At 66.2% G+C, this 92,392-nt stretch carries 85 protein-coding genes and 2 pseudogenes (1 of these 87 running past the window's edge); 27 read left to right on the top strand and 60 right to left on the bottom strand.

From position 1 onward, the window contains the following. Together CAL25_RS05175 and CAL25_RS24570 are read right to left on the bottom strand one after the other, a co-directional pair. On the bottom strand, positions 1-4,166 hold a 4,166-nt coding region (locus tag CAL25_RS05175), incomplete at its 3' end, for an AIDA repeat-containing protein (protein ID WP_249278955.1). 69 nt (positions 4,167-4,235) lie between these two features. Further along, positions 4,236-4,769: pseudogene (locus tag CAL25_RS24570) on the bottom strand (ESPR-type extended signal peptide-containing protein); the annotation flags it as partial. A 482-nt stretch (positions 4,770-5,251) separates the two neighbouring features. On the opposite strand from CAL25_RS24570, the gene CAL25_RS05165 reads away from it, so the two are divergent. The 3 genes from CAL25_RS05165 to CAL25_RS05155 all read left to right on the top strand — a co-directional run bounded on the left by CAL25_RS05165 (position 5,252) and on the right by CAL25_RS05155 (position 8,053). Next, positions 5,252-5,704, top strand: a complete 453-nt coding sequence (locus tag CAL25_RS05165) for a DUF2214 family protein (protein WP_094798888.1) — start codon at positions 5,252-5,254, stop codon at positions 5,702-5,704. Further along, the gene (locus CAL25_RS05160; RefSeq protein WP_094798887.1) at positions 5,704-6,567 is read left to right on the top strand and encodes an EcsC family protein; all 864 of its coding nucleotides are present in this window, start codon (positions 5,704-5,706) and stop codon (positions 6,565-6,567) included. Before CAL25_RS05165 ends, CAL25_RS05160 begins: the two co-directional genes overlap by 1 nt. A gap of 493 nt (positions 6,568-7,060) precedes the next feature. Beyond that, positions 7,061-8,053 carry a Bug family tripartite tricarboxylate transporter substrate binding protein gene (locus CAL25_RS05155; protein WP_094798886.1) on the top strand — a complete coding sequence of 331 codons (993 nt, stop codon included), beginning with the start codon at positions 7,061-7,063 and terminating at the stop codon, positions 8,051-8,053. 188 nt (positions 8,054-8,241) lie between these two features. On the opposite strand, the gene CAL25_RS24510 is transcribed toward CAL25_RS05155, so the two are convergent. The 12 genes and pseudogenes from CAL25_RS24510 to CAL25_RS05105 all read right to left on the bottom strand — a co-directional run bounded on the left by CAL25_RS24510 (position 8,242) and on the right by CAL25_RS05105 (position 17,097). Beyond that, complete coding sequence (locus CAL25_RS24510) at positions 8,242-8,766, bottom strand: SMP-30/gluconolactonase/LRE family protein (RefSeq protein ID WP_283162755.1); 525 nt, start codon at positions 8,764-8,766, stop codon at positions 8,242-8,244. Continuing rightward, complete coding sequence (locus CAL25_RS24505; protein WP_212590869.1) at positions 8,759-9,121, bottom strand: SMP-30/gluconolactonase/LRE family protein; 363 nt, start codon at positions 9,119-9,121, stop codon at positions 8,759-8,761. The genes CAL25_RS24510 and CAL25_RS24505 overlap by 8 nt, the downstream gene beginning before the upstream one ends. After that, on the bottom strand, positions 9,114-9,995 hold the full coding sequence (locus CAL25_RS24165) for an SDR family NAD(P)-dependent oxidoreductase (RefSeq protein WP_170948388.1): 882 nt from the start codon (positions 9,993-9,995) through the stop codon (positions 9,114-9,116). Before CAL25_RS24165 ends, CAL25_RS24505 begins: the two co-directional genes overlap by 8 nt. A gap of 84 nt (positions 9,996-10,079) precedes the next feature. Continuing rightward, a complete protein-coding gene (locus CAL25_RS05145; protein WP_094798885.1) occupies positions 10,080-11,003 on the bottom strand; it encodes a LysR substrate-binding domain-containing protein in 924 nt (307 codons plus the stop codon). 88 nt (positions 11,004-11,091) lie between these two features. Beyond that, positions 11,092-11,193 (bottom strand): annotated as a pseudogene (locus CAL25_RS24565) (Arm DNA-binding domain-containing protein); the annotation flags it as partial. A gap of 84 nt (positions 11,194-11,277) precedes the next feature. Then, entirely contained in the window at positions 11,278-12,582 is a 1,305-nt protein-coding gene (locus CAL25_RS05135) for a citrate synthase (protein ID WP_094798883.1), read from the bottom strand. 20 nt (positions 12,583-12,602) lie between these two features. Continuing rightward, positions 12,603-12,863 (bottom strand): succinate dehydrogenase assembly factor 2, encoded by a 261-nt coding sequence (locus tag CAL25_RS05130; protein WP_094798882.1) that lies wholly within the window; start codon positions 12,861-12,863, stop codon positions 12,603-12,605. Positions 12,864-12,888: 25 nt separating this feature from the next. Next, entirely contained in the window at positions 12,889-13,605 is a 717-nt protein-coding gene (locus tag CAL25_RS05125) for a succinate dehydrogenase iron-sulfur subunit (protein ID WP_094798881.1), read from the bottom strand. A 12-nt stretch (positions 13,606-13,617) separates the two neighbouring features. Then, on the bottom strand, positions 13,618-15,396 hold the full coding sequence (gene sdhA, locus CAL25_RS05120) for a succinate dehydrogenase flavoprotein subunit (protein WP_094798880.1): 1,779 nt from the start codon (positions 15,394-15,396) through the stop codon (positions 13,618-13,620). 3 nt (positions 15,397-15,399) lie between these two features. After that, positions 15,400-15,783: a succinate dehydrogenase, hydrophobic membrane anchor protein gene (sdhD, locus tag CAL25_RS05115; protein WP_094798879.1), complete on the bottom strand. Its 384-nt coding sequence runs from the start codon at positions 15,781-15,783 to the stop codon at positions 15,400-15,402. Then, the gene (gene sdhC / locus CAL25_RS05110; protein WP_094798878.1) at positions 15,783-16,196 is read right to left on the bottom strand and encodes a succinate dehydrogenase, cytochrome b556 subunit; all 414 of its coding nucleotides are present in this window, start codon (positions 16,194-16,196) and stop codon (positions 15,783-15,785) included. Before sdhC ends, sdhD begins: the two co-directional genes overlap by 1 nt. A 121-nt stretch (positions 16,197-16,317) precedes the next feature. Next, a complete protein-coding gene (locus CAL25_RS05105; protein WP_094798877.1) occupies positions 16,318-17,097 on the bottom strand; it encodes a GntR family transcriptional regulator in 780 nt (259 codons plus the stop codon). 301 nt (positions 17,098-17,398) lie between these two features. Between CAL25_RS05105 and CAL25_RS05100 the strand changes: the two genes are divergently transcribed. The 8 genes from CAL25_RS05100 to CAL25_RS05065 all read left to right on the top strand — a co-directional run bounded on the left by CAL25_RS05100 (position 17,399) and on the right by CAL25_RS05065 (position 25,765). Continuing rightward, positions 17,399-18,388 carry a malate dehydrogenase gene (locus CAL25_RS05100; protein ID WP_094798876.1) on the top strand — a complete coding sequence of 330 codons (990 nt, stop codon included), beginning with the start codon at positions 17,399-17,401 and terminating at the stop codon, positions 18,386-18,388. A 300-nt stretch (positions 18,389-18,688) separates the two neighbouring features. After that, entirely contained in the window at positions 18,689-19,582 is an 894-nt protein-coding gene (gene prpB, locus CAL25_RS05095) for a methylisocitrate lyase (RefSeq protein WP_094798875.1), read from the top strand. An 81-nt stretch (positions 19,583-19,663) separates the two neighbouring features. Then, complete coding sequence (gene prpC, locus CAL25_RS05090) at positions 19,664-20,845, top strand: bifunctional 2-methylcitrate synthase/citrate synthase (RefSeq protein ID WP_094798874.1); 1,182 nt, start codon at positions 19,664-19,666, stop codon at positions 20,843-20,845. A gap of 73 nt (positions 20,846-20,918) precedes the next feature. Then, positions 20,919-22,370: a bifunctional 2-methylcitrate dehydratase/aconitate hydratase gene (locus CAL25_RS05085; RefSeq protein ID WP_094798873.1), complete on the top strand. Its 1,452-nt coding sequence runs from the start codon at positions 20,919-20,921 to the stop codon at positions 22,368-22,370. Between the two features lie 69 nt (positions 22,371-22,439). Then, positions 22,440-22,862: a CopD family protein gene (locus CAL25_RS05080; protein WP_094798894.1), complete on the top strand. Its 423-nt coding sequence runs from the start codon at positions 22,440-22,442 to the stop codon at positions 22,860-22,862. Between the two features lie 42 nt (positions 22,863-22,904). Next, the gene (locus tag CAL25_RS05075; protein ID WP_094798872.1) at positions 22,905-24,536 is read left to right on the top strand and encodes a THUMP domain-containing class I SAM-dependent RNA methyltransferase; all 1,632 of its coding nucleotides are present in this window, start codon (positions 22,905-22,907) and stop codon (positions 24,534-24,536) included. A 243-nt stretch (positions 24,537-24,779) separates the two neighbouring features. Continuing rightward, positions 24,780-24,965 carry a hypothetical protein gene (locus tag CAL25_RS05070; protein ID WP_094798871.1) on the top strand — a complete coding sequence of 62 codons (186 nt, stop codon included), beginning with the start codon at positions 24,780-24,782 and terminating at the stop codon, positions 24,963-24,965. 254 nt (positions 24,966-25,219) lie between these two features. After that, positions 25,220-25,765 carry an RDD family protein gene (locus CAL25_RS05065; protein WP_094798870.1) on the top strand — a complete coding sequence of 182 codons (546 nt, stop codon included), beginning with the start codon at positions 25,220-25,222 and terminating at the stop codon, positions 25,763-25,765. Here CAL25_RS05065 and CAL25_RS05060 read toward each other — a convergent pair. Beyond that, on the bottom strand, positions 25,744-27,039 hold the full coding sequence (locus CAL25_RS05060; protein WP_094798869.1) for a TIGR03862 family flavoprotein: 1,296 nt from the start codon (positions 27,037-27,039) through the stop codon (positions 25,744-25,746). The genes CAL25_RS05065 and CAL25_RS05060 overlap by 22 nt on opposite strands. A 209-nt stretch (positions 27,040-27,248) precedes the next feature. Here CAL25_RS05060 and CAL25_RS05055 point away from each other — a divergent pair, with 209 nt between their 5' ends. The 3 genes from CAL25_RS05055 to CAL25_RS05045 all read left to right on the top strand — a co-directional run bounded on the left by CAL25_RS05055 (position 27,249) and on the right by CAL25_RS05045 (position 30,483). Continuing rightward, complete coding sequence (locus CAL25_RS05055) at positions 27,249-28,127, top strand: UDP-2,3-diacylglucosamine diphosphatase (RefSeq protein ID WP_094798868.1); 879 nt, start codon at positions 27,249-27,251, stop codon at positions 28,125-28,127. 139 nt (positions 28,128-28,266) lie between these two features. Beyond that, positions 28,267-29,940 (top strand): acyl-CoA synthetase, encoded by a 1,674-nt coding sequence (locus CAL25_RS05050; RefSeq protein WP_094798867.1) that lies wholly within the window; start codon positions 28,267-28,269, stop codon positions 29,938-29,940. 21 nt (positions 29,941-29,961) lie between these two features. Continuing rightward, on the top strand, positions 29,962-30,483 hold the full coding sequence (locus CAL25_RS05045) for a gamma carbonic anhydrase family protein (RefSeq protein ID WP_094798866.1): 522 nt from the start codon (positions 29,962-29,964) through the stop codon (positions 30,481-30,483). A 7-nt stretch (positions 30,484-30,490) separates the two neighbouring features. On the opposite strand, the gene CAL25_RS05040 is transcribed toward CAL25_RS05045, so the two are convergent. Further along, the gene (locus CAL25_RS05040) at positions 30,491-31,390 is read right to left on the bottom strand and encodes a PhzF family phenazine biosynthesis protein (protein ID WP_094798865.1); all 900 of its coding nucleotides are present in this window, start codon (positions 31,388-31,390) and stop codon (positions 30,491-30,493) included. A gap of 318 nt (positions 31,391-31,708) precedes the next feature. Between CAL25_RS05040 and hslO the strand changes: the two genes are divergently transcribed. Together hslO and CAL25_RS05030 are read left to right on the top strand one after the other, a co-directional pair. Then, the gene (hslO, locus tag CAL25_RS05035) at positions 31,709-32,638 is read left to right on the top strand and encodes an Hsp33 family molecular chaperone HslO (protein WP_094798864.1); all 930 of its coding nucleotides are present in this window, start codon (positions 31,709-31,711) and stop codon (positions 32,636-32,638) included. Between the two features lie 126 nt (positions 32,639-32,764). Next, a complete protein-coding gene (locus tag CAL25_RS05030) occupies positions 32,765-33,433 on the top strand; it encodes a hypothetical protein (protein ID WP_094798863.1) in 669 nt (222 codons plus the stop codon). Between the two features lie 111 nt (positions 33,434-33,544). On the opposite strand, the gene ftsB is transcribed toward CAL25_RS05030, so the two are convergent. The 4 genes from ftsB to CAL25_RS05010 all read right to left on the bottom strand — a co-directional run bounded on the left by ftsB (position 33,545) and on the right by CAL25_RS05010 (position 37,414). Next, positions 33,545-33,952, bottom strand: coding sequence for a cell division protein FtsB (gene ftsB / locus CAL25_RS05025; RefSeq protein ID WP_094798862.1), 408 nt, complete (start codon positions 33,950-33,952; stop codon positions 33,545-33,547). A 70-nt stretch (positions 33,953-34,022) separates the two neighbouring features. Continuing rightward, on the bottom strand, positions 34,023-35,309 hold the full coding sequence (gene eno / locus CAL25_RS05020; RefSeq protein WP_094798861.1) for a phosphopyruvate hydratase: 1,287 nt from the start codon (positions 35,307-35,309) through the stop codon (positions 34,023-34,025). A 5-nt stretch (positions 35,310-35,314) separates the two neighbouring features. Continuing rightward, positions 35,315-35,599, bottom strand: a complete 285-nt coding sequence (locus CAL25_RS05015) for a DUF1330 domain-containing protein (protein ID WP_094798860.1) — start codon at positions 35,597-35,599, stop codon at positions 35,315-35,317. A 162-nt stretch (positions 35,600-35,761) separates the two neighbouring features. Then, positions 35,762-37,414 (bottom strand): CTP synthase, encoded by a 1,653-nt coding sequence (locus CAL25_RS05010; RefSeq protein WP_094798859.1) that lies wholly within the window; start codon positions 37,412-37,414, stop codon positions 35,762-35,764. Positions 37,415-37,610: 196 nt separating this feature from the next. Between CAL25_RS05010 and CAL25_RS05005 the strand changes: the two genes are divergently transcribed. Next, complete coding sequence (locus CAL25_RS05005) at positions 37,611-38,612, top strand: hypothetical protein (RefSeq protein WP_141217888.1); 1,002 nt, start codon at positions 37,611-37,613, stop codon at positions 38,610-38,612. 19 nt (positions 38,613-38,631) lie between these two features. Here CAL25_RS05005 and CAL25_RS05000 read toward each other — a convergent pair whose 3' ends face one another. From CAL25_RS05000 to CAL25_RS04945, 12 genes are all read right to left on the bottom strand, one after another. Beyond that, complete coding sequence (locus CAL25_RS05000) at positions 38,632-40,428, bottom strand: aminopeptidase P family protein (protein ID WP_094798857.1); 1,797 nt, start codon at positions 40,426-40,428, stop codon at positions 38,632-38,634. 27 nt (positions 40,429-40,455) lie between these two features. After that, complete coding sequence (locus CAL25_RS04995; RefSeq protein WP_094798856.1) at positions 40,456-41,274, bottom strand: M55 family metallopeptidase; 819 nt, start codon at positions 41,272-41,274, stop codon at positions 40,456-40,458. Between the two features lie 47 nt (positions 41,275-41,321). Then, positions 41,322-42,392, bottom strand: coding sequence for a P1 family peptidase (locus CAL25_RS04990; RefSeq protein WP_432759226.1), 1,071 nt, complete (start codon positions 42,390-42,392; stop codon positions 41,322-41,324). A 105-nt stretch (positions 42,393-42,497) separates the two neighbouring features. Next, positions 42,498-43,397 carry a glutathione ABC transporter permease GsiD gene (gsiD, locus tag CAL25_RS04985; RefSeq protein ID WP_094798854.1) on the bottom strand — a complete coding sequence of 300 codons (900 nt, stop codon included), beginning with the start codon at positions 43,395-43,397 and terminating at the stop codon, positions 42,498-42,500. A gap of 7 nt (positions 43,398-43,404) precedes the next feature. Beyond that, positions 43,405-44,325: a glutathione ABC transporter permease GsiC gene (gene gsiC, locus CAL25_RS04980; RefSeq protein ID WP_094798853.1), complete on the bottom strand. Its 921-nt coding sequence runs from the start codon at positions 44,323-44,325 to the stop codon at positions 43,405-43,407. A 59-nt stretch (positions 44,326-44,384) separates the two neighbouring features. Continuing rightward, positions 44,385-45,938, bottom strand: coding sequence for a glutathione ABC transporter substrate-binding protein GsiB (gsiB, locus tag CAL25_RS04975; protein ID WP_094798852.1), 1,554 nt, complete (start codon positions 45,936-45,938; stop codon positions 44,385-44,387). Between the two features lie 99 nt (positions 45,939-46,037). Continuing rightward, complete coding sequence (locus CAL25_RS04970; protein ID WP_094798851.1) at positions 46,038-47,924, bottom strand: dipeptide ABC transporter ATP-binding protein; 1,887 nt, start codon at positions 47,922-47,924, stop codon at positions 46,038-46,040. Between the two features lie 46 nt (positions 47,925-47,970). Further along, positions 47,971-48,951, bottom strand: coding sequence for an isoaspartyl peptidase/L-asparaginase family protein (locus CAL25_RS04965; protein WP_094798850.1), 981 nt, complete (start codon positions 48,949-48,951; stop codon positions 47,971-47,973). Then, positions 48,948-49,832, bottom strand: coding sequence for a MurR/RpiR family transcriptional regulator (locus tag CAL25_RS04960; protein WP_094798849.1), 885 nt, complete (start codon positions 49,830-49,832; stop codon positions 48,948-48,950). The genes CAL25_RS04965 and CAL25_RS04960 overlap by 4 nt, the downstream gene beginning before the upstream one ends. A gap of 382 nt (positions 49,833-50,214) precedes the next feature. Continuing rightward, the gene (locus CAL25_RS04955) at positions 50,215-50,868 is read right to left on the bottom strand and encodes a CoA transferase subunit B (protein WP_094798848.1); all 654 of its coding nucleotides are present in this window, start codon (positions 50,866-50,868) and stop codon (positions 50,215-50,217) included. A gap of 12 nt (positions 50,869-50,880) precedes the next feature. Then, positions 50,881-51,579, bottom strand: a complete 699-nt coding sequence (locus CAL25_RS04950; RefSeq protein ID WP_094798847.1) for a CoA transferase subunit A — start codon at positions 51,577-51,579, stop codon at positions 50,881-50,883. 105 nt (positions 51,580-51,684) lie between these two features. Further along, complete coding sequence (locus tag CAL25_RS04945) at positions 51,685-52,194, bottom strand: acyl-CoA thioesterase (protein ID WP_094798846.1); 510 nt, start codon at positions 52,192-52,194, stop codon at positions 51,685-51,687. Positions 52,195-52,332: 138 nt separating this feature from the next. Here CAL25_RS04945 and CAL25_RS04940 point away from each other — a divergent pair, with 138 nt between their 5' ends. From CAL25_RS04940 to CAL25_RS04930, 3 genes are all read left to right on the top strand, one after another. Further along, complete coding sequence (locus CAL25_RS04940) at positions 52,333-53,979, top strand: electron transfer flavoprotein-ubiquinone oxidoreductase (RefSeq protein ID WP_170948387.1); 1,647 nt, start codon at positions 52,333-52,335, stop codon at positions 53,977-53,979. Between the two features lie 117 nt (positions 53,980-54,096). Beyond that, positions 54,097-54,936, top strand: a complete 840-nt coding sequence (locus CAL25_RS04935; protein ID WP_094798844.1) for an NAD-dependent epimerase/dehydratase family protein — start codon at positions 54,097-54,099, stop codon at positions 54,934-54,936. Positions 54,937-55,114: 178 nt separating this feature from the next. Next, positions 55,115-55,459, top strand: a complete 345-nt coding sequence (locus CAL25_RS04930; protein ID WP_094798843.1) for an antibiotic biosynthesis monooxygenase family protein — start codon at positions 55,115-55,117, stop codon at positions 55,457-55,459. 15 nt (positions 55,460-55,474) lie between these two features. Here CAL25_RS04930 and ltaE read toward each other — a convergent pair whose 3' ends face one another. The 6 genes from ltaE to CAL25_RS04900 all read right to left on the bottom strand — a co-directional run bounded on the left by ltaE (position 55,475) and on the right by CAL25_RS04900 (position 63,352). After that, on the bottom strand, positions 55,475-56,497 hold the full coding sequence (gene ltaE, locus CAL25_RS04925) for a low-specificity L-threonine aldolase (RefSeq protein WP_094798842.1): 1,023 nt from the start codon (positions 56,495-56,497) through the stop codon (positions 55,475-55,477). A 41-nt stretch (positions 56,498-56,538) separates the two neighbouring features. Beyond that, on the bottom strand, positions 56,539-57,414 hold the full coding sequence (locus tag CAL25_RS04920; protein WP_094798841.1) for a DMT family transporter: 876 nt from the start codon (positions 57,412-57,414) through the stop codon (positions 56,539-56,541). 125 nt (positions 57,415-57,539) lie between these two features. Then, complete coding sequence (acs, locus tag CAL25_RS04915) at positions 57,540-59,519, bottom strand: acetate--CoA ligase (protein ID WP_094798840.1); 1,980 nt, start codon at positions 59,517-59,519, stop codon at positions 57,540-57,542. A 217-nt stretch (positions 59,520-59,736) separates the two neighbouring features. Beyond that, the gene (locus tag CAL25_RS04910) at positions 59,737-60,969 is read right to left on the bottom strand and encodes an MFS transporter (RefSeq protein ID WP_170948391.1); all 1,233 of its coding nucleotides are present in this window, start codon (positions 60,967-60,969) and stop codon (positions 59,737-59,739) included. 89 nt (positions 60,970-61,058) lie between these two features. Further along, positions 61,059-61,466: a GlcG/HbpS family heme-binding protein gene (locus tag CAL25_RS04905; protein WP_094798838.1), complete on the bottom strand. Its 408-nt coding sequence runs from the start codon at positions 61,464-61,466 to the stop codon at positions 61,059-61,061. After that, positions 61,463-63,352: a propionate--CoA ligase gene (locus CAL25_RS04900; protein ID WP_094798837.1), complete on the bottom strand. Its 1,890-nt coding sequence runs from the start codon at positions 63,350-63,352 to the stop codon at positions 61,463-61,465. Before CAL25_RS04900 ends, CAL25_RS04905 begins: the two co-directional genes overlap by 4 nt. A gap of 252 nt (positions 63,353-63,604) precedes the next feature. Between CAL25_RS04900 and CAL25_RS04895 the strand changes: the two genes are divergently transcribed. After that, complete coding sequence (locus tag CAL25_RS04895; protein WP_094798836.1) at positions 63,605-64,279, top strand: C40 family peptidase; 675 nt, start codon at positions 63,605-63,607, stop codon at positions 64,277-64,279. Between the two features lie 387 nt (positions 64,280-64,666). Here the strand turns inward: CAL25_RS04895 and CAL25_RS04890 are convergent, their stop codons facing one another. From CAL25_RS04890 to CAL25_RS04875, 4 genes are all read right to left on the bottom strand, one after another. Continuing rightward, positions 64,667-65,008, bottom strand: a complete 342-nt coding sequence (locus tag CAL25_RS04890; RefSeq protein WP_094798835.1) for a DUF2325 domain-containing protein — start codon at positions 65,006-65,008, stop codon at positions 64,667-64,669. Between the two features lie 203 nt (positions 65,009-65,211). Next, entirely contained in the window at positions 65,212-66,156 is a 945-nt protein-coding gene (locus CAL25_RS04885) for a CysB family HTH-type transcriptional regulator (protein ID WP_094798834.1), read from the bottom strand. A gap of 247 nt (positions 66,157-66,403) precedes the next feature. After that, positions 66,404-67,897: a CoA-acylating methylmalonate-semialdehyde dehydrogenase gene (locus CAL25_RS04880; RefSeq protein ID WP_094798833.1), complete on the bottom strand. Its 1,494-nt coding sequence runs from the start codon at positions 67,895-67,897 to the stop codon at positions 66,404-66,406. 93 nt (positions 67,898-67,990) lie between these two features. After that, positions 67,991-69,214, bottom strand: a complete 1,224-nt coding sequence (locus CAL25_RS04875) for an ABC transporter substrate-binding protein (RefSeq protein ID WP_094798832.1) — start codon at positions 69,212-69,214, stop codon at positions 67,991-67,993. Between the two features lie 189 nt (positions 69,215-69,403). On the opposite strand from CAL25_RS04875, the gene CAL25_RS04870 reads away from it, so the two are divergent. Continuing rightward, on the top strand, positions 69,404-70,324 hold the full coding sequence (locus tag CAL25_RS04870) for a LysR family transcriptional regulator (protein WP_094798831.1): 921 nt from the start codon (positions 69,404-69,406) through the stop codon (positions 70,322-70,324). 108 nt (positions 70,325-70,432) lie between these two features. Here CAL25_RS04870 and lptF read toward each other — a convergent pair whose 3' ends face one another. After that, positions 70,433-71,551 (bottom strand): LPS export ABC transporter permease LptF, encoded by a 1,119-nt coding sequence (gene lptF / locus CAL25_RS04865; protein ID WP_094798830.1) that lies wholly within the window; start codon positions 71,549-71,551, stop codon positions 70,433-70,435. Positions 71,552-71,605: 54 nt separating this feature from the next. Here lptF and CAL25_RS04860 point away from each other — a divergent pair, with 54 nt between their 5' ends. From CAL25_RS04860 to CAL25_RS04845, 4 genes are all read left to right on the top strand, one after another. After that, positions 71,606-73,114, top strand: coding sequence for a leucyl aminopeptidase (locus CAL25_RS04860; RefSeq protein WP_094798829.1), 1,509 nt, complete (start codon positions 71,606-71,608; stop codon positions 73,112-73,114). A 13-nt stretch (positions 73,115-73,127) separates the two neighbouring features. After that, positions 73,128-73,568 (top strand): DNA polymerase III subunit chi, encoded by a 441-nt coding sequence (locus tag CAL25_RS04855; protein ID WP_094798828.1) that lies wholly within the window; start codon positions 73,128-73,130, stop codon positions 73,566-73,568. Between the two features lie 38 nt (positions 73,569-73,606). Beyond that, the gene (locus CAL25_RS04850) at positions 73,607-74,218 is read left to right on the top strand and encodes a hypothetical protein (RefSeq protein WP_094798827.1); all 612 of its coding nucleotides are present in this window, start codon (positions 73,607-73,609) and stop codon (positions 74,216-74,218) included. Positions 74,219-74,412: 194 nt separating this feature from the next. After that, on the top strand, positions 74,413-75,120 hold the full coding sequence (locus CAL25_RS04845) for a Bax inhibitor-1/YccA family protein (protein WP_094798826.1): 708 nt from the start codon (positions 74,413-74,415) through the stop codon (positions 75,118-75,120). A 51-nt stretch (positions 75,121-75,171) separates the two neighbouring features. Here the strand turns inward: CAL25_RS04845 and CAL25_RS04840 are convergent, their stop codons facing one another. The 4 genes from CAL25_RS04840 to CAL25_RS04825 form a co-directional block, all read right to left on the bottom strand. Continuing rightward, the gene (locus tag CAL25_RS04840; protein ID WP_094798825.1) at positions 75,172-75,516 is read right to left on the bottom strand and encodes a Zn-ribbon domain-containing OB-fold protein; all 345 of its coding nucleotides are present in this window, start codon (positions 75,514-75,516) and stop codon (positions 75,172-75,174) included. Then, on the bottom strand, positions 75,513-76,658 hold the full coding sequence (locus CAL25_RS04835; protein WP_094798824.1) for a thiolase family protein: 1,146 nt from the start codon (positions 76,656-76,658) through the stop codon (positions 75,513-75,515). The genes CAL25_RS04840 and CAL25_RS04835 overlap by 4 nt, the downstream gene beginning before the upstream one ends. Beyond that, positions 76,658-77,983, bottom strand: coding sequence for an MFS transporter (locus CAL25_RS04830; RefSeq protein WP_094798823.1), 1,326 nt, complete (start codon positions 77,981-77,983; stop codon positions 76,658-76,660). The genes CAL25_RS04835 and CAL25_RS04830 overlap by 1 nt, the downstream gene beginning before the upstream one ends. A 67-nt stretch (positions 77,984-78,050) precedes the next feature. Next, positions 78,051-79,619, bottom strand: coding sequence for an ATP-dependent acyl-CoA ligase (locus tag CAL25_RS04825; RefSeq protein WP_094798822.1), 1,569 nt, complete (start codon positions 79,617-79,619; stop codon positions 78,051-78,053). Positions 79,620-79,755: 136 nt separating this feature from the next. On the opposite strand from CAL25_RS04825, the gene CAL25_RS04820 reads away from it, so the two are divergent. Further along, positions 79,756-80,670: a LysR family transcriptional regulator gene (locus CAL25_RS04820; RefSeq protein WP_094798821.1), complete on the top strand. Its 915-nt coding sequence runs from the start codon at positions 79,756-79,758 to the stop codon at positions 80,668-80,670. Positions 80,671-80,680: 10 nt separating this feature from the next. Here CAL25_RS04820 and recO read toward each other — a convergent pair whose 3' ends face one another. The 13 genes from recO to fabG all read right to left on the bottom strand — a co-directional run. Continuing rightward, positions 80,681-81,268 carry a DNA repair protein RecO gene (recO, locus tag CAL25_RS04815; protein WP_094798820.1) on the bottom strand — a complete coding sequence of 196 codons (588 nt, stop codon included), beginning with the start codon at positions 81,266-81,268 and terminating at the stop codon, positions 80,681-80,683. Further along, positions 81,261-82,151 (bottom strand): GTPase Era, encoded by an 891-nt coding sequence (era, locus tag CAL25_RS04810; RefSeq protein ID WP_094798819.1) that lies wholly within the window; start codon positions 82,149-82,151, stop codon positions 81,261-81,263. The genes recO and era overlap by 8 nt, the downstream gene beginning before the upstream one ends. Then, entirely contained in the window at positions 82,148-82,909 is a 762-nt protein-coding gene (gene rnc / locus CAL25_RS04805) for a ribonuclease III (protein ID WP_094798818.1), read from the bottom strand. Before rnc ends, era begins: the two co-directional genes overlap by 4 nt. 6 nt (positions 82,910-82,915) lie before the next feature. Next, on the bottom strand, positions 82,916-83,800 hold the full coding sequence (lepB, locus tag CAL25_RS04800) for a signal peptidase I (protein WP_094798817.1): 885 nt from the start codon (positions 83,798-83,800) through the stop codon (positions 82,916-82,918). Positions 83,801-83,821: 21 nt separating this feature from the next. Next, on the bottom strand, positions 83,822-85,615 hold the full coding sequence (gene lepA, locus CAL25_RS04795) for a translation elongation factor 4 (RefSeq protein ID WP_094798816.1): 1,794 nt from the start codon (positions 85,613-85,615) through the stop codon (positions 83,822-83,824). A gap of 283 nt (positions 85,616-85,898) precedes the next feature. Continuing rightward, positions 85,899-87,392 (bottom strand): DegQ family serine endoprotease, encoded by a 1,494-nt coding sequence (locus CAL25_RS04790; protein ID WP_094798815.1) that lies wholly within the window; start codon positions 87,390-87,392, stop codon positions 85,899-85,901. A gap of 46 nt (positions 87,393-87,438) precedes the next feature. Further along, complete coding sequence (locus CAL25_RS04785) at positions 87,439-88,485, bottom strand: MucB/RseB C-terminal domain-containing protein (RefSeq protein WP_094798814.1); 1,047 nt, start codon at positions 88,483-88,485, stop codon at positions 87,439-87,441. Next, a complete protein-coding gene (locus CAL25_RS04780) occupies positions 88,485-89,021 on the bottom strand; it encodes a sigma-E factor negative regulatory protein (protein ID WP_094798813.1) in 537 nt (178 codons plus the stop codon). The genes CAL25_RS04785 and CAL25_RS04780 overlap by 1 nt, the downstream gene beginning before the upstream one ends. A 12-nt stretch (positions 89,022-89,033) precedes the next feature. Next, a complete protein-coding gene (gene rpoE, locus CAL25_RS04775; RefSeq protein ID WP_094798812.1) occupies positions 89,034-89,633 on the bottom strand; it encodes an RNA polymerase sigma factor RpoE in 600 nt (199 codons plus the stop codon). Next, entirely contained in the window at positions 89,630-90,130 is a 501-nt protein-coding gene (locus CAL25_RS04770; RefSeq protein WP_094798811.1) for a hypothetical protein, read from the bottom strand. The genes rpoE and CAL25_RS04770 overlap by 4 nt, the downstream gene beginning before the upstream one ends. 1 nt (position 90,131) lies before the next feature. Beyond that, positions 90,132-91,361, bottom strand: coding sequence for a beta-ketoacyl-ACP synthase II (gene fabF / locus CAL25_RS04765; RefSeq protein ID WP_094798810.1), 1,230 nt, complete (start codon positions 91,359-91,361; stop codon positions 90,132-90,134). A 194-nt stretch (positions 91,362-91,555) separates the two neighbouring features. Then, positions 91,556-91,795 carry an acyl carrier protein gene (gene acpP, locus CAL25_RS04760; RefSeq protein WP_003813816.1) on the bottom strand — a complete coding sequence of 80 codons (240 nt, stop codon included), beginning with the start codon at positions 91,793-91,795 and terminating at the stop codon, positions 91,556-91,558. 272 nt (positions 91,796-92,067) lie between these two features. Beyond that, positions 92,068-92,392: the 3' end of a 3-oxoacyl-ACP reductase FabG gene (gene fabG / locus CAL25_RS04755; RefSeq protein ID WP_094798809.1), read on the bottom strand. Its footprint extends 428 nt past the window's final position; the window shows 325 of its 753 coding nt (coding positions 429-753); the start codon falls outside the window, past its right edge; it ends in the stop codon at positions 92,068-92,070.

The following is a 92,392-nucleotide window of genomic DNA, read 5'->3' as shown; positions in this document are numbered from 1 at the left end:
CCGGAGCTCACGACCGTGCTCGTGACCGAACCGCCAGAGCCCACGTTCTGCTGACCGCCGTTGCCGACCTGCGTGTTGGAGGCGTTGCCGCTGACGTTCTGCGTGCCGCTGACTTGCGCGCTGTTGGCCGAACCGCCGCTGATGACGTTCTGGGTGCCGCCGCTGCTTACGACCGTCGAATTGGCGTTGCCGCCGGAGCTGACGGTTTGCGAGCCGCCGGAGCTGACGACCGTGTTGGTGGCCGAGCCACCGGAGCCTACGTTCTGCTGGCCACCATTGCCGACCTGCGTGTTGGAGGCATTGCCGCTGACGTTCTGCGTGCCGCCGCTGCTGACTGCGGTGGAAGTCGCATTGCCACCGGAGCTGACAGTCTGTGTACCGCCTGAGCTGACAACGGTGGAGTTGACGTTACCGCCCGAGCTGACGGTCTGCTTGCCGCCGGAGCTGACAACGGTGCTGGTGGCCGAACCGCCAGAGCCCACGTTCTGCTGACCGCCGTTGCCGACCTGCGTGTTGGAGGCATTGCCACTGACGTTCTGCGTGCCGCTAACTTGCGCGCTGTTGGCCGAACCGCCGCTGCTGACGTTCTGGGTGCCGCCGGAGCTTACGACCGTGGAATTGGCGTTGCCGCCCGAGCTGACGGTCTGCGTACCACCAGAGCTGACGACCGTGCTGGTGACCGAGCCGCCGCTTCCGACGTTCTGCTGGCCACCATTGCCGACCTGCGTACCGGAGGCATTGCCGCTGACATTTTGCGTGCCGCCACTGCTGACAGCGGTGGAGGTTGCATTACCGCCCGAGCTGACGGTTTGCGTGCCGCCGCTGCTGACCACCGTGGAGTTGGCGTTGCCGCCCGAACTGACGGTCTGCTTGCCGCCGGAGCTGACAACGGTGTTCGTGGCCGAACCACCAGAGCCCACGTTCTGCTGACCGCCGTTGCCGACCTGCGTGTTGGACGCATTGCCGCTGACGTTCTGCGTGCCGCTGACTTGTCCGTTGTTGGCAGTGCCGCCGCTGTTGACGTTCTGCGTACCACCGCTGCTGACGACAGTGGAGTTGGCGTTACCGCCCGAGCTGACGGTCTGTTTGCCACCGGAGCTCACGACCGTGCTCGTGACCGAGCCGCCAGAGCCCACGTTCTGTTGACCGCCGTTGCCGACCTGCGTATTCGAGGCGTTGCCGCTGACGTTCTGTGTACCGCTGACTTGTCCGTTGTTGGCAGTGCCGCCGCTGTTGACGTTCTGCGTACCGCCGCTGCTGACGACCGTGGAGTTGGCGTTACCGCCCGAGCTCACGGTTTGCGTACCGCCAGAGCTCACCGTCGTGCTCGTGGCCGAGCCACCCGAGCTGACGTTCTGTTGCCCGCCGCTCGACACCTGCGTGCCGGATGCATTACCACCCGAACTCACGTTCTGCGAACCGCCCGCACTGACCACCGTGTTGCTGGTCGTCCCGCCACCGCTTACGTTCTGCGCACCACCGCTACTGACGACCGTCGAGGTGGTCTTGCCGCCCGAGCTGACGTTCTGTTGGCCACCGCCCAACACCTGAACGCCGAAGGCATTGCCGCCACTGCCGACGTTGTGCTGGCCTCCACTGCTGACCGCGGCCCCGATGGCGCTGCCGCCAGACGCCACGTTTTCCTGACCGCCGCTCTGCACGGTCGTGCCGCTGGTGTAGCCGCCCGAACTCACCCATTGAGCACCGCCCGAGCTGACCACGGTATAGAGTGCGCTGCCGCCTGCACTCACCACCTGATCTCCGCCGCTCGAGACCTGGGTGGACGTAGCCGTGCCGCCGGACGACACCGTTTGTTTGCCGCCGGATGAGATTTGGGTGTTACTCGCCTGGCCACCGCTCTGAACGCCCTGGCTACCGCCGGCGCTAACGATCGTGGACGTGGCGGTGCCACCGGACGACACCGTTTGATTGCCGCCGGACGAGATTTGGGTGTTACTCGCCTGGCCACCACTCTGAACGCCCTGGCTGCCTCCGGTGCTGAGGGTCGTGGACGTGGCCGTGCCGCCGGACGAGACCGTCTGCACACCACCGGAAGAGACTTGCGTGCTGGTCGCTTCGCCGCCGATCAGGACGCCCTGGCTACCGCCATTGCTCAGCGTCGTGGACGTTGCCTTGCCGCCGGACGACACCGTCTGTTTCCCACCGGATGACACCTGCGTGTCGCTCGTTTGACCGCCGCTCTGCACGCCCTGGCTGCCGCCTTGCTTCACGGAAGTGGACGTGGCCTGGCCGCCGGACGACACCGTCTGGTTGCCGCCGGAAGACACTTGCGTGTCGTTCGCAGCGCCGCCGCCCTGCACACCTTGGCTGCCGCCATCGCTAAGCGTCGTGGAGGTGGCCGTCCCGCCGGACGAGACCGTCTGAACACCCCCGGAAGACACCTGCGTGCCGCTGGCGTCACCCCTGCCCTGTATTCCCTGGCTACCGCCACTGCTCACCGTCGTGGAAACGGCCCTGCCGCCGGACGACACGATTTGCACGCCACCCGTGGACACGTGCGCGTTGCTCACCCGGGCGCTGGCCTGGACCGTCTGGGTGCCGCCCGACGACACGTGCGTGTCGGAAGCCAGAGCAAAGCCAGACACCGTTTGGAAACCGCCATTGCGCACAATGGTGGATGTGGCCAGACCATTGCTGTCGACGGACTGCGAGCCACCCGACGACACCTGCGTATGGTCGGCCCGACCGTAAACCACCTGGCTACCGCCATTGCTGATGGTCGTGGATGTCGCCGTGCCACCGGAAGATACGATTTGCGCGCCCCGCGAGGACACATGCGTATCGCTCGCCTGGCCACCGCTCTGCACGACCTGTTCACCACCATTGCTGACGGTCGCGGACGTGGCCGTCCCGCCGGACGAAACCGTCTGAACACCGCCCGAGGACACCTGCGTATTGCTCGCCTGACCGCCGCCCTCCACGCCCTGGCTACCGCCACTGCTGAGGCTCGTGGACGTGGCCGTCCCGCCGGACGAGACCGTCTGAACACCGCCCGAAGACACCTGCGTGTTGCTCGCCTGACCGCTGCTCTCCACGCCCTGGCTACCGCCGCTGCCAAGGGTCGTGGACGTGGCCGTCCCGCCGGACGAGACCGTCTGAACACCGCCAGAAGACACCTGCGTGTTGCTCGCCTGACCGCTGCTCTCCACGCCCTGGCTACCGCCGCTGCTAAGGGTCGTGGACGTCGCCGTCCCGCCGGACGAGACCGTCTGAACACCGCCCGAAGACACCTGCGTGTTGCTCGCCTGACCGCCCGTCTGCACGCTCTGGCTGCCGCCATCACTGACCGTCGTCGATGTGGCCGTGCCGCCCGACGTCACCGTTTGAATGCCGCCCGATGACACCTGCGTGTCGCTCGCCTGACCGCCTTCCAAGACACGCTGCCAGCCGCCCGACGATACCTGGGTGCTCGTGGCCCGGCCCGAGTCATAGATTGTTTGTGTGGCGCCGTCGCCGACGATCGTGGACGTGGCCCTGCCGTCGGCATGGACCGATTGAGAGCCCCCTGAAGATACCCGCGTGTAGTCGGCCTGGCCGGACACCGTTTGCCGACCGCCAGCGCTGACGATCGTGGACGTCGCCGTGCCACCCGAAGACACCTGTTGGTCGCCGCCCGAGGACACGTGCGTCTGGATCGCTTGACCGCCTTCCCGCACGACCTGGTAACCGCGGTTGCCGATGATCGTGGACGTGGCCGAGCCGCCAGACGAGACGACTTGATAACCACCGGACAACAATTGCGTGTTGCTCGCCTGGCCGCCGTTCTGCACGGCCTGCCTGGCGCCATCGGCGACGAACGTGGACGTAGCGGTGCCGCCCGATGACACGGTTTGCACGCCGCCTCCGGACAGGAGCGTATTGCTCGCCTGACCGCCGCTCTCCACGCCTTGTCTGCCGCGATCGTAGAGGATCGTGGAGATCGCCACGCCGCCGGAAGCAACCGTCTGCAGACCGCCCGACACCCGCGTGTTGCTGGCCTGACCACCGTCGACGCTTTGGGTGCCGCCGGCGCTGATCGTGGTGGAGGTCGCCGTACCGCCCGACAGCGTCTGGGTGCCGCCCGACATCACTTGCGTACTCAGGACGTTAGCGCCGCTCAGCACGGTCTGAATGCCGTTGTTGCTGATGGTGGTGGCGGTGGTCACGCCCCCGCTCGACAACGTTTGCCTGCCACCCGCCGACACTTGCGTGCGGAAGGCGTCGCCGCCGCTCTCCACAATTTGCCTGCCGCTGTTTCCGATAATAGTGGACACGGCGTAACCGCGCGCCGAGACGATCTCCGTTCCACCCGACGACACCTGCGTCCTGTCGACCCGACCGCCATCATGCACAACGAGTGTGCCCCCTCCGGTGACCGCCGTGTTGCTGGCGCTGCCCCCGGCACCGATTGTCATGGTGGCGTTCGACCCGACCGTCGTCTGCAATGCCCAGCCACCATTACTCACGCGAGTTCTGAACGTGCTGCCACTCGACGTGTTCGACAAAGTCCAGTTGAAGATCGTTCCGAAGACCTCGGCATTGTCGTCCACCAGGGTCTCATCAGAGCGATTTGTAAACCGGGGGACCGTGACGTCGGCCTCGGCGGCCGCCCCGAGGGTCATTCCCAACACGCCCGCGAGGGCAGCCGCGGCGGCCGTTTTGCGTACCGACTTCGACGCCTTGCCGCGTCGGGGGCCGATTTCACTGGTGACCACCCATGCGGCACGCACCACACTCCAGATTACGCGGTAGATTCGATTCAGGCCCATGTTCTCTTCGCAGGTAGGCGAGGCAGCTTTTCCGGACGTCAGTACTGACGTCAGGTACAGACGGCTTCGAAAAATAGTTGGAGTCCGTGGGATGGCGACCGGGTCGATCGAGGCGCCGCTCCCATGCCCAACGATGGGCCGAAGTGTGTGTTTGTCCGACGAGCCGAGCTCTAGAAGATGCTCTAAACATTCGAAGAATCAGATCAGCGCACGCAAAAGTGCTATTGCTAATACTGAGCACACACGTGTGGGCAAGCCCGGCCTTCGTGCGCGCGTAGCCCCGCTGCCCAGCAACGAGGGGATGCGGTGATCTGTCATGAGGCGAGACCTCGATGTCTTCTTGTGATGTTCGGCGCAGCAAAACATGCCGTCCGCGCAGCACGACGCGGTTACGACAGCTGACACCCAGGGGCACGCAGGAATTGGTACAACAGGGTTGGAGCCTGCGCATGGTGCGCCGGCCCGCTCCGGGAATTCGCCTCATGGTGCAAGACGCATTGCTGGCCTGGCTGCATTACATAGCCATCTTCTTTCTCATCGTGGTGCTGACCGCGCAGGCCGTGCTGCTGCGCCCGAACCTCGCGCCGGCGACGGTGAGGCGTCTTGCGCTCTATGACCGCCTCTATCTGGTGTCGGCCATCGTCGTGCTGCTCACCGGCCTCGCGCGCCTGATGATGGGCGCCAAGGGCATGGACTTCTTCATGCCCAATCCGTGGTTCCACGCCAAGATCACACTGTTCGTCGTGATTGGTCTCTGTTCGATTCCGCCGACGCTCGCCTTTCTGCGCTGGAAGCGGCAGGCCGCCAGCGAGCCGGGCTTCGTGCCGGCCGAGACCGAGATCCGCCGGGCACGCCGCTGGGTCATGATCGAATCGCACCTGTTGATTCTGGTGCCGTTGTGCGCGGCCCTGATGGCGCGAGGCGTGGGTTTCTGATGACGAACGCCCTTCCCTCCCTGCACGATCATCCCGACGACCTGGCGGCTCTCAAAGCCGCCGTGGCGCGGCTCGAGGCGCCGTCGCTCACGATCCGGCTGTCCAATATGATCGGCTCGCCCATCGAATGGGCGATCAGCAAGCTGCCACGCGCCGCGTCGTCCAAGATCCAGGATGCGGTGCACCTGGCCTTGCACAAATCCGTGTCGGCGGCGCTGCGCACCTTCCCGGACAAGGCCACGGGCGGCGCGCCGCGCAATCGCACTCATGGCGCGGCAGCGGCGCTCACCGGTGCGGCGGGCGGTTTCTTCGGGCTCACAGGCACGCTCGTCGAGCTGCCCTTCTCCACCACCATCATGATGCGTTCGGTCGCGGACATCGCCCGCAGCGAGGGCTTCGCGCTCGACGACCCCGAGATCCAGCGCGAATGCGTGCAGGTGTTCGCGATGGGTGGCACGTCCAAGGACGATGACGCGGCGGAGTCGGCCTATTACGCGTTGCGCACGGCCTTCAACGAAGTGGCCAAGGAGACGGCGCGCGCGCTCGCCGAAGTCGCGACCAAGCATTCCGCGGGCAAGGTGTCGGCGCACTTCGCGTCGCCCAAGCAGGCCGGCACCTGGCTCGCCAAGACGATCGAGGTGGTGGCGCAGCGCTTCGGTATCAACATCACCGAAAAAATCGCCGCGCAGGCCGCGCCGGTGGTCGGCGCCGTCAGCGGCGCGGCGATCAACGCGCTGTTCATCAATCACTACCAAGAGATGGCGCGCGGCCATTTCACGGTCAAGCGGCTCGAGCTGAAGTACGGCGAAGACGCCGTGCGCCAGGCCTACCGCGAGCTGCTGGCCGCCCATCCCCCGCGCTGACCGCGCGCCGCCTCCCACCCCCGCCGGCCACGCGCCCCGGCACGGTGCGCCGGGCCGCCAGACGTTCGGCGGCCCATCGCCCAGAGCTCTCGGGCCGAATGCCGGGCGCCCCGCCCCCTCGCGAACCGCACAGCGAGCCGCCGATCCGCGGCTGGCCGACACGCATTTCCAATTTGCTGCTCTGCACCTAGGGATAGTCCCAAATCTCCTGGCGCCGGCAAATGGTGATAATACTGACCTGTATACAGCGCTATCTACAGCGTGCCGCCCGGATTGCCGGGTCGTCATCGCCCTGCCGCCCGCTCGCGGCGGTGGGCGCGGACAGACCGCCGGACCCACACGCCAGCAAAGCCAGGAGCACTGAACCGTCACGTCACACGCCCGCGCACCGCGCGAGGCGAGCAGGTCCGAAGCACAAGACAGACATCGCTTTCGTGGTGCCGCCTCCCCCGGCGAGCACCGTTTACCAGCGCCACACACAAGGGGAAAAACCATGTTGCGCTCGCTCAGTACCGCTGCCTTGATCCTGACCACCGCCTTCGGGGCGACCGCGCAGGCGGAAGATCCGGCCAAATGGCCCACCCGCGCCATCACCATCGTCGGGGGTTTCCCCGGCGGCGCAGGCACCGACCTGTATGCCCGCAAGATGGGCGAGGCGCTCAGCAAAGAGCTCGGCGTGGCGATCATCGCCGACAACCGCACCGGCGCCGGCGGCAACGTCGCCTCCGACATCGTCGCGCGCGCCCCGGCCGATGGCTATACGTTCCTGCTCGGCACGGCCGGCACGCATGCGATCAACGCGGCGCTGTACAAGAGCCTGTCGTTCGACGTGCAGAAAGACTTCACTCACATCGCGCTGCTCGGCGACGTGCCCAACGTGCTGCTGGTCAATCCCAAAAAGCACCCCGACATCAAGACCTGCGGCGATCTGATCAAGCTCGCCGAATCCAAGCCGAGCGCGCTGAACTACGCGTCGACCGGCAACGGCGCATCGGGCCACCTGGCCGGCGCGCAGTTCACCAACGGCGCCAAGATCAAGGTCACGCACGTGCCCTATCGCGGCCAGGGTCCGGCCATGACCGCCCTGCTGTCGGGCGAGGTGGACTTCTTCTTCAACCAGAGCGCCCCGTCGGTGCCGGCCGTGAAGTCGGGCCAGGTGGTGGCGCTCGGCGTGACCACGGCCGAACGCATCAAGGCCCTGCCCGACGTGCCCACGATCGCCGAAGCATGCAATATCAAGGGCTACGAAAGCAGCACCTGGTACGGCCTGTTCGCGCCGGCCAAGCTGCCGCCCGAGATTCAGAAGCGCATGTCGGAGGCCGTGATCAAGGTGATCAGCACGCCCGAGTTCAAGACCTGGCTCACCGACACGCAGGGCATCCTGCCGCCGGCCGACCCCAGCATCGCCGCCTTTCAGCGCGTGCATCAGGCCGACATCAAGCGTTGGGCCGAAGTGGTGAAGCTGTCCGGCGCGACGGTCGACTGATCGCGTCAACGCAGACTGCTCTATCCGTACGGGGCGCGGCGCCATGGGGCCGCGCCCCGTTTTACATGAGGGTGCGCCGGAGAAAAGCACTCGCCGCCCTTACGCCAACGGCTTGCTGCCCCCCGAGGGGGCATTTTGTCTTGGGGCGGCGCAGGACAAAACGCCCCGGTGTGATCCGCGACGCGGCATCATTCCTTGAACAAGTGACGTGGAATGCCAGCGACGTCGGGCCGAATGGCATACAAGTCGCCAGCATCCGGGTAGGCGTCAAGTTCCGAAGGCGTCATGGCAAAGCGCGCGGTAGTGATGAACAACGTGTCGAGATCATCTCCGCCGAAGCAGCAACTGGTGGGGCGCGGCACGGGCATGGCGAGGCGCTCGCTCAAGTGCCCGTCGCGGTCGTAGCGCAGCAGGCATCCGCCGTTGAACTGACAGACCCACAACCCTCCGGCGCGATCCAGGGCGATGCCATCGGGGCGCCCCAGTTCGGCCGGGGTCTGGGCGAACGACGTCACGGCTCCGAGTTCGCCCTGGGCTGAATACGACGCCTGCAAGATCAAGCGCGCAACAGAATCGACAAAGAACAGCTTGCGTCCATCGTCAGACCAAGCCAGGCCATTGGGTAACGCCATGCCCCGATGAATGACTTGGGCATTCAGTGCACTGTCGTAGCGGTACAGCGCACCGGCTCTCTGGTTCGGACCTTCATTCATGAGGCCGGTGACAAATCGCCCCTGCGGATCGCAGGCGCCATCGTTGAAGCGAGAGCTCGCCCCCATCGTGAACGGCGGGAGTGCGCCTGTACACCTCGCCGCTCTCCAGATCCAGCGTGGCTACGCTGGCGTCTTCAGTGAAGATCAGATTGCCTTTATCGGTCAGCCCCAGGGCACCAATACGCGCCACCGATCGATGGACGGTTTCCACCTGTCCTTGTGGGCGCAGCACGTGGATCGTTCCACCTGAAATATCGACGAAGTACAACCGCTTCTTGCGTGCATCCCACACTGGGCTTTCGCCAAGACTGGCACGGACATGAGCGATCCTGCGCAGGCTTTGATGGTCACGCATCGTCGAACTCCTTGATGCGCCGCCAGTTCCGGGCGATGTCCTCCACGCTGGCACATTCGAGCCGCGCCAGGTTCGTGGGGTAAACGACGCCGGGGTTCTCGCAAAAGCGAGTGGCGGTGAACTGGCCATTGGCGGCGCGCAGGATGATGCCTGTGTCTTGGCACAATGAGCTCGCCAGATACAGCACGCCGGGAGCCACCCACTCCGGCTTCAGGTCCTCCGGCGGCTGCGTGATCCCCCACATGCGGGTCTTCGCAACAGGCGAGATCGCATTGACCAGGATACCGTGCGGCTCGCCTTCCTTGCTCAAGGCATTCATGATGCCCACTTGGGCCATCTTGCCGGCTGCGTAGGCCGCCAGGCCCGGCTGCGCATACTGTTGGTACATGGCACGGTCGGATGTGTTCAGCACCACTCGCGCCGCCGCAGACTGCTTGAGATGCGGCCAGGCGTGCTTGCACAACCAAATCGGTGCACGCAGGTTGATGCCGATGGCGCGCTCGAGGAAATCGTCTTCCTGCGCCTCGATGGGCTGATAGCCGACCCAGCCGGCGTTGTGGATCAGAATGTCCAGCGCGCCGAACTGCGCGATGGTCAGTGCCACCAGCTGCCTGCAGCCGGCCTCGTGATCCAGTCGTCCGCTATGCACGATCAATTGCCGGTCGTCGGCCCGCAAAGTGCGCGCCGCCTCGACAATCACATCCTCGTCGAGGCCCTCACCGGCCCGATCCGTGCCCAGATCACTGGCGACAACACGCGCACCCCGGTCGAGCAGCGCTTGCACATAGGCGCGTCCGAGTCCCTGAGCGGCGCCAGTGACGATAGCGACCTTGCCTTTGAAAAGCCCATCTGCTTGATGGCGCTTCTGTTCCATCGTGCACCTCCGTGAACCTGAATGTCACGATGATGGAACACGCACAGGACTCCGTAAAATATATTATTTATACCTAAACAATACTTAAATCGTCTCAATTGTCGGCGCTGATGCCATGGTGTCACGCACCTCGGCGATCAGTCTGTCGCGAATCACGCAGGGGGCGTGTTCGCTCCATCCCATCAGCAGTTCTACGTGCAGCAAGGCGTCCGGCGCCTCGACTTGAATTTCCCGGAACACCACGTCCTTACGTCTATCCTGCGCCATCGAGGCAGGCAGCAGCGCAACGCCAAAGCCTCCCGCCACCAAAGCCACCAGCGTCTGTAGCTGTCGTGCCTGCTGGACAATACGCGGCTTGAAACCCGCGGCCTCGCAAAGCTGAATCAGTTGGTCATGAAAGCCCTGGCCCAAATGTCGGGGCGAGGAAACAAAGCCGTCATCCTGAAGTGCGGACAGTGGGACGATCTTGCTGCCTGCGAAACGGTGCATGGCGGGCAGGGCCACCACGACAGGCTCACGCAGGATGGACGCGAATCGTAAGCCCGGTGCCGTCCTGCCGGGGGGCCTCATGAAGCCGAGGTCAGCGCGGCCATGTTCGAGGGCTTCCACCTGCTCCTGAGTCGTGGCCTCCTGCATCGTGAAGGAAACCGCCGGGAATGCGGAGCGGAAGCGCCGCAGCGCACGCAGCAATGCGCTGTAAGGCGCGATGTTGATGAAGGTCAGGGTGAGGTGTCCCTCGATGCCCTGCGCCACACGCCGGGTTTGCTCGACACTCTCGTCAAGCAGGCGCAACACGTCTCTGGACGACTTCAGAAAGGCCGCGCCGGCAGGCGTGAGCGACACGCTGCGATTGGTGCGCTCGAATAGCGGTGTGCCGATCTCCTGTTCAAGCCGACGAATAGCCTGGCTCAACGGGGGCTGTGCCATGTGGAGCCGTTCCGCAGCACGATTGAAATGCAATTCTTCCGCAACAGCGATGAACTGATGAAGCAGTCTGGTTTCAACCATAAGACTCTGCACCTATCGTTATGTTGCTTTCAATACTAGCCAAATATTGCCGAGAGGGTATGGCTATGACCGGCTGTATTTCGCCCCCCTTGCGGCCCGCTGGAGTAATCCTGCACGAGACGCCGGGCACCACGGTATCCCGCAGTTCGACGGCCTCGGCCTGAGGGCTCGCCGCAACTGCGGACTGCAAAGAAAAACCCCCGAGTGGCGAACCACATCGGGGGTTGAACCTTGCGCTGCCAGGGCGGCGCCACGAAGGCGCCGCGGCTGGTATTTAGCGCTTGGTCGGCACGTCGCGCGACACCGAGCCCGTGTAGAGCTGGCGCGGGCGGCCGATCTTGTACTCGGGATCGGACAGCATTTCGTTCCACTGAGCGATCCAGCCCACCGTGCGGGCCAGCGCGAAGATGGCCGTGAACAGAGAGGTCGGGATGCCGATGGCGCGTTGCACGATACCCGAGTAGAAGTCCACGTTCGGGTAGAGCTTGCGCTGCACGAAGTACGGATCTTCCAGCGCGATGCGCTCGAGTTCCATGGCCAGCTTGAACAGCGGGTCGTTTTCGAGACCCAGGGCCTGCAGGACTTCCTTGCAGGTTTCCTGCATCAGCTTGGCGCGCGGATCGTAGTTCTTGTAGACGCGGTGGCCAAAGCCCATCAGGCGCACGCCCGAGTTCTTGTCCTTGACCTTCTCCATGAACTCGCCGACCTTGGCCACGCCGCCGTTGGCTTGCAGCTCTTCGAGCATCTGCAGGCAGGCTTCGTTGGCGCCACCGTGAGCCGGGCCCCACAGGCACGCCACGCCAGCGGCGATGGCGGCGAACGGGTTGGTGCCCGACGAGCCGCACAGACGCACGGTCGAGGTGGAGGCGTTTTGTTCGTGATCGGCGTGCAGGATGAAGATGCGATCGAGCGCGCGCTCGACCACTTCGTTGACCTTGTACTCTTCGCACGGCGTCGCGAACATCATGCGCAGGAAGTTGCCGGTGTACGACAGGTCGTTCTGCGGATAGATGAACGGCTGACCTTGCGAGTACTTGTACGCCATCGCGACCAGCGTCGGCATCTTGGCGATCAGACGGATCGCCGAGACGTGACGGTGCTGGGCATTCGTGATGTCGGTCGAGTCGTGGTAGAACGCCGACAGCGCGCCCACCAGGCCCGTCAGGACGGCCATCGGGTGAGCGTCACGACGGAAGCCGCGCAGGAAGAAGTGCAGCTGTTCGTTCACCATCGTGTGGTGCGTGACTTGCGAATCGAAGTCCGACTTCTGCGTACCGTCGGGCAGCTCGCCGTTCAGGATCAGATAGCAGATATCGAGGAAGTCGCAGTTCACGGCCAGCTGTTCGATGGGGTAGCCGCGATACAGCAGCTCGCCCTTGTCGCCGTCGATGTAGGTGATGCCGGAGGCAGTCGCCGCGGTCGACATGAAGCCGGGGTCATACGTGAACATGCCAGTCTGGCCATACAGCTTGCGGATGTCGATCACATCCGGGCCGACCGTGCCCTTGTACACCGGGAGTTCAATAGGTGCGCTGCCATCCGAGAGGGATAGAGTGGCTTTTTTGTCTGACAGGTTCATCGCTGTTTCCTCACATTAAATCAAAGCTCTCGCATGCGACTGATGATCGCCTGAAGCCGGGGAGTGTCCAGAGGGGCCTCCAGCTCCTTGCGCGCCAGCAGCACGTCGAGCAGATCGTTGTCACCGAGCTCGAAAAGCTGAGTCAGTGCCGTTACGTCTTCGTCGGTCAACTGGGTCTCGTAGCGATCCAGATACCGGGTGATGATGAGGTCATTCTCGAGCAGGCCGCGGCGCGCGCGCCAGCGCAGCCGCGCCCGTTCCAATTCGGTAAGCCTGCTCATTGAGATGCCTTGAAACGTCCTAACACTAGACCGTACGACGGACCATCAGTTCCTTGATCTTGCCGATGGCCTTCGTCGGGTTCAGCCCCTTCGGACAGACGTCGACGCAGTTCATGATGGTGTGGCAACGGAACAGACGGTACGGATCTTCCAGGTTGTCCAGACGGCGGCCGGTGGCTTCGTCGCGGCTGTCGGCGATGAAGCGATAGGCTTGCAGCAGGCCGGCGGGGCCGACGAACTTGTCCGGATTCCACCAGAACGACGGGCACGAGGTCGAGCAGCAGGCGCACAGAATGCACTCGTACAGACCGTCGAGCTCTTCGCGTGCCTCGGGCGACTGCAGACGCTCGCGCTCGGGCGGCGGCGTGTCGTTGATGAGGTACGGGCTGACCGAGTGGTACTGATTGAAGAAGTGCGTCATGTCCACGATCAGATCGCGGATGACCGGCAGACCGGGCAGCGGCTTCAGAACGATGGGCTCTTTCAGCTCGCGCAGGTTGGTCGTGCAGGCGAGACCGTTTTTGCCATTGATGTTCATGGCATCGGAACCGCACACGCCTTCGCGGCAGGACCGGCGCAGGGCCAGGCTGTCGTCGACGTCGTTCTTGATGCGCACGAGCGCATCGAGCAGCATCTTGTCGGTCGGCTGGAGTTCGACGTCCAGCTTCTGCATGTAGGGGCGCTCGTCCTTGTCAGGATCGTAGCGGTAGATTTCGAACTTAACGATACGTTTGGTGCTCATGCCAGATCCTGCTTAGAAAGTACGGGCCTTGGGCGGGAAGGACTCGACCGTCAGCGGCTTCATCTGCACGGGCTTGTACTCGAGGCGGCTGCCTTCGGAGTACCACAGCGTGTGCTTGAGCCAGTTTTCGTCGTCGCGGGTCGGGTGATCGTCGAGCGCATGCGCGCCACGGCTTTCGGTGCGGTTGGCGGCCGACTTGATCGTGGCACGGGCCACTTCGGTCATGTTGGCCAGCTCGAGCGCTTCGACACGAGCCGTGTTGAACACCTTCGACTTGTCCTTGAAGTAGATGTTTTCAGCGACCTTGCCCAGGTCTTCGATCTGACCCACGCCTTCGTTGAGCAGCTCGAGCGTGCGGAACACGCCGCAGTGACGCTGCATCGACATGCGGATGGCGTTGGCGACGTCCTGCGTCTTTTCGCCGGAGGTGCGCGATTCGAGCTGGTTGATACGCGCCAGCGAGAAGTCCACCGCTTCCTTCGACATTTCCTGGTGGGCGCGTTGGCGCTCGGGATGCGAATTGACGATGTGGTTGCCGGTGGCGCGACCGAACACGATCAGGTCGAGCAGCGAGTTCGTGCCGAGGCGGTTGGCGCCGTGCACCGACACCGCCGCGCATTCGCCGATGGCGTACAGGCCATTGATGACCTTGTTTTCGCCGTTGACGCGCTCGAGCACCTGGCCGTGATAGTTGGCCGGAATGCCGCCCATCTGGTAGTGGATGGTCGGGACGACGGGGATCGGTTCCTTGATGGGATCGACGTTGCCGAACTTGATCGCGATTTCGCGGATCGAGGGCAGGCGCTTGTTGATCACGTCGGCGCCGAGGTGGTCGAGCTTCAGCACCACGTAGCTGCCGTCGGGACCGCAGCCACGACCTTCCTTGATTTCCTGGTCCATCGAGCGCGACACGAAGTCACGCGGCGCCAGATCCTTCAGGGTGGGCGCATAGCGCTCCATGAAGCGTTCGCCATCCTTGTTGAGCAGGATGCCGCCTTCGCCACGCACGCCTTCGGTGATCAGCACGCCCGCGCCGGCCACGCCGGTCGGGTGGAATTGCCAGAACTCCATGTCCTGCAGCGGGATGCCTGCGCGCGCAGCCATGCCCAGGCCGTCACCGGTGTTGATGAAGGCGTTGGTCGAGGCGGCCCAGATGCGGCCTGCACCGCCGGTGGCCAGCACCGTGGTCTTGGCTTCGAGGATGTAGATGTCGCCCGTTTCCATTTCGAGCGCGGTCACGCCGAGCACGTCGCCGGCGTCGTTGCGCAGGAGGTCCAGGGCCATCCACTCGACGAAGAACTGCGTGCGGGCAGCGACGTTACGCTGATACAGCGTGTGCAGCAGGGCGTGACCGGTACGGTCGGCCGCGGCACAGGCGCGTTGCACGGGCTTTTCGCCGAAATTCGCGGTGTGTCCACCGAACGGACGCTGATAGATCGTGCCGTCGGGGTTGCGGTCGAACGGCATGCCGAAGTGTTCGAGTTCGTACACGGCATTGGGTGCCTCGCGGCACATGAACTCGATGGCATCCTGGTCGCCCAGCCAGTCCGACCCCTTCACGGTGTCGTACATGTGCCAGTACCAGTTGTCTTCGCTCATGTTGCCCAGCGACGCGCTCACGCCGCCCTGCGCCGCCACGGTGTGCGAGCGGGTGGGGAACACTTTGGACAGCACCGCAACCGACAGGCCAGCCTGGGCCAGTTGCAGCGAGCAGCGCATGCCGGCTCCGCCGGCGCCAACCACCACCACATCAAACTGGCGGCGCGGCAAGGAATTCAAGACAGCGGTCACGGCTTAGATTCTCCAGAGAATTTGCGCGAAGTAGACGACCGAGCCCACCAGCCAGAGGATGGTCAGCACTTGCAGCAGCAGGCGCACGCCCACGTTGCGGACGTAGTCCATCCAGATGTCGCGCACGCCGATCCAGGCATGCCAGGCCAGCGCAAAGAAGGCAAGGGTAGCCAGCAGCTGGCCAACCGGAAGAGCGTAGACGTGGAAGTTGAACAGCGACTTCCAGTTTTCGTACGTGAAGGACGGCATCACCAGCAGGCCGATGATCAGCACCAGCGTGTAGACGGCCAGGATGATCGCCGTGATGCGCTGAGCGATGAAATCGACGGTGCCGTAATGCGCGCCGACGACCAGGCGCTTGGGGCCGTAGTTTTTGACGTCAGCCATTACAGGACTCCGAACAGTTTGAGAGCGATGACCAGGGTCAGTGCCAGGCTCACGCCGAACACGACGCCGGCGGTCTTCTTGGACGACTGCTTGTCGATGCCAATGTGAAGATCCAGCGCCAGGTAGCGGATGCCGGCACAGAAGTGGTGCAGATAGCCCCAGATCAGGACCAGGAACACCAGCTTGACCAACGGGTTGCCTGCGTACTGTGCGACCTGTGCGTAGGTCTCTGCCGAGGTCACGCTCGCGCCGAACAGCGGGATGATGACCAAGGGCAGACAGAAGAAGAGCAACGCGCCGCTTATGCGGTGCAGAATGGACAGCTTGCCGGCCAGAGGCAGGCGATAGCTGAGGATTTGCGGGATGCTGATATTGCGAAACTGCGGACGCGGCTTGGCAGCTGAGTCGGACATGACGGCCTCGGTGTTTCGGAACTAGGGAATCGTGACTGCGAAAAGGCGGAAGCCCTTGCAGGCAAACACGCTATTTTCGCCCAGAGATCGGGTTCGTATCAAATCGTTGAAAAAAAGTTCATCAATTCAAACTATTGCGGTAATGATAGTGATCGGTATGGTACAAACCGCGCCGCACTTCCATCGGCCGATCGCCATACGTGTATGAGATGCGATCGACCTGGAGCAGCGGGGTACCGGCGGAAACATTGAGCAAGCGCGCCACTTCGTCGGTGGCGGCCACGGCACGCAGCTTTTCGTCGGCGCGGACCATGCTCACGCCGAACTCGGATTCGAAAAGCCCGTACATCGGGGCGCGATTGGCCGTCAGCAACTCCAGCGTGAGCCCGCGAAAGGCGGTGCCCGGCAGCCAGATGTCGTCGATGACGGTGGGGGTTTGGTTCATGGAGAGCTGCCGGCGGATCATCACGACCGTCTCGCCGGCGCGCAGCTCGAGGGCGCGCGCGATCTCGGCGGGCGCGCGCACCCGGCGGCATTCGAGAATACGGCTTTCGGCGCGGCCACCCTCGCCCTCTTCGTCGGGCGCGAGGCGCAGGAAGCGGTAGCGCACCCGGGCCTCGTGATGCGTGGCGACGAAGGTGCCCTTGCCCTGGCGGCGCAGCAGCATGTGTTCGGCGGCGAGCTCGTCGACCGCCTTGCGCACCGTGCCCTGGCTGACCTGGAAACGGGCGGCGAGGTCGATCTCGCTCGGGATCAGCTCGCCCGGCTTCCACTCACCGCGCTCGAGGCTCTGCACGAGCAGATCCTTGATCTGGCGGTACAGCGGACTGAAAGCGGCACCCTCGCCTGCCGGCTTTGCGGCACGCGTACGTAGGGGAGTTTCGGACCGGGGGTCTGCCATGGTGTCTGTGGAATTATTTGGGCTCGCCCGAATCAGGCGGGCCCATGGCACCGGCAGCTTGCGAGAGCCAAAAATAGCGGCTGACGCGGATTCGGACAAACACAACATTCTCGCACAGGCTCGCCCGGTCTGTCCAACGTCTTATGTCTTATATAAGATATAAGATCGTTTGACGCATACGTGAATTCAATCTAGGATTGCCGGCTGTCGGAGCAGCGTCCGCAGCCGTGCCACGCGGGCTCCAGCGATTACACTGATGGATGAGATTTGGTCTCACCCAACATCCTTACGGAGAACGTTAATGTCTAAGCCCGCCATGCGTGTCGCCGTCACCGGCGCCGCCGGCCAGATTGGTTACGCCCTGCTGTTCCGCATCGCCTCCGGCGAAATGCTGGGTAAAGACCAGCCGGTCATTCTGCAGTTGCTCGAGATCCCCGACGAGAAGGCCCAGAAGGCCCTCAAGGGCGTGATCATGGAGCTGGACGATTGCGCCTTCCCGCTGCTGCAGGAAGTCACCGCCCACAGCGATCCCCGCACCGCCTTCAAGGACGCCGACGTGGCCCTGCTCGTGGGCGCCCGCCCCCGCGGCCCCGGCATGGAGCGCAAGGATCTGCTGCAGGTCAACGCCCAGATCTTCACGGCGCAAGGCCGCGCCCTGAACGAAGTCGCCAGCCGCGACGTGAAGGTGCTGGTCGTCGGCAACCCCGCCAACACCAACGCCTACATCGCCATGAAGTCGGCGCCGGATCTGCCCGCCAAGAACTTCACCGCCATGCTGCGCCTGGACCACAACCGTGCTCTGTCGCAACTGGCCGCCAAGTCGGGCAAGGCCGTTGCCGAGATCGAAAAGCTGGTCGTGTGGGGCAACCACTCGCCCACGATGTACCCGGACATCCGCTTCGCCACGGTCGGCGGCCAAAGCCTGGCCAAGCTGATCAACGACGACACCTGGAACCGCGACACGTTCATCCCCACCGTGGGCAAGCGCGGCGCCGCCATCATCGAAGCGCGCGGCCTGTCCTCGGCTGCCTCGGCCGCCAACGCCGCCATCGACCACGTGCGTGACTGGGTCCTGGGCAGCAACGGCAAGTGGGTGACGATGGGCGTGCCCTCCGACGGTTCCTACGGCATCCCCGAAGGCATCATCTACGGCGTGCCGGTCACCACCGAAAACGGCGAATACAAGCGCATCGAAGGCCTCGAGATCGACGCCTTCTCGCGCGAGCGCCTGGATTTCACGCTGAAAGAGCTGCTCGAAGAGCGCGATGGCGTGAAAGACCTGCTGAAGTAATTCGGCGAGATGAAACGGGCCCGCGCATGCGGGCCTGTTTTTTCCTGGCGCGCCCGGCCCCACCCCCATCCTGCGTGGGTGCGTGATCTGGGCGGGCCACATCGTCGGCATCGTTCTTCCCGGCACATCGATATGTGCGCTCGGCGGATTGTCGCCAAGTGGACAGATTCATGTTTCGGAACCGCGTTAAGGTCTGGCCCCAGAGGCTGGCATCGCCCGTACGGAGCCCCGCCCCGTGCGCGCGTACCCTGCCGCCGGGCCGCCGTGCGCGGCGCCGCCCATAACGACGGAGACTCCATCATGTCCAGACCCGAATCCCCCGGCGCCCTCTTTCGCCGCGCGTTGCGCGAAGAGCAGCCGCTGCAGATCATCGGCGCGATCAACGCCAACCACGCCCTGCTGGCCAAACGCGCCGGGTACCGCGCCATCTACCTGTCGGGCGGCGGCGTGGCCGCCGGTTCGCTGGGCCTGCCCGATCTCGGCATCAACACGCTCGACGACGTGCTCACCGATGTGCGCCGTATCACCGACGTGTGCGACGTGCCGCTGGTCGTCGACATCGACACGGGTTTCGGCCCCTCGGCCTTCAACATCGCCCGCACGGTCAAGAGCCTCATCAAGTTCGGCGCGGCGGCCTGCCACATCGAAGACCAGGTCGGCGCCAAGCGCTGCGGCCATCGTCCGGGCAAAGAGATCGTCAGCACCGAAGAAATGGCCGATCGCGTCAAGGCGGCCGCCGATGCGCGCACCGACAGCGACTTCTTCCTGATCGCGCGCACCGACGCCATCGCTTCGCACGGCGTCGACGCGGCGATCGAACGCTCGCTCAAGTGCGTCGAGGCCGGTGCCGACGCGATCTTCGCCGAAGCCGCCTACGACCTGCCCACCTACCGCCGTTTTGTCGACGCGGTGAAGGTGCCGGTGCTGGCCAACATCACCGAGTTCGGCAAGACGCCGCTCTTCTCCGTCGACGAGCTCAAGAGCGCCGGCGTCGGCATGGTGCTGTATCCGCTGTCGGCCTTCCGCGCCATGAACAAGGCGGCCGAAACCGTGTACCAGGCGATCCGCCGCGACGGCCACCAGAAGAACGTGGTCGACCTGATGCAAACTCGGGATGAGCTCTACGATCGCATCGGATACCATGCCTTCGAAGACCAGCTCGATCAGCTGTTCGCCAAGGACAAGCCCCAATAAAACACGGCGGGCCCCGAAGGGATGGCCCGCCGTGCTTGTCGCAACCTGTGTACACCCCCCATGGGAAGGAGTAGGAGAGACATGACGACCTCGCAGAAAAAGGCGGCCGCGCCCGTCGACGAAAAAGCAGGTTTCAAACCCAAGAAATCGGTGGCCCTGTCGGGCGTGGTGGCGGGCAATACCGCGCTGTGCACGGTCGGCCGCACCGGCAACGACCTGCACTACCGCGGCTACGACATCCTCGACTTCGCTGGCACGGCCGAGTTCGAAGAGATCGCCCACCTGCTGGTGCATGGCAAGCTGCCCAACAAAGCCGAGCTCAAGGCCTACAAAGAAAAGCTGCGCAACCTGCGCGGCCTGCCGGCCCAGCTGCAGAACGCACTCGAGTCGCTGCCGGCGGCGAGCCATCCCATGGACGTCATGCGCACCGCGGTGTCGGTGCTCGGCTGCGTGCTGCCCGAGAAAGACGACCACAACACGCCGGGCGCGCGCGACATCGCCGATCGCCTGATGGCCAATCTCGGCTCGGCCCTGCTGTACTGGTACCACTACAGCCACAACGGCCGTGTGATCGACGTGCAGACCGACGATGACAGCATCGGCGGTCACTTCCTGCACCTGCTGCACGGCGTGAAGCCGTCCGACGAGTGGGTGCGCGCGATGCACACCTCGCTGATCCTCTACGCCGAGCACGAGTTCAACGCCTCCACGTTCACCTGCCGGGTGATCGCGGGCACGGGCTCCGACATGTACTCGGCCATCACCGGTGGCATCGGCGCCCTGCGCGGCCCGAAGCACGGTGGCGCCAACGAGGTCGCGTTCGAGGTGCAGAAGCGCTACGACTCGCCCGAAGAGGCCGAGGCCGACATCCGCCGCCGCGTCGAAAACAAGGAAGTCATCATCGGCTTCGGCCACCCGGTCTACACGATCTCGGATCCGCGCAACGAAGTCATCAAGGAAGTCGCGCGCAAGCTGTCCAAGAAGGCCGGCACGACCAAGATGTTCGACATCGCCGAGCGTCTCGAGACCGTCATGCTCGACATCAAGAAGATGTTCCCGAACCTGGATTGGTTCTCGGCGGTGAGCTATCACATGATGGGCGTGCCCACGGCGATGTTCACGCCGCTCTTCGTGATCGCGCGCACGGCCGGCTGGTCGGCGCACATCATCGAGCAGCGCATCGACAACAAGATCATCCGCCCGACCGCCAACTACACCGGGCCGGAAAACCTGAAGTACGTGCCGCTCGACAAGCGCAAGTAATCCTCCCCGCGGGCCCTCCGGCCGCGGGCCGGGCGGGCCTCGTGCCCTCCCGGCCTTCCCGGAGCGTCTGCCCATGTCCGCCCCCATCTCCAATGTCCGCCCCGAGCCCGATCAGGTGCTGGTGGACATCGCCGACTACGTCATCGACTACGAGATCCAGAGCGATCTCGCCTACCAGACCGCCCGCAACTGCCTGATCGACACATTGGGCTGCGGGCTCGAAGCCCTCGAATATCCCGCCTGCAAAAAGCTGCTCGGACCGCTCGTGCCCGGCACCCTCGTGCCGCACGGCGCCAAGGTCCCCGGCACGCCGTTCCAGCTCGATCCCGTCCAGGCCGCGTTCAACATCGGTACGATGATTCGCTGGCTCGATTTCAACGACACCTGGCTGGCCGCCGAATGGGGCCACCCGTCCGACAACCTGGGCGGCATCCTCGCCACCGCCGACTGGCTCTCGCGCAATGCGGTGGCCGCCGGGCGCGCCCCGCTCACCATGCGCGACGTGCTCACGGCCATGATCAAGGCCCATGAGATCCAGGGCTGCATCGCCCTCGAGAATTCGTTCAACAAGGTGGGACTCGATCACGTGGTGCTGGTCAAGGTCGCGTCCACCGCCGTGGTCGCGCACATGCTGGGGCTCTCGCGCGACGAGATCATCAATGCGGTGTCGCTCGCCTGGGTCGACGGCCAGAGCCTGCGCACCTATCGTCACGCGCCCAACACGGGCAGCCGCAAGAGCTGGGCCGCCGGTGACGCCACCAGCCGCGCGGTGCGGCTGGCGCTGATCGCCCGCACCGGCGAGATGGGCTATCCGTCGGTGCTGTCGGCCAAGACCTGGGGCTTTTACGATGTGCTGTTCAAGGGCCAGCCGTTCCGGTTCCAGCGTCCTTACGGCAGCTACGTGATGGAAAACGTGCTGTTCAAGATTTCGTTTCCGGCCGAGTTCCATTCGCAGACCGCCGTGGAGGTCGCGATGCAGATTCACGAGCGGCTCGCCCGCGAAGGCAAGTCGGCCGCCGACATCGCACAGATCACGATCCGCACGCATGAAGCCTGCCTCCGCATCATCGACAAGCGCGGTCCGCTGAACAACCCCGCCGATCGCGATCACTGCATCCAGTACATGGTGGCCGTGCCGATCCTGTTCGGGCGCCTCACGGCCGCCGACTACGAAGACGCCGTCGCGCGCGATCCGCGCATCGATGCGCTGCGGGCCAGGATCGTGTGCGTCGAAGATCCGGCCCTCACCGCGGACTACCACGACCCCGACAAGCGCTCGATCGCCAACGCGCTCAGCGTGGTGTTCGAGGATGGCAGCCGATTCGACGAAATCCTGTGCGAGTATCCGATCGGCCACAAACGCCGCCGCGCCGACGGCATTCCGCTGCTGGAGGCCAAGTTCCGCACCAATCTGGCCCGCATGCTGCCGGCGCGCCAGCAGGCGCGCATTCTCGAGGCGTCGCTCGACCAGGCCAGGCTGGAGGCCATGCCGGTGAACGACTACGTGGACCTATATGTGATCTGACCACGCCGGAGACCGCGAGCGCAGCCCTTACAATGGCGCTTCAATAAAAAAGGGACGCTCGCAATGGCCATGCTTTGGATCAAGACCTTCCATATCGTCTTCATCGCTTCCTGGTTCGCCGGCCTGTTCTATCTGCCGCGCATCTACGTGAATCTGGCGCAGCAGTCGGACCCGGCCATTCAAGCCTGTCTGATCGGCATGGCGCGCCGCCTCTACCGCTTCATGACCATCCTGGCCATCCCGGCCGTGCTGCTGGGGCTGTGGCTCTATGTGGGCTACCGGATCGGCGTGGGCCCGGGCAACGGCTGGATGCATGCCAAGCTGTTCTTCGTGCTGCTCATCATCGGCTACCATCATGCCTGCGGCGTCATGCTGCGCAAGTTCGAACAGGGCCGCAATACGCGCTCCCACAAGTTCTATCGCTGGTTCAACGAAGTTCCCGTCCTGCTGCTCGTGCTGGTGGTAGCGCTGGTCGTCGTGAAACCCTTCTGATTTCCCGCGCTTCTCCCCTGGCCGCCAACCGGCCTTATCCGTATGTCTTCTGATGAACAGGATCGTCCGCGCAAGACGCTGACGATCAAACCCAAATCGCGCGCCGACGCGCCTGCCGACGACACCCCGCGCCGTGCGCGCACCGGTGCGCGCGCGCGTCTGGTCGCCCAGCAAGAGCGTGCGCGCGAACAGACCGAACGCCTGCGCAACCCGGACGCGCCCGCCGAACGCGAGCGCGGCGCCCCACGCGAGGCCCCGCGAGGCGGTCCGCGTGGCGGTCCGCGCAATACCTATCGCGGCGATGCCACGAGCCAGCGCGGCGGCTATCCGGAGCGCGGCCCGCGCGACGACCGGCCGCAGCGCACCGCCCCGCCGGCCCCGGCCACTCCCGCGCCCGACTGGGACGACGTGCTCTCGGATGCACCGCAGGATTGGGATGACGTCTTCGCCGACGAAGGTGCCGACGCGCCCGAACGCCACGCACCCGAGGTGCAGGTCCGCCGGCCGCGCGCCGCGCGTCAGGCCGAGACGTTCCGCATCTACGCCCCCTGCCCGCAGGGCCTCGAGGAGGCCCTGACCGCCGAAATGCAGGCCCTGGGCTTCGACGATGCCCGACCGGGCCGCGCCGGCTGCGCCTTTTCGACCGACTGGTCCGGCGTGCAGCGCGCCAACCTCTATTCGCGGCTGGCCACCCGCATTCTGGTGCAGGTTGCCCAGGAAGAGATCAGCCACGAAGACGACCTGCTCGACCTCGCGCGCAGTGTGCCCTGGGAGCGCTGGTTCGGGCCCGAGGACACCCTGCGGGTCGACACCTCGGCCATCAAGAGCCCCGTCCAGAGCCTGCAGTACTGCAATCTGCGCGTGAAAGACGGCATCTGCGATCGCCTGCGCGAGATCGAAGGCGCGCGCCCGAGCGTGGACACCGTGCGTCCCGACGCCCGCGTGCAGCTCTTCATGCAGGGCACCATCGCCACGCTGTATCTGGATACCTCGGGCGAGTCGCTGTTCAAGCGCGGCTGGCGCCTGGACAAGGGCGAAGCACCGCTGCGCGAGAATCTCGCCGCCGGCATGCTGGCCCTGGCGGGCTGGGATCCCGCGGCACCGCTGCTCGATCCGTTCTGCGGGAGCGGCACGATTCTCATCGAAGCGGCCTGGATCGCGCTCGGCGTGCCGCCGGGCATCTCGCGGCCCTTCGGCTTCGAACGCATGCGCGACTTCGACGCCCGGCGCTGGCGCGACCTGAAGGACGATGCACGCGCCCGCATCCAGACCCAGCTCGAAACCCCGCTGGTGGGCTACGACCTCGACCCGCAAGCCGTGGAATTCGCCCAGGCCAACGCCGAGCGCGCCTGGCTGACGGCCGAGACGATCCGCTTCGAGGTGGGTGACGCGCGTACGGTCGCGGCGCCGGCCGAGTCGGGCTGGATCGTGACCAACCCGCCTTACGGCGAACGCCTGCCCACCGAAGGCGAGGAAGCCCTGTGGCGCGACTGGGCCAGCAATCTGAAGCAGCATTTCGGCGGCTGGCAGTTGCACGCCATCTCGAGCGACATGAAGCTGCCGCAGCAACTGCGGCTCAAGGCCTTGCGCCGCACCCCGCTTTACAACGGCGCGCTCGATTGCCGCCTGTTCAGCTTCGAGCTGACGGCCGGCAGCTACCGCGATGCGTCATAAGCTCATGCCCGGCAGGCCGGTTACCCCCTGCCAGCCGGGCATCGCGTTGTAAAAGCGCCGCAACATCGCCCTCGTATCGTGAGGGCTAGCGCCACACACGGGCCGAATTGGGGCATTATCAGCACCAGGACGGCGCGTCATGCACCAAAGAATTGCGGGAGTGCTTGCACTTTTCTAGGGTTAACCCTAAAATTCGGGTTAACCCTAATCGTGAACACAAGCACAAGCCTACGGAGGCTTACCGTGATCGACCTGAACCACACCACCCGCCTGACCGACGAACTCGAACGCCAGCTGATGCTGCAAGCCATGGAAGAGCAATTCCGCCCGCACCCGATGCGTGCCCTGGGCAACGGCCTGCTCAAAGTGGCTCAAGGCCTGAAGCTGCTGGCTGGCAAGATGGGCGCCAACGTCCACTCGGCCGCCTGAGCCTGACACTGCTTTTGCAAGACTGATCGACAACACCGCGCCAGGCCGCGGCCCGGGCAAGTTTCACGCCCTCGAGCCGACCGCAAGCGCAACGATCGCAACGCTTTTCCCCTTGGGGGCTGCAAAGCCCCTTTTGAGACCCGCCCTAACCGGCGGGTTTTTTTTGTCTTGGCACCGGGACGAAAGCGCCCCTATCCACGGCTTGCGGGAAATCTCTCTCGCCAGGCCGGCGGTTATGTGGATAATACGTCGCCATGACCGCCGCCCTCGTCCCATCCGCCACGCCCAGCCGCCTGCGCCGCTTCGCCTGCATGATGTACGAGGGCGTGCTGCTGTTCGGCGTGGTGTTCCTGGCCGATTATCTGTTCGACACCCTGACCCAGAGCCGCCACGGCCTCGCGCTGCGCTCCGCGCGGCAGGTCTGGTTGTTTGTCGTGATCGGGCTGTACTTCGTGCTGTGCTGGCGCAAGCGTGGCCAGACGCTTCCCATGAAGACCTGGAACATCCAGCTTCTCGGCCCCGACGGCGCCGTGCCGGCACTGCCCCGGCTGGTTCTGCGTTATGTGCTGCTGTGGCCGCTGCCGCTCGCCACCGCCGCGCTGGTCTGGTGGAGCTCGCAAGCCATCGGCTGGCCCGCGGTATCGATGTTCGTCGTGATCGCGCCGTTCACCAACTTCATTCCGAGCTGGTTCGACCCGCGCGGCCAGTTCCTGCACGACCGGTTGGCGGGCACCCGGCTGGCCGAGGCGCCGCCGCGCCCGCGCAAAGCGCGCGCGGATCAGCCCAGCGTCGCCAGATAGTCCAGCACACCGCGTCCGGCCACGCGACCGCTCGCCATGCAGGCGGTCAGCAGATAGCCGCCGGTCGGCGCCTCCCAATCCAGCATCTCGCCCGCGCAGAACACGCCCGGCCAGCGCGGCAGCATCGACGCGCCATCGAGCGCGCCGAGCTCGACGCCGCCCGCCGTGCTGATGGCCTCGTCGATCGGGCGCGGCGCGGTCAGCACCAGCGGCAGCGCCTTGATGCGCGCGGCCAGTCGTAGCGGGTCGGCGTAGTCGTCGCGGCTGGCGAGTTCGCGCAGCAGGCCCGCCCGCACGCCGGTGAGCTTGAGGCGGCTCTGCAGATGGCTGGACATCGAACGCGATCCGCGGGGATGGGCCACTTCGGTCTCGACGCGTTCGAGCGACCAGTCGGGCATGAGGTCGAGCCAGATGGTGGCCGTGCCGCGCGCTTCGATCTCGTCGCGGATGGGGGCCGACAACGCATAGACCAGGCTGCCTTCGATGCCATCCGCGCTGATGACGAATTCGCCGCGCCGGCTCTGACGCGCGGCCTCCTGGCCGCAGATCATGCTTACGGCCTTGACCGGGTCGCCGGCATGGCGCTCGCGAAACCATTCGCTCCACGATGCCAGAAAGCCACAGTTGGCCGGCCGCAGCGCGCGCACCGGCACATCGTGCGCGGCCAGAGGCTCGACCCAGGCGCCATCGGATCCGAGCCGTGCCCAGCTGCCGCCGCCGAGCGCCAGCACCACGGCGTCGGCGCCATGCTCCACCTCACCCTCCGGCGTGGCAAAGCGCAGCCGGGCCGGGCTGGCGGCCTCGCCTTGCGGCCAGGGCAGCCAGCGATGCCGCATGTGCAGGCGCACGCCCTGCGCGCGCAGCCGGGCCAGCCAGGCGCGCAGGAGCGGCGCCGCCTTCATCTCGCGCGGAAAGACGCGTCCAGAGGTGCCGACGAAGGTCTCGATGCCCAGGTCGTGCGCCCACTCGCGCAGCGCGTCGGGCGGCAGCGCCTCGAGCCAGGCGGCCACGCGCGGGGCCTGCGCGCCATAGCGGGCGGTGAAGGCCGGCAGGGCCTCGGCATGCGTGAGATTCAGCCCGCCCCGCCCGGCCAGCAGGAACTTCCGCCCGACCGAGGGCATGGCGTCGTACAGGTCCACCTGAACGCCGCGCTCGGCCATGGCCTCGGCGGCCATCAGTCCCGCCGGCCCCCCGCCGATCACGGCCACGCGGCGCGTGCGCGGTGAGGCGCGGGTGGCATCGAGGGACGAGGCAGGGTCGGTGGCGGAGGACATGAGCGAAAACGGAGAGACGGCTCGGCGCCATGATGCCGGTCCGCCGGGAAAGGCGTGCGGCGTCCGGCGCCGGAAGCGAACGGGAACGAAAAAACAGGCTGCGCGCGATTGTCGCATGCAGTTCCTGGTGATCACCCGGCCGGCCGCACGCGTCGTCACAACAGCGTCATCAACGGTTCACGCGCGCGTCATGCGGAACTGTTTTCATCATGAGGCGACACAGCCCTACGGAGATCGCCTTGAACGAGACCCAACCCACGCACTGGCGTACGCTCTGGATTTCCGACATTCACCTCGGCACGGCCGGCTGCAAGGCCGAGTTCCTGCTCGACTTTCTCGAGCATAACGAATCCGACACGCTCTATCTGGTGGGCGACATCGTCGACGGCTGGCAGTTGCGCAAACACTGGCACTGGCCGCGTGCGCACAACGACGTGATCCAGCGCATCCTGCGCAAGGCACGCAACGGCACGCGCGTGGTCTTCGTGCCCGGCAATCATGACGAGTTCGCGCGCGAGTTCGTGGGGTTCGCGTTCGGCGATATCGAAGTGCTCGACGAGGATATCCACGTCACCGCCAAGGGGCTGCGCCTGCTGGTGCTGCACGGCGACCAGTTCGATGGCGTGATCCAGCACAGCAAGTGGCTGGCGCACCTGGGCGACACGGCCTATCAGCTGGCCCTGTGGCTCAATCACCATTTCAACCGGCTGCGTCACCGGCTCGGCCTGCATTACTGGTCGCTGTCGCAATATCTCAAGCACAAAGTGAAGAACGCGGTCTCGTTCATCACGCACTTCGAAGAAGCGCTCGCGGGCGAGGCGCGGCGCCGTGGCCTGGACGGCGTGGTCTGCGGCCATATCCACCAGCCCGAACTGCGCGACGTGGACGGCATCCTTTACTGCAACGACGGCGACTGGGTCGAGTCCCTGTCGGCGCTGGCCGAGACGCACGACGGCCAGCTGCAGCTGGTGGATTGGGCGCAGACGCAGACCGGACGTGGCACGGATACCACAGGCACGCGGGTCCGGCGGCCGCTGTCGCTGCCCGCGCTGCCGTCGGCGCTGCGCCGCCAAAGCCGGCACCCGTGAATACCCTTATACGTCCCCGTTAGAGGGTCGGGACTGTTGCAGTTCCTGGCCCTCTCGTTCATGCTTGCAGTAGCGGGACTGGCGCCACGTCCACGGGCTCAGCCCTCCTTCGCTGCCACCGAGCTCACACCAAAGGGCCATGAACGACCAATATCAGGCGCTCTATCAATCCTTCCGCTGGCTGGTTCCGACTCAATTCAACATCGCTGATGTTTGCTGCCATCGTTGGGCGGCCAGCGGTTCGGACGCGCGGCGGATCGCGATCTTCTACGAAGACGAATCCGGCACCCGCGAAGTCTGGACATACGCTCGCCTGGCCGAAGCCGCCAATCAGCTCGCGCACGGCCTGGTCAAAATGGGGGTGGCCCCGGGTGACCGCGTCGCCGTCGTGCTGGGGCAGCGTCCCGAAACCGTGGTGGCCCAGATGGCCATCTTCAGCGTCGGCGCCGTGGTGCTGCCGCTCTCGGCCCTGTTCGGCCCGGAAGCATTAGAGTCCCGGCTGGCCGATTCGCAGGCCCGCGTCGCCATCGTGGATACCGTCTCCAGCGAAAATCTGCTCTCCGTGGCCGAGCGCTGTCCGCATTTGCATCAGATCATCGGCATCGGCTTCTCCGACGAGCGCGTACTGCCGTGGCGCAGCCTGCTGGCGCGCCAGCCCGGCGAGTTCAAGCCGGTGCTCACCAAGGCCACCGATCCGGCCATTCTGCTCTACACCTCCGGCACGACCGGCGCCCCCAAGGGTGCGCTGCTGCCGCACAGCGTGCTGATCGGCAACCTGCCCGGCTTCGTCGCCTCGCAAGACTGGTTCCCCAAGCCCACCGATGTGTTCTGGTCGCCCGCCGATTGGGCCTGGACGGGTGGCATGATGGACGCCCTGCTGCCCACGCTGTATTTCGGCCATCCGATCGTGGGCGCGCGCGGACGCTTTTCCGCCGAGCGCGCCTTCGAACTGATGGAGCGCTATCAGGTCACCAACACCTTCCTGTTCCCGACCGCCCTCAAGATGATGATGAAGGCCGTGCCGGCGCCGCGCGAACGCTACCGGCTGGCCCTGCGCAGCATCATGAGCGCTGGCGAAAACGTCGGCGAGACCGTGTTCGGCTGGTGTGAGCAGGCGTTGGGCATCACGCCCAACGAGATGTTCGGGCAGACCGAAATGAACTACGTGGTCGGCAACAGCCAGCGCCGCTGGCCCGCGCGGCCCGGCAGCATGGGACGCCCCTACCCCGGCCACCAGGTGGCCGTGATCGACGACATCGGTGCGCCCGTGCCGGCCGGCGAGATCGGCGAGGTCGCCGTCAACCGCCTCGACATCCACGGCTTTCCGGATCCGGTGCTGTTCCTGGGCTACTGGAACAACCCGCAGGCCACCGCCGACAAATTCACCGGCGACTGGTGCCGCACGGGCGACCTGGCGCGCATCGATGCCGACGGCTACCTCTGGTACGCGGGCCGCACCGACGACGTCTTCAAGTCCTCGGGCTACCGCATCGGGCCGGGCGAGATCGAGAATTGCCTGCTCAGCCACCCCGCGGTGGCCAACGCCGCCGTCGTGCCCAAGCCCGACGCCGAGCGCGGCGCCGTCGTGAAGGCCTTTGTCGTGCTGACGCCGGACCACCAGGACCGCGATCCCGCCGAGATCACCCAGGCGCTGCAAGAACACGTGCGCGACCGCCTCGCGCCCTACGAATATCCCAAAGAAATCGAGTACGTCGCCGAGTTGCCCATGACCACCACGGGCAAGGTTCAGCGCGCCGTGCTGCGCCGGCGTGAAGCGGAGCGGGCCCAGCCCCCGGCCGGCACGCCGGCTTGACCCGCAGGAGCCCGTCCCATCATGCCGATTTACCAACTCGACCAGCACGTCCCGCAGATCGCCCCCGATGTCTATATCGCCGAGAGCGCCGACATCATCGGCCAGGCGATCCTCGAGTCCGGCGTGAGCATCTGGTCCCACGTGGCCATCCGTGCCGACAACGAGCCCATCCATGTGCACGCCGGCACCAACATCCAGGAAGGCAGCGTGCTGCACGTGGATGCCGGCTGTCCGATGCATATCGGCCCGAACGTCACCATCGGCCACCAGGCCATGCTGCACGGCTGCACGATCCACGAAGGCGCGTTGATCGGCATGCAGGCCATCGTGCTCAACAAGGCGGTGATCGGGCGCAACTGCCTCGTCGGCGCGGGCGCCATCATCCCCGAGGGCCGCGTGATCCCCGACAACCACCTCGTGATCGGCATCGGCAAGGTCGTGCGCGAGCTGACGCCCGAAGAGATCGCCAACCTGCACGCCAACACGCAGCACTACGTCGAGCGCGGCCAGCATTACCGCGGCGCGCTCAAGCGTATCGGCTGAACGGCACTCAGCGAGGCGGTGCGCCGAGCGTCCCGCTCATCACCAGCACCGCTTCACCGCCCACGCTCGCGCGCACGCCCCCGGCCTCGTGGCCGGCTTGCGCCAGCAGCAGGCTGGCGCGTCCCATATCCACCCCCTGCCCCACGCGCAGCGACACCGTGTCGCCGGACAAGGTCGCGCGCAGGCCCGCCATGGCCGCCGTGGCGCTGCCGGTGGCGGGATCCTCGGTCATGCGCCCGGTGAACATGCGCGCCTGTATGTCGGTGCCGTCGTCGGCATCCCGCGTATAGGCATAGATCGAATGCGCGCCGTCCAGCGGCAACAGGGCGGCATAGCCGTCACGGTTGGGCGCCGCGCGACGCAGCGCGTCCCGACTGCGCAAAGCGACCACGACGAAAGGCAGGCCGACCGACACCACCTGGGGCTCGTGCTCGTCGGTGAGGATGTCGGCGGTATCGAGCGAAAGCGCACGTGCGACCGCGGCCGCTGCCACGACGCTGGCCCGCGACAGCGGCTGGGGCGCCGCCACCAGCGCGGTGGTGCCGCCCGCCGGCAGGGCCGTGAGGTCGACGCGCACCAGCCCCGCCCCTTCTTCGAACAACCAGGCCGCTGGCACCGCCCGGCCCGCCGCCTCGTGGCGCGCCTTCAGCGCGATCGCGGTGCCGACGTTGGGGTGCCCGGCGAAACCGATCTCGCGATCCGGTGTGAAAATGCGCACCTGCGCGTGGTGCCCGGCCGAGGCGGGCGGCAGCACGAAGGTCGATTCGGAGTAATTGAATTCGCGCGCGATCGCCTGCATCTGCGCGGTGGACAGCCCCTCTGCATCGAACACGACGGCCAGCGGGTTGCCGCGATAGGCCGTGTCGGTGAACACGTCGACGACGGCATAGTCATGGGAGTTCGGCATGGGGGATCCTGGGAATCGGGAAGGGAAGCACCGAGTATCCCGAGTCCGGCGCGGATGCGCCAGACACAGAGCGGTCGTATCGGGGGCGTAACAGATCCGGCCTGCTCGCCCTCGGGCGGGGCGGGATTCGCCACCCCGCCTAACGCCTTGTATTGACGGTCTTCGCCCTCATATAGGTCGCAACGGCGCAGACCTTCCCGACGGGAGCCGCCCTCGCCTGCTTTGCCCCCAGAATCGCTCCCGGCCCTGCCGGAGCATCGCGTCGCGCGATGCCGGCCCGCGCCGGCGGGACCGGCACGATCGGCTAACATCTTCACCATGACCGACCTTCTCAAGAAATACCTCTTCGAGACCCGCACCGTGCGGGTCCAGGCCGTGCGTCTGACCGATACCTGGCGCGATGCGCAGGCTCACCACGCCTATCCGCAGGCGATCCAGCGCTTGCTCGGTGAGCTGGTCGCGGCCTCGTCGCTGCTGGCGGCCAACATCAAATTCGACGGCTCGCTGATCCTGCAGATCCAGGGCGACGGCCCGATCGCGCTGCTGGTGGTCGAATGCCGCTCGGACCTGAGCGTGCGCGCCACCGTCAAGGTGCGCGAGGGCCACACGGTGCCGGAAGACGGCACCATGCAGAACCTGCTCAATGCCCATGGCAACGGCCGCTTCATGGTCGTGCTCGACCCGCATCGCAAGGTGCCCGGCCAGCAGGCCTATCAGGGCATCGTGCCGCTCGAAGGCGAGAGCGTGGCCGAAGCCCTGCAACACTACATGAAGGCCTCCGAGCAGCTCGAGACGCGCCTGTGGCTCGCGGCCGACGACAAGTCGGCGGCTGGCCTGCTGCTGCAGCGTCTGCCGGACCACGGCGGCGAAGACCGTCCGCAGGTCACCGCCGAGGTGGCCGCCGAGGCCTGGAGCCGCGCGCTGCACCTGGGCGGCACGCTGGCGGCCGACGAGCTCCTCGCCACCGACACCGACACGCTGATCCACCGGTTGTTCTGGGAAGAAACGCTGATCGCGTTCGAACCTCAGCCCGTGCGCTGGTTCTGTCCTTGCACGCGCGAGCGCGTGGCGGCCATGCTGCGCACGCTGGGCCAGGCGGAAGTCGAAGACATCCTGGCCGAGCGCGGCGAGGTCGAAGTCACGTGCGACTTCTGCGGCAAGCCCTACGCGTTCGACCCGGTCGACTGCGCGGGCCTGTTCAGCCCGGCCACGCCCATGCCCGAGCAGGATCCGCCCACGGTGCACTGATCGCGCCGCGAGCACCCAGGACCGGCCCCGACGCCGGTCTTTTTTTGGCCCCTAAGGCCGACGGAAATCCGTCACAGCGCAGAATCCACAATCGCGCCGTGCGGGGTGCGCCACCATACTGCGCAGATGCCTGCCCACCTGCCCGGGCGCCAACGCGGCGCCGCCCTCATCGAGTCCGCGCTGGCCGTGCTCGCGCTCACGGCGCTGGCCACGGCGCTGATCGAGGCGAGTCATTGGCGGCAGTTGCAGCATGCGCTCTACGCCGCGCTCACCCAGGCCGCGCGCGCCGGCGCCACCGCGCATGCCGACCCCGCCATCATCGCCCGCAGCTTCGAGGCGGCCCTGCCCGGTCGGGTTCGGGCCGCCCAGGGCAGTGCCGGCCGCGATCCCCGCGTGCCGGGCTGGCGCATCGACATCCAGCGGCCCGACGCACGCGCCTACGCCACGCATGCCGAGCAAGGCCTGCCCGTGCCACGCGCCGCCGCCGGTCTGCCGGCCATCCGCAACGACTACCAGGCCGAGCAGCATGCCGCCCGTCCCACGGCCCGGCCGGACATCTTCGAGGCCAATCAGCTGCAGCTGCGGCTCACCTATCCGGTGCGACCGCTCGCCCCCTGGACCGGCGCCCTGCTGCGCGCCATCGCCTCGTCCGCGCGGGACAGCTGCGTGCGCGGCGCGCTCGCGGCCGGCCGGTTGCCGTTACGGCTGACGCTGGAGATCGACATGCAATCGCACCCGGTGCGCTACGCCGACCAGCCCCCGGTCTGGGTGCGCACGCCGACATGCCCGCCATGACAAGGCCAGGGCGAGCGCCGGGCGGCGACGCCGACAGCGATGCCGGGAAGCGATGCCGGGAAGCGATGCTGAGAAGCGATGCGTAGAAGCGGAGCGGGACGGCGAGCGCCGTCAGCGCTGCGGGGTGGCGGGCCGGGCGGCGCCCGACGCTGCCGGGCGATTCGCCGATGCGGCGGGCGGCTTGGGCGGGTTGGCCGGCTTGGGAGCCGTGGCCTGAGGCGTGGAGTTTGCCGAGGGCAGCGGAACGCCGGCGGGCAGGATGTGCACGAAGACTTCGCCGTCGCGCATCATGCCGAGCTCGCCACGCGCCCGTTCCTCGATGGCGCCCGTCCCGGTTTCGAGATCGCGCACCTCGGCCTGCAGCGCGGCATTGCGCGCCCGCAGGCCTTCATTGGTTTCGCGCTGCTCGGCGACCTGGCGTTGCAGGTCCCAGACCTTGAGCCAGCCGCCTTTGCCCAGCCACAGCGGGTACTGGATCAGAGCCACCAGCGCGAAGAGCACCAGGAACAACAGGCGCATACGACGGGCACCCTAGAAATGGGATGGGCAAGACGTGCCCGGCCTGTGCAGACCGGGCACGGGATGGCGATCAGCGCAGGTTGTAGAACGCGTCGCGGCCGGGGTAGGACGCCACTTCGGCGAGCTCTTCCTCGATGCGCAGCAACTGGTTGTACTTGGCCATGCGATCCGAACGCGACAGCGAGCCGGTCTTGATCTGCATTGCGTTGGTCGCGACGGCGATGTCGGCAATGGTCGAGTCTTCGGTTTCGCCCGAGCGGTGCGACACGACGGCGGTGTAGCCGGCGCGCTTGGCCATCTCGATGGCGGCGAAGGTTTCGGACAGCGTGCCGATCTGGTTGATCTTGATCAGGATCGAGTTGGCGACGCCCTTCTGGATGCCCTCGCGCAGGATCTTGGTGTTGGTGACGAACAGATCGTCGCCCACCAGCTGCACCTTCTTGCCGAGCTGATCGGTCAGGAGCTTCCAGCCGTCCCAGTCGTTTTCGGCCATGCCGTCTTCGATCGAGATGATCGGGTACTTGTCGCACCAGGTCGCCAGCAGGTTGGCGAACTCCTGCGAGGACAGCGACACGCCGCCTTCGCCGGCCAGGGTGTACTTGCCGTCACGGAAGAACTCGGAGCTGGCGCAATCCAGGCCCAGGGCGATCTGGCTGCCCGCTTCGTAGCCGGCTTCGGAGATGGCCTTGAGGATCAGCTGAATGGCTGCTTCGTGGTTCGGCACGTTGGGCGCGAAACCGCCTTCGTCGCCCACGGCGGTCGACATGCCTTCGGCGTGGATCAGCTTCTTGAGCATGTGGAACACCTCGGCGCCCCAGCGCAGGGCTTCGCGGAAGCTCGTCGCGCCGATCGGCAGGATCATCAGTTCCTGCAGGTCGAGGGTGTTGTTGGCGTGAGCGCCACCGTTGATGACGTTCATCATCGGAACGGGCATGCTCATCGGGCCGCTGCCACCGAAGTAACGGTAGAGCGACAGACCCGATTCATCGGCGGCGGCGCGAGCCACGGCCATGCTGGCGGCCAGGATGGCGTTGGCGCCCAGGCGCTCTTTGCTCTCGGTGCCGTCCAGCTCGATCAGCGTGCGATCGACGAAGGTCTGTTCCTGGGCATCGAGGCCCATCAGCGCTTCGGAGATTTCGGTGTTGAGGTTTTCGACGGCGCGCAGCACGCCCTTGCCGAGATAACGGCCCTTGTCGCCGTCACGCAGTTCGATGGCTTCGCGAGCGCCGGTGGATGCGCCCGAGGGCACGGCCGCGCGGCCCATGGCCCCCGACTCCAGCAGCACGTCGCACTCGACGGTGGGGTTGCCGCGCGAATCCAGAATCTCGCGGCCGATGATGTCGACGATTGCACTCATGGTAATTACATTCCCTGAACGATAAACATATTCATGATGGCGGCGCCTTCGCGGGCGGTGCGGGCGCGGCGATACTGCCAGGAATCATAGAAGGCCTGGGCTGCCGCCATGGACGGAAACTCCATGATGACCGTGCGACCAGGCTCCCGGCCTTCAAGGCGCTTCGATTCGCCGCCGCGGACCAGGATCTTGGCATCGTACGCACGCATGGCCAGCGTGGACAAGCGCTTGTAATCCTCGTATTGCGCGGGCTTGGTGACGGTGACGTCGGCGATCAGATACGCACTCATGAAATTCCTTTCAAGCAAAGAGGTTGTCGGGAAAACCGTCGCGCGGCCCGGGCCCGGCTCGGAGCATCATAGCCAGCGCGCGCATGTCGGACACTAAGTTGTTGTATCCGAAAGCAGCCCGCCCCGTGCGCCTTCAGCGGAAGGCGCACGGGGCGGAGGGGATCACGCCTTTTGTTCGCGGCGCGATTTCAGGTCGATGGCGGCCTGGATGTAGCTCGAGAACAGCGGATGGCCGTCGCGCGGCGTGGAGGTGAATTCCGGGTGGAATTGCACGCCCACGAACCACGGATGATTCGGCAGCTCCATCATCTCGGGGAGGTTTTCGGTCGGTGTGCGGGCGCTGATCACCAGGCCGGCCTCTTCGAGGCGGGGCACGTAGACGTTGTTGACCTCGTAGCGATGGCGGTGACGCTCGTTCACTTCGTTGCCGTAGATCGACTGCGCGCGGGTGCCGGCCTTGATCGGGCAACGCTGCGCGCCCTTGCGCATCGTGCCGCCGAGATCGGAGGCGTTGTCACGGCGCTCGACCTTGCCTTCGCGGTCCATCCACTCGGTGATCAGTGCGACCACCGGATGCGGGGCCGAGGGATCGAACTCGGTGCTGTTGGCGCCGCCCAGACCCGCCACATGACGGGCGAACTCGATCACGGCCAGCTGCATGCCCAGGCAGATGCCCAGGTACGGCACGCCATTTTCGCGGGCATAACGGATCGCGGCGATCTTGCCCTCGGTGCCGCGCTTGCCGAAGCCGCCCGGCACGAGAATCGCGTCGAGATGCTTGAGCTGGTCGGTGCCGCGGGTTTCGATGTCCTCGGAATCGATGTACTCGATGTTGACCTTGGAATGCGTATGGATGCCGGCGTGCACCAGGGCTTCGCTCAGCGACTTGTACGATTCGGTCAGGTCGACATACTTGCCCACCATACCGATGGTGAGCTGATGCTGCGGATGCTCGAGCGCGTCGACCAGGCGGTCCCACATGGACAGATCGGCCGGCGGCGGCGTCAGGCCGAGCGCTTCGCAGACGATGTTGTCCACGCCCTGCTGATGCAGCATGGCCGGAATCTTGTAGATCGAATCGACGTCCCAGACCGAGATCACGGCGTCCAGCGGGACGTTCGAGAACATCGAGATCTTGGCGCGCTCGTCATCGGGGATGCGGCGGTCGGCACGGCACAGCAGCGCGTTGGGATAGATCCCGATTTCGCGCAGCTTCTGCACCGAGTGCTGGGTGGGCTTGGTCTTGAGCTCGCCCGCCGAAGCGATGAACGGCACCAGGGTCAGGTGCACGAAGGCCGCGTTGTTGCGGCCCATGCGCAGACTCATCTGGCGCGCGGCCTCGAGGAACGGCAGGGATTCGATGTCACCCACGGTGCCGCCGATCTCGACGATCGCGACGTCGGTATTGCCGGCCCAGGCCGAATCAGCGCCACGGGCGATGAAATCCTGGATCTCGTTGGTGATGTGCGGGATCACCTGGACGGTCTTGCCCAGATAATCGCCACGGCGCTCCTTGCGCAGCACGGATTCGTAGATCTGGCCGGTGGTGAAGTTGTTCACCTTGCGCATCTTGGTGGAGATGAAGCGCTCGTAGTGGCCCAGGTCGAGATCGGTCTCGGCGCCGTCTTCGGTCACGAACACTTCACCGTGCTGGAACGGGCTCATCGTGCCGGGATCGACGTTGATGTAGGGGTCCAGCTTGAGCATCGTGACTTGCAGGCCGCGCGATTCGAGGATCGCGGCGAGAGACGCGGCGGCGATACCCTTACCGAGGGATGACACCACACCGCCGGTGACAAATACGTATTTGGTCATCGTAGTGAGCACCCGGGACGAGCGGGCGCATGCGGGAAATTTGGATTATACCTAAGACCGCGCCAAAATATGGGTTTTCCCTTACGTCAGTTCGGTAACAGACCGGGCTGACTCCGGCCCCGATCCGAGGCCGGCGTAGACCCGAAGCGCCGCGCGGCATCGCTGCCCGCGCGCCTTACCGAGGAGTCCGCCGCGCATGTCCGCAGTACGTCCCTTGCCCGCCAGCCGGTGGGCCGTATCGAGTTGCAGCACCGCATTCCTGGCCGTGTGCGCCGCCGCGCTGAGCGAACGCGCGCCGGTGTGGCAGCCCACATCGGGCACGCATCCCCTCGCCGTGACGCCCTCGCTCGCGGGCACGGTGTCGTTCGCGCTGGCCAGCGCCTGCCTGGCCGTGCTCGTGTGCGCCTGCACGCTGTTGCGCGCGCAGCAGGCCCGCCCCGGTCGTGTCCCGGTCGCGCCGCGCGCGTGGGCCGCGGTGTACGGAATGACCCTGGCGCTCGCCTACGGCGCGTATCTGCACGCCATGGCGCACCTCAGCGCGCACGGCCTGCTCGACGGCACGCTGGCCTGGCTCGCCAGCCATGGGGTCGAGCAGCCGCACACGCGGCTCGCCCTGTTCATGAATCTGCGCAGCCTGATCAATCTGCTCGTGCTCATGCTGCTGAGCTGGCAACTCCTGCGCGCGGTGATTGCGCTGGCGCGCTGGCGCCACGACCCGAACCCCGCGCGGCCGCCGCTGCGCCGCACCTGGATCGTGTGGCTGGCGGCGGGCGCCGCCTATGCGTGGCAGACGGCCATGTTGCGCCTGGCCGCGGGCTGGGTGGCAGCATTGCAGGCCCGCGCCGAAGGGCTGCTGCCGTGGCTCTCGTGGCTCGCGCTGCCGCTGGCCGCGGGTCTGGTGGTGGCGCTGGCCGTGCGGCACACCCTGCCCGCCACGCCGCGCTCGACCGGCGTGAGCCGGGCCGTGGGCGTGGGCACGACGGCCTTCTGGGTAGCCCAGGGCGCCCTGGCCGCCTTGGCCGCGCCGCTGGCGGCCACGCTCAGCACCGCCGCCTGGACGCGGCTCGTGCTCACGCCCGGCTTCGGCCTGGGCGCGCTGGCGGCCTATCTGCTGCTGCTGGGCATTCTGGCGTCGAGCCTGGCCCGCAGCGCCTTCAAGGCCTACGAAGGCCCCCTAGCGGAGACCTCGCAGGCCTGAGGCCTCGCGCCGCCTGGCGTCAGGCGCCCAGCGGTTCGGTGCGCGACAGCAGCCAGTCGAGCGCCGCGCCGTCCACCAGCGGCGCCACGCGCTCGCGCACGGTGCGGTGATAGTCGTCGAGCCAGGCGATTTCGTCGGCGCGCAGCAGCGAGCGCTCGATGCAGCGCGTGTCGATCGGACACAGCGTGAGCGTCTCGAAACACAGAAACTCGCCGAGCTCGCCTTCGAGCCAGCTGCGGTTGGCCACCAGATTCTCGATGCGCACGCCCCAACGGCCGGGGCGGTAAATGCCCGGTTCGTTGGACGTGATCATGCCGGGCTCCATGGCCGTGTGCGGGCCGGGCTGCGCGCGGTACGAGATCACCTGCGGGCCTTCGTGCACGTTGAGGAAGTAGCCCACGCCGTGACCCGTGCCGTGGCCGTATTCGGCGCCGCCGGCCCAGATCGGCGCACGCGCGATCGCATCCAGCATGGGCGACGGCGTGCCGCGCGGGAACGACGCGCGCGACAGCGCGATCATGCCCTTGAGCACCAGCGTGAAATCCACCTTCTGGTCGGCATTCGGCGTGCCGACCGCCACCACGCGCGTGATGTCGGTCGTGCCGCCCAGGTACTGCCCGCCGGAATCGATCAGGAGCAGGCCATCCCCTTCGATCACGGCATGCTCGGCCTCGGTGGCGCGGTAGTGCGGCATCGCGCCGTTGGCATTGAAGCCGGCGATGGTGGCAAAGCTCGGGCAGACGTAGTTGGGACGGCGCGCACGCGCCGCCGTGATCTTCTCGTCGATCGTGAGTTCGGTGATGCGCTCACGCCCCGAGGCCGCCTCGAACCAGGCGAAGAACTCGGCCAGCGCGGCGCCATCCTGCGCCATCGCTTCGCGCACGTGGGCCAGCTCCGCCTCGGTCTTGCGCGACTTGAAGAGCGTGGACGGGTTGATCGCCTCCACGCGCGGCACCGCCGGATCCATGGCCTGGAACACGCCGCAGGTCACGCGGGCCGGATCGATCAGCAGGGTCTGATCGGTGTGCAGCGATCCCAAAGCGGGAACGATGTCGGTGTAGGCGGCCAGATCGACACCGTCGGCGGCCAGGCGGGCCCGCAGCGTGTCGTCGATCTTGCCATCGGCCACGAACAGCGTGGCGTGATCCATGCCGATCAGCGCATGGGCGACGAAGACGGGGTTGTAATTGACGTCGGCGCCGCGCAGGTTGAAGAGCCACGCGATGTCGTCGAGCGTGCAGATCAGGTGCACGTCGGCACCCTTGTCGCGCATGGCGGCGCGCACGCGGGCCAGCCGCTCGGCGCGCGATTCGCAGGCGTAAGGGGCGGCATGCTCGTAGACCGAGGCCTCGGGCAGGCCGGGGCGATCGGCCCAGACCTCGTCGAGCAGATCGGTGCCGAGCGACAGCTCGATGCCGGCGGGCGCCAGCGCGGCCGACAGGCCACGGAACGCGGCCAGGCCCAGCACGGCGCCGTCCACGGCCACGCGCGAACCCGTCTTGAGCTGCGTGGCCAGCCAGTCGACATGACCCGGCGTGGTGGCCAGCGCGATCTTCATGAGCTGCACGCCGGTGCCGGCCAGCTGTGCCTCGGCCTGCACCCAGTAACGGCTGTCGACCCACAATCCGGCGAAATCGGCGGTGACCACCAGCGTGCCCACCGAGCCGTTGAAGCCGCTCAGCCAGCGCCGGCCCTGCCAACGGGCCGGCAGGTACTCGGAGAGATGGGGATCGGCCGACGGCACGATGCAGGCATCGAGCTTGTGACGGCGCATGGCCTGGCGCAGATCGGCAATACGGAGATCGGTGGTCGACATGGGGTTCCTGTACGGGGTGACGGCGCGCTAGCGCAGCATGAACGACATGGCCGCCAGGCTGTTGAGCGTGCGGATCGCCGCCTGCATGTTCTCTACCGTGAACTGCAGCGTGACGCCGTCGACGCGGGTGAGCGTGGGCCACATGCAGAACAGATCGGCCAGCGCGGCGGTCTGCGTCTGCAGACGGCATTCTATCGGGCCGGGCACCACGAAAGGAACCGCCTGGCCGATATTGCGCACCGCGGTTTCGGCGGCCTGCGCGATCGCGCGGCGCGAGGCGGCGGGCGAGAGCGTGACGCCGGCCGACAGGCCATGGGCCACCTTCGTCTGCACCCACTGAGCCTGCGGGAAGATCGGGCGGGTCTCTTCGATGAACGCGTCGTCGCCGCTGGCCAGGATCACCGGCACGCCCAGCTCGCCGGCCAGCGCGCCGTAGAGGCCCGCCTCGCCCAGTTCCATGCCGTTCACCCAGACCCGCGCGAACGCGAAGCTGTTGATGGTGTGAGCGAGAATGCCGCGGCCCTGCGAGCGGCTGTGATAGCCGATCATGAAGACGGCGTCGCACTGCTCTTCGAGACCGCCCATCATGCCCAGGTAACGCGGCTTGCCCAGCACCAGCCGGGCGCGCTCGTCGATCAGGTCGGGCAACAGATTGCGAAAGCCGCCGTGCGAATCGTTGACCAGCACTTCCTCGGCGCCGCCGGCGATCGCGCCCTGCACGGCCGCGTTGGCCTCGGCGGTCATCCAGGCGCGGGCGCGCTCGTATTCGCCGTTGCCGGCCCGGACCTGCTCGTGGTGGAACACGCCAGCCACGCCTTCGATATCGGTGGAAATCAGGATCTTCATGCGCTACCCCCGTCCTTGCGGGCTTGGTGAATCGTGGAAACGAAAAATCAGAATGCGCTGTCGGCGAGCCAGTCGCGCCATTGCGGCACCACGTCGCGCAGCGCGCGGCGCCGGTGGCCGTCGCGGCCGGTCACTTCGCTGGCATGCCACAGGGCCGACACGATGGCCTGCTCGCACGCTTCGGCGGCCGCCTCGAACAAGGGATCGATACGCGTCTCGTGCAGCATGGCGACCGCCGGCATGCCGGCCTCGGCGGCGTGCGGAACGGTATAGGCCGTGGAGAACGCCAGCGCGATATCGCCGCTGCCATGACCGAACACCGAGCCGGTACGGGCCAGGCCCGCGCCGGCGCGCAGCGACAGGCGGCGCAACTGGCGCGCATCCAGCGGCGCGTCGGTGGCCAGCAACAGGATGATGGAGCCCTTCTCCGGCGCCGCGGGATCGGCCTCGCGCGCGAGCAGCTCGGCCACGCGGCGGCCGAACGGGCGCCCCGCCACGGTCAGCAACGGCAGGCGGCCGAAGTTCGACAACACGAGCGCGCCGACGGTGTGGCGCACGTCCGGCGCCACCTCGGCCACGCGCGACGCGCTGCCGATGCCGCCCTTCAGCGAAAACGACGACATGCCGCGGCCCGCCCCCACGCTGCCCTGCTCGAAGGCGGCGTCGCAGGCGGCATGCGCGGCCGCGTAGTCGGCCTCCTGCACGGCCAGGGCCTGGATATCGTTGAGGTAGCCGTCGTTGCACTCGAACACGAGCGGGTTGACCGTCGCCCACTCGCGCCCGATGGCGGGGTTCGCCGCGACGGCGGCGCGGATCTGCGCGTTGGCGACCGTGCCCACGCCGAAGGTGTTGGTCAGCCCGATCGGCGTTTCGAGCACGCCGAGCTCTTCCACCTGCACGAGGCCGGTGCTCTTGCCGAAGCCATTGAGCACGGTGGCGGCCGCCGGGACCTTGTCGCGGAAATGATCGCCCGCGTGGGCGCGCACCACGGTCACGCCGGTCTGGCAGGCGCCGTCGGCGCGGGTGTGGTGGCCAACGGTCACGCCCGCGACGTCGGTGATGGCGTCGCGCGGGCCGGCGGGCAGCACGCCGATGCGCGGCTGTACGGAGTCAGTCATGGTCATTGCCGTGAATCACGGCCTCCAGAATGCAAAAACGCCGCCTGGGCGGCACCGGCGCGGCCCGGGGGCCGCGTCCAGTCCTGTCCAGACGGCGCAAGACAATTACTTGCGGTCGATCTTGGGGTCGAGCGCGTCGCGCAGGCCATCGCCCAGCAGGTTGAAAGCCAGCACGGTCAGGAAGATCGCCAGCGCGGGGAAGATCGCGACGTGCGGTGCGATCACCATGTCGGCGCGCGCCTCGTTGAGCATCGCGCCCCACTCGGGCGTGGGCGGCTGTGCGCCCATGCCCAGGAACGACAGGCTGGCCGCGGTGATGATCGAGGTACCGATACGCATCGTGCCGTACACCACGATCGGCGAGATCGTGCCGGGCAAGATGTGGCGCATGATGATGGTCCAGTCGGACGCGCCCACGCTCTTGACCGCTTCGACGTAGGTCATCTGCTTGATCGAGAGCGTGTTGCCGCGCACCAGGCGGGCGAACGCCGGCACGCTGAACACGGCGACGGCCACGATCACGTTGATCATGTTCGAGCCCAGAATGGCCACCACGCCGATCGCGAGCAGCATGCCCGGGAAGGCCAGCAGCACGTCGGAGATACGCATCGTGATGCGCTCCCACCAGCCCTGGTAGTAGCCGGCCATGAGGCCCATGAAGGTGCCCACGATCGCACCCATGAACACCGACAGGAAGCCGGCGGCCAGCGAGATGCGCGCGCCCATCATGATGCGGCTGAAGATATCGCGGCCCAGCGAATCCACGCCCAGCCAGTGCGTGAGCGACGGGCCGGCATTGATGGCGTCGTAGTCGAAGAAATTCTCGGCGTCGAACGGCACGATCCAGGGCGCGAACGCGGCCAGGACGACCAGCAGCACGACGAACACGCCGGCGCCGACGGCGAGTTTCTGCTTCTTGAACTTGCGCCAGAACTCGGTGAGCGGCGTGCGTACGTCGTTCTTGGCGGCCGCTTGCGCGGTAGTGGCGGTAGTCGAATTGCTCATGCCGCCCTCACTTGTAACGGATGCTGGGATTGATGACGCCATACAGCACGTCGACAATCAGGTTGATCAGGATGAATTCCAGCGAGAACAGCAGCACCAGGCCCTGGATCACCGGATAGTCGCGCTGCGTCACGGCGTCGACCAGCAGACGGCCGAGGCCGGGCCAGTTGAACACCGTCTCGACCACGATGGAGCCGCCGAGCAGGAAGCCGAATTGCAGGCCCATCATGGTGACCACGGGGATCAGCGCGTTGCGCAGCGCGTGCTTGATCACGACGCGGCGCTCGGACAGGCCCTTGGCACGGGCCGTCCGGACGAAATCTTCCTGGATCACTTCGACGAACGAGGCCCGCGTGAAGCGCGCCATCACGGCGGCCACGGCGGCGCCGAGCGTGATCGAAGGCAGGATGTAGTGTTGCCAGGTCGAGGCGCCCACGGTGGGCAACCAGCCCAGATTCACCGAGAACACCTGCATGAGCATCATGCCCAGCGCGAACGCGGGGAACGAGATGCCCGAGACCGCCAACGTCATGCCGAGGCGATCGGGCCAGCGATTGCGCCAGACCGCGGACACGATCCCGATGACCATGCCGAATATCACGGACCAGACCATGCTGGCCAGCGTGAGCCAGAGCGTGGGCATGAAGCGGTCGGCGATTTCGGTCGAGACGGGACGCTTGGTGCGCAGCGAGGTGCCCAGGTCACCTTGCAGCATGTGGCTGAAGTAGCGCACGAACTGCTGCGGCAGGGGCAGATCCAGGCCCAGTTCCTTGCGCACGAGTTCGACGGTCGCCTGATCGGCGTCCTGGCCGGCGGCCAGTCGCGCGGGGTCGCCCGGAAGCATGTGCACGAACAAAAACACGACCACGGCCACCAGCAGCAGCGTGGGGATCATGCCCAATAGACGTTTGACGATATAGGTCAGCATTGAAATTCCTGCGACATCGGCAGGGGCACCGTGCCCCCGCCGAATGTGGCCTTCTTGGTTTACTGCTTGAGGTCGATATCACCGAACCAGAACGAGGTGTCGGGTTCGACGTACACACCGCTCAGGTTCTTCGACTTCACGTACACGTTGTTCTGGGTCACCAGGAACGCCCACGGCGCGTCGTTCCAGATGGTTTCCTGAACGTTCTTGTAGATCTCGGCCTTCTTGGCGCGATCGGTCGTGGCCAGGGCTTCCTGGACACCCGCGTCGACCTTCTGGTTCGAGTAGTACGACACGTTGTTCAGCACGGGCGGGAAAGCGCCGGTCGTCAGCAACGGACGCAGGCCCCAGTCGGCTTCACCGGTCGAGGACGACCAGCCGGCGTAGTACAGACGGACCTTCGCGTCTTCAGGCTTCTGCACCTGTTGAACGCGCTGCACGCGCTGACCCGATTCCAGCACTTCGACCGAGGTCTTGATGCCGACCTGTTGCAGCTGCTGCTGCAGGAACTGCACGACCTTGACCGAGGTGCCGTCGTTGTAGGCGGACCAGAGCTGGGTTTCGAAACCGTTGGGGTAACCGGCTTCCTTCAGCAGTTCGCGCGCCTTGGCGGGGTTGTGTTCCCACGGGCCGGTCTTGTGCGCGAAGTCCACGCCTTGCGGCACGACGCCGTCGACGACGGTGGCGTAGCCATTGAACGCAACCTTGGCCAGCGCCTGCTTGTTGATGGCGTAGTTGATGGCCTGACGCACACGCACGTCGTTGAACGGCTTGACCTGCGTGTTCATCGACAGGTAGCGGGCCATGATCGAGTTCTTGTGGTCGACCACGTCCAGCTTGTCGTTCTTGGCCAGCACGGCGGCTTGCTCGAACGGCACCGGGAACGCGAAGTGCGCTTCACCGGTCTGCACCACGGCGGCGCGGGTGTTGTTGTCGGTCACGGTACGGAACGTGATCGTGTCGACCTTCGGCTTGCCCTGGTTCCAGTAGCCGGCGAACTTCTTGACCTTCAGGTACTCGGCGGGCTTCCACTCGACGAATTCGAACGGGCCGGTGCCGACCGGGTGAAAGCCGATGTCCTTGCCGTACTTCTTCAGCGCGGTGGGCGAGATCATCATGGCGGCCGGGTGGGCCAGCGCGTTGATGAAGGCCGAGAACGGCTTCTTCAGGGTGATCTTGACGGTCAGCGGATCCACCACGTCGATCTTCTCGATGACGCTGAACTGGATGTAGCGCGACAGACGATTGTCCGGGTTGGCCGGGCGATCGAAGTTGATCTTGACGGCTTCGGCGTTGAAGTCGGTGCCGTCCTGGAACTTCACGTTCGGGCGCAGCTTGAAGGTGTACTCCAGGCCGTTGTCGCTCACCGAGTAGTCGGTGGCCAGAACCTTCTGGATCTTCAGGTCTTTGTCGAACTCGAACAGGCCTTCGTAGTAGGACTTGCCCACCGCCTGGTTCAGCGTGCTGTTGGTGTTGTACGGATCGAGCGTTTCCAGCGCGATCGACACGGCAAACGTCACGTCCTTGCTGGCGTGAGCGAGAGGCGAGGCGAGGACGCCGAGGGCCAGCGCGGCGGCGGCCACCAGCTTGGTGGGGCGCAGTACTTTCATCATTGCGAACTCCTGATTCGAAAAGGAGAGGCGGTGGAAAAAACCGTAAGAGGCGCGGCCGGGGCCGCAACGCTCACGAGACAAAGAACGCGGACTGCTTAATCAGTACGCGCCGCCCACGGGGTGGCGCGCCACGAAATGATCCGGACCGACCTGCACCAGCGGCTGCACCACCGGTTCGTCGTCGAGCTTGCGGATCGGGCTCGGAATTTCATCGGACAACAAGGCGCGCTTGAGGTGACGGCGCGACGGATCGGCGATCGGCACCGCCGACATCAGCTTCTTGGTGTAAGGGTGCTGCGGGTTCTCGAAGATCGCGCGGCGCGGGCCGATCTCGACGATCTGGCCCAGATACATCACGGCCACGCGGTGGCTGATGCGTTCGACCACGGCCATGTCGTGCGAGATGAACAGGAACGAAATGCCCAGGTCGCGCTGCAGGTCGATCAGCAGGTTCACGATCTGCGCCTGGATCGACACGTCCAGCGCCGACACCGATTCGTCCGCGATCACGACCTTCGGATTGAGGGCGAGCGCGCGCGCGATGCAGATGCGCTGACGCTGGCCGCCCGAGAATTCGTGCGGGTAGCGCTGCGCCATTTCGGGCGCCAGACCGACGCGATCGAGCAGCTCGGCCACGCGCTGTTCGGCGGCCTTGCCCGTCGCCACGCCGTGCACCAGCAGCGGCTCCATGATGGAGAAGCCCACGGTCACGCGCGGATCGAGCGAGGCGAACGGATCCTGGAACACGAACTGGATGTCGCGGCGCAGCGATTGCAGCTCGCTGTTCTTCAGACGCACGATGTCGCGCCCGCCGAACTGGATCTCGCCGCCCTGGCTGTCGACCAGACGCAGCAGCGAGCGGCCCGTGGTCGACTTGCCGCAACCCGATTCGCCCACCAGCGAAAGCGTCTCGCCGGGGTACAGGTCGAAGCTCACCTTCTCGACGGCGTGGACCCGGCGCTGGACGCGACCGAGAATGCCGCCGCGCAGGTCGAAGCGCGTGACGAGGTCACGCACGCTCAGGATCGGATCCTTGCGATCGCGCGGCACTTCCTGGGTGCTGTCGGCGCCAGCTTCGGCCACCGGCTGGACCTTGCCTTCCACCTGCAGCAGCGGGAAGCGTGCCGGCAGATCGGTGCCGGTCATCGCACCCAGACGGGGCACGGCCGACAGCAGCGCCTTCGTGTAGGTGTGCTGGGGCGCTTCGAACACCTGGTCCGACGGGCCCTCTTCGACCTTGTCACCGCGATACATCACCAGCACCCGGTCGGCCACTTCGGCCACCACGCCCATGTCGTGGGTGATGAACACCACGCCCATGTGCATTTCGTCCTGCAGCTGACGGATCAGTTGCAGGATCTGCGCCTGGATGGTCACGTCGAGCGCCGTGGTGGGCTCGTCGGCAATCAGCAGCGCGGGCTTGCAGGCAAGCGCCATGGCGATCATGACGCGCTGGCGCATGCCGCCCGACAGTTGGTGCGGGTAGCGATCGAGCACCGACTTCGCTTCGGGGATACGCACCTGCTCCAGCATGCGCAGGGCTTCGGCGCGCGCGGCGGCGGCATCCTTGCCCTGGTGCAGGCGGATCGTTTCAGCGATCTGGTCCCCGGCGGTGAACACCGGGTTCAGCGAGGTCATGGGCTCCTGGAAGATCATGGCCATGTCGGCGCCGCGCACATCGCGCATCGTGCGCTGCGACGAGTTCACGAGATCGATGACCTGGCCATTGCGGCGGCGCAGGTGCATCGAGCCCTGGGCCAGACGGCCACCGCCGTGCTCGACCAGACGCATGAGGGCCAGCGAGGTCACCGACTTGCCCGAACCCGATTCGCCCACGATGGCCAGGGTCTCGCCCCGATCGACGTGAAACGACAGATTGCGTACCGCTTCCACCGTACGTTCCGACGTCACGAAGCGCACCGTCAGGTCATCGACCTGGACCACGCGGTTATCCGGCAGCGCCAGGGGCTTTGCGCGATCAACCATATTCAATTCATTCCTAGTACTTGCTGGGTGCAAAACGCGCACCGTGTCATCGGTAAATGGCCACCTCGGGTTGTTGGCCCACTCGGCCAAAACCCCGGTACATGCCTTCGGTATTGAAGGGCAACGCAACGTTGCCCTGCGCGTCGACGGCCACCAGGCCGCCCTTGCCCTCGATCGTGGGCAGTTTTTCCATCACGACGCGGTCCGCGGCCTGCTCGAGGCTGGCGCCGGTGTACTCCATGAGGGCGGAGATGTCGTAGGCCGAGACCATGCGGATGAACATCTCGCCGGTGCCCGTGGTCGACACGGCGCAGGTGCGGTTGTTGGCGTAGGTGCCCGCGCCGATCAGCGGCGCGTCGCCGACCCGGCCGACCTGCTTGTTGGTGATGCCGCCCGTGGAGGTGGCCGCGGCCAGGTTGCCCTGCGCGTCGAGCGCGACGGCGCCCACCGTGCCGAACTTCTTGTCGCTGTCCAGCGGATCGGCCGGCGCGGGCTGGCCGCGCGCGACCAGTGCCTGACCGTCGTGATCCAGCACGGCCGCGTCGGGGTTCTCGCGCTGCACGCGCAGCAGCTGCTCGCGCCGGGCTTCGGTCGAGAAGTACGACGGATCGACGATCTCGAGGCCCTGCTCCGCCGCGTAGTTTTCGGCGCCGGCGCCGACGAAGAACACGTGCTTGCTGTTCTCCATGACTTTGCGCGCGGCCAGCACGGGATTGCGCACGTTGCTGACGTTGGCGATGGCGCCCGAACGCAGCGTGGCGCCGTCCATGATGGCGGCGTCGAGCTCATGCGTGGCGGCGCTGGTGAACACGGCGCCATGGCCCGCGTTGAACAGCGGGCAATCCTCGAGCAGGCGCACGGCCTCGGTCACCGCATCCAGCGCGGAGCCTCCATCGGCCAGCACCTGCTGGCCGGCGGCCACGATGCGACGCAGCGCGTCCAGGTATTCCTGTTCTTTCTCGGGCGACATGGCGGCGCGAGCCATCGCGCCGGCACCACCGTGAATTGCGATCACGGGCGTAATCATCGTTTTCCTGCTCCTGCAACACCATGGATAAGCCAGGGCATGACCGACTGGGTCACGCCGGCGGCGGCTTCGATAGAGTTTTTGGCGCGATGCGCGACCGCGGCCGACAGGCCTTCGATCAGTCCGAGCGCGCCGGTTTCCGAGTTCGACAGCAACTGCCGGCTCGAATGTGCGTAGAGGGCCACCGTGGCACAGGGCGCCAGCGGCGAAGTGGGTTTGTCGGTCAGCACCAGCACCGGCACGCCGGCGCTCTGCGCGGCACGCGCCAGCGTCACGGTGTCGGCCAGATAGCGGGGGAAGCCGATCGCGATCACCAGATCGCGGTCCGTCATGCGCGACATCTGCCGGGCGGCGTGCGACACGCCGCCGGGACCGGCCAACGATTCGACCGAGTGCAGATGCATGCACAGGCCGCGTTGCAGCAGGCCGGCCAGGAAGCCGCTCGCGCCAAAACCGATGATGAACACGCGCTCGGCGTCCATGACGGCCTGCACCGCGCGCTCGCACGCGCCGGCGTCCAGCGTCTGCAGCGTGCGCTGTGCGTTGCGGATGTCTTCTTCGAGCGTGGCCGCGAAGATCTGCACCGCGCTGGCCGAATGCGCCAGCTCGACCCGCAGCTTCTCCACGGGCTCCAGCGCCGACTCGAAGCCGCGCGCCAGTTCGGCACGAAACTGCGGGTAGCCGGGCAGATCCAGCGCCCGGGCGAAGCGATTCGCGCTCGCCACCGACACGCCGACCGCGGTCGCGAACTCGTCGATCGTCATGGTCGCCGCGCGGAACTGGTGCGCCAGCACGTATTCGGCCATCCGATGCTGGATGCGGCTGAAAGTCGGCTGGGCGCGCGCGATGCGTTCGGCGATCGGAGTAGCGGCCTGGGACATGGGACGAGGGAGGCGGGGTGGAACGTGCCGGGGGGCTAAAGCGTGGACGGGACGGCGGCCAGGGCCGTCGATGGGTGCAAACCGAATATGTAAATTTGTTTACCGGCGAATTTTAAGAAAGAAAATAAATTTTCAATATTTAGGGATTACCCTTGCGCCCATTTTGGTGCATAGGCGTCTCCCAGCGAAATCGCACCGTTTTGGTGCGCTCGCATCGCGGCCCCACGTCCGCCTGGTGGACAAAATCAGCCGGACCCCGGTTTTTCCGTGGCGCGCAGCAAACAAAAACCCCGCCGGACGGCCGTCCTGGCGGGGTTCATGAAAACGCGCGGGGCGTTTTTGAAAACGCGGGAGACCGGGATGCCCGGCCTCCTGGTGCGGATCAGCGCACGGCGGAGACGTCGAGCTTGGCCGCCGTCTTGGCCTGGATCTCATCGACCGTGACGCCGGGCGCCACTTCGATCAGCTTGAGGCCGTTGTCGGTGACTTCCATCACGCCGAGATCGGTAATGATGAGATTGACCACGCCCACGCCGGTGAGCGGCAGATTGCACTCGGGCAGCAGCTTGATGTCTTCGGTGCCGTCTTTTTTCTTGGCGATGTGCTCCATGAGCACCACGACCCGGCCCACGCCCGCCACCAGATCCATGGCGCCGCCCATGCCCTTGACCATCTTGCCCGGAATCATCCAGTTGGCGAGGTCGCCGCGTTCGGACACCTGCATGGCGCCGAGGATGGCGAGGTTGATCTTGCCGCCACGAATCATCGCGAACGAGTCGGCCGACGAGAAGATCGACGAGCCCGGCAGCGTGGTGACGGTCTGCTTGCCCGCATTGATCAGGTCGGGATCGACCTCGTCGTCGGTGGGAAACGGGCCGATGCCGAGCAGGCCGTTTTCGGATTGGAGCCAGACTTCGACGCCCTTGGGCACGTGGTTGGCAACCAGGGTGGGCAGTCCGATGCCCAGGTTTACGTAAAAGCCGTCTTGCAGCTCGCGCGCGGCACGCGCGGCCATTTCATCGCGGGTCCATGCCATGACTGTTCTCCTTTAGGCCGGGCGAGTGGTGCGTTGCTCGATGCGCTTTTCGGGATTCGTGTTGAGCACGATCCGATGCACATAGATGCCGGGCAGATGGACCTGATCGGGATCCAGCGTGCCGGTCTCAACGATTTCCTCGACCTCGACCACGGTCAGCTTGCCGGCCATGGCGACGTTGGGATTGAAGTTGCGGGCGGTCTTGCGGAACACCAGATTGCCGCTGCGGTCGGCGATGTGCGCCTTGACCAGCGACACGTCGGGCGCGAGCGAGCGCTCCATCACATATTGCTGGCCGTCGAACTCGCGGATTTCCTTGCCGTCGGCCACGATGGTGCCCACACCGGTGCGGGTGAAGAAGGCGGGAATGCCCGCGCCGCCGGCGCGCAGCTTTTCGGCCAGGGTGCCCTGCGGCGTGAACTCGAGCTCGAGCTCGCCCGACAGGAACTGGCGTTCGAATTCTTTGTTTTCGCCCACGTACGACGCGATCATCTTGCGGATCTGGCGCGTGGTGAGCAGCTGGCCCAGGCCGAAGCCGTCGACGCCTGCGTTGTTGCTGATGCAGGTGAGGTCTTTGACGCCCGAGTCGCGCAGCGCGGCGATCAGTGCCTCGGGAATGCCGCACAGGCCGAAGCCCCCCACGGCGATCATCTGGCCATCTTTCACGATGCCTGCGAGCGCCTCTTGGGCACTTGCATATACCTTGTCCATCGCTCCAACTCCTGGTTGATGTGTGAAATCAATCGGCGGGAGGCCTGACGACGCGATGCGCCGCGCCCCCTCGATATTTTTGTGCTTTGCAGCGAATTCTACCGGCTAGCGCGATTGCTGCAAGCGCAGCTGGCCGCCGAGCTGCGCCAGCACCTCCGCGGGCCACGGCGCGGACCGATTGGCGGTGTAGTCCATCCAGACCAGGACATTGCGGCCGCGCGCGTACGGACCGGCGTCGTCACCGACCTTCTCGAGCGTGAGTTCGAATTCCATGCTCGAGCGGCCCAGACGTGCCAGCGTGTGCGTGACACGCACGGTGGCGGGGTACGTGAGGGGACGCAAAAAATCGCACGAGGCATGCGCGAGAATCGGCCCCTGCTCGGCCGGCAGCGTCAGGCCCGAGTCGTAGAGAATGCGCATGCGCGCCTCTTCCATCAAACGGAAGTAGAGCGTGTTGTTCAGATGATTGAGGGCGTCGGAATCGCCCCAGCGCAACGGCAGGTCGATCTGGTGGATCGCACCGACAGGCAGCGCGTGCTCCGAGGTCTGCGCGGCGGCCGCGGGCGACGCGCCCACGCCGGGTTGAGGGTTGAGACTGACATCTGCGCGGTCCATCGACCGGACTCCTTTCGTCGTCGCGGATTCGACCTCCGCGGCGTCGTCATATGCAAAAAAACAGCCTGTGTGCAGGCTGCAATACAATCATTGATAATAGCGCCAGCCAGACCAGGATACATAGAGGGGAATTTCGTAATGTCTGAACGCGAGTCGATGGAATACGACGTGGTGATTGTCGGCGGAGGTCCTGCCGGTCTCTCCACCGCCATCCGCCTGAAGCAGCTTGCCGCCGAGAAGAATCAAGAGATCGGTGTCTGCGTCCTGGAAAAAGGCGCGGCCATCGGCGCGCACATTCTGTCCGGCGCGGTCATGGACCCGAGCGCCCTGACCGAGCTGATCCCCGATTGGAAAGAAAAAGGCGCGCCGCTGAACGTGCCCGTCACCCAGGACAAGTTTTTGTTCCTGAGCGCGACCGGCGCGCGCAGCACCCCCGAGTGGATGCTGCCCGAGTGCTTCCACAACAAGGGCAATTACATCGTGCGCCTGGGCGATGTCGCCCAATGGATGGGCGAGCAGGCCGAAGCGCTGGGCGTCGACATCTTCCCGGGCTTTGCCGCCGCCGAGATTCTCTATGACGAGGCCGGCGCTGTCCGCGGCGTGGCCACGGGTGACATGGGCGTGGCCCGCGATGGCTCGCACACCGACCATTACCAGCCCGGCATGGAACTGCTGGCGCGCTACACCATCTTCGCCGAAGGCTCGCGCGGCCAGCTCGGCCGCCAGCTGATCGAACGCTTCAAGCTCGACGAAGGCCGCAACGCCCAGAGCTACGGCATCGGCATCAAAGAAATGTGGGAAGTCGATCCGGCCCAGGCGCGTCCCGGTCTGGTGGTACACACCGCCGGCTGGCCGCTCGACGCCGACACCTACGGCGGCTCGTTCCTCTATCACCTCGACAACAACATCGTGGCGGTGGGCCTGATCGTCGGCCTCGATTACGCCAACCCGTGGCTGTCGCCGTTCGAAGAGTTCCAGCGCTACAAAACCCACCCCGCGATCCGCGGCACGTTCGAAGGCGGCAAGCGCATCGCCTACGGCGCGCGCGCCATCACGGCGGGCGGCCTGCTGGCGTTGCCCAAGCTCACCTTCCCCGGCGGCGCGATGGTCGGCTGTGAGGCCGGCTTCCTGAATGCATCGCGCATCAAGGGCAGCCACGCCGCGATCAAGTCGGGCATGCTGGCCGCCGAAGCCGCCTTCGACGCGATCGTCGCCGACCGCCGCCAGGACGAACTGGCCGCTTACCCGGCCGCGTTCGAAAGCTCGTGGCTGCACGCCGAACTGAACAAGGCGCGCAACTTCAAGCAGTGGTTCAAGAAGGGCCGCACCGTGGGCGTGCTCATGACCGGCATCGAACAGCTGCTGTTCAAGGGCAAGATGCCCTGGTCGCTGCGCAACAACAAGCCGGACCACGCCTGTCTGCAGCCCGCCTCGCAATGCGCACGCATCGACTACCCGAAGCCGGATGGCAAGCTCACCTTCGATCGCCTGGGTTCGGTGTTCATCTCGAATACCAACCACGAAGAAAACGAGCCGATCCACCTGACGCTCAAGGACCCCACCATCCCGGTCGCGGTCAACCTGGCCACCTATGGCGGCCCCGAGGCCCGCTACTGTCCGGCCGGCGTGTACGAGTTCATCAAGGATGACCACGGCGCCGATCGTCTGCAGATCAACGCGCAGAACTGCGTGCACTGCAAGACCTGCGACATCAAGGATCCCAAGCAGAATATCGTCTGGGTCGCTCCGCAGGGCGGCGAAGGTCCGGTGTACAACGGCATGTGACGCGGGCGCTCGCGCCCACGTATCAGCGCCTGCCGGGTCACCGATCCGGCAGGCGTTTTGTTTTCAGCGCCAGCAGCCTGCCCGGCGGGCGGCCTCGCCCTTATTTGGAGTGACAAAATGACTGAACGGATATTGCTGGCGGGTTGTGGCGATCTCGGCATGCGCGCGGCGCAGCGCCTGATCGCGCGCGGCGACGAGGTCTGGGCGCTGCGGCGCAACCCGCCGGCCGGCGCACCGGCCGGCATCCGCTGGATCGCCGCCGACCTCGCCGACCCGGCCAGTCTCGCGCAGCTGCCGAAGGGCATCTCGCGCGTGGCCTACCTGCCCACGCCGGGCGGCCGCGAACCGGAGCGTTACCGCGCGGTGTTCATCGATGGCCTGGCCAATCTGCTGGCGGCGCTCGACGCCGCCGCGCTCGAGCGCGTGCTGTTTGTGTCGTCGAGCGCCGTCTACGGCGGCCATGATGGCGAATGGATCGACGAAACCACGCCCGAGGCGCCGCAGGGGTTCAACGGCCGCATTCTGCTCGAGGCCGAGACGTGGTTGCACGCGCAACCGTTCGAGACCGTATCGCTGCGCCTGTCCGGGCTGTACGGTCCCGGCCGCGTCCAGCTGCTGCAGCGCCTGCGAGCCGGCAGCGCGGCCGCGCCCCGCACACCGCCGCACTGGGCCAACCGGATTCACATCGACGATGCGGCCGCCGCGGTGGCGCATCTGCTGCACCTGCCGCAGGTGCAACCCTGCTACCTCGGTGCGGACGACACGCCGCTGCCACTCGACGTGCTCTATGCCCATCTCGCCCAGCTGCTCGGCGCCCCCGTTCCACCTGACGGCCCCGCGCCGGCCGGCGTGGGAAGCAAACGCATGAGCAACGCGCGCCTGCGCGCCTCCGGCCTGACGCTCGCGTGGCCCGATTCGCGCGAAGGCTATCGCGCGCTGATCGACGCGGGCGCCTGACGCGCCCTGCCCTGGCCTGGCGCCGCGGCACGCACCGGCGGGCGCGCCGGGTGTGGGCACGGCTCACGGCATCCACGCTTCGAGGCGCATCGAAGCGTGCGCCGGGCCGGCCCTCGATACTTGCGCTGATCCCGTGCGCCGGATCGTGCCCGCGCCACCCGCCTGACCTGGAGCTCCCATGATTGCCGTCATCTTCGAAGTCGTGCCCGCCGAGGGCCAGCGCGACACCTACCTCGACATCGCCGCCGGGCTGGTGCCTCATCTGCGTGAGATGGACGGCTTCATTTCGGTGGAGCGCTTTCAGAGCCTGAGCACGCCGGGAAAGATCCTGTCGCTCTCGTTCTGGCGCGACGAGGCCGCCGTGCAGGCCTGGCGCAATCGCGCCGAACATCGCGCGGCGCAGGCCGCGGGGCGGTCCGGTGTATTTGCCGACTACCGGCTGCGCATTGCGAGCGTGATCCGCGACTACGGGATGGAGGCGCGTGAGCAGGCGCCGGCCGACAGCCGCGCCGCTCACGCCTGAACCTGCTCTTGCCGGTCAGCGCCCGGCGGTCGAGCAATAATCGGCCACGGCGCGCACCACGCGGCGGATGTCGTCCGCGCTCACGTCCAGGTGCGTGACGAGCCGGGTCGGGCCGCCGTAGACCGCCCGCATTTTGATCCCCTGCCCGTCCAGCGCCGCCTGCAGGCCCTCGCAACGTGCAGGCTCGAACTCGACGAACACCATGTTGGTCTGCTGCGAGACCACGCGCACGCCGTCGATCGCACGCAGGCCTTCGGCCAGGGCCGCGGCATTGGCGTGATCGTCGGCCAGACGCGCCACGTGATGGTCCAAGGCGTAATGGCACGCGGCGGCCAGCATGCCGGCCTGCCGCATCCCGCCACCCACGACCTTGCGCCAACGGCGCGCCTGCGCGATCAGCTCGCGGCTGCCTACCAGTACCGACCCGACCGGCGCGCCCAGCCCCTTGGAAAAGCAGATCGAGACGCTGTCGAAGGGTTCGCATAGGGTGCGCAGGTCCAGGCCGGTGGCCACCGAGGCGTTCAACACGCGCGCGCCGTCGAGGTGCACGCCCAGACCATGTTCGCGCGCGAACGCGGCCGCACGCACAATGTAGTCCTGCGGGATCACCTTGCCGTGAAAGGTATTCTCGAGCGCCAGCAGGCGGGTGCGCGCGTAGTGCGGATCGCCCACCGGCTTGATGGCGGCGGCCAGCTTCTCGAGCGGCAGCGTGCCGTCGGCGGCGTGCTCGATGGGCTGCGGCTGAATGCTGCCCAGCACGGCGGCGCCGCCGCCTTCGTATTTGTAGGTGTGCGCGAGCTGGCCCACCAGGTATTCGTCGCCGCGGCCACAATGCGCCATGAGGCCCACCAGGTTGCTCTGGGTGCCGGACGGGCAGTAGAGGCCGGCCTCTTTGCCGGCGCGCTCGGCGACCGCCGCCTCGAGATCGCGCACACTCGGATCATCGCCCATCACGTCATCGCCCACCGGCGCGTTCAGCATGGCCTCGCGCATGGCGGCGGTCGGGCGGGTCACGGTGTCACTGCGTAAGTCGATCATCGTCGTTCCTTGTCGAATCTGTTGCCAGTCAAAAGCCGGCGTCAGGCGCGAGCCGCTCGGCTCACGACCAGAATACCGGTCAGGATGAGTGCCATGCCGCCCAACTCGGCGCCATGGGGTTGTTCATGCAGGATCAGCCAGGCGAGCAGCATCGCCACGACCGGCACGCCCAGGCTGGACAGGCCCGCCACCGACGCCGGCAGCCGCCGCACGACCGCCAGCCACAGCAGCCACGCCAGCGCCGAGGCCACGAGCACGATATAGCTCATGCCGGTCCAGAGCTGCCAGCCCCACTGCGCTTCGATCTGCGGCACGAGCCAGGCCACCGGCGTGATCGCCAGACCGCCGATCAGCATCTGCCATGCGGTGAACGTGATGATATCGGGCCGATGCGTCTCGAACATGCGCTTGGACAATACCGTACCCAGGCCCCAGCAGAAACCGCTGGCCACGCCCAGCAGCACGGTGCCGAGGTCGCCCATGCCCGCCCAGGGCTGCACGAACAGCACCAGGCCGGCGCCGGCCAGCGCGATGCCCGCCCAATGACGCCAGCCGGGGCGCTCGCCCAGAATGGCCCAGGCCAGCAGCACCACCCAGAACGGCATCGTGTAGGCCATGAGCGAGACCTTGCCGACGCCGCCCGTTACCAGCGCCGTCTGGACGAAGCCCTGAAAGGCCGCGGTCTGGCTCAGGCCGACCGCGAGCGTGAGCTTCCAGGGTGGCATGGCGAGCGGGCGGCCGGTGCACACCAGCACCACGAACAGCACGGCCGCGCCGCTGAGATATCTCACCACCACGAAATCGTAGGGGCCGATATACGGCACGACGAGCTTCATGGCGATCCAGCTGCCCGCCCACACCAGGACGGTGCTCAACATCAGAGCCAGCCCCGTACGGTCAAATCCCCCGCGATTCACACCCTGCCCCCCCACAAAAAAAAAAAATCGCAAAAAAAAACCTGCACGGGGATTCCGTGCAGGTTTTGCATTATGCGCCTGTCGCGGTGCGCCAGCCGAACAGGCGCGGGCGCGACAGGTTGCGTTTACAACGATTTGGCGAGCTGTTCGAGGATCGCGGGGTTTTCGAGCGTGGACACGTCCTGGGTGACCTCTTCGCCCTTGGCGACCACGCGCAGCAGGCGGCGCATGATCTTGCCCGACCGGGTCTTGGGCAGGTTGTCGCCGAAGCGGATGTCCTTGGGCTTGGCGATCGGGCCGATCTCCTTGGCCACGTGATCGCGTAGCAGCTTGGCGATCTGCTGCGCCTCTTCGCCCTCGGGCCGCGCGCGCTTGAGCACCACGAAGGCGACCACCGCCTCGCCGGTGGTGTCGTCGGGACGGCCCACCACGGCCGCCTCGGCCACCAGCTCGTGCGCCACCAGCGCCGACTCCACCTCCATCGTGCCCAGGCGATGGCCCGAGACGTTGAGGACGTCGTCGATGCGGCCCATGATCCAGAAGTAGCCGTCGGCGTCGCGCTGCGCGCCATCGCCCGCGAGGTAATAACCGCGCAGCTCGGGCGGGAAGTAGCTCTTCTTGAAGCGCTCCGGATCGCCCCAGATGGTGCGGATCATGGCGGGCCAGGGCCGCTTGATCACCAGGAAGCCGCCATTGCCCTGCTCGACGTCGCCGCCGGTCTCGTCGACGATCGCCGCGGTGATCCCCGGCAGCGGCAGCGTGCACGAACCCGGCTTGAGCGGCGTGGCGCCCGGCAGCGGCGTGATCATGTGGCCGCCGGTCTCGGTCTGCCACCAGGTATCCACGATCGGGCAGCGTTCGCGGCCAACGTTCTTGTGATACCAGATCCAGGCTTCGGGATTGATCGGTTCGCCGACCGTGCCGATGATGCGCAGCGAATCGAGCGCGTAGTTCTTCGGATGGGTGGCCGGCGTGGCTTCGGCAGCCTTGATGAGCGACCGGATGGCCGTGGGCGCGGTGTAGAACACCGACACCTTGTGGCGCGCGATCATGTCCCAGAAGCGACCGGCGTCCGGATAGGTGGGCACGCCTTCGAACACGACCTGGGTCAGGCCGGCGGCCAGCGGACCATAGGTGATGTAGGTGTGGCCCGTGATCCAGCCCACGTCGGCCGTGCACCAGTACACGTCGTCGGCGCGCGCATCGAAGGTCCATTTGACCGTGAGCAGCGACCACAGCAGATAGCCGGCGGAGGCGTGCTGCACGCCCTTGGGCTTGCCCGTGGAACCCGACGTGTAGAGGATGAAGAGCGGATGCTCGGCTTCGACCGGCACCGGTTCGCAGGTATCGGCCTGGCCGGATTCGACGTCGTGCATCCACAGGTCGCGGCCCTCGGTCCAGGCGACCTTGCCACCGGTGCGGCGGTAGACCACGACCTGCTTCACGGCCTCGCAGCCACCCATCGCGAAGGCATCCTCGACGGCGGGCTTGAGCGGGATCGTCTTGCCGCCGCGCACCTGCTCATCGGCGGTGATGACGAGCGAGGCGCCCACGTCGACGATGCGCTCCTGCAGGCTCTTGGCCGAGAAGCCGCCGAACACGACCGAGTGCGTCACGCCCAGGCGGGCACATGCCTGCATCGCGACGACCGCCTCGATGGACATGGGCATGTAGATGATGGCGCGGTCGCCCTTCTTGTAGCCGAGCGACTTCAGCCCATTGGCGAAGCGGCACACCCGCGCCAGCAATTCGCGGTAGCTGACCTTGACGCTCTTGCCATCGTCGGACTCGAAGATGATGGCGGTCTTGTCGGCGTTGCCGTTGGTCAGGTGCACGTCGAGGCAGTTGGCCGAGACGTTGAGCTCGCCGTCGCCGAACCAGCGGTAGAACGGCGCGTTGCTCTCATCGAGCACCTGGGTGAACGGCTTGGTCCATTGCAGGTTCTCGCGCGCATGGCGCGACCAGAACCCGTCGAAATCTTGTTCGGCTTCCTGGCAGAGGGCGCGGTAGGCCTCCATGCCGGAAATCGCAGCGCCTTTGACGGCCTGCTCGGGCGGCGGAAACACGCGGGTTTCGACCAGCACGGATTGGATGGCATTCGACATGGTTTTGTCTCCGAATAGTGATTTTGGTGCTGCCGTTTTTGCCGACACGCAACCGTATCGCCATGCTCTTACTGGCACCTTACGCTCTCGCCGCGACGCAGCGCAGCAAAAAACAAGTGCCGCATGGTGGGCCAAGTCACTAGGATAGCAGTCGTGCCTCACCGCTGCTTGAACGGCCCGGCGCGTTGCACACCGGGCCGCGAACGCGATACGCGTTTCAGGTCGCCGACGCGTGACGCCGCGCGAGACCGCGAGCGACATCCACGCGCGACAGCAGCAACAGGCCGCCCACGAAGAAGAGCCCGGTGATCAGGATGGCCAGACGATGATTGCCCACGGTGACCCAGGTGACCAGGCCATAGGTGAGCGGCCCCACGACCGCGGCCAGCTGAATGGCGAAGGTCCAGAGCGCGAAGAACTCGGCGAGGCGGCCTTCGGGCGCCAGCGCGCCGGTCATGGCGCGCCCGGCGCTCTGGCTCGTGCCCATGCACAAGCCCGCAAGCACGGCGGCCACCCAGAACACGGCGACGGTGACGGCGAGATACGCGACGATCACCATCACGATCCAGCCGACAAGCGTGATCGCCAGCGCCCGCTTGTGGCCGATGCGATCCTGCACATAACCGAAGCTGAAGGCACCGAGCGCCGCGCCGATGTTGACAGTGAACACCAGCATCATGATCTGCGGCATCGTGAAGCCCATGACCTGCTCCGCATACACGGCGGCCAGCGTCACGACCACGGCAATACCCGCCTGATAGCAGGCGCCGCACAACAACAGGCCGCGAAACTCGGGATAGTGTTCGCCGGTTTCGCGCCACGAGCGCGCCAGACGGCCCAGCATATTGGGCGCCTGCAGCGTGGCCGCGTGGGGCACGGCCCGCTCCCGCAGGAAGAAGAAAGAGGGCAATGCCGACAGGCCGAACATCACCGCGGTGATCACGATCACCCACGGCACGTAATCGGTGGCGCCCAGACCGCGCGCTTCGCCCCACATGACCAGCGCCAGCGACAGGCCGAGCGTGAGCATGCCGCCGCAATAGCCGAAGCTCCAGCCCCAGCCGGACACCCGGCCCAGCGCATGGGGGCGCGCCAGTTCGGGCAGGAACGCGGCTATCACCGATTCGCCGACGCAGTAGCAGTAATTGGAGATGGCGATCGCGGCCAGCGCCAGCCACACGTCGCCCGGCCCGGCCTGGGTCAGGACCAGCGTGGCCAGGACGCAGCCCAGCGTGCTGGTGTAGAGCAGCCTGCGCTTGGACGCGCGCGCATCGGCGCGGGCGCCCAGCGTGGGCATGGTCAGCATGATGGCCAGATAGGAGACGGACAGCGCCGCGGTCCAGGCCAGCGTGGCCCAGGGCGCCCGGCCCCCCACTACGCTGACGAAATAGGTGCTGAACACCGTCGTGAGAATGACGGTGGTGTAGCCGGAATTGGCGAAGTCGTACATCGCCCAGGCCCAGACCTCGCGGCGCGTTACGCCGGGGTTGAGCGCGCTGCCCGCGCGGGGCAGCGCCTCACTCGCGCCGGTGGTTGGGCTCACAAACCGATCGCCGCGATGCCCGCACGGGCGATTTCAGCGTCTTCGGTGGACTTGACGCCCGACACACCGACCGCGCCGAGGGTCTCGCCATTGGCCTGAATCGGCACGCCGCCTTCGAGCATGCCTTCGATCGACGGGGCGGACAGGAACGAGTAACGGCCGTTGTTGATGATTTCTTCGTAGATGCGCGACTCGCGGCGGCCGAGTGCCGCGGTGCGGGCCTTGGCCGGTGCGATGTGCGAGGAAATCGGCGCCGCGCCATCACCGCGCAGCATGCCCAGCAGGTGGCCGCCATCGTCGACCACGGCGATGGAGACCGCCCATTTGTTGGCCAGCGCATGCGCTTCGGCGGCCGCGAGGATCTTCTTGACGTCTTCCGCGACCAGCACGGGTTTGGTTTTCATTGCAGCGATTCCTTGATGTGTTCGAGGGCGACAGGATCTTCGATGGTGGTGAGATCGCCGGGATCGCGGCCTTCGCAGACCGCCACGATCGCGCGCCGCAGCACCTTGCCGGAACGCGTTTTGGGCAAGGCCCCCACGAACCGGATCCGGGCCGGCCGCGCCACCGCGCCGAGCTGATCTTCCACCAGCCGCATGATATCGCCTTCCAGCGCGGTGGCACGGTCCTGGCCCTCCGCCTGCTCGGGCGACTTTAGCACCACGAATGCCATCGCGACCTGCCCTTTCAAACTATCGGACACACCCACGACGGCGCATTCCGCCACGCCCGTATGGCTGTTGATCGACTCCTCGATCTCGCGCGTTCCGAGGCGGTGCCCGGCCACGTTGATCACGTCGTCGGTGCGTCCGAGAATGAACCAGTACCCGTCGGCGTCGACCCGCCCCCAATCGAAGGTGGAATACAGCTGACGGCCGGGCACCGACGTGAAGTAGGTCTGCACGAAACGCTCGTCGTCGCCCCAGATCGTGCTCATCGCGCCCGGCGGCAGCGGCGGCACGATGGCCACCACCCCTTTCTCGTCGGGCCCCAGGTCGCGACCGTCCGTCTCGCTCACGATGCGCACATCGAAGCCGTACACCGGGAACGACGGACTGCCGAAGCGCGTGGGCACGCGCTCCACGCCGGGTTGCGCGGACAGGATCGGCCAGCCCGACTCGGTCTGCCAGTAGTTGTCGATGATGGGCTTGCCCAGGCCCTGCGAGATCCACTCGGCGGTCGGCTCGTCGAGCGGCTCGCCGGCCAGATACACGGCGCGCAGCGAGGACAGGTCGTACTGCTTGAGCAGCGCGGGGTCCTGGCGCTTGAGCACCCGCACCGCGGTCGGGGCCGAAAAAAGCGTATTGACGCGATAGCGCTCGACCAGCCGCCACAGAATGCCGCCATCCGGACGCACCGGCGTGCCTTCATAGAGCAAGGTGGCCTGCCCGCCGATCAGGGGGCCGTAGACGATGTACGAATGACCGACCACCCAGCCGATGTCGCTGGTGCAGAAGTAGGTGTCGCCCGGCGCGCCGTCGAACAGGTATTCCATCGAGGCGGCCAGCGCCACGGCATAGCCGCCCGTGTCGCGTTGCACGCCCTTGGGCCGGCCGGTGGTGCCGGAGGTGTACAGGATATAGCTCGGCGCGGACGATTCGAGCCAGGTGACGGGCACGCGGGCCCCCTCGTGGCGCGCACGCAGCGTCGCGTAATCGAGGTCGCGCTCGGGCTGCCGCTCGACCTCCACCAGCCCCCGGTCGAACATCACCACATGCGCGGGCGGGCTCTTGGCCAGCGCGAGCGCCCGGTCCAGCAGCGGTTTGTAGGCCACCACCTTGCCGCCGCGCGAGCCGCCGTCGGTGCACACCACCACCTTGGGCGCCGCGTCGTCGATGCGCTGCGCCAGATTTACCGACGCGAAGCCCCCGAACACCACGGAATGCACGGCGCCGATGCGCGCACACGCCAGCATCGTGAAGACGGCCTGCGGCACCATCGGCATGTACAGCAGCACGCGATCGCCCTCGCCCACCCCCAGCGACTGCAGCATCGCCGCGACCGCGTTGACCTCCTCGAACAGCTGCTGGCGCGTGTAGGTCCGCTGCTGGTCGACCTCGGTCGACTCCCAGATGAGTGCCGGGCGGTCGGCCTGCTGGGGCAACCAGCGATCGACCGCGTTGTAGCAGAGATTGGTACGTCCCCCAACGAACCACTTGGCGAAGGGCGGCCGGGAAAAGTCCAGAACCTCGTCGAAAGGTTTCTCCCAGTGAATCCGTTCCGCTTCCTCGCGCCAAAAATTGTTACTATCTTGAATAGAACGGTAATGGAAATCCCGGGTTCTCTTCATTGCAGTCTCCTGGTATGGTCCGTTAGCTCTCGGGCAACTCGGTTTTACCTCTGGGGATTCTCAGCGCAAAAGCTTGCGTGAGGCTTGCCCCGGGACCCGGGGATTCCCCGAGGTCCGTCTGACGATTCCGCTAAAAAGCGCACCGAAAGGGTGCTTTTTGCCATCCTATCGTCACGATAGGTTTGGTAAACTCCTTGAAAATTTTTCTTTCACTCCAGGGAACTGTCCCCGACATCCCTGGTTACGGCGAGCATGCATCGACACTCCACCCTCGCGCTACCTGACATCCTCTCCCGCCACGCGCAGCGTAGCTTGCGTCTGCTGGCGGCCGCATGTTGTGTAGCCGGGCTCGTGGGTTGTGCCGGTACCGCATCGAATAAAACGAACTCGTTCGCGTACAGCTCCGAGATCGATCCCTACGAAACCGACTGGGTGGCCACGGCCGACGATCCGATCGGCCTGCTCGTCACGCACAAGCTCAAGCGCGAACGCCAACGCGAAGTCCAGGCGCCGTTCGGCACCGACAGCGTGCTCGTGGCCGAAGCCCTCAACCAGCTGGGTGTGCGCTATCGCTTCGGCGGCAACACGCCCGACACCGGCTTTGATTGCAGCGGCTTCGTGGTCTGGTCGGTCGAGCGCTCGCTGGGCGTGAAGCTGCCACGCAACTCCGCCGAGATGGCCCGCACGTCGACCAGCATCGACAAAAAAGAGCTGCGCCCGGGCGACCTGGTGTTCTTCAACACGCTCGGCCGTCGCTACTCGCACGTGGGCATCTACATGGGCGACGACCGCTTCGTGCACTCGCCCAGCGCCGGCGGCGTGGTCCGCGTCGAGAACATGACCATGGCCTACTGGTCCAAGCGCTACAACGGCGCCCGCCGGATCGACGGCGCCCTGCTCGCCTCCGCCCGCGCCTCGCGCAACTGAGGCACAGCACGCCCCACAAAAGAGCGCCCTCGAGGCGCTTTTTTGTCGCTGGGCCGTCCCAAGACAAAAACGGCCCCCTCGGGGGGCAGCAAGCCGAAGGCGCCGCGTGGGGGCGTTCTGCTGTCGCTGGGCCGTCCCAAGACAAAACGGCATCCCACAACAAAAAAGGCATCGCCGGAATCTTCCGGCGATGCCCCAAAAAGACGGCTGACTCAGCCGCCGCTTCAGCTCACGGCGTCCGCCGCGAGGGCGGGCGCCGCGTGCGGCCCGGCAAGGGGCGCGCACTGAGCGACGTACTGGCCTTCCGGCGGCAAAAGAGGATAAGACGACGAGGCGGTGGATGCGGCGCGGTGCGCGCGCTCCCCCGATGGGGCTGCGCCCCGGCGATCAGTTCGGCTTGCCCTTGTTGGGGCAGTTCGCGCTGTTGGCGCACAGTCCGCATTGCTGCAGCGCCTGCTGCATGCTGCAGACCGAGCGTCGACAAGCGACGACGCGAATGCCGCCGCGCTGGGCCGCATTGCGGAAGGTCTTCATGACGTTATGGCCGAGGAAATCGGTCAGCAGAATGACCAGTTGCGTGCCCGAAGGCAGCTGCAGGGTCTTCTTCTGGTGCGACGGGTCGCGGCCGCTGATGTGATGCGTGATCGAAATGTTGTGCCCCCGGAGCAAATCCGGGATGTTGCCTAGCCTGTCGGCACCCACCACTACTGCGCTGAGCCCTGCGACCATGATGAACCTCGTCCGTCGTTGAATTGGAATTAATGATAATGATTCCCATTGATGCCTTCAACCGAAATAACACTTATTCTTATTTAATTCTTTCAATCGCCCCCTCGATACGCATAGGAACGCCCGCGCCCCGCCCTCTCCCCATGTCGAAAGAGAGCAAAAAAAACCGCCCGTGAGGGCGGCTTTCGTCGTCGGACCCGCGATCAGCGCGGCACGCCCTGGACGGCGTCGGTCACGACCTGGCGGGTGAGCGCGGGCGCCAGCATCTCCAGGAAGGTGTACACGTAGTCGCGCAGGAACACGCCGGCCTTCACGCCGACCCGCGTGGTGTGGGTGCCGAACAGATGGCCGACCGGCAGGCCCACCAGGTTGCTGTCGCGGCGGGGATCGTAGGCGACCCCGGCGATGATGCCGATGCCCAGTCCCACGTCGACGTAGGTCTTGATCACGTCGGCGTCGATCGCCTCGAGCACGATGTCGGGGTGCACGCCCTGGCTGGCGAATACCTCGTCGATCGTGGTCCGCCCGGTGAAGGCGCGGTCGTAGGTCACGATGGGGTATTCGGCCAGCTGCGACAGCGTGATGCGCTTGGCGGCGCTCGAGGTCAGCTCCGCGAGCGGATGATCCGGCCGCACCACCACGGTGTGTTCCCACGCGTACACCGGCAAGGTCGCCAGACCCGGCGTCAGCGCGAGCGACTCGGTCGCCAGCGCCAGGTCGGCCTGTTCGTGCAGCACCATTTCGGCCAGCTGCGACGGGCTGCCTTCGGCGAGCGACAGGTGCACCTTGGGGAATTGCTTGCGGAACGCGGGGATCACGCGCGGCAGCAGGTAGCGCGCCTGCGTGTGCGTGCACGCGATCACCAGCCCGCCTTCGTCGCGGCGGGCGAATTCATCGCTGACTTTTTTGAGGTTATCGACTTCGCGCATGATGCGGTCGATCACCTGCGACACGGCCAGACCGGGTTTGGTCAGACCCTTGATCCGCTTGCCGTGCCGTTCGAAGATCTTGATGCCAAGTTCGTCTTCGAACTCGATGATGGCCTTCGAAACGCCGGGCTGCGACGTGTAGAGCATGCGCGCGGCTTCGGTCAGATTGAAGTCCCGGCGGATGGTCTCCCGCACAAAGCGGAATTGTTGAAGGTTCATGTGAGGCCCCTGATGACAGGAGCTGATTATAGGTAATATAGAACGCAGTCTATATAACTTATAAGCATTTACTTAGCAGGGACGCTTAAGATTGCGGGACGGACCCTCCGTGTATCGGGCAGCCGCGGCGCCGTGCCCGCCGCGGCCATGCCGCGCTCGAGCGTGGCGCCGACGCCAGTACAAAAGCGCGGGGCCGGACCGCCTCCGGTCCGGCCCCGCGCGTCATTCCCTCACGCGACGGACGGGATCAGCGCATGGAAATCGTGGTGTTGACGGAGCGGCCGTGGGCGGACCAGCGCGCGGTGACCGTCTTGGTCTGGGTCCAGAACTGCACCGCCTGCTTGCCGTTGGGGCCCAGGTCGCCCAGCTTGGAGCCGCGCGAGCCCGTGAAGCTGAACCAGGCCACCGGCACCGGGATCGGGATGTTGATGCCGACCTGCCCCACGTCGATGTTGTTCTGGAAGTAGCGGGCGGCGCCCCCGTCCTGGGTGAACAGCGCGACGCCGTTGCCATTGGGATTGCGATTGATGAACGCGACCGCGTCTTCGAGCGTTTCGACGCCCACCACGCACAGCACCGGCCCGAAAATCTCTTCGCGGTAGATCGTCATTTCGTCGGTCACGCCGTCGAAGATCGTGGGGCCGACGAAGTTGCCCGACTCGAAGCCCGACACCTGGATGTTGCGGCCGTCGAGCAGCAGCTTGGCGCCTTCATCCACGCCCTGCTGGATCAGGCCCTCGACACGCTTCTTGGCGTTCGGGGACACGAGCGGGCCGAGATCGGCCTGGCGATCGGTGCCATTGTTGACCTTGAGCTTGCGCGAGCGCTCCACGAAATCGGGCAGCCAGTTGCGTGCCTCGCCCACCAGCACCGCCACCGAGGTGGCCATGCAGCGCTGACCGGCCGCACCGAAGGCGGCGCCGACCAGCTGGTTGAGCGCGACCTCGGGATCGGCATCCGGCAACACCACGCAGTGGTTCTTCGCACCCATCATCGATTGGCAGCGCTTGCCCGCGTTGGAGGCGCGGTTGTAGATCTCGGTGCCCACGCGCGTCGAGCCGATGAAGGACACCGCCTTGATGTCCGGATGCTCGCACAGGCCATTGGCGATATCGGGCCCGCCATGCACCACGTTGAGCACGCCCGGCGGCAGGCCCGCCTCGAGCGCGAGCTGTGCCAGGAACAGCGAGGCCGTGGGATCCTGCTCGGAGGGCTTGAGCACGAAGGTGTTGCCGCAGGCCACCGCGATCGGGAACATGAAGCACGGCAGCATCACCGGGAAATTGAACGCCGTGATGCCGGCGCACACGCCCAGCGGCTGGATCAGCGTGTAGACGTCGATGCCGCCGGCCGCGTTCTCGGCGTATTCGCCCAGCTGCAGGTTCGCGATCGAGCACGCGTGCTCGACCACTTCGAGCCCGCGGCCGACCTCGCCCTCGGCGTCGGGCAGCGTCTTGCCGTGCTCGCGCGTGATCATTTCGGCGAGCTTGGTCGTGTTGTCGCGCAGCAGTTGCTGCAGCTTGAGCATCACGCGCATGCGCGCGCCCTGCCCGCTGTTGCGCCAGGTCTGGAAGGCTTCCTTGGCATTGGCCACGGCGAGATCCAGCTCTTCGCGAGTGGCGAACGGCACTTGCGCCACGACTTCCTGCGTGGCGGGATTGATCACGTCGCGCCATTCGGTGGTCTTGGACTGCACCAGTTTGCCGCCGATCAAGAGCGGTACGCGGGGGACTTCACTCATGGCTTGCTCCTCAGACTGCAGGGTGTTGCGGCACGCGCCGCGATGGGAGGACGGCCCGCCACGCGGGCCGCCGGATAACGAATCGAAGGACGCTCAGTTCTGCTTGACCAGCGGGCAGGTCGAATCGGCGAGCGGCTGGAAGGCCTCGGCCGCGGGAATGGTGGCGACGAGCTTGGAGTAATCCCAGCCGCCCTTCGAGTCGGCGGGCTTCTTGACCTCGTAGAGATACATGTCGTGGATCACGCGGCCGTCGGGACGGATCGAGGCATTGCGCATGATCGGATCCTTGATCGGCAGCTCGCGCATCTTGTCGGCCACGACCTTGCCGTCGGTGCTGCGCGTGGCGGCCACGGCGCGCAGGTAGTGCAGCACGCTCGAGTACACGCCGGCCTGGGTCATGGTGGGCTTGAGGCCGCGGAAGGCTTTTTCGAAACGGGCGGACCAGCCGCGCGTCGCGTCGTCGTAGTCCCAGTAGAAGCCATCGACATACGACAGGCCCTGCGCGTTATCCAGCCCGAGCGCGCGCAGGTCGGACAGGAAAATCAGCAGCGAGACAAGACGCTGGCCACCGGCCACGATGCCGAATTCGCGCGCCTGCTTGACGGCATTGACGGTGTCCTGCCCGCCGTTGGCGAGGGCCACGACCTGGGCCTTGGAGCTTTGCGCCTGCAGCAGATACGAGGCGAAATCGGGTGCGTTCAGCGGATGGCGCACGCTGCCCGCCACCGTCCCGCCCAACGACTTCACCGCCTTCACCGTATCGGCTTCGAGCGAGTGGCCGAAAGCGTAGTCCACGGTCACGAAGAACCAGGACTTGCCGCCCGAGCGCACGGTCGCCTTCGCGCCGCCCGCCGATTGCGAGTAGGTGTCGAACATCCAGTGGAAGCCGACGGGTGAGCATTCCTTATTGGTCAGGGCCGTGGTGGCCGGACCGGAGAACATCACCACTTTGTTTTTCTCGCGGGCGATGCCCTGCACGGCCAGCGCCACCGCCGAGTTGGTGAGGTCCGCGATGGCCGAGACGCCGTCGCGGTCGAACCATTCGCGCGCACGGGCCGCGCCGACGTCGGCCTTGTTCTGATTGTCGGCCGACACCAGCTCGATCTTCATCCCCTTGCATTCGGCGGCCAGGCAATCGTCGATCGCCAATTGCGCCGCGGCCACGGAACCCGGCCCGCCCATGCCGGCATAGGTGCCGGACATATCCGTCAGCACCCCGATCTTGACCGGCGGCATGTCGGCCGCCGCGACGGGTCCCGCTCCCAAAACGACGCCCAGGCCCAACCCTGCAGCGATAGCGCTCACATGCAATTTCATGACCTTGTCTCCGGTGTTTTCTGCCTCCGGCCACCAGCGCGGCCAGGGCATTTTTCGTGGGCTCACTCCCTGCTGCGCGGGACGCGGAACCGGGGTGGCCGGCCTAGTGTAGATGTGTGAAAATCCACCAGCAACGCCAGGAATGCACATTGGTTGTGCATTCATGCACAACCAAATCCAAGGGTCACCATGCTCGATTGGGACAGCCTCCGCTACTTTCTCGAGGTCGCGCGCACCCAGCGCGTCAGCGCGGCGGCACGCCGGCTGGGCGTGGAGCACACCACCGTGTCGCGCCGCATCCGCGGGCTCGAAGCCGAGCTCGGCAGCCTGCTGTTCGAGAAATCCCGCAGCGCCGGGTTCGTGCTCACCGAAGACGGCCAACGGCTGTTCGTTCACGCCGAACAACTCGAAAGCACCGTGCAGACGGCACGCGAAAGCCTCTCGGGCATCGGCCAGGCGCTGTCCGGCCACGTTCGCATCGGGGCGACCGAAGGCTTCGGCAGCTACGTCGTGACGCCGCTGGCCGCGGACTTCCAGCGGCGCTATCCCCACATCACGCTCGATATCCTGCCGGTGCCGCGCTTCGTCAGCCTGTCAAAGCGCGAGGCGGATCTGGCGATCACGATCGAGCGGCCGCAACGCGGGCCCTACATCTGCAGCAAGCTGTGCGACTACACCCTGATGCTCTACGGCACGCCGCAGTATCTGGCGCGCCATGCCCCGATCCGCCGCCGCGAAGACCTGGCCGAGCACAACTTCATCGGCTATGTCGACGAGCTGCTTTTCAGCGAGCGGCTGCGTTACCTCGAAGACCTGCTGCCCAACAGCCGCGTCATGCTACGCAGCACCAGCGTGGTCGCGCAGTACCACGCGGCCTTGCAGGGCCAGTCGCTCGCAATCCTGCCCTGCTTCATCGCCGCCCAGGATCCCCGGCTCGTACCGGTGCTGGACGCGGACGTCGCGATCACGCGCAGCTTCTGGATGTATTGCCACGAAGACCTGTACAAGCTCAAGCGGGTGAGCCTCTTGTGGGATTTCATGCGGCGCTCGGTCGAACACAACACCGGCCTGCTGCAGGGGCAGCGCGGCACGATGCGCTACCTGGCCTGAACGCCCGCGCCCTGTCCGCCCAGCGGGCGCGCGACCGCGCCACGGTCTTAAATCTCGCCCGGAATGCAAAAGGGCGCCGTTGCGGCGCCCTGTGCGGAATGCGATCGATCAGGAAGCGGTGTTCTTCTTGTGATCGCGCGGCGCTTTCACGCGCAGCCGGCGCATCAGCAGGAATGCGAACAGGCCCGCCACGACGGCATGAATGGCCCACACGCCGATACCGAAGCTGATCTTGCCGCTGCCGATCCAGGCGCGCGACAGGTTGATCATGTTCATGTAGAGCAGCCCCACCAGGCCCGCGATCAGCAGGTCGCCCGAGCGGCCCAGGCGCGGATTCACCGCGCCGAGCGGAATCGCGAGCAACGCGAGATTGAGGGCGGCCAGCGGCATCGCGATACGCCACATAATCTGCGACCACGCGCTGTCGGTGTTGTCGGCGATGAGCTGCATGGTCGGACGCGCCTTGCTCGAGCGCTCTGCCGCGGCGCGCGCCTCGGCGAGCGGGTCTTCTCCGCCTTTGCTCTCGAGGCGCAAACCGTAGGTCGCGAACTCGCTCAGCCGCATTTCGGGCGTGCCGGGCTTGAGGTCGTAGCGATTGCCTTCGGACAGCACCAGAAAGCGATCGCCGTTGGCGAGCGTTTCGCTGTGCGCGCTGCGCGCGGTCAGGACGCTGAACCATTCGGGATCGATGGCGCGCGCGAACACGGCGCCGAGCTCGTCACCCGGGCGGGTGGGGTCTTCGGCGAAGAACACCCGGTCGCCGCGGCCCGACTCGGCAAATTGCCCCGCCGCCACCTTGGACAGATCCGAGCGCTGCTCGAAGCGTTCGCGATACTCGCCGATCTGGCGATAGGCCCAGGGCGATGCCATCAGCGTCAGCACGGCGATCAGCGCCGCCACCGGCACCGCGACGCGCAGCACGGGGCGCAGCCAGTCGGCCAGCGACAGGCCGCTGGCGAACCAGACCACCATTTCGGATTCGCGATAATTGCGCGTGACCGTAGTGAGCACCGCGATGAACAGCGACACCGCCAGCACCGTGGGCAGGGCCGTGATCGTGGAGAATGCGGCCAGGCCCATCACCACGTCGGCACCAATGCTGCCACCTGCCGCTTCGCCCAACAGGCGTACGAGCAGAACGCTTAGCCACACGACGACGAGCGTTGAAAACACAACGCCAGCGTGACTGGTAATCTCGCTGACGACTGACCGTTTGAATAGAGACATGGAAGAATTTGCGGGATAATCGTCCGCAACATACGACGCACTCGGGAAATCCCCATGGAATTTAGCACACAGACCACCGCTTCCCTGCATCAAATCAAGACCTCGGCCCTCGCCGTGGGCGTGTTTGCCGATGGCATCCTGAGCCCGGCGGCCGAATTGATCGACCGCGCGGCCAACGGCGCCGTGCGCGCCGTGGTCAAAACCGAATTCCGCGGCCGCGCCGGCGCCACGCTGGTGCTGCGCAGTCTGCAAGGCGTGAGCGCGCAGCGCGTGATTCTGGTGGGCCTGGGCAAGCGCGAGGATTACAACGCGCGCACCCACGCCAGCGCCGAACAGGCCTTCGCCTCGGCATGCGTGGCCGCTCAGCTCACGGAAGGCGTCTCGACGCTGGCCGCCAATGTGATCGACGATGTCTCGATCCGCGCCCGCACCCGCGCCGCCGCGATCTCGGCCGGCGCCGCCACCTATCACTACGACGCCACGTTCGGCAAACCCGACCGCGACGCGCAGCCCAAGCTCAAGAAGATCACGCAGGTCGTCGAGCGCACCGATACCGCGCAGGCGCAGCTCGGCCTGCGCGAGGGCGGCGCCATCGCCAATGGCATGACGCTCACCCGCACGCTGGGCAACCTGCCGGGCAACATCTGCACCCCCACCTATCTCGCCGACACCGCGCGCAAGCTGGCGCGCGAGTTCAAGGGCTCGCTGAAGGTCGAAGTGCTGGATCAGGCCAAGGTCGAAGCGCTGGGCATGGGCTCCTTCGCATCGGTGGCCCGCGGCTCGGCCGAACCGCTGCGCTTCATCGTGCTGCGCTACAGCGGCAAGGCCGCCAAGAAGAGCAAGACGGCGGCCGGTCCGGTGGTGCTGGTCGGCAAAGGCATCACGTTCGACTCGGGCGGCATCTCGATCAAGCCCGCCGCCACGATGGACGAAATGAAGTACGACATGTGCGGCGCGGCGAGCGTGCTGGGCACCTTCCGTGCCCTCGCCGAGCTCGAACTGCCGCTCGACGTGGTCGGCCTGATCGCCGCCTGCGAAAACATGCCCAGCGGCACGGCCAACAAACCGGGCGATGTCGTCACCAGCATGTCCGGCCAGACCATCGAAATCCTCAACACCGACGCCGAAGGCCGCCTGGTGCTGTGCGACGCGCTCACCTACGCCGAACGCTTCAAGCCTTCGGCCGTGATCGACATCGCCACCCTGACCGGCGCATGCGTCGTGGCGCTCGGCAGCGTCAACACCGGCCTGTTCTCGAAGAACGACGATCTGGCCGACGCGCTTCTGACCGCCGGCCGCGAAGCCATGGACACGGCATGGCGCATGCCGATGGACGACGCCTATCAGGATCAGCTGAAGTCCAACTTCGCCGACATCGCCAACATCGGCGGCCCGCAGGCCGGCGCCGTCACGGCGGCGTGCTTCCTGTCGCGTTTCGCCAAGGCGTATCCCTGGGCGCATCTGGACATCGCCGGCACCGCCTGGAAGGGTGGCAAGGACAAGGGCGCCACCGGCCGTCCGGTTCCGCTGCTGATGCAGTACCTGCTCGACCAGGCCGCCTGATGCGGCGCACGGCATGACCCGCGTCGACTTCGCCTTCGGCGCGCCCGACCGCCTGCGCGCAGCCTGCCAGACCGCGCGCAAGCGCTATCTGGCGGGCCAGCGCCTGGTGGTGTACTGCAGTGACGGCACACGTCTGTCGGCCTTCGACCGCATGTTGTGGGCCTTCGACGACACCGCGTTCGTACCGCACGTGCTGGCCAAGGATCCGCTCGCCGACCGCACGCCGATCGTGCTCACGGCCGCGGATCCGCAGGAGGCCCCCGGCATGCCGGATGCGGGCGCCTGGCTGCTCAACCTGGACGATGCCTGCCCGCCTCGCTACGATGGTTTCGAGCGCGTGCTCGAGATCGTCTCCGACGAGGCGGCCGACCGCCAGTCGGCACGCCTGCGCTGGCGCGACTACCAGGCCGCCGGCCACAGCCTGCACAGCCACGATCTGAGCCGCGGCGCCTGAGCGCGCCGCGCGCCAGCCCTCTTTTGTTTCGCATTGCCATGCCCCGCCCCCATACCGATCCCGGCATTCCCACGCTGACCCAGCGGGTCGAGCCCACGCTGCCCTCCGCCAGCGAGGCTGACGACGCGCGCGCGCCTTCGTCGCACGCCGCGCCCGCGCTCGCCGCGGACCCGGCCGAGACGCCCGCCGCCGACGAGTCGCTGCCGTTCGATGTGCCCGTGCTGGATCAGGTCTGGGAGCCCTCGGCGGCGCTGGCGCCCGCCGATCCGCTGGCGGAGCCGATGATCGCCCCGCCGGCCGCCACCTCCCCTGAGCCCGCCGCCGCCACGCCGTGGTCGGCCGACGCGCTCACCGGCTCGCAGGCCGCCTCGCTGGCGGCCGCCAGCCTGACGGAACATGCGGGCGCGCGCACGCCGGCTCCCGCCGTGGCCGCCGCCGTGCCCGTCGCGCCAGCTGCCGCGGCCGCACCCGCCGCCGCCGACCCCGTGCCGCCCGGCGCCGAACCCGTCCTGCGCGCGCTGCTGCAGGCCGAGCTCGAAACCGCCGTGCAAGAGGCCGCCGAGCAGGCCGCCGCCGACATGCGCGCCCGCCTCGAGGCCGACCTGCCGGCGCTGATCGATCGCGCGCTGGCCCGCCTGCGCCGGGGCTGAGAGGAACCCCGACGCCGGCGTTGCGGTCGGATAGGGGTAGCTTGAACGCGCGGAGCCACGCGCGGCTTATCCGTCTTGATTGTCTGCCAACTGGCCCCATATGTTCCAAAATGCTGGATCATTAAGGGAACTGTCAGGTAGACTTCCCGTCTAAGCTATCTAGGCAAGATCACTTTGCCGCACAAGGAGTCGTCATGAACGAATACCGTCCGTCCCCTTTTAACCGTTCCGGTTATGCCGGCGCGCCGGGCGAAGTCGTCCGGAACAAAGTGCTGCGCAACACCTACTGGCTGCTGGCGCTGTCGCTGATCCCGACGGTGCTGGGCGCGGCCGTGGGCATGTACACCGGCATCAACCGCGTCATGGCCGGTAGCCCGGGCCTGTCGGCCATCGTGTTTCTGGTCGGCGCATTCGGCCTGATGTTCGCCATCGAGAAGAACAAAAACAACTCGCTGGGCGTGACCCTGCTGCTCGCGTTCACGTTCTTCATGGGCGTGATGCTGTCGCGTCTGCTGGGCTTCGTGCTCGGCATGGGCAACGGCGCACAGCTGGTGATGCTCGCCTTCGGCGGCACGGCCGCGGTGTTCGCCACCATGGCCACGCTGGCCACCACGATCAAGCGCGACCTCTCGTCGATGCAGAAGTGGCTGTTCGTCGGCGCGGTCGTGATCCTGGTCGCGGCACTGGCCAACATCTTCCTGCAGATCCCGGCGCTGATGCTGACGGTCTCGGTGCTCGCCATCGTGATCTTCTCGGCCTTCATGCTGGTCGACCTGCAGCGCGTGGTCAACGGCGGCGAAACCAACTACGTTTCCGCCACGCTGGCCATCTACCTCGACGTCTACAACGTCTTCTCGAACCTGCTGATGCTGCTCGGCATCTTCGGCGGCAATCGCGAATAAGGCGCGGGCAGGCTAGCTGCACTGTCCTGCGCGTTACCCCCACCCGCAAGCCTACTGGCCTGCGGGTTTTTTTTCGTCTCGCGCCGCGGACGTTGCGGCGGCACCCGGCGGCAGCGCCCAGGGCGCGGGATGCTCGCCGCCACGGTCTTCCAGCCGCACGCGCTGCCCTGACGCAGCGTCGGCGCCCGCATGCCGCGCCACCAGCGTCACGCCGCCCGCCACCGCCACGCTGACGATGAGGGATCCATCGCGTTGCCGCGTATGCGCCGTGATCGTGCCCTCGCGCACCGGCACGGGATCGAAGGTCTCCGCGCCGCACGCCGGACAGCCTAGGCGCGCAGGGAACATCACGTGGCCGCAGCCACGGCATTGCCAGATCAGTACCGCACCGCTCATCGCGCCTCCCGCCGTTCGAGCACCGCTGCGTTCGCGCACATGCCATAGCGGTACTGCACCATGCCGTAACCCGTGCACAGACCGAGCCGGGCGCCGGGGCGTTGACGCGTGCCAGCTCGCCCCAGTAGTTGCCGCGCCACCTCGACCAGACCATGCATGCCACCGGCGGTTCCGGCCTGCCCGGCCGACAGCTGCCCGCCCGCCGTGTTCAGCGCCAGCGAACCGGTGGCGATGCGGGTCTGCACGAGACGTGGCAGGTCGCCGTCGGCCGCGAAGCCCAGGTCGTCGAGCTGCGCCAGCGCGATGGCGGGATAGTCGTCGTACACGCTGACCACCTCCATGTCGGCGGGCCCCGCGTCCGCGTCGGCCCACAGCGCCGGCGCGCAGGCGCGCAGTCCCGTCCGCAGGCCATCGCCTTCCTGCTGATCGCCGTTGTAGTCGGCCGTGGCGGCGCGCAGCGTCACGTGCACGCCGGCCGGCCCGGCCTGCAGCACCACGGCGGCCGCCCCGCTCACCACCGGCACGCAATCCAGACGCGACAAGGGTTCGCACACCATGGGCGCGGCGAGATAGTCGTCGAGCGTGATGGGCGTGCGAAACGCGGCCTGCGCGTAGTCCGCCGCATGGGCACGCTGCGCGACGCACAGCGCCCCGTAATCGGCCCGGCCCACGCCGCGCTCGTTCATCTGCCGCTGCGTCACCATCGCAAACAAGGGATTCGGCCCGACGCAGCCCAGCGGACTGAGCAGATCCCGGGCGGTGCCGTTGTAGTCTCGGACCAGCGCGGTGAAATCGGCGCCGCCGAAGTGGTCGCCAGCCAGCAGGGCCACGGTGCGCGCCTGACCGGCCTGCAGCGCCAGCCAGGCCTGCCGCAGGAGGTTGACCGCGCTCGCGCCGCCGAGCTCGTCCTGCAGGCACCAGCGCAGGCGCAGCCCCATGCGCCAGGCGAAGTCGATGGCACGGTCCGGCTTGAGCGTGAAGGACGTCAGCCCAAGGCCATCGACGTCGCGCAGCCGCAGGCCCGCATCGTCCAGCGCCTCGCGCAGGGCCTGCGCCAGCAGGCCGGCCGTGGAAACGCCCTGCGGCGGATGCCGCATGAGCGGCGTTTCCGCGACGCCGGTAATGCCGATGGCCGTCGCCATCAGGCGCCCGCGCCGCGGCCGCCCGTGTCCCGCTCGGGCTCGCGCGTGAGCAGCAAGGTGACCACCGTGATGGCCGCCATGCCCATCAGAAACCAGGCCACCGGCGTGGCCGACTCGTAGTGGCGCAACAGCGCCATCGCGATCAGCGGCGACAGGCCGCCTGCGAAAACAGACGCGAGCTCGTGACCCAGCGCCAGCCCGGTATAACGCACCTCCGCCGGAAACAGCTCCGCGAAGTACGCCGGTTGCGTGCCGATCATGGCGGCGTGGCACACGGTATTGCCGAGGAAGAAAGCCAGGAAAATCCAGACGGTCTGCTGCGTCTGCACCAGCCAGAAAAACGGAAACGCCACCAGCATCAGTCCGGCCGCGCCGATCAGGTAGACCGTGCGCCGCCCGATACGGTCCGACAGATGGCCGAACCACACCAGCGTGCCGAGCTCGATGAACATCGAGAACAGCACGCCCCCGAGCATCACGTCGTTCGAGATGCCGAGAAACTTGCCGTAGGCGAGCGCGAACGCGAGGAAGATGTACGAACCCCCGTTTTCGGCGATGCGCAGGCCCATCGCCGTGAAAACCTGGCGCGGATACTTGCGGAACACCTCGAGCGCGGGCATGCGCGTGTCGCTCTTCTTGCGCGCGCGCACGAACTCCTCGCTCTCGGGAATGCGCTTGCGGATATACAGCCCGACGCCAAAGATGATGAAGCTGAGCAGGAACGGCAGACGCCAGCCCCAACTCATGAAGTCTTCGTGCGGCAGTTGCTGCGCCAGCATGAACACGCCCGACGACAACACGAAACCGCCCGCCACGCCAAGCTGGCTCCACGCCGAGAAGAAGCCCCGCCGGCGGCCATCGACCGCTTCGCTGATGAGCAGCACGCCGCCGCCCCACTCACCGCCCGCGGCCGCGCCCTGCAACAGGCGCAGCACCACCATGGCGATGGGCGCCCAGAACCCGATCTGCTCATAGGTCGGCAACAGACCGATCAGGAAGGTCGCCACGCCCATCAGGCCCAGCGTCCATTCGAGCGCGAGCTTGCGGCCATAGCGGTCGCCCACGTGGCCAAAAATCACACCACCCAGGGGCCGCGCGAAGAAGCCGACGGCGAAGCCCGCGAACGCGCCCATCGTGCCGAGCATGGGGTCGGTGCCCTTGGGGAAAAACAGCTCCCCGAACACCAGCGCCGCCGCCGTGCCGTAGATAAAGAAGTCGTACCACTCCATCGCATTGCCCGCGATGGACGCCACCACCACCCGCCGCGTGCGCTGCCGCTGCGCGTCCTCCTGGGCGGGTGCCGCCTCGATATGGCTGATCGTCATTGCTGCCCCTTGTCGTGTTGGTTGTTTGTCTACAGCATGTGGGCGCGACCACCGCCCTCGTGGCGGATCAGCGCATGACGCGATAGCCCGCCGCCTCGCGGTCCCAGGCGTCGACCGTGACGCCCTCTTCTCGCAAAGTGAACTTGCGCACCTTGCCGTTCTCGGTGCGCGGCAGATCAGGCATCAGCCGCACGTAGCGCGGGACCGCGAAGTACGGCATGCGGGGCTGGCAGAAATCCAGCAGTTCCGCCGGCTCGATCGGCTCGCCGCGCCGGCAGCACACGGCGGCCATCACTTCGTCCTCGGCAAGCTCCGAACGCACCGCATACACCGCCGCCGCCGCGATCGCGGGATGGGCGAGCAGTACCTGCTCGACCTCGTAGGAAGAGATGTTCTCGCCCCGGCGCCGGATCGCGTCCTTCATGCGATCCAGAAATCGGAAGTAGCCATCGCCATCGCGCACGACCCTATCGCCCGTGTGGAACCACAGATTGCGCCAGGCCTGGACCGTTTGCGCGTCCATGGCGAAGTAGCCGGTGGCGATGGCGTTGGGCACGCGCGGCCGCAGCAGCAATTCGCCCGGCTCGCCGTCGGCCACCGGCTGATCATGGGCATCCGCGACGCAGGCGTCGAACTCCGGCGCCACGCGGCCCATCGTGCCGGCGCGCTGATCGGCCAGGGTGCCGCCAATGGCGAAATTGGTTTCGGTCGAGCCATAACCTTCGAGCAGGCCGATGCCGGTGCGCGCCAGAAACTGCGCGTGAAAACGTTCGGGCACGCCGGGCGCCAGCGCGATACGGCAGCGATGCGCACGCTCGCCCGCATCGGCCGCGCGCGACAGCAGCATCGGCACCATGGCGCCGAGCAGATACGTGACGGTCGCGCCGGTCTGAGCCAGACGCTGGTAGTAGCGGCTGACCGAAAAGCGCGCATCGCAGGTGAGTTTCGCGCCCGCCAGCAAGGCTTGGAAACAGGCGTTGAGCGCGTTCGTGTGGAACAACGGCAGCGTGGTGTAGAGGTGATCGTCCGCGCCGATCTCCAGATTGCGCGCCGTCAGCACGCCCCACCAATAGAACTGCGCGTGCGGACAGCACACGCCCTTGGACATGCCCGATGTGCCCGAGGTGTAGAGGATGGCCAGCGTATCGCCCGGCGCCAGATCGGCCGCGAGCGCGCCCTCGTCGGGCAGCGCCGGGCGCACCCGCCAGGGCACCGGCATGGCGGGGGGATGCGCGGGCGTATCCAGCAGCCACACCTCGCGCAACGGCAGGCCCTGCGTGTCCAGCCCCGACAAGGCGTCGCAGGCGGCCTCGTCCGCGACGAGCAGCGTACAGGCGCTGTTGGCCAGCATATGGCGCAGCTGCATGCCGCGCGTGGCCGTGTTCAGCGGCACGACCACCGCGCCCAGCCAGGCGCAGCCGAGCACCAGCATCAGGAACTCGATGCGGTTGCCGGCCATCAGCGCGACGCGGTCGCCGCGCCGCACGCCGTGCGCCGCAAGCAGCGCCGCCCACCGTGCCGCCGCCGCTGGGGCTTCGGCGTAACTCAGCGTGCCGCCCGGCGCATGCACCCACGCGCGCGCGGGCCAGCGTTCGGCCTGCTGCATCAATAACGAAGGCAAAGTGACACGCCGCATAGCCGTGATTCCCCTTATTTTGCGCCACCCCGAGGCCAGCCAGCAGGGAGCGAAATCAGTCTAGGAATCAACTATTTATATGTCAAATTTATAGTTATTATTGTTCTTATAAATCTGGCTGATATAAGGGGCATGCATGGCGTTCGATCTGAACTTGATGCGGGTTTTCCTGACCGTGCTGGAAGAGCGCAGCGTGACGCGTGCCGCGCGCCGCCTCAACCTGACCCAGCCCGCGGTGAGCTATGCCCTCACCCGTTTGCGCAAGCAGTTCGACGACCCGCTGTTCGTCCGCACGCCCGCCGGCATGGCGCCGACGCCGGTGGCCTACGCGCTGGCCGAGCCCATCGAACGCGGCATGAGCGAGTTCGCCGAGGCCCTGGCCCTGCGCCAGACCTTCGATCCCACCCGCAGCGAACGGCACTTCCGTCTATCGATGTCGGATATCGGCGAGATGGTTTTTCTGCCCAGCCTGATGGAGAGGGTGCATGCGCGCGCGCCGAAGCTGAGGGTCGAAGTGCAGGAGGTGCCGCTCGAGTCGCTGCACGATGCGCTCAAGCGCGGCGAAGTCGATCTGGCCATCGGCAATCTGGCCGGCCTGGGGCGCCGCACCCGTCATGCCGACCTGTTCGCCGAACGCTATGTCTGCATGGGCCGACGCGGCCATCCCGTGCTGGCACAGGGCCTGACCCGGGCGCAATTCCGCCGGCTCGATCACATCATGGTGGCCGCGCGCGCCAGTGCGCACCGACAGCTTGAAGAGGTGCTGGGCGAGGCCGGCCTGCACCGGCGGCCCTACCTCACCCTGCCCCACTTCTCGGCGGCCGCCGAGATCGTGAAGCGCACGGACCTCACCGTCACGCTGCCGTACCGCGCGGCGCAATGGTTCAACAAGGCGGAGGAATTCGAGGTTTGCGCGCTGCCTTTCACGCTGGCGCCCTTGACGGTCACGGTGCACTGGCATCCGCGCTTCGAGCGCGATCCCGGCACCGTGTGGCTGCGCGACCTGGTGATCGACGCTTTGGCCGACGCGCCCGACGCCGCGCGCGCGTAGCGCCGCGCCGCTACACCCGTTGCAGCTCCATCAACACGCGGCGCGTCGAGAGCGGCCGGCCGGCGAGGTTGATGTCGAGCCGCTCGCGCAGCTCGCGGCGCAAGGTGGGCTCGAGCTGCGCGTCGTTGAAATCGGGCTCCCCTTCGTCGACGCCGTAGCCGATTTCGCGCAGCAGAATCCATTCGAAGCGTCGCAGCGCCCCCGCGGCCCGGCTGCCCTGCGCAAGCTGGGTCAACGCGGTTTCGTAGGCGTCGAACAGCACCGGATGGGCGTCCTCGCGCGGCAGCAGGCGCAGCAGGAGCTCGTTCATGTACCAGGCGGACATCAGCGCGGCGCCCCCGAGCGGGTGGATGCCATCGACTTCGGCCTTGGTGAGGGTTTTGACTTCGCTGGCGCCCGACCAGGACAGCATCAGGGGCTGGAAGGCGCTCAAGACCGGCCGCAGCACCGAATAGGGGCGCTTGGCCCCCTTCGCGACCATGGCGACACAGCCATGGTCACGCGAGAAGGTCTGGACGATCAGGGAGGTTTCGCGCCACGCGGTCGCGTGGAGCATGTAGGCACGGCAATCGTGGACGCGATGCGCCCGTTTACTCATAGCCCAGATCGCGCAGCGCGCTCTCGCGATCCGACCAGCCCTTGCGCACCTTGATGTAGACCTCGAGGTGCACGGGCTTGTCGAGCAGCTTCGCGATGTCCTGGCGGGCTTCGGTGGCGATGCGCTTCATGTGCTGGCCGCCGGCGCCGAGCAGGATGGGCTTGTGGCTGTCGCGTTCGACCACCACGCAGGCGGCGATGCGCGCGCCGGCGTCGTTTTCTTCCCATTGCTCGATCACGACGGTACAGCCGTAGGGCAGCTCATCGCCCACCAGACGGAAAATCTTTTCGCGCACGAGCTCCGCGGCGATGAAGCGCATCGGGCGGTCGGTGAGCGTGTCTTCCTCGAACATCGGCTCGCCTTCGGGCAGGCGTGTCGCGATCTCGTCGAGGAGCTGGTCGAGCTGGTGATTCTTGGTGGCGCTCACGGGCACCACGGCACCATAGGGATGCTGCGCCATCAGCTTGGCCACGAACGGAAACAGCTCGTCGCGGCTCTTGAGCGCGTCGATCTTGCTGATGGCCAGAATGGTGCGCTCGGGCGCGGGCAGCAAGGGCAGCAGCTTGGCGTCGCCGTCGGTCCATTTGCCGGCCTCGACCACGTGCACGACGACATCCACGTCGTTCAGGGCCTGCGTGACCACGCGGTTCATCATGCGGTTCATCGCGCCGCCGTGGCGGGTCTGGAAGCCCGGCGTGTCGACGAACACGAACTGCTCGTGCTCACGCGTGAGCACGCCATGGATGCGATGCCGGGTGGTCTGCGCCTTGCGCGAGACGATCGAGATCTTCGAGCCGATGAGGGCGTTGGTCAGGGTGGACTTGCCGACGTTGGGGCGACCCACGATGGCGACAAAACCGGTACGGGAAACGGGGGTGTTCATTTAACCTCTTGGGCCACTGCCACGGGCAGCGACAATTGCGCGGTCTTGCGCGCACGGCCGGATTTCTTGGCGGCCTTGGGCGGCGGGCTGACGGCCTGCGCCGCTTCCAGGGCCAGCTTGGCGGCGGATTGCTCGGCGGCACGCCGGCTCGCGCCCGCGGCCACCACCTTGATGTCGAAGCCGGCGACAGCGCACTCGACTTCGAACTGTTGACTGTGGGCCGCGCCATGCGTGGCAACCACGGTGTACACCGGCAGGGCCATCTTGCGGCCCTGCAAAAATTCCTGCAGCAGGGTCTTGGCGTCTTTGCCGAGGGTCTGGAGATCGACGCTCGCGAGCACGGGCTCGTACTGGCCTTCGATCACCTTGCGCGCGGCCTCGAAGCCGGCGTCGAGGAACACGCCGCCGAACAGCGCTTCGACCGTGTCGGCCAGAATCGACGGGCGACGGAAACCGCCGCTCTTGAGCTCGCCTTCGCCGAGGCGCAGAAACTGGGAGAGGTCGAGACGCTGGGCGATATCGGCGAGCGACGCCTGCTTGACGAGATTGGCGCGCACGCGCGACAGATCGCCTTCGTCGAGCTTGGGGTAGCGTTGATAGAGCATCGCCGCCACGACGAAGTTCAGCACAGAGTCGCCCAGAAACTCCAGCCGCTCGTTATGACGCGCACCGTGACTACGGTGCGTCAGCGCCTGTTCGAGCAGGGCCTGATCACCGAAGCGGTGACCGAGGCGGGTTTCCAGCGTGGCTAAAGACATGATCTATCAGTGAAAGCGGCCGATACGGCTGAGATCGCCAAAGTTCATCCAGACAAAGAAGGCCTTGCCCACGATATTACTGTCAGGAACGAATCCCCAGTAACGACTGTCGGCACTATTGTCACGGTTGTCACCCATGGCGAAGTAATTGCCCGGCGGTACTTTGCAGCGTACTCCATTGCGCAGGTACTGGCATTGGTCGGCGCTGGGAAACTTCCAGATCGGCCCAAAATCCTGCGAACGTTGCTCATCGAGCAGGATTTTGTGCTCAACGTCGCCCAATTTCTCTCGATACTGCGCGATGTAGGAGACGCGGTCGGGCTCGAAATAGTCGCCGTCACGGGTATGCGGCACCAATTGACCGTTGACGTAGAGCTTCTTGTCCAGATAGGCCACCTCGTCGCCCGGCAGGCCGACGATGCGCTTGATGTAGTCGACATCGGGATCCACGGGGTAGCGGAACACGACGACGTCGCCACGCGCCGGTTGCCCGACCTCGATCACCTTGCGATCGAGCACGGGCAGGCGAATGCCATAGCTGAACTTGTTCACGAGGATAAGGTCGCCCGATTGCAGCGTGGGCAGCATCGAACCCGACGGAATGCGAAACGGCTCGACGACGAACGAACGCAGCACGAACACGAACAGGATCACCGGGAAGAAACTGACCGCGTACTCCACCCACCACGGCGAGCGCATCGCGTCGTCGACGGCGACGCGGCGCTGGCGCTCGGCTTCCTGCGCGTCGCCGATCTGCGCGGCGGCCACCTGATCGGCCGCCGCCTTGGCACGGCGTTGCCGGCCGCGACGCAGCACCAACAGATCCAAAGCCCAGACGACGCCGGTCACGACCAGCAGCACAAAAAGAATCAGTGCAAAGTTCCAGCTCATTTATTACCGCCTCTTGGGGGTTTACTTGTCTTCCACCTGCAGGATGGCGAGGAATGCCTCTTGAGGGATTTCGACGCTGCCCACCTGCTTCATGCGCTTCTTGCCGGCCTTCTGCTTTTCGAGGAGCTTCTTCTTGCGGCTGATGTCGCCGCCATAGCACTTGGCCAGCACGTTCTTGCGCAACGCCTTGACGTTTTCGCGCGCGATCACTTCGGCGCCGATAGCGGCCTGGATCGCGACGTCGTACATCTGGCGCGGAATCAGCTCACGCATGCGCGACACCACGTCACGCGCCCGATAGCGCGCGTTGGAACGGTGCACGATCATGGCGAGCGCGTCGACGCGGTCGCTGTTGATGAGGAGGTCGACCTTGACCACGTCGGCCGAGCGGTACTCGAGGAACTCATAGTCCATCGAGGCATAGCCGCGCGACACCGATTTGAGGCGGTCGAAGAAGTCGAGCACGATCTCGGCCAGCGGGATCTCGTAGGTGAGATGGACCTGGCGGCCGTGGTAGGTCATGTTGATCTGCACGCCGCGCTTGTTGTTGCACAGCGTCATCACAGGGCCCACGTACTCCTGCGGCATGAACAGCGTGACCGTCACGATGGGCTCGCGAATGTCGTTGATCTTGCCGACTTCGGGCATGCGCGACGGGCTCTCGATGGTCAGCACCGTGCCGTCGCGCTGTTCGACTTCGTACACCACGGACGGCGCCGTGGTGATGATGTCCATGTCGAACTCGCGCTCCAGACGTTCCTGCACGATCTCCATGTGGAGCAGGCCGAGGAAGCCGCAACGGAAGCCGAAGCCCAGTGCCTGGGACACTTCGGGCTCGAACATCAGCGCCGCATCGTTGAGCTTGAGCTTCTCGAGCGAGTCGCGAAGTTGATCGTATTCGGAGCTCTCGACCGGATACAGGCCCGCGAACACCTGCGGCTTCACTTCCTTGAAGCCGGGCAGCGGTTCGGGCGCGGCCTTGCCGGCCAGCGTGATGGTGTCGCCCACCTTGGCGTGCGCCAGCTCTTTGATGCCGGCGATGATGAAGCCGACCTCGCCCGCCGACAGCTGGGCGCGCTGCTCGGACTTGGGCGTGAACACACCCGTCTGCTCGCACAGGTGGGTGGCACCGTTGGCCATGAACAGGATCTTGTCTTTCGGGCGCAGCGTGCCATTGACGATGCGCACCAGCATGACGACGCCGACGTAGTTGTCGAACCACGAATCGATGATGAGCGCCTGCAGCGGCGCCGTCGGGTCGCCCTTGGGCGCCGGGACGCGCGCGACGATCATCTCGAGAATTTCGTCGATGCCCACGCCGGTCTTGGCGCTCGCCAGGACCGCGCCGCTGGCGTCGATGCCGATCACGTCTTCGACTTCCTGGCGCGCGCCCTCGGGATCGGCCTGCGGCAGATCCATCTTGTTCAGCACGGGCAGCACTTCGACGCCGAGCTCGATCGCGGTGTAGCAGTTGGCGACGGTCTGGGCCTCGACACCCTGCGAGGCGTCGACGACGAGCAGCGCCCCTTCGCACGCGGACAGCGAACGGCTGACTTCATACGAGAAGTCGACGTGCCCCGGGGTGTCGATGAGGTTGAGGTTGTAGACCTTGCCGTCCTGCGCCTTGTAGTGCAGGGCCGCGGTCTGGGCCTTGATGGTGATGCCGCGCTCGCGCTCGATATCCATCGAGTCCAGCACTTGCGCCGACATTTCGCGATCCGCCAACCCGCCGCAGCGATGGATCAGGCGATCGGCCAGGGTCGATTTACCGTGATCGATGTGGGCAATGATGGAGAAGTTGCGGATATGCTGCATAAAGAGTTATTTAGGGACAGAGCAAACCGGGAAATCCGATGTCAGCCCGAGGCGCAGGGCGCCGGGCGCGTCAAACGGGGCAGAGCCCCTGGGCGCGGCGCCGGTGCCTGGCGCCAGCTGCCGGCAAGGGCGGCCGGCAAGGGCAAGGCGACGCAAAACAGTGTCCGCACGAGGTGCCGGCGTGGGTGCCGGCGGCGGATCGGACCAGGGGAGACCAAAAACGAAGGGGCGCCCAGCGCCCCCTCGTTTAGTGGCAAACAGCCATTTTAGCCGGTCTTGGCGCTTATTTGGACGGCTGCACTGCAACCCACTGCGCCTGACCGCCGCGGCGGTACAACAGACCCACCACCTTGGACTTATCCAGCTTGGACACGACCTTGTTGAATTGCTCGGCGTTGATGACGTCGGTGTCGTTCACGGCAAGCAGAATGTCGCCTTCCTGAAGACCCGCGGCAGCCGCCGGACCCTGGGCCAGGCGCACCTGCACGCCACCCTTGATCTTGAGCTTCTTCTGCATGTCGGCGGGCACATCGGCCACGCCCAGACCCAGATGGTTGGTCACTTCGGGCTTGGCTTCACGCTCGGCCTTGCCTTTGGCCTGAGCGGTCTGCTCGGCCTGCAGTTCGGCGACCTTGACGGTCAGCGTGACGCTGCGACCCTTGCGCCAGACTTCGATCTTGCCTTCGCTCTCCGGCTTGGTTTCGCCGACGATGCGCGGCAGATCCGACCAGCGCTTGATGGTCTCGCCATTGAACTTGAGGATCACGTCGCCCGGCTGCACACCGCCCTTCTCGGCGGGACCGTCCGGCTCGACGCTGTTCACCAGCGCGCCCTCGGCACGCGGCAGACCGATGGCATCGGCGACATCCTTGCTGACTTCGCCGATCTGCACGCCGATACGGCCGCGCGTGACCTTGCCGGTGGCGCGCAGCTGATCGACCACGCGCATGGCTTCGTCGATCGGGATCGCGAGCGAGATGCCCATGAAGCCGCCGCTGCGCGAGATGATCTGCGAATTGATGCCGACCACCTCACCCTGCATGTTCAGCAGCGGGCCGCCCGAGTTGCCGGGGTTCACGGCCACGTCGGTCTGGATGAACGGCAGATACTCGCCGGTGTCGCGGCCGATCGCGCTGACGATGCCGGAGGTCACGGTGGAGTCCAGGCCGAACGGCGAACCGATCGCGAGCACCCACTGGCCCTTCTTGAGCAGCTTGGTGTTGCCGACCGGCAGCGGCGTCATGCCCTTGGCTTCGACCTTGATCAGCGCGACGTCGGTGCGCTCGTCGGTGCCGATGACCTTGGCCTTGAATTCACGGCCGTCGGTCAGCGTGACGTAGATATCCGTCGCGTCGCTGATGACGTGGTTGTTGGTGAGGATGTAGCCGTCTTCGGAGATGAAGAAGCCGGAACCCACGCCGCGCGGCACGGTGCGCTCTTCAGGCTGCGCCTGCGGCGGCTGACGACGCGGACCCGGCGTCGGGCCGGGGGGCTGGAAGTCCGGCCCGAAGAACCAGCGGAACAGCTCGTACGGATCGCCGTTGCCGCCGCCAGGGCCACCGGGGCCTCCGCGCACGGGCACGGTGGCCGTGGTGCGGATGTTGACCACGGCCGGCTCGGCCTTCTCGACGATCGATGTGAAATCGGGCAGCACCCCGCCCGCGACGGGCGTCTGGGCATGTGCCAGTTGAGGCTGGGCGGACACCAGCATGGTCCCGACCATCATGGCCAGGAAAAAGCGCCGGAAAAAAGAGTTCGACACTGTAGTTGCGTTCATTACCTTGAGCTCCGTAAAGACCCCAACACCTTTTGCAGGCTTGTTCTTATTTGGCGGCTGGAGTGGGCACGTATTCGGTGCCTTGCGCGAGTTGTTCGAGCGTCGTCACCGGTACCTCACCCAACGCCGTCAACCAGAAATCTGCAATACGCGTTCCGTAAATGTTGATGGCACCGCGCTGGATCAGACCAGCGGGAGGATGCTGGTGGCGATCAGGATCGTAGGGTTCGATGAAGACCGAAATCGCCGCCAATCCATCCGACAGCACGACCTGGCTAACGGTTCCCTTGCCCATGTGCCGCGCGACCTGCATCACGGCCAGAAAACCTTGCGGCGCAGGAATGCGCCAGCCTTGCGCGACGAGATCGACCGGTTTCATGGTCATCTCGACCACCTTCCAGTCGCGGATGTTCCAGCGCGAGGACAGCTGCGCGGGATCGACATCGCTGCCCAGACGGATGGACGAGAACGAGACCTGCTCGATCACGCCCCGGCCCGGGTCGAAGGTCTGCGCCTTCAGCAAGAGATTGGTCTTCACGTCGGCACAGAGACGATAGCCGTAGCGCAACCCATCGCGCGGCTCGACGGTGATCAGCCGGCACTCGCGGTCAGCGACGCGGTGCAGCTTTTCTTCGGCACGAATCGTGTAATGCTTGGTGAGGTCGGCGGGATCGCCCAGCAGCAGACCCGGGAAGCGATCGCCACGACGGCGCTCCAGCAACACGGTCTTGTGCTCGGGCACGAGGCATTGGACGTCGTCGTTGTGACGCAGGTACTCGCGCGGCTGGCCGTCGAGGATCTCGAGGCGCTCGCGCTCACCGGTGCCATCGACCACGTGCACCAGACGCGACGACTGGATGACTTCGCCCTGTTGATACATGAACACGCCGGCGTAGTCCTGCTTGCGCGCGGCCTGCTGGATATCGGCGAGCAACTGAACCGGATCGGCGGACGGCGGTGCGCTTTGAGCCAGCGCGGCGCCGTGCAACGCCATGAGCGCCATCAGCGCACACGCGGCCTGCGCCGCGAAACGGCGTTGCCGCACTGCCATGCGCGTGAACGTCACTGCGCGCACGTCCTGCGACTGTGCCATCAACGCCCCGCTCCGGCCTCGAAGGAGACCTGGCGTACCGCGCTCGGGCCGGCCATCTGGCGATGGGCCTCGAGGTAATCGCGCAGGGGGCCGTCATCGGCGCCCGACGCAGCGGCGCCCGGCGCACCGGCGCCCGGCACGGCCGCGTCGGCCAGCACCTGGGTGGGCGCGGGGTTGATGCCGCCCGCCACGTAGGGCTGAGCGACCCAGGCCACGGTGGCGACCGCGGCGGCCACGGCCAGGCCGGACAGGCCCATGCGCAGGTGCGACCGGCGGCTGCGGCGCGGGGCGGCCACGATGGGCAGCTCGGCTTCGAGGGCGCGCGACAGGCGCGCCTGGAAGTCGGCGCTCGGCGTGATCACCGGCCCGGGGTTGCGCAACGCGTCACCGATGAGGTGATACGTGCTCCAGGTCTGACGGGCCTGCGGGCTCGTCAGGTTTTCGAAAAAGTCCTCGGATCCTTCGCCATCCATCCAGGCGGAAACCGATTCCTCCCATGAAGAATCGGCGATCTCGGACTTGGCTACTGTTTGCATGACTGCCACTCCTTACCAGCGACGCTCGGCATCGGTGTCAAGCAGAGGCCGCAACCGATTGGAAATGGCTTCGCGGGCGCGGAAAATGCGCGAGCGAACCGTACCAATGGGACAGTCCATGCTTTGGGCGATGTCTTCGTAACTCATACCTTCGATTTCACGCAGGACGATAGCGGTCCGCAGCTCCTCGGGCAATTCCTCGATCGCGGCGTTGACCGTCTCGGCGATCTCGCGGCTGGCGAACATCGCTTCTGGCGTGCTTATATCGGTTAGGTTGTCGGTTTCGTTAAAAGTTTCACCGTCTTCCGTTTCTATCGCATTGGGCGCGCTCGGGCGCCGCCCCTGGGAAGCCAGCCAATTTCGTGCCGTATTGATCGCAATACGATACAACCACGTATAGAAGGCGCTTTCTCCGCGAAACTGCGGCAGGGCCCGGTAGGCCTTGATGAAAGCCTCCTGCGCCACATCCTCGATCTCGGATGGGTCGCGGATCATCCGCGCCAGCAGGCGCAGTATCTTGCGCTGATACTTCAGTACCAGCAGGTCGAAAGCTTTCTTGTCGCCGCGTTGCACGCGCGCGACAAGTTCGGCGTCGACATCGCGTTCGCTCATGACGCCCCTCTGCGCGGCACCGCGCTGCGGTCGGCTGCCCGCGCCAGGACGCGCAGACGCCGCCATTGCTCAGGCGGCAGGCCTGAACGCCAGACGGTGCAGGTGATCTTGCTATTTGTAACACAGAAGGCCGTGGCGTCAAGCTCGAGATCGAGCCGGACGTGAGCCGGCGCCAGACGCGCCCGGCGCAGCGTGGCGCGGTGCCAGTGCCGCTGGCGGCGCACTCGCCAGCCGTCGGCCGCAGGCCCGGCGCTCAGGGCGCGCGGCGAGGCGCTGCGCTTGGGCAGACCCGCCCAACCCAGGCCACCGCCCAGCCCTGCCAGCGCGAGGCCGGCAAGCCAGACGAGCCCGTCGGCCATCCCGGCCGCCAGCGTTCCGGCCACCGCCGCCATGCCCACACCCCACGCAGCCGCAAGGCTGCGCAGCGCGCGGGCAAGGACGGGTTGGTGTACCGGAATCCGCAGAACGCCGGGGATGCGACGGGCGTCGACGCTCAACTCAGACCCGACGCACAGCCATCGAGCCGTTGGTGCCGCCAAACCCGAAGGAGTTGGACAGCGCCACGTCGATCTTCATATCACGCGCCTGGTTGGCGCAGTAATCCAGGTCGCACTCGGGATCCTGGTTGAAGATATTGATCGTGGGCGGCGAGATCTGGTTGTAGACGGCCAGCGTCGTGAACACGGCTTCGATACCCCCGGCCGCGCCGAGCAAGTGCCCGGTCATCGACTTGGTGGAGTTCACCACCAGCTTGTGGGCGCGATCGCCGAACGCGAGCTTCAGTGCCTCGGTTTCGTTCTTGTCACCCAGCGGCGTGGAGGTGCCGTGCGCGTTGACGTAATCGACCTCATCGAGATTGATCGAGCCGTTGCGCAGCGCATTGACGATGCCGCGACGCGGACCGTCCTTGTCGGGGGCCGTGATGTGATGCGCGTCGGAGCTCATGCCGTAGCCGACGAACTCGCCGTAAATGCGCGCACCGCGCTTCTTGGCGTGTTCGTATTCTTCGAGCACCAGCACGCCAGCGCCCTCGCCCAGCACGAAGCCGTCGCGGTCGCGGTCCCAGGGACGCGATGCGGTGGTCGGATCGTCGTTGCGCGTGGACAGTGCGCGCATGGCGGCAAAGCCACCGATGCCCAGCATCGACACGGTCGACTCGGCACCGCCGGCGACCATCACGTCGGCATCACCGTACTCGATCAGACGCGCGGCATCGCCGATGCTGTGCAGACCGGTGGTGCACGCCGACACGACGGCATAGCTCGGGCCCTTCATGCCATAGACAATCGAGAGCTGACCCGAGATGAGGTTGATCAACGAACCCGGCACGAAGAACGGCGAGATCCGACGCGGGCCCTTGGCCAGCAGGTCGGTCTGGGTTTCTTCGATACGCGGCAGGCCACCGATGCCCGAGCCGATGATCACGCCGATGCGCTCGGCATTCTCTTCGGTCACTTCCAGACCACAGTCGCGCCAGGCTTGCATGCCGGCAGCCAGGCCGTAATGGATGAAGGTATCCATTTGGCGGGCTTCTTTTGCCGGCACGAACTGGGTGACGTCGAAGTCCTTGACCTCACCCGCGATGTGCGTGGTCAGGCTGGACGGATCGAAACGGGTGATGCGGCCAATGCCAGAACGTCCGTTGACGATATTGTCCCAAGCGGTGGCTAGGTCATTGCCCACGGGGGACACGATACCCAGGCCGGTGATGACGACTCGTCGCTTCACGGATGACTCCTCAAACAGACAAAATAAAGGCGGTTTTCGGGAGGTACTGCGCGCGGCCCTCGCCGGCCGACCTGACCGCCGGGGACGTGCCCGGCCGGATCATGTGTCGCGGCAATTGCGCGGCAGCTTCCAGAAACCGCCCAGTTCCCGGCGCTGTTCCCGAAAAGGGCGCGCGCGGGAGGATACAGGCCAGCTTACTGCTTACCGTGCGAATTGATGTAGTCAATCGCTTGTTGCACGGTCGTGATCTTTTCGGCCTCTTCGTCGGGGATCTCGGTCTCGAATTCATCTTCGAGGGCCATGACCAGCTCGACCATGTCGAGCGAATCGGCACCGAGGTCGTCAAGGAAGGAGGACTCGTTCTTGATCTCGGCTTCGTTCACGCCAAGTTGTTCAGCGACGATCTTCTTGACGCGCTGTTCGATGCTTTCCATGCAGATCTCCAATTGGGAAAAATCCCGCGAATTATAGCCAAGCGCAGAGGAATGCAAACGCCAGGCCATGACAAAAATAACACCAGCATGCGAAAGACTGTTTTCAGCCCCTGGGAATGACGACCACGGAGGCCGCCACACATACCCTTCACATGCCTTGCCGAGGCCCCGTTGCGGCCGCCCGATAAAGACGGGGCTTGCTCGCTGGGGCACCCGGGCGGGTGCTGCGATGGTACGCCGGCGCGGCCAAGGCCGAGCCGTCGCACCGGAACTCATTGCATGTACATCCCGCCGTTGACGTGGAGGGTCGTACCCGTAATGTAACCCGCCTGCGGACCGGCCAGGAAGGCCACCGCGTGGGCGATATCGGCCGGGTCGCCGAGGCGGCCCAGCGGAATCTGCTGCAACAGCGCGGCGTGCTGGTCTTCGCCCAGTACGCGCGTCATGTCGGTGTCGATGAAGCCCGGCGCGACGCAATTGACCGTGATGTTGCGGCTACCCAGCTCACGAGCCAAAGCACGTGCCATGCCCGCCACGCCCGCCTTCGCGGCGGCGTAGTTGGCCTGGCCCGCGTTGCCGCTGGCACCGACCACGGAG

Source organism: Bordetella genomosp. 5 (assembly GCF_002261315.1).
In the GTDB taxonomy this organism is placed as follows: Bacteria; Pseudomonadota; Gammaproteobacteria; order Burkholderiales; family Burkholderiaceae_B; genus Bordetella.
The sequence above is the reverse complement of the archived record's forward strand: the minus strand, read 5'-3'. Positions and strand labels throughout refer to the sequence as shown.

What these genes read in the sequence shown, in the direction of transcription:
- CAL25_RS05165 (WP_094798888.1), top strand. Translation starts at nt 5,252, where the DNA reads ATGGTGCAAGACGCATTGCTGGCCTGGCTGCATTACATAGCCATCTTC.
- CAL25_RS05160 (WP_094798887.1), top strand. Translation starts at nt 5,704, where the DNA reads ATGACGAACGCCCTTCCCTCCCTGCACGATCATCCCGACGACCTGGCG.
- CAL25_RS05155 (WP_094798886.1), top strand. Translation starts at nt 7,061, where the DNA reads ATGTTGCGCTCGCTCAGTACCGCTGCCTTGATCCTGACCACCGCCTTC.
- CAL25_RS24510 (WP_283162755.1), bottom strand. Translation starts at nt 8,766, where the DNA reads ATGAATGAAGGTCCGAACCAGAGAGCCGGTGCGCTGTACCGCTACGAC.
- CAL25_RS24505 (WP_212590869.1), bottom strand. Translation starts at nt 9,121, where the DNA reads ATGCGTGACCATCAAAGCCTGCGCAGGATCGCTCATGTCCGTGCCAGT.
- CAL25_RS24165 (WP_170948388.1), bottom strand. Translation starts at nt 9,995, where the DNA reads ATGGAACAGAAGCGCCATCAAGCAGATGGGCTTTTCAAAGGCAAGGTC.
- CAL25_RS05145 (WP_094798885.1), bottom strand. Translation starts at nt 11,003, where the DNA reads ATGGTTGAAACCAGACTGCTTCATCAGTTCATCGCTGTTGCGGAAGAA.
- CAL25_RS05135 (WP_094798883.1), bottom strand. Translation starts at nt 12,582, where the DNA reads ATGAACCTGTCAGACAAAAAAGCCACTCTATCCCTCTCGGATGGCAGC.
- CAL25_RS05130 (WP_094798882.1), bottom strand. Translation starts at nt 12,863, where the DNA reads ATGAGCAGGCTTACCGAATTGGAACGGGCGCGGCTGCGCTGGCGCGCG.
- CAL25_RS05125 (WP_094798881.1), bottom strand. Translation starts at nt 13,605, where the DNA reads ATGAGCACCAAACGTATCGTTAAGTTCGAAATCTACCGCTACGATCCT.
- sdhD (WP_094798879.1), bottom strand. Translation starts at nt 15,783, where the DNA reads ATGGCTGACGTCAAAAACTACGGCCCCAAGCGCCTGGTCGTCGGCGCG.
- sdhC (WP_094798878.1), bottom strand. Translation starts at nt 16,196, where the DNA reads ATGTCCGACTCAGCTGCCAAGCCGCGTCCGCAGTTTCGCAATATCAGC.
- CAL25_RS05105 (WP_094798877.1), bottom strand. Translation starts at nt 17,097, where the DNA reads ATGGCAGACCCCCGGTCCGAAACTCCCCTACGTACGCGTGCCGCAAAG.
- CAL25_RS05100 (WP_094798876.1), top strand. Translation starts at nt 17,399, where the DNA reads ATGTCTAAGCCCGCCATGCGTGTCGCCGTCACCGGCGCCGCCGGCCAG.
- prpB (WP_094798875.1), top strand. Translation starts at nt 18,689, where the DNA reads ATGTCCAGACCCGAATCCCCCGGCGCCCTCTTTCGCCGCGCGTTGCGC.
- prpC (WP_094798874.1), top strand. Translation starts at nt 19,664, where the DNA reads ATGACGACCTCGCAGAAAAAGGCGGCCGCGCCCGTCGACGAAAAAGCA.
- CAL25_RS05085 (WP_094798873.1), top strand. Translation starts at nt 20,919, where the DNA reads ATGTCCGCCCCCATCTCCAATGTCCGCCCCGAGCCCGATCAGGTGCTG.
- CAL25_RS05080 (WP_094798894.1), top strand. Translation starts at nt 22,440, where the DNA reads ATGCTTTGGATCAAGACCTTCCATATCGTCTTCATCGCTTCCTGGTTC.
- CAL25_RS05075 (WP_094798872.1), top strand. Translation starts at nt 22,905, where the DNA reads ATGTCTTCTGATGAACAGGATCGTCCGCGCAAGACGCTGACGATCAAA.
- CAL25_RS05065 (WP_094798870.1), top strand. Translation starts at nt 25,220, where the DNA reads ATGACCGCCGCCCTCGTCCCATCCGCCACGCCCAGCCGCCTGCGCCGC.
- CAL25_RS05060 (WP_094798869.1), bottom strand. Translation starts at nt 27,039, where the DNA reads ATGTCCTCCGCCACCGACCCTGCCTCGTCCCTCGATGCCACCCGCGCC.
- CAL25_RS05055 (WP_094798868.1), top strand. Translation starts at nt 27,249, where the DNA reads ATGAGGCGACACAGCCCTACGGAGATCGCCTTGAACGAGACCCAACCC.
- CAL25_RS05050 (WP_094798867.1), top strand. Translation starts at nt 28,267, where the DNA reads ATGAACGACCAATATCAGGCGCTCTATCAATCCTTCCGCTGGCTGGTT.
- CAL25_RS05045 (WP_094798866.1), top strand. Translation starts at nt 29,962, where the DNA reads ATGCCGATTTACCAACTCGACCAGCACGTCCCGCAGATCGCCCCCGAT.
- CAL25_RS05040 (WP_094798865.1), bottom strand. Translation starts at nt 31,390, where the DNA reads ATGCCGAACTCCCATGACTATGCCGTCGTCGACGTGTTCACCGACACG.
- hslO (WP_094798864.1), top strand. Translation starts at nt 31,709, where the DNA reads ATGACCGACCTTCTCAAGAAATACCTCTTCGAGACCCGCACCGTGCGG.
- CAL25_RS05030 (WP_094798863.1), top strand. Translation starts at nt 32,765, where the DNA reads ATGCCTGCCCACCTGCCCGGGCGCCAACGCGGCGCCGCCCTCATCGAG.
- ftsB (WP_094798862.1), bottom strand. Translation starts at nt 33,952, where the DNA reads ATGCGCCTGTTGTTCCTGGTGCTCTTCGCGCTGGTGGCTCTGATCCAG.
- eno (WP_094798861.1), bottom strand. Translation starts at nt 35,309, where the DNA reads ATGAGTGCAATCGTCGACATCATCGGCCGCGAGATTCTGGATTCGCGC.
- CAL25_RS05015 (WP_094798860.1), bottom strand. Translation starts at nt 35,599, where the DNA reads ATGAGTGCGTATCTGATCGCCGACGTCACCGTCACCAAGCCCGCGCAA.
- CAL25_RS05010 (WP_094798859.1), bottom strand. Translation starts at nt 37,414, where the DNA reads ATGACCAAATACGTATTTGTCACCGGCGGTGTGGTGTCATCCCTCGGT.
- CAL25_RS05005 (WP_141217888.1), top strand. Translation starts at nt 37,611, where the DNA reads ATGTCCGCAGTACGTCCCTTGCCCGCCAGCCGGTGGGCCGTATCGAGT.
- CAL25_RS05000 (WP_094798857.1), bottom strand. Translation starts at nt 40,428, where the DNA reads ATGTCGACCACCGATCTCCGTATTGCCGATCTGCGCCAGGCCATGCGC.
- CAL25_RS04995 (WP_094798856.1), bottom strand. Translation starts at nt 41,274, where the DNA reads ATGAAGATCCTGATTTCCACCGATATCGAAGGCGTGGCTGGCGTGTTC.
- CAL25_RS04990 (WP_432759226.1), bottom strand. Translation starts at nt 42,392, where the DNA reads ATGACTGACTCCGTACAGCCGCGCATCGGCGTGCTGCCCGCCGGCCCG.
- gsiD (WP_094798854.1), bottom strand. Translation starts at nt 43,397, where the DNA reads ATGAGCAATTCGACTACCGCCACTACCGCGCAAGCGGCCGCCAAGAAC.
- gsiC (WP_094798853.1), bottom strand. Translation starts at nt 44,325, where the DNA reads ATGCTGACCTATATCGTCAAACGTCTATTGGGCATGATCCCCACGCTG.
- gsiB (WP_094798852.1), bottom strand. Translation starts at nt 45,938, where the DNA reads ATGATGAAAGTACTGCGCCCCACCAAGCTGGTGGCCGCCGCCGCGCTG.
- CAL25_RS04970 (WP_094798851.1), bottom strand. Translation starts at nt 47,924, where the DNA reads ATGGTTGATCGCGCAAAGCCCCTGGCGCTGCCGGATAACCGCGTGGTC.
- CAL25_RS04965 (WP_094798850.1), bottom strand. Translation starts at nt 48,951, where the DNA reads ATGATTACGCCCGTGATCGCAATTCACGGTGGTGCCGGCGCGATGGCT.
- CAL25_RS04960 (WP_094798849.1), bottom strand. Translation starts at nt 49,832, where the DNA reads ATGTCCCAGGCCGCTACTCCGATCGCCGAACGCATCGCGCGCGCCCAG.
- CAL25_RS04955 (WP_094798848.1), bottom strand. Translation starts at nt 50,868, where the DNA reads ATGGCATGGACCCGCGATGAAATGGCCGCGCGTGCCGCGCGCGAGCTG.
- CAL25_RS04950 (WP_094798847.1), bottom strand. Translation starts at nt 51,579, where the DNA reads ATGGACAAGGTATATGCAAGTGCCCAAGAGGCGCTCGCAGGCATCGTG.
- CAL25_RS04945 (WP_094798846.1), bottom strand. Translation starts at nt 52,194, where the DNA reads ATGGACCGCGCAGATGTCAGTCTCAACCCTCAACCCGGCGTGGGCGCG.
- CAL25_RS04940 (WP_170948387.1), top strand. Translation starts at nt 52,333, where the DNA reads ATGTCTGAACGCGAGTCGATGGAATACGACGTGGTGATTGTCGGCGGA.
- CAL25_RS04935 (WP_094798844.1), top strand. Translation starts at nt 54,097, where the DNA reads ATGACTGAACGGATATTGCTGGCGGGTTGTGGCGATCTCGGCATGCGC.
- CAL25_RS04930 (WP_094798843.1), top strand. Translation starts at nt 55,115, where the DNA reads ATGATTGCCGTCATCTTCGAAGTCGTGCCCGCCGAGGGCCAGCGCGAC.
- ltaE (WP_094798842.1), bottom strand. Translation starts at nt 56,497, where the DNA reads ATGATCGACTTACGCAGTGACACCGTGACCCGCCCGACCGCCGCCATG.
- acs (WP_094798840.1), bottom strand. Translation starts at nt 59,519, where the DNA reads ATGTCGAATGCCATCCAATCCGTGCTGGTCGAAACCCGCGTGTTTCCG.
- CAL25_RS04910 (WP_170948391.1), bottom strand. Translation starts at nt 60,969, where the DNA reads ATGTACGACTTCGCCAATTCCGGCTACACCACCGTCATTCTCACGACG.
- CAL25_RS04905 (WP_094798838.1), bottom strand. Translation starts at nt 61,466, where the DNA reads ATGAAAACCAAACCCGTGCTGGTCGCGGAAGACGTCAAGAAGATCCTC.
- CAL25_RS04900 (WP_094798837.1), bottom strand. Translation starts at nt 63,352, where the DNA reads ATGAAGAGAACCCGGGATTTCCATTACCGTTCTATTCAAGATAGTAAC.
- CAL25_RS04895 (WP_094798836.1), top strand. Translation starts at nt 63,605, where the DNA reads ATGCATCGACACTCCACCCTCGCGCTACCTGACATCCTCTCCCGCCAC.
- CAL25_RS04890 (WP_094798835.1), bottom strand. Translation starts at nt 65,008, where the DNA reads ATGGTCGCAGGGCTCAGCGCAGTAGTGGTGGGTGCCGACAGGCTAGGC.
- CAL25_RS04885 (WP_094798834.1), bottom strand. Translation starts at nt 66,156, where the DNA reads ATGAACCTTCAACAATTCCGCTTTGTGCGGGAGACCATCCGCCGGGAC.
- CAL25_RS04880 (WP_094798833.1), bottom strand. Translation starts at nt 67,897, where the DNA reads ATGAGTGAAGTCCCCCGCGTACCGCTCTTGATCGGCGGCAAACTGGTG.
- CAL25_RS04875 (WP_094798832.1), bottom strand. Translation starts at nt 69,214, where the DNA reads ATGAAATTGCATGTGAGCGCTATCGCTGCAGGGTTGGGCCTGGGCGTC.
- CAL25_RS04870 (WP_094798831.1), top strand. Translation starts at nt 69,404, where the DNA reads ATGCTCGATTGGGACAGCCTCCGCTACTTTCTCGAGGTCGCGCGCACC.
- lptF (WP_094798830.1), bottom strand. Translation starts at nt 71,551, where the DNA reads ATGTCTCTATTCAAACGGTCAGTCGTCAGCGAGATTACCAGTCACGCT.
- CAL25_RS04860 (WP_094798829.1), top strand. Translation starts at nt 71,606, where the DNA reads ATGGAATTTAGCACACAGACCACCGCTTCCCTGCATCAAATCAAGACC.
- CAL25_RS04855 (WP_094798828.1), top strand. Translation starts at nt 73,128, where the DNA reads ATGACCCGCGTCGACTTCGCCTTCGGCGCGCCCGACCGCCTGCGCGCA.
- CAL25_RS04850 (WP_094798827.1), top strand. Translation starts at nt 73,607, where the DNA reads ATGCCCCGCCCCCATACCGATCCCGGCATTCCCACGCTGACCCAGCGG.
- CAL25_RS04845 (WP_094798826.1), top strand. Translation starts at nt 74,413, where the DNA reads ATGAACGAATACCGTCCGTCCCCTTTTAACCGTTCCGGTTATGCCGGC.
- CAL25_RS04840 (WP_094798825.1), bottom strand. Translation starts at nt 75,516, where the DNA reads ATGAGCGGTGCGGTACTGATCTGGCAATGCCGTGGCTGCGGCCACGTG.
- CAL25_RS04835 (WP_094798824.1), bottom strand. Translation starts at nt 76,658, where the DNA reads ATGGCGACGGCCATCGGCATTACCGGCGTCGCGGAAACGCCGCTCATG.
- CAL25_RS04830 (WP_094798823.1), bottom strand. Translation starts at nt 77,983, where the DNA reads ATGACGATCAGCCATATCGAGGCGGCACCCGCCCAGGAGGACGCGCAG.
- CAL25_RS04825 (WP_094798822.1), bottom strand. Translation starts at nt 79,619, where the DNA reads ATGCGGCGTGTCACTTTGCCTTCGTTATTGATGCAGCAGGCCGAACGC.
- CAL25_RS04820 (WP_094798821.1), top strand. Translation starts at nt 79,756, where the DNA reads ATGGCGTTCGATCTGAACTTGATGCGGGTTTTCCTGACCGTGCTGGAA.
- recO (WP_094798820.1), bottom strand. Translation starts at nt 81,268, where the DNA reads ATGAGTAAACGGGCGCATCGCGTCCACGATTGCCGTGCCTACATGCTC.
- era (WP_094798819.1), bottom strand. Translation starts at nt 82,151, where the DNA reads ATGAACACCCCCGTTTCCCGTACCGGTTTTGTCGCCATCGTGGGTCGC.
- rnc (WP_094798818.1), bottom strand. Translation starts at nt 82,909, where the DNA reads ATGTCTTTAGCCACGCTGGAAACCCGCCTCGGTCACCGCTTCGGTGAT.
- lepB (WP_094798817.1), bottom strand. Translation starts at nt 83,800, where the DNA reads ATGAGCTGGAACTTTGCACTGATTCTTTTTGTGCTGCTGGTCGTGACC.
- lepA (WP_094798816.1), bottom strand. Translation starts at nt 85,615, where the DNA reads ATGCAGCATATCCGCAACTTCTCCATCATTGCCCACATCGATCACGGT.
- CAL25_RS04790 (WP_094798815.1), bottom strand. Translation starts at nt 87,392, where the DNA reads ATGAACGCAACTACAGTGTCGAACTCTTTTTTCCGGCGCTTTTTCCTG.
- CAL25_RS04785 (WP_094798814.1), bottom strand. Translation starts at nt 88,485, where the DNA reads ATGGCACAGTCGCAGGACGTGCGCGCAGTGACGTTCACGCGCATGGCA.
- CAL25_RS04780 (WP_094798813.1), bottom strand. Translation starts at nt 89,021, where the DNA reads ATGCAAACAGTAGCCAAGTCCGAGATCGCCGATTCTTCATGGGAGGAA.
- rpoE (WP_094798812.1), bottom strand. Translation starts at nt 89,633, where the DNA reads ATGAGCGAACGCGATGTCGACGCCGAACTTGTCGCGCGCGTGCAACGC.
- acpP (WP_003813816.1), bottom strand. Translation starts at nt 91,795, where the DNA reads ATGGAAAGCATCGAACAGCGCGTCAAGAAGATCGTCGCTGAACAACTT.